This is a genomic window from Frankia sp. CcI156 (assembly GCF_001983015.1).
Classification (GTDB): Bacteria; Actinomycetota; Actinomycetes; order Frankiales; family Frankiaceae; genus Frankia; species Frankia casuarinae.
In genome coordinates this window covers 1-115,343 of record NZ_MOMD01000005.1, presented here as the reverse complement: position 1 = coordinate 115,343, position 115,343 = coordinate 1, and the positions used below count along the sequence as shown (strand labels likewise).

Here is a 115,343-nt window from a genome sequence, read left to right as displayed (position 1 = left end):
CGCCGACCACACGGCCCGCCGGGCGACGGGGTCGAGGCCGGTGGTCGGCTCGTCGAGGACGAGCATCGGCCGGTCCCCCACCAGGGTGGTAGCGACACACGCCAGCCGGCGTTGCCCACCGGACAGCTTCGACAGCGGGCGATGCGCCACCGCCTCCAGACCGAGCTCGCCGAGCACGGCGTCACGGACCGCCCGCACGGCGGAGCGGGGGACGCCGCGCATGCGGGCGGTGGTCGCCACGGCGGTGGCGACCGGCAGCTCGGCCAGCGCGAGATCGTCCTGGCCCAGATAGGCGGCGAGCCGGGCCGGCAGACCGCGGGYGGCCAGCACGTCGCGGCCAAAAAGGGTAATCGTGCCCGCGTCCGGCCGCAGCAGACCCATCAACTGGCGGACCAGCGTGGTCTTCCCGGCGCCGTTCGGCCCGAGCACCCCGAACACCTCGCCCTGCCGGACGTCGAGATCGATCCGATCATTGGCGAGAACGGCATGCTCACCCGTCCCGTGCCGCCGGGTGAGCCCGCGGACCGCGTAGCTCAACACATCGACCATTGTCGCAGTCGGAGCCGGTCGATGGTCCCGGGCCGACAACGGGCGCTGATCACACCGCGCTGCTCATCCACACCACGACGTCGAGCATCCGCAGCGGGGTGATCGGGGGACCCGCGACGGGTACCAGCGCCCCGAGCCGGCGGAACTCCTCGGCGTTCTCCCGCAGGTCGTACTGCATCGCGCGGATGAGCAGGCCCATGTACTGCCGCCAGGACCGCCCGTCCCGCGGCGACGGCGGGACGCAGTCCTCGTGCTGGTAGAAGATCCTCACCTTGGAGTCGAACAACGGGACCAGGGCGGGCCGCTTGCGGTGCAGCACCTTGGCGATGAGGGAGCCCTTGACGTCCCGGTCGGAGACGTCCGGGTCGTCGAGGGGGTCGTAGAGCGCGGCGACCAGATCGAGGGTGACCTCGTCGGCCTCGATGAGCTCGATGCCGGGAGGAAGCCTGTCCAACGCCCGCTGCAGCAACGGCATCAGCGCGGTGAGYGTGTGCATCCGATCCAGGTCCACGTGGACGCCGAGCAGGCACGGGGCCAGGAGATCCCCGGTGCACAGCAGATCCGGATCACTATTGGTGACCAGGCCGTCGTAGTACGGGTAGGCGTAGCGCAGACCTCGCTTGCGCGGCCCCAGGTACTCCTCGAGCAGGCTCTCCGCGTCGAAGACCTCCCGGGTGCCCTTCGCCAGCTTCAACCTGGGTCTCCTCATCATGATCCGTGAACTCCCCGGCCGGTCGCAACCCCAGGTGACGAAGCCGGTCTCGCCCCTCATCCTCTCCTGTCCCGGTCGACGATGGCGCAGGGGTCGGATGCCACGCCAGAACGGTCACCGTCCGCCACCCGTGCCCGGCACGTCGTCCGATCATGCGGACGGCTCAACCGGATCAGCGACGGTCCGGGGACAGTGGGATGAATCTCACACCCGGCGGCCCGCTTCCCGGTGGGGCCGGATCCACCACCCGCACCCGGGGATCGGTTTCGAGCTGCGAGAGCCGGCCGGCCGGGGCGCGGACCACCACGGCGAACAGACACCCGCACCCGGCCCGCAGGTCGTTCGCCGCCCGCCGCTCGCGGTCGGCGGCGGCGGTGTTGCCGACCTGTGTGTCGGCGGCGGCTCGGGCGTCCGCCTGGGCCGCCGCCGACCCGAAGGCCGCCCGGACGTCGGCCACCGGATCGCGCACGACGGCCTGCTCCTGTTCACCCCCGATACCGGCGGTGAAGAACACCTGGACGGTCCGGAAGTCGCCGAACACCTCGAGCAGGTCGGCGGGGGTGCGGGGCGCGGTGAGACTGGCCACGGCGTAGAGATCGGCGCCGGGGGCGGCCGAGGTCAGCAACGCGAGGTTCTGCCGGCTGGCGCCGAGGTAGTCGGCGACCGGGTCGTTCGGCCCGGGGCCGATCGTCACCGCGGGCAGCGCGGGCGCCACCGGCTGGTCGGGCGCCGCCGGCTGGTTCGCGGACGTCGCTGCCTGCTCGGTCGCCGAGGAGGACGGTCCGGACGACGGAGCATGATCGACGCCCTGCAGGATCGCGGCCGTCGCGCTCACCACGATCAACGCGACGAGTCCGAGGACGAGCATCCGGACGCCCCAGTCCACCACCCCGCCGGGCGTGACTCCGGCCACGTCGAGCAGGGCCGGCGGACCGTCATCGTCGTCGGAGCCGGCAGGCGAGGGCCGGACCCGGTCCCGGGTCCGGCGGACCCGACCGATCTCCCGCTCCGCCAGGCCCACCATCCACGCCCGGACGATCGCGATCGCGCGAGAGGTCGCCGGCAGCGTGCGGGCGTCGACCCGATCGAGCAGCGCCCCCAACCCGTGGACCGGTGGGCGCACGGTGGACCACCCCCGGCAGGCGGGGGCCGGGGCCGGCACCGCTCCCCCGGGTGCCGCGGGAGCGGGCACCGGCGCCGAGGTCGCCTCCCCGAGCGTCGCCGGCTCCGTCATGGCTGGTCCCGCAGCCGTTCCACCGCCTCGGCCAGGTCAGCCGGGTCCGGACTGGTGAACTCGACCCGTCCGCCGTGACCGGGATGATCGAAGGACAGCCGCGCCGCGTGCAGCCACTGGCGGGTCAGGCCGAGCCGCTCGGCGAGCGTGGGATCGGCCCCGTAGGCGAGATCCCCGACACACGGGTGCCGCAGGGCGGACATGTGCACCCGGATCTGGTGGGTGCGCCCGGTCTCCAATCGCACGGACAGCAGGGAGGCGGCCCGGAACGCCTCCTGGAGGTCGTAGTGGGTGATACTCGGCTTGCCGTCCGCGACGACGGCGAACAGCCCCGGCCGGCGCGGATGCCGGTCGATCGGGGCGTCCACGGTGCCCCGCAGCGGATCGGGATGGCCCTGCACCACGGCCCGGTAGCGCTTGTCCACCGTACGGTCACGAAACGCCCGTTTCAGCAGGGTATATGCGCGCTCGCTCTTGGCGACCACCATCACCCCRGTGGTACCGACGTCGAGACGGTGCACCACCCCCTGACGCTCGGCCGCGCCCGAGGTGGAAATGCGGTATCCCGCGGCGGCCAACGCCCCGATCACGGTCGGTCCGGTGAAGCCGGGCGCCGGATGGACGGCGACCCCGACCGGCTTGTCCACCACGATGATGYCGTCGTCGTCGTAGAGAATGCCGAGAGCCTCGACCGGCGTGGGTTCCACCGCCACCGGACGCGGCGGAGCGGGCAGCCGGACCTCCAGCCAGGCACCGCCGCTGACCCGGTCGGACCGGCCCCGGACCTTCCCGTCGAGGCTCGCCTGGCCGTCGTCGACGAGCGCGGCGGCCACGGTCCGCGACAGCCCGAACATCCTCGCGATCGCCGCGTCGAGACGGACGCCGTCGAGCCCGTCCGGGACCGGCAGGGACCGCAGGTCACCGCCCGTGATGGTCACTGCCCCCGCCGGGGGGATGATGCTCGGCGTAGCGCGTGCCGTCCAGACCCACGCCGCGCAGGGACAGGATGACCGCGAGCACGCCGCCGCAGACGATCGCGGAGTCGGCCACGTTGAAGATGGGCCAGTAGTGGAGGTGGACGAAGTCCACGACGTGACCGCGCAGGGGACCGGGCGCGCGGAAGAGGCGGTCGGCGAGGTTGCCCACCGCCCCGCCGAGCAGGGCGCCGAGCACGAGAGCCCACCCCACCGACCGCAGCCGGCGGGCGGTGAACACCACCACCGCGACCACGGCCAGGGCGACCAGGCTGAGTAGCACCGTCGCGCCGCCCGCGAGGCTGAAGGCCGCTCCGGAGTTGCGGGTGAGCTCCAGGTCGAGCAGGCCGGGGATGACCTCGACAGGCCCCCGGTCAGACAGGGTGGCCACCGCGACATGCTTGGTGAGGATGTCCGACAGCAGGACGATCGCCGCCGCGACCGTCAGCGTGGCCACCGCCCGGCGGGAACCGACGGTAGGGCGAGCCTCGTCCCGCCCGTGCGGCACCGGCGTCGACCCCCCGGGCGGGGCCGAGGGCTTCGTCGACATCGCCGGCGCGACGGACCCCGCGCCCGGGGTGACGCCCCCCGGCGCGGTCACCGCGTGATCGACGGGATCTTCGGACACACCGCTCCCGATGGTCGGCACCTCTCCTACCGGACCACTCTACGGCCCCGAGTCCCGACGATGAACCGGCCGCGCGGCGAAGGGCCGAGCCGGGGACGGGACCACTCGTCCCGCTGAGCTACGCTGATGGACAGCGGTACGGCGTGGACGGGGACGAGTAGCGGCGGGCGCAGCCCGAGCGAGCCGGGGTCGGTGGAAGCCCGGTGGCCAGCGCGTCGCGAAGATCACCCCCGAGCCGCCGGAAGAACGGAATCCGGTCGACCATCGGGTCCCCAGTAGATCCGGCCGCCGCGAGGACAACGAGGGGCCATCCCTCGGCCCGATCCGGCCGAGCGGGTGCGCAAGGAGGGTGGTACCGCGGTACCCCCGGTCCGGGTAGGACAGGCGGCCGGCGCATCGGCCGGATGGTCACGCCCGGGACCGGTGAGGCGTCGTCCCTCCGTTGGAGAACCAGCCCGACGGAGATTACGACTATGGAGACCGGGTCCCCACGATGAGCACCCCTCTGCGGCATCCCACCTTCGCTCCGCTGCCCGCCCAGGTGGACCTGCCCGCCCTGGAGCGGGAGACGTTGGCCCGCTGGCGCGACACCAAGGTGTTCCACCGTTCGCTGGAGGCCACCGCGGACCGCCCGCTGTGGGTTTTCTACGAGGGCCCACCCACCGCCAACGGCAGGCCGGGGGCGCACCACGTGGAGGCCAGGGTCTTCAAGGACCTGTTCCCCCGCTACCGGACGATGAAGGGCTACCACGTTCCCCGGCGGGCGGGCTGGGACTGCCACGGGCTGCCCGTCGAGCTCGCGGTCGAGAAGGAGCTCGGCTTCACCAGCAAAAACGACATCGAGGCGTTCGGCATCGCCGAGTTCAACGCCCGGTGCCGCGAGTCGGTGYTGCGCCATGTCGCGGACTTCTCCGCGATGACCGAGCGGATGGGCTATTGGGTCGACCTCGATGGCGCCTACCGCACCATGGACACCAGCTACGTCGAGAGCGTCTGGTGGTCGCTCAAGCAGATCTTCGACCAGGGCCTGCTGGTCGAGGACTTCCGGGTCACCCCGTACTGCCCGCGCGACGAAACGCCGCTTAGTGACCACGAGGTGTCCCAGGGCTACTCGGACGTCGACGACCCCTCGGTCTACGTCCGTTTCCCGCTCGTCGCCGACGCCCTGGGCCTCGCCGGGCAGGGTGCGCAGCTGCTGGTATGGACGACGACCCCGTGGACGCTGGTGTCGAACACGGCGGTGGCCGTTCACCCGGAGGTGGAGTACGTCCTGGCCCGCGCGGGGGACGGGGAGTTGTTCGTCGTCGCCGAACCACTGGTCACCGCGGCCCTCGGCGAGGACGCCGAGATCGTCGAGCGGTTCCGCGGGGCGGAGCTGGCCGGTGCCCGCTACACCCGCCCGTTCGAGCTGCTGGCGGCCGAGCGGTTCGCGGCCGGCACCGGCGTCCCGCACTCGGTCGTGCTCGCCGACTACGTGACGACCACGGATGGCACGGGCCTGGTCCACCAGGCGCCAGCGTTCGGCGCGGAGGACCTCGCGGTCTGCCGGGCGAGCGGGCTGCCGGTGGTGAACCCGATCGGGACGGACGGTCGCTTCCTCGCCGACGTCCCCCTGGTCGGTGGGATGTTCTTCAAGGATGCCGACGCGCCGCTGACCGCCGACCTGCGCGAGCGGGGCCGGCTGTGGCGGGCGTCGACGTATACGCACAGTTATCCGCACTGCTGGCGCTGTCACACACCGTTGATCTACTATCCGCTGCCGTCCTGGTACATCCGGACCACCGCCATCCGCGACGAGCTGCTGGCGCAGAACGAGCGGACGACCTGGCACCCCGAGCGGATCAAGACCGGTCGGTACGGCGAGTGGCTGCGCGGCAACGTCGACTGGGCGCTGTCCCGCAACCGATACTGGGGGACACCGCTGCCGGTCTGGCGCTGCGACGACGACCCCACCCACCTGGTGTGCGTCGGGTCACTCGCGGAGCTCTCCGAGCTCGCCGGGCGGAACCTGGCCGACCTCGACCCGCACCGCCCGTTCGTCGACGAGGTCACCGGGACCTGCCCGACCTGTGGCGGCGCCTCGCACCGGGTGCCCGAGGTGATCGACGTCTGGTATGACAGCGGCGCGATGCCGTTCGCCCAGTGGGGCGCCCCGCACCACAACCTCGCGGCGTTCACCCGGCAGTACCCGGCGCAGTACATTTGCGAGGCGATCGACCAGACCCGCGGCTGGTTCTACACGATGATGGCGGTCGGCACGCTGGTGTTCGGCCGCTCCTCCTACGAGACGGTGCTCTGTCTCGGCCTGCTCCTGGACGCCRAYGGCSGCAAGATGAGCAAGCATCTCGGCAACGTGCTCGATCCCTTCGAGCTGTTCGAGCGGCACGGCGCGGACGCGGTCCGCTGGCTGATGCTCGCCGGCGGCTCGCCGTGGGCGGACCGCCGGGTGAGTCACGAGGCGATCGAGGACATCGTCCGCAAGGTCCTGCTCACCTACTGGAACACCTCGTCCTTCTTCGCTCTCTATGCCGGGGYAGCCGGCTGGCGCCCAGGCGCGGACCCGGCCGCGGACCCGCGCGCGACACCGCCGGCCCGACGGCACGTGCTGGACCGCTGGGCGCTGTCCGAGCTCGCGGCCACCGTCGCCGAGGTGGACGATGCGCTGGAGAACTTCGACTCGCTGCGGGCCGGGCGGCGGATCGCCCGGTTCGTCGACGACCTGTCCAACTGGTACGTCCGCCGGTCCCGCCGCCGGTTCTGGGCCGGCGACGCCGACGCCCTGAGCACCCTGCACACCTGCCTGGACGCGCTGACCCGGGTGATGGCGCCGTTCACGCCGTTCCTCACCGACTGGCTGTGGTCACGGCTGTTCGCCGACGCATCCCCGCGGACCCCCGACTCGGTGCACYTGGCCGCCTGGCCCGAGCTCCCGGCGGGGCTGCACACGCCGGAGCTCTCGGAGCAGATGGATCTCGTCCGGCGGATCGTGGAACTCGGCCGCGCCGCCCGGGCCGCCAGCGGGGTGCGCACCCGCCAGCCGTTGCCGCGGGCGGTCGTCGGCGCGAGTGCCTTTGACGAGCTCTCCCCCGAGCTGATCGCGCAGATCACCGAGGAGCTCAACGTGACCACGGTGGAGCCGGCGACCTCGGAGGTCGTCGACATCTCGGTGAAGCCGAACTTCCGGGCGCTGGGGCGGCGCTTCGGCAGGAACACCAAGGCGGCCGCCGCGGCCATCGCGGCCGCCGGTCCTCCCGTCAACGGACGGCTCACCGTCACCGTTGACGGGGAGGACGTCGAGCTGTCCGGGGACGAGCTGATCATCACGGAGACGCCGCGGCAGGGCTGGGCGGTCACCGCCGAGTCCGGGCTCTCCGTCGCCCTCGACCTGGAGATCTCCCCGCAGCTCGCCCGCGCCGGGCTCGCCCGCGACGTCGTCCGGGTGCTCCAGGACGCGCGCAAGGCGGCGGGGCTGGAGATCACCGACCGGGTGGACGTCTCCTGGGCGGCGACGCGCGAGGAGACCGCGCTCGCTCTGCGTACCCACGGTCAGACGGTGGCCGAGGAGGTGCTGGCGGTCTCCTTCACCGAGGCGGCCCGCACGGAGCTACCTGCGGCGCAGCCGCGCGAGACGGCAGCCCGCTCGGCGGCCGAGGAGCTGGGCCTGGCGTTCACGCTCACCCGGCACGAGACGACCGGCGGCTGAGACCGAGGCCCGGGGTCAGCGAGAGGCCCGGGGCCAGCGAGAGGCCCGGCGTACTGCTCCCGCCGGGAGCAGCGCCGCGGCGGCCAGCGTCAAGATCAGGGACGCATAGACGAAACCGCTGCCGGCGAGGATGCCGACCACCGCAAGAACCGTACACAGAGCAAGAACCGCTCCACAAAGCGTCAGCATCTCTCGATCACCCCATCACGAGACCGGCCGTCCGCGCCGGTGCCGAGGGCCACGCCGGACCCGCCGAGGGCCGCGCGGTGGATGATCAGAACTCCTGCATTCCCGGGGCGTCCCGCCGGGTGGCGTCCATGTCCGGCCGGCCGTGACCGYTGTCGCGGGCCATGGCGGCGCCGGCGGGCAGGGGCGGACCGGGCGGGAAGGTCGGCTGGTGGGCGGGGCTCTGCGCAGCGCCACTGGGCCCCATGCCCACCGCGGGCGGTGTGGGTCCACCACCCGGGTTGAGGCCCGGCCGCGGAGGCCCGCCGGCACCGACGGCCGGCTGGGTCGGCATGCCGTCCAGGTCCCGCAGCTGCATCTCCAGGTAGGCCCGCAGCCGGGTGCGGTACTCCCGCTCGAACGCCCGAAGCTGCTCGACCTGGCCCTCGAGACGACGCTTGTCGTCCTCCAAGCCGCCGAGCTGCTCGGCCACGTGCGCCCGGGCCTCACCGATGATGCGGTCCGCGTCCGCCCTCGCCTCGCGGCGGGCGCGTTCGGACTCCGCGCGCGCCTCGCGCAGCGCCTCGTCCGCCGTGCGCTGGGCCAGCACGAGGGTACGGGCGACCCGCTGCTCGATGTCGGCCTCCACCTGCGGGTTGCCGCCGGCCCGGGCGGGCGGTCCGGAGGTACCCACCGCCGAGATCACCGTGGTGGGGGCGCCACCCTGCTGCGGCGCGGGGGGCTGCGGCTGCTGGCCCCGCTCCCGGGCAGCCTGGGCGGCCTGGGCCTGCGCCTGGGCGATCTGGCGACGCGCCTCGTCGAGCTGGCGGCGCAGGCCCTGGTTCTCCTCGAGGATCTGYGCGGGCACGCCCGGACCACCACCGCCGGAACGCCGGGCCTCGTCGAGCTGCCGGCGCAGGTCGCTGTTCTCGTCCAGCAGCCGCGTCAGCTCGGCCTCGACCTCGTCGAGGAAGGTGTCGACCTCATCCTCGTTGTAGCCCGTGCGAAACCTCGTCGGACTGAAGACCTTGTTCTGAACGTCCTGTGGTGTCAGAGCCACGTCGCCTCCTCGTGCGGCATCGCCGCTCCCCGAAGAGAGGGCGGTCTGCGGGCAGTCTGCCGCGCCCGCGCTCGCGGTGTGCACAACAACCCCGTCACAGCCTCTGCGCATAGCTTCGAAGCACGATGACCACTAGGAAGAKCAGCAGGAACCCGAGGTCAAGCGCAACGCTACCCACCCGCAACGGCGGAAGAAATCGCCGGATGAATCGTAACGGAGGGTCAGTTACCGTGTACACGATCTCGAAGACCAGTACCAGCGGGCCGGTCGGGCGGAACGATCGGCTGAGGGCAAGAACCAGATCGATGATCCATSGTGCTATCAGGAGCAACAGATAGACCGTCAGCACCCAAAAGATCAAGCTTCCTACTGTGCTGATGGTGCTCTCTCCTGAGAAACGGGGGGGACGCGAACGCCCCCTGACTATGACTGGTTGTAGAACCCACCCTCGCGGATGCGTCGCTTGTCCGTCTCGGTGACCTCGACGTTGTGCGGCGAGAGCAGGAAGACCTTGTTTGTCACCTTCTCGAGGTCGCCCCGCAGCCCGAAGATCAGACCTGCGGCGAAGTCGACCAGCCGCTTGGCGTCGGCATCGTCCATGTCGGTGAGGTTCATGATAACGGGCGTCCCGTCCCTGAACTCCTCGCCGATCTGGCGCGCCTCATTGTAGCTGCGTGGCTGAAGCGTGGTGATCCGGTAGGGGTGCGACTCCTCCACCGCGGCCACCCTGCGCATCGGCACGGGACCGGCGGGACGCAGCGGTTCGWCCGGTGGACGTCGCGGCATGGCGACCGGCTCCTCACGTGCGTCTATCCGACGGACCGTACGGTCCATCGGAACCGGTTCGTGCATAGCACGCCGGTCGTCACGACCGACCGCACGACCGTCGTCATAGTCGTCGTCGAGATAGTCCTCATCCTCCTCGGCCAGACCGAGGTAGACCATCGCCCTGCGCCCGAGCCCCATGGGCGCGACTCTAAGGGACACCAGGCCGTTCACCGAACAAAGCGGTGCCGATCCGAAGGTGTGTCGCGCCTTCGGCCACAGCGTCCTCAAGATCTCCCGACATGCCGGCACTGATGACGGTGGCCTGGGGATGCCCCACCTTCAGGCGTTCCGCCACCTCACGCAGTCGCGCGAACGCAGGTCGTGGCTGCCCCCTCCGGGGGGCGACAGCCATCACGCCTCGCAGGGCCAGTCCCGGCGCCTCCTCGACAAGATCGGCCAGGGCGGAAAGGCCGGCCGGATCGATCCCTCCGCGCCTCGAGCCGGCGATCGACGCGCCGATCTTCCCATCGGAAGCACCAGGGAGGTCCAACGAGACCTGGAGACAGATCGACAGCGGGCGGCCGCGTTCCATTGCCAGCCGGGAGAGCACTGGCACCAGGCTCACCCGATCCACCGACTGCACCCAATCCGCCCAACGAAGAACGGATCTGGCCTTGTTGCGCTGCAGTTGTCCCACGAAATGCCAGATCGGATCGTCGGAACCGGTGGCACCGGAGGACAGGCCGTCACCGGTTCCCTTGGCCGGGACGCTCCGTTCCCCGCCGATCAGCCGGGTGACGAGACTCACCTTCGGCCCGGCCTCCTGCTCCCGGTTCTCGGCGAAGTGCCGCACCCCGAGCGTGTGCATCATCACAACATCCTGGGGTGGGTAGGTTTTACTGACCGCAATGAGGGTGAGGTGGTCCGGATCACGGCCCGCGGCCCGGGCCGCCCCCGCGATCCGAGCCCGGACCTCGGCCAGCCGCTGCGTCAACCGGTCCAGGCGCGCCGGATCGAGCTCGATCGGGGCGGGCCGGTCCGGGGCAGGCCGGTCCGGGTCGAACGGTCCGTCGGACTCCCCCGAGCCGGATGCGCCATGCCTCGCGGGCATCTCGGGCCGGTGGATCATGGCGTCGGCCCGAGCCAGGCCAGACCGGCGAAGCGTCCCGTCCGACCCTCTCGACGGTAGGAGTAGAGCTCCGGATCCTCGGCGGTGCATCGAGCAGAAATTATTATATCGGTCACACCGGCGGCGGCGAGTTGACGACGGATACCGGCACGCAGGTCGATCGCCGCGGTGCCGACGCGGGTGGTGGCCGCACTCCCCGGCACCTGGGTATCCACCTCGCAACGAAGATCCTCCGGCACCTCGTAACAGCCGGCACAGATACATGGACCGATGGTGACACGGAGCTCGTCCCGGGCGGCGCCGAGCCGCTCGAGGACCCCAAGAGTGGCGTGTATCACGCCACTGGCCATCCCAACCCGGCCGGCGTGCGCCACTCCCACCACCGCGGGGGCCTCGAACAGCACCGGTGCGCAGTCGGCAACCATCACGGCGAGCACGAGGCCGGGGACATCGGTCACCAGCGCGTCCGCCTGTGGAGGCGGCCCGTGCCGACGCAACACGGCGACCTGCCTCCCATGCACCTGCCGCATGTACTGGACCGGCATCCGCAGCCGGTCGACGAGCCGGCGTCGGTTGACGGCGACGGCCTCGTCGGCATCCCCGACGTGGTCGCCCAGATTGAGTCCCTCGAACGGCGGGTCGCTGACCCCGCCCGAGCGCGAGGTGACGAGAACCGGCATGCCGGAAGTCTGCCTGGCACCGGCTACTTGAGGAAGTCCGGCACGTCCAACTCGTCGTCGTCGGCCACCGGCCGCACCGGCCGGCGAGGCGGGTAGGTCGGCCGGGGAGCAGTGCGCGGCGGCTCCGGGCGGTGCTGACCATAGGCCTGATCGACCGGCGGCTCCACCGGTTCACGGTTCGGCGGGGCGAGGCGAGACTCGATCGTCGGGATCACGGTCGATTCGGCCGTGGCGGCCGCAGCGGGTTCGTTCGAGGCCGGCGCCCCCGGCAGCGGTTCCGGGTGGTAATGACCGACGTTCGACGGCGCGATCGGCGGCGGGGGTGCCTGCAGGTAGCTCGGTGTGGGCGGCGGGACCGGCGCGACGGGCGGGGGCGCGGCGGGGGTGGCGGGGGCGGCGGGCGGCGTCCGAGACGGGACTGTGGAGATCGTCGGCAGCGGCGGCAGGATCGTTGTCGCGGGCGAGGTGGCCGGGGCGGCCACCGTCGGCGGCCCGGCAGCCGACCCGCCGGCCGGCCCCGGCGGGCGCCGCTGCCCCGCCGCGTTGAGGGTGCGGGTCCGCCGGTCCTGGACGGTGTCGAAGCCGGCGGCGATGACCGTCACCCGCACCTCGTCCCCGAGTGCGTCGTCGATGACCGCACCGAAGATGATGTTCGCTTCCGGGTGGGCCGCGTCGGCGACCAGCTCGGCGGCCGCGTTGATCTCGAACAGGCCGAGGTCCGACCCACCCGAGATGTTGAGCAGCACCCCCTGAGCCCCGTCCATGCTCGCCTCGAGCAGGGGGGACGCGATGGCCTGTTCGGCGGCGACGGTGGCCCGGTCGTCGCCGCGGGCCCGTCCGATGCCCATCAGGGCGCTGCCGGCATGGGACATGACCGTCTTGACGTCGGCGAAGTCCAGGTTGATCAGGCCGGGCGTGGTGATCAGGTCAGTGATGCCCTGGACACCGGAGAGCAACACCTGGTCGGCGCTGCGGAAGGCGTCGAGAACGCTGATGTCCCGGTCCGTCATCGCCAGCAGACGGTCGTTCGGGATGACGATGAGGGTGTCGACCTCATTACGCAAAGTGTCGATACCGGTGTCGGCCTGAGTGGCCCGGCGCCGACCCTCGAAGGTGAACGGCCGGGTGACCACACCGATGGTGAGTGCTCCGAGGGAGCGGGCGACGTTCGCGACGACCGGCGCACCGCCGGTACCCGTGCCACCACCCTCACCMGCGGTGACGAAGACCATGTCGGCCCCCTTGAGGACCTCCTCGATCTCCTCCCGGTGATCCTCGGCAGCCTGGCGGCCGACCTCGGGGTCGGCTCCGGCGCCGAGGCCTCGGGTGAGCTCACGGCCGACATCGAGTTTCACGTCGGCGTCGCTCATGAGCAGGGCCTGGGCATCGGTGTTGATGGCGATGAACTCGACGCCCTTGAGACCGACTTCGATCATCCGGTTGACGGCGTTGACGCCACCACCACCGATCCCGACGACCTTGATGACCGCGAGATAGTTCTGTGGGGCAGCCATGCGGTGTCGGTCCTCCAGCGGCGTCGGTGGTCGGACGGGGGTTACCCCGCCCCTGCGCCGCCGCGGGAAGGCGGAGCCGCGCGGCGAGCGAGGAAAGCAGTCGAAGTCTCAACCTTCACCGTCAGCTAGACGGTTACAGTTATGTCAACTTCCGACTGTGGATCGGACAGTAGGCACGGCTTCGGCGGTGGTCAAGGACGCTGTCGGCGCGTCACGACTTTCCCCGCATGGTGGCTTCGCCACAATGCGGGGACCCCCGCCCCGGAAGGAGTCTGTGGTAACCGTGACTCGCCTCCGGCGACCTTCCCGGCGCAGCCGACGGGGGCTTCGTCTCAATGTACGGACCCCGATCAATGTACGGATCCCGACGCCTGGCCGTGCCACGGATCAAGAGACCTCACCACCACCGGGGCCGATGATGGTGTACTGCCTCCCGTGACCGGTCAGCGCACCCAGCACGTCCATTTCCTCGGCATCGGAGGCAGCGGCCTGTCTCCGCTGGCCCAGATCCATCTCGCGGGCGGCGGGACGGTGAGCGGCAGTGACTCCGAAGACTCGCCCCGGGTGGCGACCCTACGCGCACGGGGGGTACCGATCCGGATCGGGGCCACGCCCGGTCCGGCCGCCTTCGCCGCCGAGCTCGCCGGTGCGGATGTCGTGGTCGCGTCCAGTGCGCTGCCCGACGACCATCCGGAGATCGTCGCCGCCCGCGCGCTCGGTCTGCCCGTGCGCCGCCGTTCGGAATGGCTACCGGAGCTCACCGCCGGCTACCGGCTGGTCGCCGTCGCCGGTTCGCACGGCAAGTCGACCACCTCGGCGATGCTCACCCTGGTCCTGCGCGCCGCCGGGCTGGATCCCACGGCGGTCATCGGCGCGGAGGTGTCACAGCTGGGAGGGAACGCGCTGGCCGGCTCCGGCGACGTCTTCGTCCTGGAGTCCGACGAGTACGGCGGCGCCTTCGCGGGCCTCGACCCGAGCATCGCCGTCATCACCAACGTCGAGTGGGAGCACCCTGACGTCTTCCCCGACGAGGCATCGGTCCGGACGGCCTTCGCCGCGTTCGCCCGACGGGTCCGGCCGGGTGGACGACTGGTCGTCTGCGGAGATCATCCCGGGGTGGTCGCCGTCCTCACCGAGCTGGGTCGCCAGCGGCCCGGCAATGACGTCGCGGTGAATGACGTCGCGGTGATCGACTACGGCTTCGGTGCCGAACGCCACTGGCGCGCCGTCGACGTCGTCACCACCGCGGGGGACGACATGACCAGGGCGACCGTCCWGCGGGCCGGTCAGGAGATCGGCGCGCTGACCCTGACGGTACCCGGCCGGCACTCGGTGCTGAACGCGCTCGCGGTCCTCGCCACCGCCACCGAGCTGGGAGTCGCTCCCGCCCAGACCCTCACCACCCTGACGACCTTCACCGGCGCGGCCCGACGGTTCGAGTTCGTGGGCTTCTGGAACGGCCCCGCCGACAGCACCGGCGTCGGACCCGCCGGAGGTCCGGGCAGCCTGGAGGTGATCGACGACTACGCGCATCATCCGACGGAGGTCCGTCTGACGCTCGCCGCGGCCCGTTCACGGGCTCGGGGACGGCAGATCTGGACGGTACTCCAGCCACATACGTTCAGTCGGTTCGCCGCGCTACTGGACGACTTCGCGGCMGCGTTCAGCGACGCCGACCGGGTGTACGTCACCGACATCTATGCCGCCCGCGAGACCGACGACCTCGGTCTGCATGCCGTCGACCTGGTCAAGCGGGTGAGCGAGCCGGCGGCAACATACTACGTGTCCTGGCCCGAACTCGTCGAACGACTCGCCACGGACGTCCGCGTCACCCTGAGCGACGAGGCGTCGCGGGGGATCCTGCTGCTCACGCTCGGAGCGGGAACGATCACCACGGTCGGTCCCCGGCTGCTGGCCGCCCTGGGCTTCTCGGCGGCCGGTTGACCGTTGCATGTGAGCGTCCAATGGCGCTCTCATGCCGCCTTACCTCGCCGCGACGGGTACTCCCCCACGGCCGTCCGAACGGCGGTGAGGTACCGCGGTGGGGTACCGTCGAAAACAAGAAGGGCTTCAATTCTCTCGTACAAAGAAGTGCCATCCGATGCCCGTGAGACGGCGCCTCCTCCCCGGCGTGAAAGCGGCACCGCGCCGCGGACCCGTAACGCCGACGCGACGTCCCGGGCGATGATCCTGCCGGCTGTTGCCCGGCGTCGATGGTTGACTGCCGCAACACGCCCCCGCCGGCATGGCCGGCGGCGACAGGTGAGGATCGAGACGATGGCCGACACGCAGGACCCGCGCAGACCTGGCTTCGACGTCAGGGCGGTCAATCAGACCGTGATCGCCGAGTACCGGGCGACTGGCGGCGTGTTGGAGAAGACGCTGCCCGGTTCCAGGCTGGTGCTCGTGACGACGACCGGGCGGCGCAGCGGGAAGGAGCACACCACCCCGCTGGGGTACGTCATGGACGGCGGTCCCGGCCGCATCGTCGTCTTCGCGTCCAACATGGCCGCCCCACGGCATCCGGACTGGTACCAGAACCTGACGGCCGAGCCGAAGGTCGTGGTGGAGCTCGGCACCGACCGGTTCGAGGCCGAGGCGTTGACCGCCACCGGGGACGAGCGGCAGCGGCTCTACGAGGCACTGGTCGAGACGATGCCGGGGATCCGCGGCCACCAGGAGCAGGTGGAACGGGAGATCCCGGTGGTCGTGCTGGTCACGCTGTGATAACCGGCCAGCGTTGGACACCCCCTGGCTGTCCAGCGGCCGGGGACGGCGGAGCGGTCAGGGAGCCGCGTGCCGCGGGCGGGATCGCCGCCGGGTGGCGGCGGCGTCCCGGATCATGGCGACGATCGCGGCGGCGGCCTGGGGATGGCCGCTGCCGGCGCAGGCGGCCGACATCTTCGCCAGCCGTTCGGCGGAGATGAGCACCGGCAGCGCGTTCTCGAGCAGCCAGGACGCGCTGAGCTCGGCGTCGTCGACGAGGAGACCACCGCCGGCCTCCACCGTCGGCAGCGCGTTGCGGCGCTGCTCACCGTTGCCGTGCGGCAGGGGGACGTACACCGCCGGGAGCCCCGCCGCGGCGAGTTCCGCGCATGTCATCGCGCCCGACCGGCACAGGGTCATGTCGGCCGCGGCGTAGGCCGAGGGGATGTGGTCGAGGTACGGCCGCAGCTCGTATGGCGTGGGCAGGTCGAGGGGCAGCGCCGCGGCGACCTCGTCGAAGTTCTTCGGTCCGGTCGCGTGCAGCACCTGGATCCCGGCGGCGGCAAGGGGATGCGCCGCCGCCGTCATCACCTGGTTGAGCGAGCGGGCGCCCTGCGAACCGCCGAAGACGAGCAGGGTCGGCCGGTGCGGGTCGAGCCCGTAGCGCGCCCGGGCGGCCCGCATCGCGGCCGGGGAACGGTCGAGGGTGAGGATCTCCCCCCGCAGCGGGATCCCGGTGAGCGTCGCGCCGCGCAGGGGCGTGCTCGGGTAGGACGTGGCGACGAACGGGGTGAGCCGGGCGCCGAGCCGGTTGGCCAGTCCCGGCAGCGGGTTCGCCTCGTGCACCACGATCGGGATGCCGCGGCGCCGGGCGGCGAGGTACGCGGGCGCGGACACGTATCCACCGAACCCCACGACCACGTCCGCCCGAACCAGGTCGAGGGTCTCCCCCGCCTGACAGATCGCGTCGAGGAACCGGGCGGGCAGCTTGAACACGGCCGGGGTGGGGCGGCGCGGCATCGGGACCTTCGGCACCGTCGCCAACTCATGGCCCCGGGCGGGCACCAGGCGCGCCTCCAGACCGGTCGCGGTGCCGAGCAGGGTCAGCCGTACCCGGGAGTCGGTCGCCCGCAGCGCGTCCGCGACGGCGAGTGCGGGTTCCACGTGGCCGGCTGTCCCGCCGCCGGCGAGCACTACGCTTCGCAACATCGGTCAAGACGATGACACATCACGCCGTCTCCCGGGCAGCCCGGCCCCGGTCACCCGGGCCCGCACACGGGATGATATGCGCCCCGACGAACGCCCCGACCCGGACTCCGGCACCGGACCCACCGGACCCGACCGCGCGTCGTCGACCGGTACGAGGCCGAGGTCCGGTCGGTGGCCCCGGCGGCCGGGCGGCCGCCTCTCCTCCCGCGGTATCACCCCGGTGGCATCGGCGCGCCGCTCCCGGCCGCGGCGCCAGCGCTGGCGGCGCCGGCCGGACGCGGCGAGACGCGCGGCGTGGCGTTCCTCGGCCCGTCGGGACAAGAATTCGGCCGCGGCCGGCTCGGACCGGGCGAAGGAGAGCAGCATGCCGAGGGCCGCGAGGGTCGGCAGCAACGCGGAGCCACCGAACGACACCAGCGGAAGGGTGACGCCGGTAATCGGCAACAGACCCACGACGGCACCTATGTTGACCACCGCCTGGACGAGGATCCAGGCGGTGACCCCCGCTGCGGCGAGCCGGACGAACAGCTCGTCACAACGGTGCGCAATCCGCAGGCCCGCGTATCCCAGYACGCCGAACAGGCCCACCACCACCAGGCTGCCGACCAGCCCGAGTTCCTCGCCGATGATCGCGAGGATGAAGTCGGTGTGCACCGCGGGCAGTAACTGCGGCCACTTCTCCCGGGATGCRCCAAGGCCCTCCCCCCACCAGCCGCCGGTCGACAGGGCATAGATGCCCTGCACGGCCTGGAAGCCGTCGCCGTGCGCGTCGGCGAACGGATCGGTGAACGACAGCAGGCGCCGGACGCGGTAGGGCTCGACCACGGCGAGGACCGACGCCGCCGCGACCATCGATCCCAGGATCCCGGTGTAGAGGCGCATCGGGGTACCGATCACCCACAGCACGGTCAACGGCACGACGGTCACGCAGATCGCCCCGCCGAGATCCGGTTCCAGCAGCAGCAGCAGGTCGATGAACAGGAACACCGGGACCAGCGGAACGAGCAGGTGTTTGGGGTCGGACAGCAGCCGCCGTTTGCGGACAAGCAGATCCGAACACCACAGCGCAAGGGCGATCTTCGCCAACYCGCTGGGCTGGATCGTGATCGGCCCGACGACGATCCACTGGCGGGCGCCACCACGCACGCTGCCGATACCCGKGATGAGCACCGCCATCAGCATCAGCACGGTCCCGAGCAACAACGGGTAGGCAAAGGCGCGGAAGACCCGCACAGGCAGCCGGGAGGCGACGGCGACCACCGGCAGACCGATCGCGACCCAGATCACCTGCCGGATGAACAGCGTGTAGGAGGAGCCGAAGTCGGCGTAGGAGCGCACGCTCGACGCCGACAGGACCATGACCAGTCCGAGCACCAGCAGCAGAGCGGCCGAGGACAGCAGCAGGTAGTAGGACGCCAACGGCCGGTCGAGCAGCGGCAGCCGTGCTTCGGCCCCGTCCGCCGCGCCGGTTCCCCCGCCGGCGGAGTCGGGCTCGGCCGCGGAGCCGGTTCGCACGGCTTTGGGCCCTCGCGCCGCCCGCGCGGGCCGCGCCGACGTCCCGGTGGACGGCGGCGACGACGCTCCCGACCCCGCCACGGTTACCCCTCTCGTGCGCGGACCGCCGCCGCGAACAGATCTCCGCGCGCCGCGTAGTCCCGGAACATGTCCATCGAGGCCGCGGCCGGCGCCAAGAGCACAGTGTCACCGGTGGTCGCGAACGCCGCCGCAGCCTTCACCGCATCGTCCATGCCGTCAGCCCGTTCCACGGGGACATCGGGGGCGTGTCGGGCGAGAGCGGCGGCGATCTCATCGGCGCAGCGCCCGATGAGGACCGCGGCGCGCAGCACCCGGCGCGCGTCGCGGACGAGATCGTCGAAGGCGAGGCCCTTGTTGAGGCCGCCCGCGATCCACACCACCGAGGGGTAGCCGGCCAGCGACGCGGCGGCGGCGTGTGGGTTCGTCGCCTTGCTGTCATCCACCCAGCGGACCCCGTCGATGACGGCCACCTCGGCGTTGCGGTGGGCGCCGGGCCGGAAAGCGACGAGCGCCGCGCCGATCGCGGCCGGGCCAACGCCCTCGGCGCGGGCAAGCGCGGCGGCGGCCAGCGCATTGGAGATCATGTGCGGACTTGTCAGCACGAGGTCACGGACGGCGACCAGCCGCCCGCCACCGAAGGCGTCGTCGACGAGGTGGCCGTCGACGACGGTCAGGCCGGGCCGCGGCCGGGCCGCCGGGTCGAGACCGAACAGGACCCGCCGCCCCGGAGCGGCGGCGAGCAGGTCCGCGCTGGTTGCGTCGTCGGCGTTGCCGATCGCGGTCGTCCCGGGACGACGCCAGATCCCCGCCTTCGCTGCCGCATAGGCCGCCGCGCCCCCGTGCCAGTCGAGATGGTCGGGGGCGACGTTGAGCACGGCCGCGGCGAGGGGGGCCATGGTGTGGGTGTAATGGAGCTGGAAGCTGGACAGTTCCACCGCGAGGGTCTCGTAGGGCGGCTCGGCGGCAACCGCGTCCACGATCGGGGTCCCGATGTTCCCGGCGGTGGTGGATCGCCGGCCACCGGCGGCGAGCATCGCGCCGAGCATCTCGGTGGTCGTCGTCTTGCCGTTCGTTCCCGTGACGGCGAGCCACCGGCTCCCACCCCGCCACCGCCAGGCGAGCTCCACCTCCCCCCAGACCGGGATCCCGGCGCCGGCCGCCCCGGTGATCAGCGGGGCCGTCGGCGGGACGCCGGGCGAGGTGACGACGAGGGCGCTGTCCCCGGGGCCGGCCGGCAGGCCGCCGAGGTTCACCTCGGCCCCGAGCGCCCGCAGCGTCGCGGCCGCACCCTGGTGACGTGGGGAGTCGCCGGCGTCGACGACCCGGACCCGCGCACCGCGGGCAAGCAGCGCCCGGGCCGCGGCGAGCCCGGAGACCCCGATCCCGACGACCAGCACGGGCAGGCCCGCCCAGGAGATCGAGGTCGTGAGGTTGCCTGGGCCCTGACCGTCGCCCGGGCCCTGACCGTCGCCCGTCATGGCGTCAGCCACCTCCGTGGGAGAGGAACTCCGCGTAGAACAGGCCCAGGCCGAAGGCCACCGCGAGTCCCGAGACGATCCAGAATCTGATGATCACCGTCGTCTCGGGCCATTCGGCGAGCTCGAAATGGTGATGGATCGGCGCCATGTTGAACACGCGTTTCTTCGTCGCCTTGAAGAACGCGACCTGGATCATCACGGACAGGGTCTCGATGACGAACAGGCCGCCGAGGACGACGAGAAGCAGCTCGGTCCGGCTGACGATCGCGATACTGGCGAAGGCACCACCCAGCGCGAGCGACCCGGTGTCCCCCATGAAGATCTTCGCCGGGCTGGCGTTCCACCACAGGAACCCGAAACAGGCCCCCATCGCCGCCGCCGCGACCAGCGCGACGTCGAGGGGATCACGCACGAGGTAACAGCCCGCCTCGGCCGCGTGCGGCTCGCACAGGTTGCCGAACTGCCAGAAGGAGATGATGACGTACGCGCCGAACACCATTGCCGAGGTGCCGGCCGCGAGGCCGTCGAGGCCGTCGGTGAGGTTCACCGCGTTAGAGGTCGCGGCGATGATGATCCAGGCCAGCAAGGGAAAGGCGATGATGCCGACGGAGAGACTCGTGTCCCGCACGATCGAGATGTACGTCGAGCCGGGGAGCAGCCCGGYGTCGTTCTTGAACCGGACGGCCAGCAGGCCGAAGACGATCGCGACCGCGGCCTGCCCGGTGAACTTCATCCGGGCGGTGAGCCCGAGGCTGCGCTGCTTGCGGATCTTGATGTAGTCGTCCAGAAAGCCGACCAGGCCAAGCCCGGTCATCACCATCAGCACAAGCAGACCCGACGCGGTGAACCCGATGCCGGTCACCAGGTGGGCCAGGAAGTACCCGGCCAGGGCAGCGACAATGATGACAGTGCCCCCCATCGTGGGGGTGCCCCGCTTGGTCAGGTGGCTGGACGKCCCGTCCTCGCGGATCTCCTGGCCATATCCCTGCCGGCGGAAGAGCCGGATCACCCAGGGTGTGCCCAGCAACGACACGACCAACGCGACCATGGCCGCGATAAGAACGCCTCTCACGCGTGCGTCACCCGCGCGGGTCCGCGTGTGTGAAGCCAGCCGTCCGCCGTCATGTCCCCTCGATCCCGGCGCCGAGGACGCCGAATCTGGTCACCAACGCCTCGGCGACGCGCTCCAGACCGAAGGACCGGCTGGCCTTGACCAGTACCACGTCGTCCGGTCCGGCCTGCGCGGCCACCAGGGCCACCGCCTCCTCGGCGTCGGTCACCTCCACCGACTCCCCGTCCCAGGAGCCTTCCAGCGAGGCGCCCAGGTGGATATGGCGGGCCGCCGGACCCACCGCGATCAGTCGATCGACCCCGAGGCGGACCGCGAACCGGCCGAGCACGTCGTGCTCGGCGGCGGCGGCGTCACCGAGTTCCCCCATCGGACCGAGCACCGCGAACGCCCGGCCCTTCCCCCGCATGTCCACCAACGCCTTCAGCGCCGCCCGCATCGACTCCGGGTTCGCGTTGTAGGCGTCGTTGACGACCACCACCCCGGCCGCGGTGGAGGTCACCTCCATCCGCCACCGGCTGCGCGGGCGGGCGGCGGACAGCGCCGCGGCGACCCGGTCCGGGGACAGCCCCAGCCGGATCGCGACGGCCGCCGCGGCCAACGCGTTCGGCACCTGGTGCGCGCCGACGAGCCCGAGGGTCACCCGATGGTGCTCGCCGTGCGCCAGCAGGTCGAACGAGGCGCGGCCCAGCCGGTCGACATCGACGGCACCGGCCCGCACGTCGGCCCGTCCACCCTCCCCGAAAGTGATCACTTCGGCCGTCGTCCGAACCGCCATCGCCGCGACCAGCGGGTCATCGGCGTTGAGCACGACGGCCTCGCTCGCGGCCTCGGCAAGCTCGCCCTTAGCCGCGGCGATCCCCAGCCGGCCGTCGGCGTACTCGCCCAGGTGGGCACTGCCGACGTTGAGGACCACCCCCACAGCCGGGCGGGCTACCGCGCAGAGGGTGGCGATGTGCCCCGGACCGCGGGCACCCATCTCCAGGACGACGAACGCCGTGTCCGGCTCGGTGCGCAGCAGCGTCAGCGGCAGTCCGATCTCGTTGTTGAAGGAGCCGGGCGCGGCCACCGTCGGGGCGAGCCCGCCCAGCACGTCGGCGAGCAGGTCCTTGGTCGTCGTCTTGCCCGCCGACCCGGTCACGGCGACCACGGTGGCGGCGGCCAGATCACGGACGTACGCGGCGAGCGCGGCGAGCGCCGAAGGCGGATCGGGAACGATGACGGCCGGCTCGCCCACCGACCGGGCGGCGAGCACGGCGGACGCGCCGGCGGCGACGGCGGCGGCGGCGAAGTCGTGCCCGTCGACCCGGCTGCCAGCCAGGGCGACGAACAAGGCGCCGTCGCGGACCTCGCGGGAGTCGACGACGACCGAACGCACCGTGACGCCCGGGTCGGGCACCGCGTCGAGCCGGCCGCCGGTCGCCGACGCGACCTCGGCCAGGGTCAGCGGGATCATCTCCTCTCCACCGAGGAGAGCGCGGCGCGCAGGGCGACCCGATCGTCGAAGGGGGTCACCACCCCCGCCTGTTCCTGGCCCGACTCATGACCCTTGCCGGCGACAACGACGGCGTCCTGAGGTCCGGCCTCGGCCACGGCGGCCGCGATGGCCGCGGCGCGGTCCGGTTCGACCAAGACCGTGGCCGAGGCCGACAGCGCCGTGACCCCGGCGAGCATCTGGGCGAGGATCTCCGCCGGATCCTCCGAGCGCGGATTGTCGTTCGTGAGGATCGCGACGTCGGCGAGTGTCGCCGCGGCGGCCCCCATCAGCGGGCGCTTGCCGCGGTCGCGGTCGCCACCGCAGCCGAGCACGACGATGACCCTGCCCTTCACCAGCGGGCGAACCGTCTCGAGCAGCGTCGTGACCGCGTCCGGGGTGTGCGCGAAGTCGACCAGGGCCAGGAACGGCTGGCCGGCGTCGACCCGCTCCATCCGGCCGGGCACCCCGGGCAGGGAGCCGATCCCCGCCGCCGCCGTGGCCGGGGGGACCCCGATGGCGACGAGCAGCGCCAGCGCGCCGAGCGTGTTGGCGACGTTAAAGGCGCCGGGCAGCGGCACGGACAGATCCACCCGCAGCCCGTCCGGACCCTCGGCGCGCAGCAGTGTGCCGGTCGGCCCGTAGGAGACGTCCCGGGCCGTCCAGTCGGCCGGCCCCTCGACGGCGAACGTGATCGCGCCGGGATGCCGTTCGGCGAGCCGGCGGCCCCACCGGTCCGCCACGCCGATCACCGCGACGGCGGTCCGGGCCGGGTCGAACAGGGACGCCTTCGCCGCGAAGTAGTCCTCCATGGAGGAGTGGAAGTCCAGATGGTCCTGGCTGAGGTTGGTGAACACGGCCCCGGCGAAGTGCAGGGCGTCGGCCCGGTGCAGGGCCAGCGCGTGGCTGGACACCTCCATCGTGGCGGCCCCCACGCCACGCTYGACCATCGTGGCGAGCAGGGCCTGCAGGTCGCTCGCCTCCGGGGTGGTGCGGGCGGAGGCCAGCCGTTCGTCGGCGATCCGGGTCTCGATCGTGCCGATCAGGCCCGTGGTGTGGCCGGCGGCGCGCAGCCCGGCGTCGAGCAGGAAGGCCGTGGTCGTCTTCCCGTTGGTGCCGGTGACGCCGAGCAGGCGCAGCGCCGCAGAGGGATCACCGTAGATCCTCGCCGCCACCGGGGCGAGGTCGCGCCGTGGATCGTCGCTGACAAGCACCGGGACTTCCCCGGGGGGGCCGGGCGGCATGGCCGCGATCCGGCGGGCGCCCTCGGCGTCGGTGAGCACGGCGACGGCGCCGCCGGCCACCGCGGCGGCCGCGAAGGCCGCACCGTGCGTGTGGGCACCGGGCAGTGCCGCGTGGAGGTCGCCCGGCYGGACCGCATGCGAGTCGTGGGTGACGCCATGCACGATCACGTCCGTGTCCGTGTCCGCATGTGTGTCCGCATGTGTGTCCGACGGCGAATGTCCCGCACCCGCGAACGCCGCCGGCTCCGGGACGGGCGCCACGGCCGCGAGCACCGCGCGCAGATCGGCGAGGCTGCACGCGGGCGGGGCAGCCGGTCGAGGTGCCGGAGAGGTCACGGTCACGACCTTAGTGGGGGCGGGCACGGCCATCCCCACGGGCGCCCGGGCACGGCGGTGGTCCAGCCGACCTTCCCCGCCCACCACGTCCCGGCGCGGATCGCGATCATCTGTCCAGGTCGAGCAGGAGCGGTGCGGGCCTGGTGATCGGCTGTGGCACGCCGAGGGTGGTCAACGCGAAGGACATGACACGTTGGAACACGGGCGCGGCGACCTGACCGCCGAAGTAACCCTTCTTCGGGTTGTCCAGGACGATCTCCACCACCACCCGCGGATCATCCGCCGGGGCGAACCCGATGAACGAGGGAACGTAGCCCTGGTAACCGCCGTGCACCGGGTCGGGCCGTTTGGCGGTGCCCGTCTTGCCGGCCACCCGGTAACCGGGAACCTCGGCAAGCGGCGCCGTGCCCTCGTTCGTCGCCACCGCCTCGAGCATCCGGGTGAGCGTGGCCGCGGTCTGCGCGCTGACGACGCGCTGACCAGGCGGTTGGGGAGTCACCTTGACGACGCCGTCCGGACCGGTGATGGCGTCGACAAGCCGCGGGGTCACGCGAACACCGCCGTTCGCGATAGTCGCGTACACCGAGGCCATCTGGAGCGCCGTCGCCGACATGCCCTGCCCGTAGGAAATGGTGGCGGCCTGGCTGCCCGACCAGTCCCGGGCTGCCGGCAGCAGGCCGGCGCCCTCGCCGGGGAAGTTCAGACCCGTGCGGGCACCGAGCCCGAACGAGCGCAGCGCCTGCTCCAGCCCGATCCGCCCGACCCGCTCGGAGATCTCCACGGTGCCGATGTTGCTGGAGCGGGCCAGGACGCCGGCGGCGGTGAGATGTTCGACGCCGTGCGGCTCGGAGTCCTCGATGCGTACCCCACCCCGGGTGATGAACGGCGGGATGGTCATCGGGGTCTCGGAGGTGATCAGACCGCGGTCCAGCGCCGCGGCCATCGTGATCACTTTGTTGACGCTGCCGGGCTCGTAGGCGTCCCGCGTGGACCGATTGCCCAGCGCCGGGGTGTCCCGGGCGGTGATGTTGTTCGGGTCGAACTGCGGCGCGTCGGCCATCGCGAGGATGTCCCCGGTGCGGGGGTCCATCACGACGGCCGTGCCGCCGTCGGCCTCGGAGGTACGGACCGCGTCGGCGATCGCGTTCTGGGCGTTCCACTGGATGTCCCGCTCGAGGGTCAGGCGCAGCGAAGAACCCGGGATCGGGTCCTTCTCGCGGCTCTGGCCCGAGGGGATCTCGATGCCCGCCGGGTTCGCCTCCAGTCGGCGAAGGCCGTYGGTACCGCGCAGCACCTCGTCATACGCCAGCTCCAKCCCGCCGCCGCCCTCGAGGATGTCACCATCGCCGTGCCRCATGAACCCGATGACGTTCGCGGCCAGTTCCCGGGACGGGTAGGTGCGTCCGCGTTCCTCGGTGATGCCGATACCGCGCAGCCCCAGGGCGCTGACCTTCTCCGCCACGTCCGGAGTGAGCCCGCGGGCGAGGTAGACGAACTTGATGTGCTCGGCCGGGTCGGTGGTAAGCCGTCTGCGCAACGCCTCGGTGCTGTCGTCGAGGACCGGCGCGAGCTTCGCGGCCGTCCCCGCGATGTCCCTGACGTTCGTCGGGTTCGCGTAGACGGCCCGCAGCTCGACATACTGCGCGAGCGTGTGGCCCGCCCGGTCGGTGATGGCGCCACGCGCCGCGGGCAGCACGATGGTCCGCAGCCGCTGGGCCTCGGCCTGGGCCGCGTAGGTGGAGGCGGAGAAACCCTGCAGCTGGGTCAGGCGCAGCCCGAGGACACTGAGGACCGCGCACATGAGCACGATGGACACCCGCAGCCGCCGACGCGGGCTGCCCAGCCGGTAGGCGCGACGAGCCGGGGGGTGCCGCGGCCGGCTGACCCGACCGGGACGCCAGGGCACCGAGCCTGGCCGGCCCACATACCGGCCGCCCGGATACCGGCCGTCGTGCTCCTCGTCGCCGTACTCGTCCGCACCGGGCCCGTCGCCGACCGCCCGACCCGGGTCGTCGACATCCCTCCGCAACCGACCGCCATACACTGAAGGTGGCGGTGGAGGAACAAGGCGTAGCCGTCCGCGGCCGCGCTGAGGGGAGCCCGGGGGCGTCGAGCTCACTGCCCGGCTCCGGCCTTTCCCGCCGCCCCGATCGCGGCACCACCGGCCGCGGCAGCGTTCGCCCCGGTGGCGGGAAGGTGGGCGTGAGCGGTTCCGCCGGCACCACCCGCCGTCGCGCCGGCCGCTGGCTGACCGTTCTTCCCGGGACCGCCGGTCTTCCCGGGACCGCCGGCCGGGCTCGGGCCGGGCGATGCGGGCACGACGATGATGACGGATCCGCTGCCCGGTTCCCGGGCCAGGGTCCGGGAACCAACGGGCAGCGGAGCGCCCGGCGGAAGGTATTCCGGTATCCCGCCGGGGATCATGCCGTAGCGGGAGGCCTGCGCGGCCAGCGACGCCGGATCGGAGAGCTGGTCGGCATGCACCGACAGCGCCTGTTCCTCGTCGGCCAGGGCGGACGCCCGATTGCGCAGAGTGTTGGCCTGGAACGAGTTCTCCATCAACGCCAGGTTCAGCAGCAGCAGGCAGAGCAGACCAGCGCCCAGCAGGACCAGCAGCAACACGACGAAGGGACCCTTGCGGCCCCCGTCCGGCGCAGGCCGGACCACCGCGAGCCGCGCCCGGCTCGACGCCCGGCGCGGCTGCGGGCCGATGGCCGGAGCGGTCGCGGCGGCCGAGCGGGCCGCGGGCCGCCCCGTCGAGGGGGTCGGGGCGCTTGTCATCCGCCCAGGGCCCCCTTGCCCGGAGCCGGTCCGGGCGGAGCCGGTCCGGGCGGAGGCGGAACCGGAACGCCCGGCGCGGGCGAGCGGCTGCGCGGGAGCGGTCACGATGCACCTCCGGTCGGTTTCCGGGTGTGGTCCGGGTTCGGCGCGGTACGTTCGACGGCACGCAGGCGGACGGAGGCCGCCCGCGGGTTCTCGGCCTTCTCGGTCTCGCTCGCCGGTTCCGCACCTCGGGTCAACCAGCGCAACCTGGGGCCCGCGCCCTCGGGCACCACCGGYAGGTCCGGCGGGACCGAGGCCTCCGCGTAGCCGCGCAGTTGCCGCTTGACCAGCCGGTCCTCAAGCGAGTGGTACGACAGGACGACGAGCCGGCCGGACACGGCCAGCGCGTCGAAGGCCGCGGGCAACGCCCGGGCGAGCACGTCGAGTTCGGCGTTGACCTCGATACGTAACGCCTGGAAAGTGCGTTTTGCCGGATTGCCGCCGGTCCGCCGGGCCGGCGCCGGGATGGCGTCGCGTACCAGGTCGGCGAGCCGCGCCGAGGTGGCGAACGGGGTGACGGCCCTGGCCTGGACGATCGCACCGGCGATGCGGCGGGCGAAGCGCTCCTCGCCGTATTCCCGCAGGATGCGGGTCAGCGCGTCGGCATCGTAGGTGTTGAGGACGTCGGCGGCCGTCCTGCCCCGTGTCTGGTCCATCCGCATGTCCAGYGGCGCGTCCCGGGAGTAGGCGAACCCACGGTCGTCCGTGTCCAGCTGCAACGACGACACGCCGAGGTCGAACAGGATGCCCTGCACCACCGGATGACCGAGCCGGTCCAGGATCTCGGCCACCTCGTCGTAGACGGCGTGGACGAGCTCCACCCGGCCGGGGGCGAGCCCGTGCAGCCGCTCACCGCTGCGCTCCAGGGCRTCGGGGTCGCGGTCGAGCCCCACCAGCCGTACGTGCGGGAAGGCCGTGAGCACAGCCGCGGCATGCCCACCGAGACCCACCGTCGCGTCCACCACGATCGCTCCGGATGCCCGCAGGGCGGGAGCCAACAAAGTCAGTACACGGTCGGTCARCACAGGCGTATGTGTGGCGTTCAGTGCTGAGCCTCCCTCGACCGCTCGTGGACCTCGTCTTCAGATGTGCTGACGGGCATGGGGGCTTCGTCGGCGGAAGCCACYGGGCGGCGGGCCCGGGTCGGGTGACCGGGGCCGACCGCCCTCGCGTACGTCCCGGATGCCGGCCGCCGGGGAAGGGACAGCCGGAGGGGACGGTGCGCGTGGCGAGCCCGCGGAGCACCCGGATCCATGAACCCAAGGCAGCTCAGATCACTCCGGGCAGGACCTCCTCGGACAGCTCGGCGAAGCTCTCCTCCTGGCTTTCCAGGTAGGCCTGCCACCGCTGGGCATCCCAGATCTCAATCCGGGTGTTGGCCCCATTGACCACGCAGTCGCGCATCAAGCCCGCGTAGGACCGCAGCGGAGCCGGAACCGTGATCCGCCCCTGCCGGTCCGGCACGTCGTCCGCGGCCGAGGAGAAGAACACCCGACTGTAGTCACGCAACGCCTTTGCGGTAACCGGAACGGTACGGAGGGACTCGCTGATCCGAGTGAACTCCGCCATCGGAAAGACGTACAGGCAGCGTTCCTGCCCCTTGGTGATCACAAGCCCCCCCTCCAACTCGTCGCGGAATTTCGCGGGCAGCGTCAGTCGCCCTTTGTCGTCGAGCCGCGGCGCGTGGCTGCCGAGAAACACCGGCAACCTCCTCGCCACTGCGAGGAAGACAGCGACAGGTCACCCCGCGACGGCCACCCGTAAGCTGCTGTCCCCCACTGCGCGCCACTCTACCCCACTCCCCCCCACCCGACACCCCCTCAACACCCCGCACCACCCCACCGAACCCCCTCTATCGGGGGTCGCCCGCGATACCTAAGAAGAAGGTGGTATAAATCGCAAAAAATCAGTACAAATGACTCTGGTGGGCGAAGGAACATTTGGTCTCACTCGCCGTCCCGGCGAGGCCGGTCAGCTACGGACACCTACCCCTCAATCTCCTGTCGGGTTCCGCTTCGAGGCATGTTTCCTCGACCACCACGGCCTGCGCGCCCGCGGTGGATGTCACACTCGGGGGGGGACAGGTCCCACCGGGGCCGGGTCCGCGCATCCCGACGCGCGACGCATCCCGACACTCGACACCCGGAGGGGGGCCAACCTCGTGGTGACCGACCCTGGTCTTCTGCACTGGCGTGACCCGGTGACCGACATCGGCCATCTCGCCGACGTCACCAATCGAGTGCGGACCAGCGTCGAGACGGTCATCGACGGCAAGTCCGAGGCGATCACGACGGCCCTGGTCGTGCTGCTGTCCGAGGGTCATCTGCTGATCGAGGACGTCCCCGGGGTCGGCAAGACCATGCTCGCCAAGGCCCTCGCACGGTCCATCGATGCCCGGGTGCGCCGCATCCAGTTCACTCCGGACCTGCTCCCCGGCGACGTCACCGGAGTCAGCATCTACAACCAGGGCACCCGTGACTTCGAGTTCCGTCCCGGCCCGGTGTTCGCCAACATCGTCGTCGGCGACGAGATCAACCGCGCCGAGCCGAAGGCGCAGTCGGCGCTCCTCGAATGCATGGAAGAACACCAGGTCACGGTCGACGGCGTCACCTACCGGCTCGAGTCACCCTTCATGGTGATCGCGACCCAGAACCCGGTGGAGATGGAGGGCACCCGGGCGTTGCCGGAGGCCCAGCGCGACCGTTTCACCGCCCGGATCTCGATGGGCTACCCCTCCCCCGCGGCCGAGCTGGAGATGCTCGACAGCCACGGCAACGCCAACCCGCTGGCCGGCATCACCCCGGTCACCGACGCCGCCGAGATCGCCAAGCTGATCGCACTCGTCCGCACGGTGCACGTCTCGCCCGAGGTGCGCCACTACATCGTCGACCTGGTCGGCGGGACCCGCACGCATCCCGAGATCGCGCTCGGCGCGTCCCCCCGGGCGGCGCTGCATCTCATCCGTGCTGCCCGGGCCCGCGCGGCCCTGGACCAGCGCGGTTTCGTCCTCCCCGACGACGTTCAGGAGATGGCTGTCCCGGTCATGGCGCACCGCCTACTGCTGCACCCCGAGATCATGCTCTCCGGGGAGCCGACGATCGAGGTCGCCGCCCGCATCCTGACCGACGTCCTGCGCCGGATTCCGATCCTTCGCCCCGGTACGGCACGCCCGACCCGGCACGGCCGTTAGAGCTCCGTGTGCGGAACCTCCGGGTGCGGAACCTCCGGGTGCGTGACTTTGTCGCGGCGCTGCGTGGCCTGACGATCCGCGGCCGGTCGTTCGTCGCCGCCGGCATCGCCTGCGCGGCGTCCGCGGCCGTGCTCGGCGAGCAGGACCTGCTGCGGATCGGCCTGCTCGTCATGCTCCTCCCCGTGCTCGCGGCGGCCTTCGTCTGCCGGACCCGCTACCGGCTCGCCTGCACCCGCCGGCTCGAACCGAGCCGGGTGACCGCCGGGGACCGGGTCTCGGTCCAGATCAGGCTGGAGAACGTCAGCCGGTCGCCGTCGTCGGTGCTCCTGCTGGAGGACGCTGCCGCGGACGGGCTGGGCGGCGGGGCCCGGTTCGTACTCGACCGGATCGAGCCCGGTGGCAGCCGGGACCTGTCCTATGTCCTCCACGCGGGGATGCGCGGCCGCTACCAGATCGGACCGATGGCGATCCGCCTCGGTGACCCGTTCGGGCTGTGCGAACTGTCGCGCAGTTTCCGCAGCCTGGACGAACTGGTCGTGGCCCCCCCGATCGAGCGGCTGCCGCCGGCCCGCCCGACCGGTGCCGCGCGCGTCAGCACCGAGCTGCGCCGCGCGACCGGGCTCGTGGGTGAGGACGAGACGACGACCCGTCCGTACCGGTCCGGCGACGACCTGCGCAAGGTGCACTGGAAGACGACCGCCCGCCGCGGCGAGCTGATGGTCCGGCGCGAGGAGCACCCGCGGACGGGCGGGGCGACCATCCTGATCGACACTCGGGCCCGGGCGTGGCCTGACGGGGGCCCGTCAGCGTCGTTCGAGTGGGCGGTGAGCGCGGTCGGGGCGATCGGCGTCCACCTCGTCCGGGGCGGGTACCGGGTCCGGCTGCTGACCGATCAGGGGCTGGCGGCCATCGCCGCGGAGGGTACCGTCGGCGGGCTCCTTGACGAGCTTTCGACGCTGACGCCCGCCCCCACCGAGTCCCTGTACCCAGCGCTCGCGGCCGGCCGCGGGCGAGTCGATCGCGGCGGCATGTTCGTCGCCGTCCTCGGCCACACCGATGCGCCCACCGCCACCGCGCTGGCCGGGCTGCGGCCCCGCAGCGCCCCGGCGATCGCGGTGCTCGTCAACGTGGCCAGCTGGAGCACCGCCGCGGCGGCCCCGAAGATCGCCGCCGACCTCGAAACGACGCACGCGGTGCTCACCCGCGCCGGCTGGGCGGTCCTCGGCGCGGCGGCGGGCACCAGCCTCGCGGCGATGTGGCCGCGGGTCGCCGCCCGGGCCCGGGGCCCGGGCGGCGTCGGTGCCCCGGGTGCCGCCGGAGTCTCCGGACGTCCCGGGGCCGCGGGACTCACCAGGACCGTGGGACTCACCGGGGCGACGGGACTCACCGGGGCGACGGGGCACACCGGCGATCTCCACACCGGCGGACGGTCGGTGCCGTGAACGCCCGCCCGGTGCCCACAGTGATCGCCACCGTCGCCTGTCTGCTGTCCACCAGCGCGCTGACCCGTCTGTTCGAGGGTGTCCTCTGGTGGTTCGGGCCGGTGCTCGTTGCCACGACCGTGGCCGTCGGGACGGGGGTGGCGAGCCGCCTGCTCCGGCTGCCGGCGGCGGCCGAGATCCTGCTCAGTCTGGTCGGCCTCATCGGCACCGTCACCGTGCTGTCCGCGCGGTCGACGGCGTTGCTGGGCTTCCTGCCGACCGCCACCACGGTCGAGACGCTGCACACGCTCATCTCCGCCGGCGGCTCCGACATCTCACGGCTGGCCGCGCCGGTGCCCGCCCGGCCGGGCCTGGTGGTCCTCACGGTGATCGGCGTCTACCTCCTGGTGATGATCGTCGATCTGATCGTGGTGAAGTTCGACCACCCGACGCTCGGCGGCCTTCCGCTGCTGGCGCTGTATGCGGTGTCGGCGGCGATTCTGCCCGGGGGGGTCGGCGTGGTGCCCTTCCTGCTCGGCGCGGTGAGCTTCATCGCCCTGCTCCTGCTCGACGGGCGGTTGGCGTACGAGCGATGGGGCCGGACCGTCTCCGACCAGYGGAGGGCTGGCGTCGAGATGTTCGGCGGTCGCATCGCCGTGGGCGCGCTCGGGGTCGCCGTCACCGCGCTGGTCGCCGCGATCGTGGTGCCGCTTGGCCTGCCGTCCCTTGACGGCGAGGGACTGGTGTCGCGCAAGGGTGGATCCGGTGCCGGGGACGGTCCGAGTTCGGCCAGCGTCGTGCAGCCGATCGTCTCGGTGAGCCAGCAGCTGCACGCCAGCACGGAGGTGCCCCTGCTTCGGCTGCGCTCCGACGAGCCGAAGTATCTGCGACTGACGGCGCTGGAGAACTTCGACGGCCAACTGTTCACCCTGCGGGCGTTGAATGCCACCCGGGAAGACCGGGTCAGCGAGGGATTACCGAAACCACGGACGGGCGGCGCTACCCAGTCGGTGCGTGCGGAGGTGGCCGTCACCGGGCGGTTCAACGAGCTGTATCTGCCGGTTCCGGGCATCCCAATCCGGATCGAGGGGCTGACCGGCGACTGGYGGCTGGCGAGCCCGACAGGCACGATCTTCTCGACCCGGACCTCGACGGCGAACGCGCACTACCAGGTGGACGCGGTGGTGCCGAATCCCACAAGCGCGCAGCTTCAGGCCGCGACCGGGCCGATCCCGGACTCGCTCGGCGTCGCGACCGCGCTCCCTGACAATCTCGATCCCCAGCTGCGTCAGCTCACCAAGGCCGTGACCGCGGGTGCGCGCACCCCCTATGAAAAGGTGTACGCGATCCAGGAATACCTGCGGGGGCCGCAGTTCACCTACGACCTCCGGGGCGCCCCCACCACGCAGGAGGGCGCGCTCAGCCAGTTCCTGTTCGACACCCACCGCGGCTACTGCGAACAGTTCGCCTCGGCCATGACGGTCATGGTGCGGATACTGGGCCTACCCGCCCGGGTCGCGATCGGCTTCGTCCCCGGGGAGCSGCAGAGCGACGGCAGCTACGTCATCACCAACCGGCAGGCGCACGCCTGGCCCGAGGTCTGGTTCCCGTCGATCGGCTGGATCAGCTTCGAGCCGACCCGCCGCAGCGACGGAACCACCTCGGCGCCGTCCTACGCCCCCGCCGGGCCCGAGGACCCCGACAACGACGCCGCCCTGCCGGAAGAGCAGGCTCAGGCCGAACCGCAGGCAGTGCCCGAGCCGGTGCCCGTGCCGGATACCTCCACGCCGGCTCCCGGCGACGATCCKACCGCGATGGGCGCTGCGCGGTCAGGTGACGACGCATCGACCTCCACCGAAATTCCCTCCTGGGTGGTCTGGCTGTGCGCTGCCCTGCCCGTCCTGGGCCTGCTAGCCGTTCCGGCGATCATCCGGATCCGGCGGAGGCGGGTCCGGCTGCGCCCGGCCGAAGACGATCCCCCAGATCCGTCTGGGGCGACGGTGGAACGGGTCCACGACGCCTGGGCGGAACTGCTGGACGTCGCCGCGGACCTGGGAATCATGATCCGGCCGAACGACTCGCCGCGGGCCGGAGTGGCCCGGCTGACCGCCTACCTGGACGCCGAGCCGACCACCGCACAGGCTCCGGGATCCGGCCCGGAACCGTCTGCGTGGCAGTCCGGGGGCAGCGAGCCCCCCACGACCTACCCGCAGGCCCGCGCGGCACTCGCCCGACTGGCCTCCGCGGAGGAGCGGGCCCGCTACGCGCCGCCGGAGATGGCCGCGCCGCCGTCCGTCGCAGMCCTCAGCGAAGATGTCGTCCTGGCCACCACCACGCTGTTGGCGCTGGCACCGCGGGCCAGGCGGATGTTGGCGCGGATCGCCCCGGCATCGGTTCTCCGGCGCGCCGCGCCGGCCTCGGCGCGCGGACGGTCGAGGATGGGACGGGGAGGCGGTAAGGACGACGGACCCGCCACGCCCACCACGGTTCAGAACGAAGACAATCAGGACAATCAGGACTGGCTGGACGCGGTCAGGGACGGTCCTCCCAGCGCCGCCGCCACCGCTCCTCGACCCGTTCCATGAACGGAGCCCTAGCCCGCGGCTTCGGCTTCGATCCCCCCTGCACGCCGCCCGGCCGCCGGTGACCGGTGTCACGGCCGCTGATCCGGCGCAGGTCTGCCGCACCGCGCAGCGCGGCGAACAACATCATGAGGAAACCGAKGATGCCGAGGATCACCGTCAGCGGTACCCGGTTGAGTACCACACCGACGACCAGGACGGCCAGACCGAGGACGAAGACGACCGCGCTGCGGCGCACCCGGCGCAGCAGATAGGTACGGGGGTCCGTCGAACGCACGGTACTGGCAAACTTTGGATCGTCCTGTACGAGAGCGCGCTCGATCTGCTCCAGCAGGCGCTGCTCGTTCTCCGAGAGCGGCATCGACGCTCVTCCCACGACCTGTAGGCCCGGCGGACGGAACCTGATAACCAAGGATAGGCATGTGCGGGCGGGTGCGGTAGGCAACCTGTCATGCTGGTTGGAACCGAGCGATTCCCGTCACCTGGTCCGTGCCCGAACTGGGGTCTTTCATACCGGGAAATCCACGGTCACGGGAACCCGGCGGCGCCGGCTTCGCGAGCGGTACCAGCGGCACGACGGCGGGCAAGCACGTGCAGCTGTGCCGCGAGGTCACGGAACGGCTCCAGGGCGGCCGCGGCCAGTTCCAGGCGCAGCAGCCGCTGCGCGGTGAAGGGATCGGAGTCGACCCGCGCCCCGGGGACCAGGTCGGCGAACACGCGCACCCCGTGGACGTCGACGACGTCCGCGCCCGCCGCGTTCACCAGCGCGACGATCTCGGCGGTGGTGAACCCGGCGGGCGTCCGGGGCGCCCCGGCGCCCTGGCCGGTCAGCACGGCCTGCGCCTGCTCGAAGCGACCCGCCAGGGCGCGGGCGAGCACCGTGGCAGCCCGGCCCGCGACGACGAGGCTGAGAACGCCTCCCGGGCGCAGCACCCGCAGGGCCCCCGCCAGCGCGGCCTCGGGATCGTCAACGACGTCGAGGACGGAGTGGCACAGCAACAAATCGGCGGTCTCGGCTCCGACGATGCCGGTCAGGTCGGCCAGATCGCCCTGCTCGGCCGTGACCCGGTCGGCGACGCCCCGTTCGTCGGCGCGACGGCGCAACGCTGCCAGGGCGTCCGGCGACGGGTCCACGACGATCACCAGGTAGCCCTCGACCGCCAGGGGTACGGCGAAGCCACCACTCCCACCGCCCGCGTCAACGATGATCGGCGGGATGGCTGTGGCCGTCGGGGCCACCGACCAGGCCGGAACCCCCGCTGCCGATCCGGGCAGGACCGTCCGCAGGCCGTGCCAGATCGCGGCCTGCCGCAGATCCGCGCCGGTGACATGGCTGGTCATGCGCGTCGCGCCTCCTCACGCCGGCATCGTCGGCGCCGCCGTCAGCCCGCTCGCCCACGCCGGAGGACCAGGCGCGTCACCGACCCACGGTGAGGCCTATGGCGACCCCGACGACCAGCCCGCCAGCCGACAGCCCTACGACCCGCAGTACCCAGATGTTGCGACGCGCAACGGCGGACGGCACGGCCCGATGCGCGCCGCGGTGCCGATGCTCAGAACCGGTGAGGACCATCGATGATCTCCTGCTCCGCCAACCACTACCCCTCGGAAGGTAACCGATAGTGACCGATGCTCACCGTAAACGCAACCGCTCGTCACCCACCCGGGGCGCCGCCGGGCCGACCACGGTCAGCCTGCCCTCGGCCCGGCGACATGACCATCGTGACCTCCCCAGGCCCGACCGGACCGGTGCCGGCGATCATCGGTTGGGACGGGAGGCCCAGTACGCCCTCGACAACCCCGACGAACAGATCGACCTGACGGATCAGATCATCGGCCTCCCGCCTGGTCACTACCTTCAGCCCGGCCTCGGCCGCCGATCGCCGGGCGGCCCCCGCCGCGAAGAACTCCGCCCACTCCGCGAGCTCGGGGGCCACCCGGACAAGCAGGCACCAGGCACTCACGGGCCGACCGCGACGACCGGGACGGGGCCGGGCCCGGTCCGCCAGGACAGCGGCCGCCGCCCGCAGCGCCGCGAGGTGGGCGAGGGCGTAGCGCTCCCMGGCCGTCTGGGCGCACTCGGCCTCACCGAGACCGCGCCGGGCGGCGACCAACAGATCGTCGCGGGAGCGGCGAGGCAACCCMGCCGCCGGCACCAGGGTCCGTCCAACCGGCCCGGTGGATCCACCGTGCGGCCCGGTGGATCCACCGGGGCCGCCAAACGCACCCTTACCGCGGGCCGCTCCTCCCGCCGGGTCCGAGCCACTGTCCGAGCCACTGATCGGCCGACTGGTCACGGTGGTCACAACACCTCCCGAGTCTCGAACATAGGTTCGATCACGAAGTAGTGAACCCTCGCCAGCGCCGCCCGTCAAGCATCGAGGTATCGAACACGCGATCGAGCAGATCCGGCGACCTCGGACTCGACCACCCGAAGAAACCAGCCGAGGACGAGCAGGGCCACCACGTCGGGAACCCATCCCAGCCGCGGGTCCKCGACTTTCCCCCGACAGACATGTCCCKAATCCGCACCTGTCGTCCGGGCCACCCGGGTGACCCTCGGGTCGAGCGCATCCGGATCGGCCACGACAAGCGCCGTTCCGTCCAGCGCAAACCGGATGATGTTCACATCACGGTGACCCACGAGCCCGCTGGCGAACTCGCCGCGGGTCGGCCTGAGCCAACGCAGCGTGGCACCGTCCGACAGGCGCACCCAGCCCCCGTGGCGGCCTGGCTCGAAGGCGGCCAGGGGCACCCGTCCCATGGGTTCGACCAGACGGATCCCGAAACCGTCGAGGTCGGTCTCCAGCACGAACGGCCGGCCGGCCGCCATCAGCTCGACCCGGCCCCGCGACCACCAGTCGGCCAGCACCGCGCCCTCGTCGGTCTCGACGTGCACGTGCCGGACCGAGGCGTGCCGGGATACCGACTCGATCCGGAAGATCAGCTCGTGCGGCAGTCCGCCGGCCCGCCGCGGGAGAAGGTCCGCCCCGGCCGTCGTCCGCGGTGTCCGGGTCCGGGTCACCGCCGGGGTCACCGCCGGGGTCACCGCCGGGCCCGCCKCCGACGCGGGCCGCCTCGCCAGGCTCCTGGGCACCGTGATCGCCATGTTCCCAACCCCCTCCGCCTCGCCGGCCGTCTCCCGGCCGTCTGCCGCCTCGATTTCGTGGACTCAGTGCACCTCCAAGCGATCAACACCCACTGCACGCACAATCACCAGAACCATTGAGAATGTGTTGATCGGAACACCTGGATTCCGCGATCGGGTCACACGACACCCCACGGAGTCGGACCGCCACCCGCGTCGCACCGGACACCGGGCGCCGGAGCAGGCCTGACGCGGAAACGACAGGGGGCCGTTCCAGATCGGTAGTTGCCGCCATGTCCCCGCCCGGCGCACGCTGCGGTAATACAGACATCACCGGGGGTCGTACGAGAGGACCAGATGCCTGACCGCGACAGCCTGCAGTTCGCCATCCTCGGCCCGTTGGAGATCACTGCCGGGGGAGCACCCATCGTGCTCGGCGGCACCCAGCGCAAGGTGCTGATGGCCGCGTTGCTGCTGGAAGCCGGTCAGGTGGTGCCCGGTCACCGGCTGCTGGAGGTGATCTGGGGGGACCCACCGCCGGAGAAGGCGCTGGCCACATTGCGCACCCATGTCAGCGAGCTGCGGCGGCGGCTGGAGACCGGTTCCGAGGTGCTGTTGCGCAAGGGGACCGGGTACGTCCTTGACGTGCGCCCGGAGCAGATCGACTCCGAGCAGGCCCGTCGGCTGCTGGAACAGGGCCGGCGCGCGGTGGATGACGGTGACCCGGTGAGCGCGATCGCCCCGTTGCAGGAGGCCCAGGCCCTCTGGCGGGGACCGCCGCTGGTCGACCTGATCGACTACCCGTTCACCCGGGCCTACGTGGACGCCCTCGACGAACTCCAGCTCGACATCGCCAAGACCCGGATCGCCGCCGATCTCTCTCTGGGTCGTCATCGCGAGGTCATCGGGGATCTGCGCGTGCTGGTGACACGGCACCCCCACGACGACGGGCTGCGCCGAGAGCTGGTTCTCGCCTTCTACCGGGACGGTCGGATCGAGGACGCGGCCCGGGCCTGCCGGGAGGGCCTGGAGGCGCTGCACGACCTGGGGCTGGACTCCGCGATGTTGCAGCAGCTGCAGGAGGACGTGCTGCGCGGCGCGTCCAGCCTGGCCTGGACCCCGCCCCGCTCGCTCGACCGGCGGGTCTCCGTGGCGCCCACGAGCCAGGGGGGGTACCAGCTGCCCCCGGACATCCGCGAATACACCGGGCGCGACACGATCCAGGCCCAGGTGCACGCCATGCTGACCGATCCGGTCGGGCTGTCACGGGGAACCGTGGTGGCGGCGTTCGCGGGTAAGGCCGGCGCCGGCAAGACCGCCCTGGCCGTGCACATCRCGCATCGCGTCCGCACGGGGTTCACCGACACGCTGTACGTGGACCTGCGGGGCAACAGCACCCCGCTGGCCCCGGCCCGGGTGCTGTCCCGGTTCGTCCAGACGCTCGGGGTCAGCCGCTCCGCGGTACCGGCCGACCCCGACGATCTCGGCGAGATGTACCGGGAGCTGCTCGCGACCCGCAAGGTCCTGATCATCCTCGACAACGCGGGGGGCGAGGCACAGATCCGGCCGCTGCTGCCGACCAGCCCGGGCTGCGCGGTCATCATCACGAGTCGGTCGCGGCTGCACGGTCTGAGCGCCCCGTACTGGATGGTGGACGTCCTGCTGCCCAGTGACGCGGTGGAGCTGCTGGCCAAGATGGTCAGCACGCAGCGGGTCGACACCGAGCCCGAGGCCGCGCGTGACATCGTCGGCCTGTGCGGCTACCTACCGCTGGCGATCCAGATCGCCGGGCGCAAGCTGGCCGCCCATCCGCACTGGAAACTGGCCCGCCTGGCCGGGCGGCTCGCCAACGAACGCGACCGGCTGTCCTGGCTGGAGGCCGGCGACCTGGAGATCCGGGCCAGCTTCTCGCTGAGCTACGAGGGCCGGCCGCCGGACGAGCAGCGCGCCTTCCGGCTGCTGTCGCTGCCCGCGATGAGCGATTTCGCGCCATGGGCCGCGGCGGCGGTCCTCGACCTCGACCTCGACGAAGCCGAGGACGTCGTCGACCGGCTCGCCGACGCCCAGCTACTCGAACGACGTGGCGCCGACCGGACGGGAACCGAGCGCTACCGCTTTCACGACCTGCTCCGGGTGTTCGCCCGGGAGCGCGAGACCGGGGTCGGCACCCCGCTCGGCCACCCCGCGGCCCCGGGTCGGATCCCCGAGGCCGGCGGGGACAACCGTCACACCGGCAACGGGCACACCGGCAACGGGCACACCGGCAACGGGCACCACGACGCTGCCGGGGCCCCCTCCGCCGGGGCCCCCTCCACCGAGGCCCCCTCCACCGAGGCCCCCTCCACCGTGTCCGGAGAACACCGGGCGGCCTTGGGGCGGCTGCTGTACGCCTATCTGGCGATGCTGCGGGAGGCGGTCGACACCTTCAGCCCCGGCGGGGTGCGCACCCTCACCCCCGCCGCCGAGGACGCGGCGGCGCTCACGACGGGGGCCGTGTTTCGGTTTGAACAGGCAGGCGTCGCCGACCTGGTCGGTCGGCCGCTGGTCTGGTTCGGCGGGGAACGGGGAAACCTCCTGAGCCTGATCGACCAGGCCCACGCGGCCGGTCTCGACGAGCCGACCTGGCTRCTCGCCACCGAGGCCGCCGAGTTCTACGCCTTCGCGGCGCACTGGGGCGACTGGGAGCAGAGCCACGTCCTGGGGCTGGCCGCGGCCCGCCGGGGCGGGCACCGCCTCGCCGAGGCGACGCTGCTGACCAACCTCGCCGAGCGCGACATCACGCTGGCCTTCGAGGACGCCTTCTGGCGACTGGACGCGGACGGCACGGACCCCGACGGTCAACCGGCGGTCGAGGTCTACCGGGCTACGGTCGACCACCTGGCGCTGGCCACGGAACGCCTCACCCGCGCCCGGAAGATCTTCGTCGACTTCGGCGACGAGCTGGGTGAGGCCCGGACGCTGCGCGGGCTGGCCGACGCCTGCCGCGGTCGGGGGGAGTTCTCCGCGGCCCTGGTCCACTTCGAGGCCGGCCTGGAGATGATGCGCCGGGGCGGCGCCCGCAAGGCCGAGGCGGAGACCCTGGTGAACGTCGCCATGGTCCACGGCGACCGGGACGAGCTCACCGACGGCATCAACTGCCTGACGATGAGCCTGTCGATCGCCCGCGAACTCGGCAACCGCCCGCTGGAGGCGCTGGCCCTGCGCCGGTTGGGCGATCTCCACCGTTTCCAGTACCGGTTGGACCGGGCTCTGGCAAGCTACAACGAGAGCCTGCCGCTGCTCGCCGAGCTACCCGACACCCGCTGGGAGCCACGCGTGCTCATCCGCCGGGGTGACATCCTCGCCCAGATGGACGACCATCCGGCGGCGCGGCGATCCTGGCAGCAGGGCATCACGCTGCTACGTCAGCAGGGCTCCCCCGAGCTGCCGGCCGCCGAGGAACGGCTGAGCGCACCGGTCACGGCCGAGCCCACCCAGTTCACCAGCGGGCGGCTGCTCAGCACGTTCGACCCGGCGTACTTCATCGCCCGGATCGCATCGTCCCGGCGCAGCGTCCGGTTACTCAACACCTGGACGGATCTGGCGACCCCCGAGCACCGGACCGCCTTCGCCGACGCGGTGCTCGCGGCGGTCGACGCCGGAGCGATCATTCAGGTGCTCCTACTCGACCCGGACTCCCCGGCCGTGGYCGGACGAGCCGCCGACCTCCTGCACAGCGTCGACGTACCGGGCATGATCCGCTCGAACCTGCTGGTCCTCGAGGCACTGCGGGATCGGCTCGCTCCCGTCCTGCGCTCCCGGCTCGCGGTGCGTCTCTACACCGAACAGCCCCTGACGACGTATCACCGCTGGGACACCGGGGCGCTGGTCTCGACGTTCCCCGTCGGGTACTCCTCGGCCGCCGCGACCCAGCACGAGGCGGCCGTCTCCTCCACCCTGGTCCAGTTCGTCGAACAGCACTTCGAGCGGCTCTGGAGTCTGGAAKGGAGCACCGCCTTGGACGACTATCTGCGGGTGCCGCTGCGCGTCTCCCCGTCGGACGCGGGCCATCTCGAGGTACAGGCCGAGTTCGTGCGCCTCGACGGGGCGGTGTACGTCTCCTCCCCCGACCTCGTCGCGCTGCTGGGCCGCGGCGGTCCGGACGGCCTGCTCGCGGAGGTGGCGGGCGACGGTCGGCATGTACTGGCTGGAACCGGACGGTGCCGGATGGTACCCCTGCGCGACAACGACGGCGCCGGGGCCGTGGCCACGGCCTTCGCCGACAAGTACGGGGCCGCCCGGGACAGCTTGCTGCGCCTGTCATCGGTGCGGCGATGAGCACGCTTGTCACCGTCGACTTCTGGCGGGTGCCCCGGCGACGGATCGGTTACGCCCTGGCGCGGATGGCCGCCGACCGTACCGCCCTGCGGCACACACCGGGACYGACCTTCGCAAAACTGCTGGGCACCGGTTCGGCGAGCAGTTTCACCCTGCGCGACGCCGATCCGTGCCAGTGGGCGATGGTCGCCGTCTGGTCCTCCCCGTCGGCGGCCCGTTCCTTCGAACGATCCGCGCCGGTGCGGGCATGGTCGTCGCTGGCCGAAGAACGCTGGCGGATCGACCTTCACCCGCTGTCGTCACGTGGGCGGTGGTCACGGCAGGAGCCCTTCGGCGACCCGGCGGCGTCGAACGTTCCGCCTCCCGCGAGCGCCCCCGCGGCGGTCGCGGTGATCACCCGGGCCCGCATCGCCCTGCGGCACACCCTCGCCTTCCGCCAAGCGGTGCCGGCGGTGGCGGTCGACCTCGCCGAGGCCGAGGGTCTGATCTTCGCGGCTGGCATCGGGGAGGCGCCGATCGGCTTACAGGGAACGTTCAGCCTCTGGCAGGACGCGGCGTCGCTGCGCAGGTTCGCTTACGGCCGCCCCGCGCACAGCGAGGTCGTCCGGCGCACACCGATGGTCGGCTGGTACAGCGAGGAACTGTTCGCGCGGTTCGCGGTGCTCGGCTCGCGGGGGACGCTGGGCGGGCGGGATCCTCTCCTGCAGGTCAGCCCCGGGCCGACGTTGACGCCGCGTTGAAGATCCGGCCACGGCCCCCCGCCGTATCCGGGCGGGGACACGGCCTGCTTTGACACCCCGTTGAACGGCACCCGCCACCGTGGAGGGGCCGCCCGTACCTTCCCACGCCCCGCACCTTCCCACGAACCGGGTGAAGCAAGCCGCATGTCGATACCCCGCGAGCAGGCGCCCTGGACGCAGCCCCCCCGCCGTCGGGTTCTGATCGCGACACCGGTGAGCGAACGGGTCGCGCGGCTCGTCACTCGGCACGACGCCGCCCGGCTACGCCCGGAGCTGGCCACCCGGCCGACGGGCCTGGCCGACGCCCTGGTCGAACTGCGGCCGCACACCCTCGTCGTCGGGGTGAACGCGGTGGATGGACCGGCACTCGAACGGTGGGCCACCGCGGTCCGCACGGACCCGGCGGAGGCCGGCCGGGACCGACCCCTGCTGCTGGTCCGCCGGGGCACCTCCCTCGCTGCCGTCGACCTGGCCGCCGCGGCCCKCCACCGGATCGAGGTGCGCAACACCCCCGAGGTCAACGCCCGGCACGTCGCCCGGTTCATCGTCGACCGGCTGTTCGACCCGCTCGGCCACGCACCCGGCGCCGAGTCGGCCGGGGCCGCCACGCGCACCGATCGGCCGGGCGTGCTCGGCCTCGTCGGCGCCGGAAACATCAACAGCCGGGTCGCCCGGGAGGGCGTCGCACGCGGCTGGCACCTGGCCGTGCACGCTCCCTCACTCGCGGCGAGGCCGGCGACGGTCGCGCTCTGGGCGGCGAAGCACCGACTGCCGGTAGACCGGATCCACGTCGCCCGCACCGTCGAGGACGTCCTCGACGCCGCCGATCTGATCAGCATCGCCGCGCCCCTCGTGCACGACGGGCCCCGGATATCCGCGGGCATGATCGACATGCGGCACGTCAAGTCGTTCACCGGCCGCCGACTCGTGTCGGTCAGCGAACCGCACGTCTTCACCGACCGGGCGCTGGTCGACGCCTACGACCGCCGCGACCTGGAGGTCGTGATCGACAACGCCCCCCGGTTCCTCGGCCCGGTCCGCGAGCTGCTCGCGGGGCGGATCGCCGAGGACGGCGGGGAGCCGCGGCGCGGATTCACTCTCTGCTCCGTGGCGATGCACAGTCCCGCCTGCAGCAACGATCTCGATCAGGCGTTCCTCGCGGTGGTCGGACGGGCCGACCTGGACGACCTCACCGGGAACGACCTCACCGGGAACGACCTCACCGGGAACGGCCCGAAGGACGATCGTCATGACCTGGCCGATCGCCGGGGCGATCGGCGGGGCACCGGCCGCCGGGCCGTCGAGGACCCGGCCTCTGACGGTTCCGCCGTCGACAAGCACGACGTGGTGGTCGTCGGCGGCGGGATCGTCGGACTCACGATCGCGCTCGTGCTGCGGCTGCGGGGCCACCCCGTCCGGGTCCTCGACGCCGCGCCTGCCGACCGGGCAGACCCTGCCGCCCAGGGCACGACGTTCGCGGGGACGAACGGTCGGCACCTGTCGGCGACCGAGACCCTGCCGCAGGCGGACGCGAGCCGCGCGGGTGTCCTCGATCGCGATCCGACGCACGGCGGCTGGCGGCTACGGGACCCGGAGTCGCTGTCGGAGCCGGAGAGGGCCTGGGCCGGCGCCTTCGAGCAGTGCGCCGACCGTCCCGGGCTGCACGCGGTGGCCCGGGACCTGGTGATCGCCCTGAACCGGCTGGGGTTGCGCGGGTGGGAGCATCTTTTCGCGCTCGCCGACGGCGGGGACGGGCTCGCTGCCGGGTGCGGGTTGCGCTGGGACGCCCGCATCCCGCGGATCTATCTCGGTCCGGACGACCTCGCCGCGGGCGAGCGGCTGCAGCGGTCCGCGGGGGGGCGGGTCGTTCGGTTGTCCCGGGCGGACCTGGTTCGCGACTGGCCCGCGCTGGGCCGCTCGGTCCCGCTGCCCGACGGCGTCCGGGAGGTGACCGCAGCGGTCGAGGTGGACGGCTACGCGGTCAACATCCACGATCTGGCCACGGTACTCATCGACCGGCTGCGGGCCGCGGGCGTCGAGGTGCGCGCCGGCACCCGGGTGGAACGCATCGAGACCGACATCGAGACCGACATCGAGACCGACATCGAGACCGACATCGACGGGAACCTCGACGGGAACCCCGACGGCAACGGGAACGAGGCCGGGCACGAAATCGGGAACGGAGCCGGCAGCGGGGTCCGGCTGCATCTCGCGGACGGCTCGACCCTGCGCACCGGCTGGGCCGTGGTGACCGTGGCCGGCCGCGACCTGCAGCGGCTGCTGGGCGCCGCCTGGCCCGGCGCCGGTGCCGTCGCGCATCTGCTCGGCCTCTCGCTGACCCTGCCGAACCCGGGTCTGCGACGGCCGGTGAAGGTCCACGCCGGAGATCCCCTAGGTGTGATCAATGTGACGCTGTCCGCCGATGGTGCCAGGATCCATGTCAGCGGCGGATTCGGGTATCTGGGCACCGCCGTGCGGGCGGCCGCGGACAGCGGCGTCGCCCGTCTGCGCGCGGTTTTCGAGCAGGCGGTCGCCGGCCTGTTCCCGACGCTGCGCCGGCCTGACGGCAGCGTGGAGATGCTCGACGTCCGCGTCTGCGAGCGCCCGGCGACCCCGGACGGCCTCCCCCTTGTCGAGGCCGTGGCAGACCACGGCGGCCGGGTGATCGTGGCGGCAGGGACGAACGCGGGTGGCACCGTGCAGGCCCCGGCGGTGGCCATGCTGGTGGCCGACCTCCTCGCCGGCACGCCGCGCTGCGCCACGCTCGCCATGGCCGGTGATCGGGCCGGTCTCCCACCCATCCGGAGTTAGCACCCTCCACATCAGTGGAATGACGTTACGTAGCAGTAATTCCCATCGCCGAGCGGTGCCGGCGGGCGGCGAGTTATCGTCGAGCGACGTGATGGTGCGCCCCAGCCTCCTGGCTCGCCGGACCCGACTCGTGGGGCCAGGTCGGCGATCCGGGCGCGGACAGGAGGCGACGCCGGTGACCGACGTGGACGTGRGGGTGGTCCGCTGGTCCCCGAGCCGGATGCGCACCCGGCTCGACGATGTCATCGCGGTCTACAAGGCCGCTTTCCTCGATCACCACGAGCCTGACCCGCAGCGGGCCGCCCGGGACCGGGCCGCCCATGCGCGCCGGCACTTCGAGCGGCGGGACCTTCGTGCCGTGGCGGCCGTCACACCCGACGACGAACTCATCGGGATCACCTACGCCCTGCCCGGCCGGGTCGGCCAGTGGTGGCACGACGTCGTCGCCGGCGCGCTCCCGCCGGACTCGGCCGCGTACTGGCTCGACGACTGTCTCGAGATCGTGGAGCTGCACGTCCTGCCCGCCTACCAGGGCCGGGCGATCGGGCGCACCATACTGCGGGAGCTGCTGCGCGGGGCCCCGCAACGCACGGCCGCGCTGTCCGCCCTCGAACCCCCGGGCAGTCCGGCGCGCCGGTTGTACGATCATGAGGGATTCGTTCCATTGTTGTCCGACTTMCAGTTCCCCGGGACCCTCACCCCCTACGCCGTGCTCGGCAAGGAGCTCCGCGGACGCTCCCCCGCCCGTCCCGACGCTGCCTCCGCCCAAGGAGCCGACCGGCACGCACCGGTACGATGACCGCCGACGCGCTCTTCACCGGATCGGCGCGGCCGGCGCGGCCCACCGCGGTGCCGTGGATCTTCGCGGCGGCCACCGTGGCGGTGCAGCTCCCCTGTCCGTTGGTCACCGGATCCGCCGGGGCGGCGCTCGCCATCGCCTCGATCGTGCTGTTCTTCGCCTCCTCGGTGAGCCACGCCCTGCTCACCCGTGGCCGAGCGTGGACCGCCGGGTTTCTCGCCGTGACCGTCGGCGGCGGGCTGCTCGTGGAGACCGTGGGCGTGCACACCGGCTGGCCCTTCGGCCGCTACGTCTACGGCTCCGCCCTGGGCACCCGCCTGTACGGCGTCCCGGTCGTGGTGCCGATGGCCTGGGCGATGGCGACCTACCCGGCGTATGTCCTGGCCCGTCGCCACCACCGCGGCCGGGCGCGCACCGTCGTGCTGGCCGCGCTCGTCCTCGCGGCCTGGGATCTTTTCATCGACCCGCAGATGGTCGCCGCGGGGTACTGGCGGTGGCTCGGCGGCGGCCCGACGCTCAACGGAATCCCACTCACCAACACCGCCGGCTGGGTGGCCGTCGCGATCGCCATGACCGCGGCGTTGACGGCGCTTCCGGACCAGGCCGGGAGCACGGCTCGCGACGAGCGCGCCCCGCTCGCCCTTCTCCTGTGGGCCTACGTCTCCTCGACGCTGGCGAACCTCACCTTCTTCGACCGTCCCGGTGTGGCCGCGGCCGGCGGGATCGCGATGGGGGCTGCGCTCGTCGCGGCGGCCCGGGCCGGACCCCGGGACCGTGCCCGGGCCGGGGACCGCCCGGTCCCGGCGGGCTCCCCACCACGATGACGGCGCCGTGGCGGACAGGGCACGGGACGAGGCACCGGACGGTACCGAGATCCCCGGCCCGGTGGCTTGCCGGGCGATGCTGGTCGGGTGCGGTACGGTCCGCCGCGGTGGCGTCCACCGCCATCGCCGTGCACACGGCGGTGAACGCGCGGCTGCTACGCGTCCCACCGCCGGCCCGGCCGGTACGCGAACGGGTGACGGTCGTGCTACCCGTCCGCGACGAGGCCAGGAGCCTGCCGCGGTGCCTGTCGGCCCTGCTCGGCTCACGGTGGGTGCCCGACCTCGAGATCCTCGTCTACGACGACGGTTCCACCGACGGCACCGGGGAGATCCTCGCGCGGTGGGCGGCGAGGGACAACCGGATCGTCGCGCTGCGCGGTGCGGAGCCGCCCGCCGGCTGGCTCGGCAAACCGCACGCCTGCGCCCGGGCCGCGGCGGCGGCCACGGGCACGGTCCTCGTCTTCGTCGACGCCGACGTCACGGTGGCCCCCGACGGCGTCGCGCGGACCGTTCTCCTCCTGCGGGACGCCGGCCTCGACCTCGTCTCGCCCTACCCGCGTCAGGAGGCGGCCGGTGTCGCCGAAAGGCTGATCCAACCCCTGCTCCAGTGGTCGTGGCTGGCGCTGCTGCCGCTGCGGCTGGCCGAACGCTCCGCCCGGCCGTCGCTTTCGGCGGCGGGCGGACAGCTGCTGGCCGTGGACGTGGCGGCCTACCGCCGGGCCGGCGGCCACGAGGGTGTCCGGGACCAGGTCATCGAGGATGTCGCCCTGCTGCGCAGGCTCAAGCGTGCCGGCGGGCGGGGAGTGGTCGTGGACGGCACCGATCTCGCGGTCAACCGGATGTACTCCGGATGGTCACAGCTGCGGGACGGCTACGCGAAGTCGCTGGCCGTCGCCGGTGGAAGCACGCTCGGCAGCGTCGGGCAGATCGGCATGCTGGCCTGGCTGTTCGTCGTGCCGGCGGTGGCGGCACTGGGTGGCTCGGGCCCGGGCGCGGTCGGGTACCTCGCCGGGGTCGCCGGCCGGGTGCTCGCCGCCCGCCGCACGGGCGGCCGGAGCTGGCCCGACGCCGCCGCTCATCCGGCTTCCGTGAGCCTGTTGGGCTACCTGACTGCGGTGTCGTGGTGGCGTCGTCGGCGGGGTACCGCCCGATGGAAGGGACGACCGGTTACCCGCTGCCCCTGACCACTGGTCCGCACCCCGCACCCCGCACCCCGCCAGGAGCTTCCCTTGCCCCTCCGGCGGCTTCCTTCTTCTTCCCGAGGCTTCGATGCCCGTTTCCTTCCTCGTGGATAACCGGGAAGGAGCAGCTCGTACAGTCGTCGCATGGCCCGTGTTGTGGTGATCGGCGCCGGTGTGGGCGGGCTGGCGGCCGCGGCCCGGCTCGCCGCCACCGGGCATGACGTGACGGTCTGCGAGCAGTCGTCGCGGACCGGAGGCAAGCTCGGCTGGTACGARCGCGATGGGTTCGGCTTCGACACCGGTCCGTCCCTGCTGACCATGCCCGGCGTGTTCGAGGACCTGTTCACCGCGACCGGCGGGCCGTTGCGCGGCGAGGTGGAGCTGCGTCGGCTGGACCCGATCGCGTCCTACCGGTTCGCCGACGGCACGACGCTCGCCGCACATGCCGACGACGACGCGTTCGTGGCCGAACTGGACGATCGGATCGCCCCCGGGTCGGGCGAGGACTGGCGGCGGCTCGCCGACCGGGCCTGCCGGGTCTTCGACGCCGCCGAAGGACCGTTCCTGTCCAGTCCCGTGTCGGCGACCGGGCTGGTTCGGCTCGCCTGGTCCGCACCCGGTGACATCGCCGCGATCGCGCCCGGCCGGAGCCTGCGCCGGCTGGGCCTGCGCTACCTGCGTGATCCCCGGCTGCGGATGATCCTGGACCGCTATGCCACCTACTCCGGGTCCGATCCCCGGCACGCCCCCGCCGCTCTGGTGTCGGTGGTCCACGCGGAACGGCGCTTCGGGGGCTGGTACGTCGCGGGCGGCCTGCGCCGCCTCGGGGATGCGCTCACCCGCCGCGCCGAGGAACGCGGCGTCCGGATCCTGCTCGACGCGCCGGTGCTGGCGGTGACCCGGACCCCCGGCGGCCGGGTCGACGGGGTCCGTCTCGCCGACGGTATCCGGCTGCCCGCGGACGTCGTCGTCGCGAACGCCGACGCGGCGGCGCTCTACGGCCGGCTGGTGAACGATCGGGTCGGCCGCCGGCGGCTGCGGCGGACTGTACCGTCGATGTCCGGCTTCGTGCTGCTGCTGGCCCTGACGGGTCGCACGCCCGGGCTGGGGCATCACACGGTCACCTTCCCAGCCGACTACGATGCCGAGTTCGATGCCGTCTTCGCGGGCCGGCTGGCGGCCGATCCCACTATCTATCTTGCCGCGCCCGCCGACCCGGCCTGCGCGCCGCCGGGCTGCGAGGCGTGGTTCATCCTGGTGAACGCGCCCCCGCATCGCGGCGCGGGCGGCCACAACGGCGCAGGCACCCTGGACTGGGACCGTCCCGGGCTCACCGACGGCTACGCCCGGCGCATCCTCGACGTGCTCGCCRCCCGCGGGTTCGACGTCCGCTCCCGGTTGCGCTGGTACGAGACCATCACCCCGGCGGATCTGGAACGGCGCACCGGGACGGTGGGCGGATCCATCTACGGTGGATCCTCGAACGGCGTGCGGGCGGCCTTCCTGCGGCCTCCGAACGCATCCCGGGTACCCGGCCTGTTCCTCGTCGGTGGGTCAACCCATCCCGGCGGCGGGCTGCCGCTCGTCGTGCTCTCCGCCGGCATCGTCGCCGGTCTCATCGGCCCGGCCTGACCCGGCGGTCAGGGCCGCGTGGACCGTGGCCGTGAGCTGAARGAGGCCGATGGCGCAGACCGCCAGCGTCGCGGTCGTCGCGATACTCGCGGCKAGGTTCGCGAGGCCGGGCACCAGACCCGCTCCGAACGAGCCAACCGCGGCGATGATGATCCGGGTCGGCCGCTCCCCGACGGTCACCACACCGATCTCGTCGAAGCCGGCGTTGCCGGCCCGGGCCCGGGTGTACTCCAGCAGTCCCAGCATGCTGCCTGCCGCGATCACGAGGCCGCCGGGTGCGCCGAGACACCACAGGGCCAGCAGGTAGGCCAGGTCACCGCAGCGGTCCACGACGGAGTCCAGGACATATCCCCAGGCGCTCGCGCGTCGGGTGAGAATCGCCACCRCTCCGTCGAGGTTGTCGGCCAGGCCACTGAGCACGATCACCAGAGCCCCCAGCAGTGGCCACCGGCCACCGGCCACGGCCGGGGGAATCGCGAGGGCGGTGAGCACGGCCCCCCCGGCGGTCACCGCCGACGGGCGCACCCGGCGGGCGGCGAGCGGCCTGGCCAGCCAGTAGACCACCGTCAACCAGGCACGAACGAGCCATAGCCCGCGCGCCAGGTCGTAGCCGCCGTGCAGGGCCGACCATTGGGCAAGGTAGGTGTCCCGACCGGGTAGCGGGGTGCTCACGTCGTCCATCGTGCCCGTCGTCCATCCCGTTCCGCCATCCCGTTCCGCCCGGTACGGCCAGCGCCCCGCCCGGTACGCCGCCATCCGTCCGGTACGCCGTCTCGCGCTGGGACATGCTGGGACATAGAGTCTCGTCGTCCCCTACCGCGAGCCGTAGCGGCACCCTGCGTCCGGCCGGCGACCAAAACCGAAGGCGTCGATCGGTCACCGGACCGGCCCGAGGTGGGGAGACGCGGTGTCGGAGGAACAGCGGTGTCACGAGAGAACAGCGGTGCCACCCAGACGTGGCGGGAGTGACGTGTCCGAACAGGTAGGCGGCGTAGTGGAGACCCTTGAGGACCTCGACCCGCGGGCGGTCTTCTCCGCCCATCGCGACCAGGTGATCCTTGCGGTACGGATCACCCCGATCTTCAACACCCTTGATCTCAGCCTGGTGACGGCGGTGGTGGACGCCGCCAACCAGGCCGGGTTCGCGCTGGTCCGGGAGCATTCGCTCCGCGACGAATGGCTGCTGTGCGTCTTCGATGCCTACGACGAGCACGACTGAGTGCCGGCCCGGCGGCATGAGCGCGGACGGGTCAGGCGAGCGGCCCACCCGTCATGCGCCACCGGGACACCCCGCGGATCGGCCACCCCGCGGACCGCGGCCGGCTATCGGACCGCCTGGTAGATCTCTCGGGTGGCGCTGGAGCGGTTGAGGGTGATGAAGTGCAGGCCCGGTGCACCGCCGTCCAGCAGGCGACGGGACAACTCGGTCGCCACCTCGACCCCGATCGCCCGCACGGCCGCCGGGTCGTCGGCGACGGCCTGCAACCGGGAGGCCAGCGCCGGCGGGAAGGCCGCGCCGGACAGCTGCGCCATCCGGACGATCTGCGCGACGTTCGTCACCGGCATGATCCCAGGAATGATCGGCTTGTCGCAGCCCAGCCGGCGGACCCGGTCGACGAGACGGAAATAGTCGTCAGCGCCGAAGAAGAACTGGGTGATGGCGTAGTCCGCGCCGGCGTCGAACTTGCCCACCAGGTAGCGCGCGTCGCTGTCGAAGTCGACCGATCGTGGGTGCTTGTCGGGGAAGGCTGCCACGCCGACGCAGAAGCCGCCGACCGACCTCACCAGGCGCACGAGTTCGTCCGCGTGCCGCAGGCCCGCGGGATGGGCGGTCCAGGTGCCCTGCGGATCCCCTGGCGGGTCGCCGCGCAGGGCCAGGACGTTGCGCACCCCGACGCCGGCGTAGTTGCCGATGACCCGGCGCAGCTCGGCGACGGAGTGGTTGACCGCGGTGAGATGGGCGATCGGCGTGAGGGTGGTGTCGGTGGCGATCCGCTCGGTCACCCGGATCGTGCCCTCGCGCGTCGACCCGCCCGCCCCGTACGTCACCGAGACGAACGAGGGATGCAGCGCCTCGATCTGGCGCAGGGCCGTCCACAACTGCCGCTCGCCGTCCGGCGTCTTCGGCGGAAAGAACTCGAAGGAAAAGGACGCACGACCGGTGGCGAGGTACTCGCCCATCGTCGTGGGTTGCGTGCTCAGACTCCGGACCGCCGCCATGGCACGAGGGTAGACCGAGCGTGGCCACGATCGAAGACGGACCCCCGATCGGAAACACGACCGATCAGGCCCCGACAGCGGGCAGCAACATTTCCCCGGCGTGATCCCATGAATCCCCAGCGTGATCACGCGAGAGTCATGATMCGTCGATTCCACCAACGTGGGTGAGCAACCCGGCTGAAACGGGCTCGTTGGGCGGGACCAGCTGGGACAACCCAGATGGACGGTAGATGGACAAGAGACGTCAGATAGACAAGGGTCCCAGCGGCGCGGCGAGACCGACCCGTACCCGCCCGGACACGCTGCGCGCCACCACCTGGCACGCCGCGTGCGCCGACGGGGTCAGCTCCACGTCGGCCGCCCCGGGATCGGCGGTCTCCACCTCCACCCCGTACTCGCCGTCGGGCAGCATGACGGTGACCATGCCTGTCTCGCTCTGCGCCCGCACGCCGTCCGGCGGTTCGCTGAAGTGCAGGTTGACGTCGCCGTCCCGGCTGCGCGCGGCGACCGGACCGCGCGTGAGCTCCCGCCCGGCGATGGTGCCATCGCGGGTGACCAGGGACAGTTCACCGCCTACCCCCCACAGCGTGATTTCGCCGGCGAGCRCCTCGGCCCGCACCCGGACCCGTGGCGGCACGGTCAGCCTGACCCGCACGTCGCTGGCCCGGCCGTCGATCCRCAGCGTGCTCCCGGCCCTCGTGAGCACGGGTACGGACCGACCGGGACGACGCCGCACGGTCAGCGCGACGTGCACGTCCTCGCGGTCCCGCCCGGAGATCTCGACGCGGCCGGCGGCCACCAGAACCTCCACGGCGTCGATACCGTCGACAGTGTGAGTCAGCTCCGCKGGTGGCAGCCGCAACAGGGTCAATCCGCCCAGTGCGGCGGCGACCAGCAGAACGGCGACCACGACGACGGCGGTGTCGAACACGGGCACACCGCACGGTACCCCGGGCGCCGGCCAATCCCCGGCCACACCACGGTGCCGGACCACACCAYGGTGCCRGACCACACCACGGTGCCGGACCACACCACGGTGCCGGACCACACCACGGTGGATGTGCGCCGGCGGGTCTCCGCCGTGTTGCGGCGCTTCGCCGGTTCGCGCGGAGCGCTCCTGCGCGGAATCGACGACGATCTGATCCCGTTCGTCCGTATCGCCACCGAATTTCTGCTGGCGGAGGGCAAGCGGTTGCGTCCCGCCTTCTGCTACTGGGGGTGGCGGGGCGCGGGCGGCCCGGACTGCGACGAGATTGTGACCGCCGCCGCCGCCATCGAGCTGCTGCACGCCTGCGCGCTGATCCACGACGACGTCATGGACGCCTCCGACACACGGCGCGGCAGGCCGGCCGCGCACCGGCGCTTCTCCCGGGTCCACCGGACCGCCGGCTGGCGGGGTGATCCCGCCGACTTCGGCCGCTCGGCCGCGATCCTGCTCGGCGATCTGTTCCTGGCCTGGGCCGACGAACTGCTCGCGGCCAGCAGGATGCCACCCGAGGCGTTGGTCCGGGCCTGGCCCACCTACGGGYGGATGCGCAGCGAGCTGATGGCGGGGCAGTACCTCGACCTCGTCGGCCAGGCCGAGGCCGGTCCGCACGGCGGCCTCGATCCCGGGCGGGCGGTCCGCATCGCCCGGTACAAGACCGCCGGTTACACGGTGGTCCGTCCCCTGCAGCTCGGCGGTCTGCTCGCGGGCGCGCCGCCGGACCTGTTGGCGGCCTATGCGGCGTTCGGCCTGCCGCTCGGCGAGGCGTTCCAACTCCGCGATGACCTCCTGGGCGTGTTCGGCGATCCGGCGGTGACGGGAAAACCCACCGGGGAGGATCTGCGTGACGGGCGGCCCACTGGCCTGCTGGCGCTCGCGCTGACCCGTGCGCAGCCGGCCGCGGCGGCCCGGCTGCGCACGCTGATCTCCCCGCCGGTCCGGCGCGCCGGGCACCCTGAGGATGCGGGACAGCCCGAGAATCCCGGGTATTCCGGGGGACCCGGATGTTCCCCGGGATTCGGGCCCACCGAGAACCCCGCGGCCCGCGCCGCCCGGGTCGCCGAGGCCCGCGACATCATCGCCGCAAGCGGAGCGGTGGCCGCCGCCGAGGAACGGATCGCCGCCCGGACCGCCACGGCGGTCGAGGCGGCCCGACGGGCGGATCTGGACGTCACAACCCTCGCCGCCCTGACGGAACTCGCCATGGCAGCGACTTCGCGATCACATTGAGCAACCGACCACATCGGGTAACCGCACCATCGACAGGGAAGTCCATCGACCAGGAAGCAGGTGGCAGGTGCGCACGGTGACCGGAGCGACGGATCACGTCGTCATCGTCGGGGCCGGTCTCGCCGGTCTGTCGGTCGCGCTGCGCCTGGTCGGAGCCGGCCGGCGGGTGACGGTGCTCGAGCGGGATGCGACCCCCGGCGGTCGGGCCGGCCTGCTCGCACTGGGCGACTATCGTTTCGACACCGGACCGACCGTCCTGACCATGCCCGAGCTGATTGCCGACGCCCTGGACTGTGTCGGGGAGGATCTCGACCGCTGGCTGTCACTGACMCGGCTCGACCCGATGTACCGGGGGTTCTTCGCCGACGGTTCGTCGCTGGACATCCGCGCCGACCCCGCCGACACCGCACAGGAGATCCGGGCGCTGTGCGGCCCGGCGGAGGCGGCCGGCTTCGAGCGGTTCGTCGGAATCGTCACTGCAATGTTCCGCACCCAGCTGCGCCACTTCATCGACGCGCAGGTCGACTCCCCGCTGTCGTTGCTGCGCCCGCAGCTCGCCCGGCTGGCCGCCCTCGGCGGCTTCCGCCGGCTCGACACCGTCGTCGGCCRCCATCTACGGGACCCGCGGACCCGGCGGATGTTCTCCTTCCAGGCGATGTACGCCGGGCTCGCCCCGCACGACGCACTGGCCCTCTATGCCGTCATCTCCTACATGGACTGCGTTGCCGGGGTCTACCACCCGGCCGGCGGCATGCACGCCGTCGCCGAGGCGCTGGCCGGCGCCGCGGCCAAACACGGTGCCACCCTGCGCTACGAGACCACGGTGACGCGGGTGGAGGTGCGGGGCGGCCGGGCGGTCGCGGTGCACACCGCGGCGGGGGAGCGCATCGGCGCCGACGTGGTGGTGCTCAACCCCGACCTGCCGATCGCCTACACCGAACTGCTGCCTCCCTCGACGGCGCCGGCCCGCCTGCGCCGCCTGCGGTACTCGCCCTCGTGCTTCCTCCTGCTGGCTGGGGCGCGCGTGGAGTACCCGCACACCGCGCATCACACCATCCACTTCGGCCGGGCCTGGCGGTCGACCTTCCGCGAGATCATCGATCGCGGCGAGCTGATGAGCGACCCGTCCTTCCTCGTCACCACCCCCTCACGCACCGAACCCGCGATGGCCTCGGCCGGCGGCCACACGTACTACGTGCTCTTCCCCACACCCAACCTCACCGCCCCGCTCGACTGGTCGGTGCTGCGCTCGCGCTACCGCGACGAGGTGGTCGCCACCTGCGAACGCCACGGCTACCGAGGCTTCGGCGACGCCATCGAGGTGGAGCAGGTCACCACGCCCGCCGACTGGCGGGCCCGCGGGATGGCGGCGGGCGCCCCGTTCGCGGCGGCCCACACCTTTCGCCAGACCGGTCCGTTCCGCCCCTCGAACCTGGCCCCGGGCCTCGCGAACGTCGTGTTCGCCGGCAGCGGCACCCGGCCCGGCGTCGGGGTCCCGATGGTCCTCATTTCCGGCCGGCTGGCCGCGGAGCGGATCCTCGGCGCTGACCGGGGTTACCGTTCCCGCGCCCTGTGCTGACCCGTGACGCACCCCGGCAGCCCKACAGCCCGACAGCCCGGTGCCCCGGTGCCCCGGTGCCCCGAACATTTCCCACCGCCGAGAAGTTGCTGAAGAGCGGCTTAGAAGAGGCTTCCGGCCAGGCCGTGCCGAGTCCTTTGGCACCCTGTTCCACGATGCGGCTGGGACAATGCTGCCATGGACGAAGGGCACAGCCCGGCCGGCCTCGCCGTACCGGACACCACGTCGGACGCGGCKCTGCTCGAACGCGCCCTGTTCGAGATCAAAAAAGTGATCGTCGGACAGGACCGGATGGTCGAACGTATGCTCGTCGCCCTGCTCGCCCGGGGCCACTGCCTGCTGGAGGGCGTGCCCGGGGTCGCGAAGACGCTGGCCGTGCAGACCCTCGCAACCGTCGTCGGCGGTTCGTTTGTCCGCATCCAGTTCACCAACGACCTCGTGCCCTCCGACATCGTCGGTGCCCGCATCTACCGGGCGAGTCAGGAGGCGTTCGACGTCGAGCTCGGCCCGGTCTTCGCGAACTTCGTGCTCGCCGACGAGATCAACCGGGCACCCGCGAAGGTGCAGTCGGCGCTGCTGGAGGTGATGTCGGAGAAGCAGGTCTCGCTCGGCGGGGTCACCCACCGGCTTCCCGAGCCGTTCCTGGTACTGGCCACCCAGAACCCGATCGAATCCGAGGGTGTCTACCCGCTACCGGAGGCGCAGCGGGACCGGTTCCTGATGAAGGTCAACGTCCCCTACCCGAACCCGGCGGAGGAGCTCGAGATCGTCCGGCGGATGGGCACCTCGCCACCGCTCCCCGAGCGGGTCCTGACCCCGCAGGCGCTGACCCGGCTGCAGACCCGAGCCGACGAGGTGTTCGTCCATCACGCCATCATCGAGTTCGCCGTCCGGCTGGTGCTCGCCACCCGGTCCCCCGGCGAGGCGGGTCTACCCGAACTCGAGGGCCACCTGGCCTACGGAGCCTCGCCGCGCGCCTCGCTCGGACTGGTCGCGGCGGCCCGCGCGCTCGGCCTGCTGCGCGGGCGCGACTACGTCGTACCCGACGACGTCGCCGCGGTCGCCCTGGACGTCCTGCCCCACCGCCTGGTGCTCTCGTACGAGGCGCTGGCCGAGGGGCTGACCGCGGACGCGATCGCCGCCCGGATCCTGGGCGTGGTCCCGCAGCCTCAGGTGGCGCCCCGCCAGCAGGGCCCCCACTACCCCACCGGTCCGCATGCCGGYGGGTGGGGGACGAACCCGCGTTCGGGCTTCCCGGAATACCTCGACCAGGGTGCGTCCGGATGACGGACCCCGCGGACCGGCTCCGGGCCGGCTCCGTGTCGGCGACCGATCCGGCGGTGGAGCGGACCCTGCGCCGGCTCGAACTGACCGTGCTCCGCCGTCTCGACGGCATGCTCCTCGGCGATCATCTCGGGCTGCTGCCCGGTCAGGGCAGCGAGAAGGCCGAGAGCCGCGAGTACGCCGTCGGTGACGACGTGCGCCGGATGGACTGGGCCGTCACGGCCCGGACCACCGTCCCCCACGTCCACGATCTCATCGCCGACCGGGAGCTCGAGACCTGGGCGCTGGTGGACCTCACCGCCAGCACCGAGTTCGGCACCGGTACCTGGCAGAAGCGTGATCTGGCGATTGCCGCCACGGCCGCGGTCGGCTTCCTGACCGCCCGCACCGGCAACCGGATGGGCGCGATCGCGCTGACCCAGGCCGGTCCACGGGCGATCCCGGCCCGGCCCGGCCGGGACGGGCTGCGGGCGCTGCTGCACACGCTCATCACCGCGCCTCGCGGCGCGCACGACCGGCCCCGCCGCCGGCCCGATCCGGCGGCGGCCACCGACCTCGCCGCGGCGGTGGAGGGCCTGCTGCGCCCGCCGCGCCGCCGGGGGCTCGCGGTCGTCGTCTCCGACTTCCTGTCCACCGACCTGCGCTGGGAACGGCCGCTGCGGGTGCTCGCGGCGCGGCATCAGGTGCTCGCCATCGAGATCGTTGACCCGCTCGAGCTGACCCTGCCACCGGTCGGGCCGCTGCCCGTCGTCGACGCCGAGACGGGGGCGTTCGTCGAGGTCCCGACGTCGTCGCGGCGGTTGCGGGAACGTTACGCCGCGGCCGCCGTCGCCCACCGCAGCGCGGTCTCGCTGGCGTTGCGCCGGGTCGGCGCCGACCATCTGGTCCTGCGCACCGACTCGGACTGGCTGGTCGACATCGTCCGGTTCGCCTCGGCGAACCGGCGCGGCCGGGGAGCCGGCCGCCGCCCGCCCGTGGGTCGGACCGACCAGGGTGGCACGGCGGCGCCCGCCACCAGTCGGGCAGGCACCAGTCGGGCAGGCAGCCGGTGAGCTTCCTGGCCGGGCACTGGCTGTGGCTGTACCTGGGGGTCGGCGCGTTGCTGATCTCCTATGTCGTGGTCTCGGCGCGGCGGCGGGTGTATGCCGCCCGGCTGTCGTCGACGTCGCTGCTGTCCTCGGTGCTTCCCCGCCGACCGCAGTGGTGGCGCCGTCACGTCCCGGCGGCGCTGCTGCTGCTCGCCCTCGCCGGGTTGGTGTTCTCCCTGGCGCGACCGGCGCGGGCCGAGCGGGTTCCCCGGGAACGCGCGACGATCATCCTGGCGATCGACGTCTCCAACTCGATGGCGGCCACGGACATCGCCCCGACCCGGCTGGCGGCCGCCAAGCAGGGCGCCTCGGCATTCGTCGACCAGCTCCCTCCCCGTATCAACCTCGGGCTGGTCTCGTTCGCCGGCAGCGCGACGGTCCTGGTGCCCGCGTCCGCCGACCGCGAGTCGGTCCGCGCCGGCATCCACGGCCTGCAGCTCGGTCCCGCGACCGCCGTCGGCGAAGGAATCTTCGCCTCGCTCCAGGCGATCACCACCGCCGGCAAACGGTTCTCCGACACGGGGCAGAGCGCGCCTCCGGCCGCCATCGTGCTGCTCTCCGACGGGGAGACCACCCGTGGGCGGCCGAACAACCAGGYGATCGAGGCGGCGCGGCAAGCCCGTATCCCGGTGGACACCATCGCCTACGGCACCGCCGACGGAACGCTCGACGTCGGCGGCCAGGAGGTGCCGGTGCCGGTCAACGAACAGGCGCTCCGTGACATCGCGGAGCAGACCGGCGGCTCGTACCATCGTGCCACCTCCGGCGACGAACTGCGTTCGGTCTACCGGGGGCTCGGTAGCTCGATCGGCTACCGGACCGAATACCGGGAGGTCACCACCTGGTTCCTCGGGCTGTCCCTGGGGCTGGGATTCGCCGCGGCGGCGACGTCCCTGGCGTTCACGTCCCGGCTTCCCTGAGGGGATCGACGCCGACGAGGGGGTCAACCGGACGCCCCGGGGCAGGTCGACCCCGATCGGGCGGGAGCCGTCGCTATCCGCCTCGCTGGGTGGCTACGCTGACTAACGTGGGGCAGCTCGACGCGGCCRGAATCATCGATCCTCGACTACGTTCCTCCTATGCGCGGGCCCGGGCGCTCAATGCCGCCCACGGCCGCACGTACTACCTGGCCACCCTGCTGCTGCCAGGGTGGAAGCGGCCCCACGTCCACGCGCTGTACGGCTTCGCCCGCTACGCGGACGAGATCGTCGACGATCTCGACTCCACGCTGACCGAGGCCGAGCGGGCGCGCTGGCTGCACGAGTGGGGCAGCCGGTTCCTTGCGGCGCTACGGGCGGGGACACCCGCCGTTGACGTCGGCACCGAGATGGCCGGCACCGGGAGGGACCGGCACCGCGCGGAGGTCTCGGTGCTGCCCGCGGTGGTCGACACCATTCACCGCTTCAAGATCGATCCGGACCACTTCGCGGCGTTCCTGGCCTCGATGGCGATGGACCTCACCGTGACGGAGTACGCGACCTGGGACGAGCTGACCGTCTACATGCACGGATCGGCCGCGGTGATCGGCCTGCAGATGGTGCCGATCCTCGAGCCAGTGGACGACAGCGCCCTGCCCTATGCCCGCGACCTGGGGATGGCCTTCCAGCTCGCCAACTTCATCCGCGACGTCGGCGAGGATCTGCGGCGCGGCCGCGTCTATCTGCCCCGGACTTCGCTGGACCTGTTCGGGGTCACCCGGGAGCAGCTGGCCGCCGGCGTCGTTGACGGGCCGGTCCGCCGGCTGCTGGCCTTCGAGATCAGCCGGGCGCGGGAGCTGTTCCGCGCCGCCGAGCCCGGCATCCGCCTGCTGCACCCAACCTCACGCGACTGCCTGCGGACGGCGTTCGTCCTCTACCGGGGCATCCTCGACGAGGTCGAGCGCGCCGACTACCGGGTGCTCGAACGCCGCGTGTCAGTCGGGCTCCCGCGCCGGCTGGCGGTCGCCGGACCCGCCCTGGTCCGGGCCGTCCGGGCGCGTCGCGGCCAGGGCCACGGGATGCCTCAGATCAGCTCACGGCCCCCCAGGTAGGGCCGCAGCACTTTGGGAACGCGTACCTCGCCGTCGGCGGTCTGGAAGTTCTCCAGCAACGCCGCCAGCAGCCGTGGGGTCGCCACGGCGGTGTTGTTGAGCGTGTGCGCGAAACGCACGGTGCCGTCGGTGTCGCGGTAGCGCAGGTTCGCCCGGCGCGCCTGCCAGTCGTGCAGCGTCGAGCAGCTGTGCGTCTCGCGGAATCGACCGAGCGAGGGGAACMAGGTGTTGATGTCGTTCATCCGGAACTTGCCGACGCCCATGTCCCCGGTGGCGCATTCGACGACCTCGTAACACAGCCCGAGGTCGGACAGGATCCGCTCGGCAGTGGCCAGCAACTCGGCATGCCAGCGGGCCGACTCGGCCTCGTCAGCGGCGCACAGCACGAACTGTTCGACCTTCTCGAACTGGTGGACGCGCAGCAGACCGCGGACGTCCCGGCTGGCGCTGCCGATCTCCCGGCGAAAGCACGGCGAGATGCCGGCGTAGCGGATCGGCAGGCGGCCCACATCGAGAATCTCCCCGGCATGCAGGCCGACAAGAGCCACCTCGGCAGTCCCCGCCAGGTAAAGGTCGTCGGCGGGGATCGCATAGATCTCCTCGCGGGCCTTGGGTAGCATCCCGGTGCCGACGAGCGGCTCCTCCCGGACCAGGGCGGGCACCGACACGGGGGTGAAGTCCAGCCCGCGCAGCAGGTCGAGCGCATAGGAATGCACCGCGCGCTCCAGCATGACCATGTCACCGACGAGGGCGTACGCCCGCTCCCCCGCGACCCGCCGGGCCCGGGCGAACTCCGCCCACCCTCGTTTCTCGGCCAGTGCCGTGTGGTCGAGCGGGGTGAAGTCGAACTCCGGCGGCTCGCCGACGGTCCGCAACACCACGTTGGCCGACTCGTCGGCTCCCACCGGCGCACCCGACCACGGGATGYCCGGCACCAGCAGCATCAGCTCGGACAGCCGGCCCCCGGTTCGGGCCAGCTGCTCGCGCAGGTCCTTCAGCTGGCGGTCGAACGCCTCGTGCTCGGCCCGCAGCTCGGCCCGCCGGGCCGCGTCGGCCCCGGCGAACTGCTTCGCGAAGCTCTTGCGCCGAGCCTGCGCCTCGTCCACCTCGAACTGCAGTTTGCGATTGTCCCGGTCGAGCTGCAGCAGTTCATCGACATCCAGATCAATGCCTTTGGCCGCGACCGCGTCTTTCACGGCCTGCGGATTCTCCCGGATAAAGCGCTTATCGAGCATGGAATCGCGTCAGCCTCTGATCGGTACCGCATTGTGCTTTGCGGTAACGCTACCAGCCGTCCGGCCCGCGCACCGGTCCGCTCCCGGCCCGGCGGGCACCCGCCCCGGCAGGCACCATGCGGGGCGATCCGCCGCTCACCGGTTACGGTGCACAGACCACACCAGAACCAGACCACACCAGAACCAGCAGACCGCATCAGAAGCGAGGGAGGCCGGCGACGGTGGCCAGTTCAAAGGAGCGACGTCAACGCGAGCTCGCCGAGGCCCGGGCGGCCCGGCAGGCGCAGCGGCGCCGGCTCGCCCATCGCCGTCGTCAGCAGCGGCTCGCGATCGTCGCCGGATTCATCGCGATCGTCGTCGCGGCATCGACGATCGCCGCGATCCTGCTCACCGGCAAGGACGACCAGCCCGACGTGGCCGCCGCCGGTGCCGCGACGACACCCACCGCGACCGCACCCACCGCGACCGCACCCACCGCGACCGCACCGACACCATCGGCCGCCCCCCGTCAGACCAGCAGGGTCGGGCAGTGCACCTACACCTCCAACGGGGAGGCCCCGGCCCGCGGCGCCACCCTGCCGGCGGCCGCGGCCACCGTCGACACGTCCCCGGCGACAATGGTGATCATCACCGACGCCGGCACCATCACGGCCGCCTTGGACGCCCAGAAGGCACCATGCACGGTGCACGCCCTGCGCACGCTCGCCGACGCCAGGTACTTCGACGGCACCACGTGCCACCGCCAGACCGGGGGGGCCGACGCAGGCATCTCGGTCCTGCAGTGCGGCGATCCCACCGGAACCGGCAACGGCGGCCCGGGGTACGGGTACGCCAACGAGAATACCCAGGGCGTGACCTACGACCGAGGCGTGCTGGCGATGGCGCACAGCCAACTGCCGGACAGCAACGGCAGTCAGTTCTTCATCAACTACCAGAACCCGACCCCGCAGGGCGCGGCGGCGCTCGCCGGCAATTACACCGTCTTCGGGAAGATCACCAAGGGACTCGACGTGCTCGACAAGCTCACCGGGCCCGGCGTCGAGGGCGGCGGCTCCGATGGTGCCCCGGCGAGCAAGCCGAAGATTCTTTCGATCACGATCACCCAGGGCGGCTGACCCGCCGGTCAACCGGCCCAGCGGCGGATGGTGTCGATGCGGGCCTGGAGCTGCGCGGCGGTGGCCTGGCCGCTCGGCGGACCGCCACAGGTCCGGCGCAGCTCGGCGTGGATCATCCCGTGCGGTTTGCCCGTGCGGTGGAAGTGTGCGCCGACAAGCCGGTTCAGCTCCTTGCGCAGCTCGCCGATCACCTCGTGCACGGGCCGGGTGGCCGCCTCGACCGCCGGCTGCACGCCCTCGCGGGCCGGCGGGACGACCGGCGAATCCGCGGCACGGGCAGCGGCACGGCGCGTGGCGGCCTGCTGGGCGGCCTGCTGGGCGGCCTCCCGCTGGCGCAGCAGAACCGCGACCTGATCGGGCTCCAGCAGGCCCGGCAGGCCCAGGAAGTCCTCCTCCTCGATGGACCCGGGGGCCGCCGGGGTGCCGAACTCGCCGCCATCGAAGATCACTCGGTCGAGATGGGCCGAGGATCCCAACGCCGTGAACAAGGTGTCCGGCTTGTCGGGGATGTCCTTGCGCCGGTTGGCGTCCCGCAGCGCGTCGTCGTCGAAGGCGTCCGGATCGCGCGGGGACTTCTCCAGGGCGTGGTCCCGCTGGACCTCCATCTCGCCAGCCAGCGCCAGCAGGGACGGCACGCTCGGGAGGAAGACCGACGCCGTCTCCCCGCGACCRCGGCCCCGAACGAACCGCCCGACGGCCTGGGCGAAGAACAGCGGGGTTGACGCCGAGGTCGCATAGACCCCGACCGCCAGGCGAGGCACGTCCACGCCCTCACTGACCATCCGTACCGCCACCATCCACCGGTCGGCCGACCGGCGAAAGTCATCGATCTTGGTCGACGCGGTCGGGTCGTCGGAGAGGATCAGCACGGGCGAGGTGCCGGTGATCCGGGTGAGCAGCGCGGCGTAGGYGCGCGCGGCCGCGTGATCCGTGGCGATGACCAGCCCGCCCGCGTCGGGCATGCCGCCGGCCCGCACCTGGGACAGCCGGGTGTCRGCGGAGGCGAGCACCGCCGGCATCCAGTCCCCGCCCGGGTCGAGCGCGGTGCGCCACGCGGCGGCGGTCTGCTCGTTGGTGAGCGGCTCCCCGAGTCGGGCGCTCAGTTCCGCGCCGGCACTGGTCCGCCAGGTCATCTCGCCCGAGTAGGCGAGGAAGAGCACCGGGCGGACAACCCCGTCGCGCAGCGCCTCGGCATAGCCGTAGGAGGAGTCCGCGATGCTGCGCATCACCCCGTCGGGGCCCGGCAGGTAGGTGACGAAAGGGATCGGGTTGACGTCGGAGCGAAACGGAGTACCAGTCAGGGCGAGGCGACGCGCGGCCGGGGTGAACGCCTCCCGGATCGCCTCACCCCATGACAGCGCGTCGCCGGCGTGGTGGATCTCGTCCAGGACGATCAGGGTGCGACGCGCGGCGGTCCGGGCACGGTGCAGGGCCGGATGCGCCGCCACCTGGGCGTAGGTCACGGCGACACCGGTGTAGTCGGAGGATGTCGCCCCGGCCGAGTTGCGGAAGTCCGGATCGAGGTCGACACCAACCTCCGCCGCGGCCACGGCCCACTGGCGTTTGAGGTGCTCGGTGGGCGCGACGACGGTGATCCGACTGATCTCGCCGGCAGTGAGAAGGTCGGCGGCCACCTGCAGGGCGAAGGTCGTCTTCCCGGCGCCCGGGGTGGCGACCGCCATGAAGTCCCGGGCGCCCGACGACGACCGTGACCGGTAGATCTCCAGGGCCGCACGCTGCCACGCGCGCAGCGGTCGGGCTGGTGGAACGGGACGTCGTGGACGAGGGCTTCGGTCGAGGGGGCCGGCTCTCACGCCATCACACTCTAGAAGGCGGCACTCGGCGAAGACGCTGGCGGCCGCAGGCGCGTCGGGATGACCACACTTTTGCCGTGGATGGTCCCGAAGGGACCACGCCCGAGCATGACCGTCTTATCTCACAGAGGGTTAAGCTCCTGGAGTCAACCGATTGACTTCGGAGGCCCCGATGCAGCTCACGACCGGTCCTTCGGCAGTTCCCCGCGCACCGGTGGCCTCCGCGCCAACACCTGAGGTATCCGGTGGTGACAGGACGCCCACCACCCGCACACCCAACACCCGCACACCCAACACCCGGCTGCGACTGAGTCGGGAGGAACGGGGCTGGTCGCAGGAACGGCTCGCCACCGAGATCCGTCGGTTCTCCGTCATCCACGAGGGTCGCGAGGCCGGGGTGACCGGCAACATGATCTGCAAGTGGGAGAAGGGCGACAAGAAACCAAGCCTGCGTTATCAGCGGTTGTTGCGGGCGCTATTCGGCCGGTCGTCGGCGGAGCTCGGTTTCGTGGATGACGAAGCGCTTCCCGCCGCCGTCGGAGCACTGCGGGGCGGAACCGGTCAGGGTACGGCCGTCGCCGCGTCGATGAACCTTGAACAGGCGGCCTGCGAGACGGGCGCCGCGGGCACACTCGTACTTCACCCCGGCACCGACATGATCGACACGAACGGTATTCCCGTGGAACGTCGGGACTTTCTCCGGCTCTTCGCCGCGGCGGGCGGCGTCGCCGTCGTGCCCATGAACGGCGTCACGGACACCCCGCCCTGGGAGCGCCTCTCGGCGGCGCTGCGTCGCCGTAGCACGGTGACCCCGGAGCTCGTCAACGAGCTGGGCCAGCTCACCGCGGGGCTGTACGGCTTAGAGGAACGCGTTCCCGCCCGGATCCTGATACAGCGGGTCACCGGGCATCTGAGCAGGCTCAGTCAGCTGCTGGAGACCACGAGCCGGTCCCCGGTGCGCCGTGAGCTGACCTCCACCGCCGGGGAGACGGCGGCGCTCGCCGGATGGCTCTCGTTCGACATGAACGACCTGCCCGCGGCCGTCGCCTACTACCGGGTGGCCATCGAGGCCGCCCGCGAGGCCGATGACCACGCCCTGTGGGCCTGCGTACTCGGTTACGAGAGCTACCAGACCGCCAGCCGTGGCCGCCACGACCAGGCCTGCGCGCTGCTCGGTGAAGCCCAGCGGCGAGCCGCCACGGGCAGCACGGTGATGACCAGGGCCTGGCTGGCTGCCCGGGAGGCCGAGGAGCAGGCCGCTCGCGGCGAGGGCCGGGCGGCGCTGGCCGCCCTCGACCGTGCCCAGGATGCCTTCGACCGGGGTGAGAGCGACGGGGACCGGGTCTGGACGCAGTTCTTCGACCGGGGCCGGCTCGATGGCCTGAAGGTCACCACCTACACGCGGCTACGGCGACCCGCCGCGGCCTACGCCGCCGCCACCGAGGCACTGCGGGCGGCCGCTCCCGGTGCGACGAAGAAGCGGTCGTTGCTGATGAGCGACATCGCGGAGGTGCACATCCAGCGGCGGGAGATCGAGGCGGCCTGCCACTTCGCGGCCGAGTCCCTCGCGATCGTGCTCCAGACGGACTTCTCGCTGGGCCTGGCCCGTATCCGCCGCGCCCGGGAGCACCTGCGGCCCTGGCAGCACACCCAGGCCGTGCGCGAGTTCGACGAGCAGCTGCGGGCACTCACCTGACGGTGGGTGCCGTCTCGGCGCTGATCCAGCCCAGATAGTCGGCATGGCCGGCGACGATCGGCGTGGCAATGATCTCGGGATTTTCGTAGGGGTGGAGGACCACGAGCCGCTCATGTAGCTCATCGAATCGTTCGGTGGTCGTTTTMGCCAGACAGAGCCATTCCTCGGCCTGCTCGATCTGGCCCTTCCAGCGGTAGGTGCTGCTCATCGGTCCGATCACCTGGAAACAGGCGACCAGACGCGCCTCCACCAGGATCCTACCGATACGGTCAGCGCTTTCCCGGGAGTCGATACTCACGATGACCTGAAGGTGACCCACGCGCACTCCCATCTCTAAAACGATGGATACGCAAGATACCCTACATCGATCAGTGGCGGTAGCCGTTGAATTTACGGCGTCCGGTAGGATGGTCCGTATTCTCCGCGTGACATTCCACCCGGATCCACCCGGAATGGGCGGTTCAGTCGCAAGCCGTTTACCGCCGGTTGATCGGGAGGGTACATTCCGGCGCGGAAAGGCCACGCTGGGCGCAAGAGACAGCACCCCACGCCGGCCGGAGAAGACCGGCCTGCTCCCGTAACCAGCCTGGTCTCACCCACCGGTTGGTCCTACCGCTGCCGCGGTCCCCCGCCCGGGTCGGTGCCACCGCCGCCCTGCGCTGGCTTCACCCGTCCCCGGCGGGCGCGCCGTGAGCCGACGACCCCTGGGTCTGGCACACGCGGTAGCAGTCGTAGACACCGCCGACGCCGCGCACGGCGCCGAGCACCTTGTCCAGTTGCTCCGGCCCGGTGACCTCGATCGTGAAACGCGCATGCGCGACCCGATCATCGGATGTGGTCGTCGAGGCCGCGCGGACGGACGCCGAGATCTCCGAGAGCACCTCGGTGATGTCCGCGAGCAGCCCGTAGCGGTCGAACGCCTCGACGGCGATCTCCGCGGGAAAAATCTGCGCCTGTGGTGCCGACCAGGTCGCCACCGCGACGCGCTCGCGGTCCGACCCCGCCTCGGTGGCGTTCATGCACTCCCGGCGGTGCAGAGACACGGTGCTGCCGTGCGTCGCGAAGCCGACGACCACGTCTCCGGGCAGCGGAAGGCAACATCGCGCCAGCCTCGCCGGCACCCGACCACCCACCCCGTCGTCTGCCACGGCCGCGAGGCTGGGCATCCCACGCCGGGCGATCGGACGGGTCGGCGACGGCAGGCCCGACGAGGCGCCGTCCGCGCCGCCGGCGGTCCGCGCCCCGCCGCCGCTCCCGGACCGGGTGGTCGTGACGCCCGGCTCGGCCGCCCCGGCGGCGGTGTCCCTGCGCTGCCGGGCCAGCCGGCGCCGGATACGTACCCGGGCCCGGGAGGTCCTGACGAAGTGCAACCAGTCCTCCGACGGTCCCGCGCCGGGGAGGTTGGAGGTCAGGATCTCGACGACGTCGCCGTTGCGCAGCCGGGTATGCAACGGGACGAGCCGACCGTTGACCCGGGCGCCGATCGCCCGGTGCCCGATGTCGGTGTGCACGGCGTAGGCGACGTCCACCGGGGAGGACCGGGCCGGCAGTGCGAGCATCCTGCCCTTGGGCGTGAACGCCAGCACCTCGTCGGCATCCAGGTCTGAGGACAGCGACTCGAGGAACTCGTCCGAGTCGACCTCCTCCTGCCAGTCCAGCAAGCTGTGCAACCAGGACAGGCCCTCCAGGCGGGCGCCGTCCGCGCCGGGGCCGACCGGTCGGGCGACGATCCCGGTCTCGGCCAGCCGGTGCATCGACGGCGTCCTGATCTGGATGTCGAGGGAGCGGCCGGCGCCGTCGGTCACCGTCGTGTGCAGGGACTGGTACATGTTGAACTTCGGGGTAGCCACGAAGTCGCGCAGCCTGCCGGGCACCGGTCGCCACAGGGCGTGGATGACACCCAGCGCCGCGTAACAGTCCGTCACCTCGTCAACGAGCACGAGGACGCGGACGAGGTCGGTGTAGTCCTGGACGGGCCGGTTGCGCTCCTGAGCCCGCTTGTAGATCGAGAACAGGTGGCTGACCCGGATGGAGACGGCGCCGTCGATGCGAGCCCCCGCGAGCCCGGCTCGCAACCGTGCCACCAGCGCCGCGACGGTTCCGGCCGCGCGCTCAGCGGCGGTGAACTCGTCCACCGTGGCGGCAATCCGGGCGTGCTCGGCGGGATGGAGCACGGCGAACGCCCGGTCCTCCAGCTCTCGCTTGATCACACTGACGCCGAGCCGGTGGGCCAGCGGGGCCAGGACCTCGAGCGTGACCCGGGAGATCTTCACCTGTTTGGGAGGGGACATGAAGGCGAGCGTGCGCATGTTGTGCAACCGGTCCGCGATCTTGATGACCAGTACTCGGTAGTCCCGGGCCAAGGCCACGATCAGCTTGCGCAGCGTCTCGGCCTCCGCGGCCTCCCCGAACCGCATCTTGTCCAGCTTGGTGACACCGTCGACGAGGTTGGCCACCTCCGCGCCGAACTCCTGGGTGACGGAGTCGAGGGTGTACCCGGTGTCCTCGACCGTGTCATGCAGCAGGGCAGCGATCAGGGTAGTCGTGTCCACCCCCAGCTCCGCGAGGACCTCGGTGACGGCGAGGGGATGGCTGATGTACGGATCCCCGCTGCGCCGCATCTGACCGGCGTGCAGCCGCTCGGCGACGCCGTAGGCGTGCACCAGCAGGCCGATGTCGGCGCGCGGATGATAGTCGCGATGCGCCTCGACGATGTCACGCAGCTCCGGCGGCACCTGGGACATCCGCGGTGTCGCCATCCGCCGGGCCAGGTGGGCGAGACGCACGCTCGCCTGCCGGGCCGCCGACAGGGCCCGGGAGGCCTCGTCGGCACCGCCGTCGGCCCGGGACAGCGCGGGGGTCAGACCGCCGCCGGCCGGCAGACCCGCACCCACGGTCTCAGCATCCACGGCACCCCCCTGATTCGACCCGTTAGACCTGTACGCCMGAGGTAACGCGGAAACAGCCGTATACGCCCTCGATGGCACGCACCGCACTCAGGATGTGCCGGAGATGCTTGGCGTCTCCCATCTCGAACGTGAAGCGGCTGACCGCCACCTGATCCCGTGTGGTGGCCACCGACGCCGACAGGATGTTCACGTGCCGGTCGGACAGTACCCGGGTGACATCCGAAAGTAGTTTGGTAYGGTCCATCGCCTCGACCTGGATCACGACGAGGAACACCGAGCCCGACGACGGCGCCCACTCGACCTGGACCGTGCGGTCGTGCGGCCCGCCGCGCAGCCCCGACAGGTTGGAGCAGTCCGTCCGGTGGACCGACACGCCCTTGCCCCGGGTGAYGAAACCGGCGATCTCGTCGCCGGGCATGGGGGTGCAGCAGCGGGCGAGCTTCGTCCACACGTCGGGAGCACCGGTGACGAGCACCCCCGCCTCCCCGGTCGAGCGACGCAGCGTGCGGATCGGCAGCTCGGTCTCACCCGCGTCCTCCTCGGCCCCCTCCGGACCGCCGAGGGCCACGAGCAGCCGCGAGACCACCAACTGGGCGCTGACGTGGTTCTCCCCCACGGCCGCGTAGAGGGCGGCCACGTCGGCGTAGCGCAGGTCCTTGGCCAGGTTCAACAGCGCGTCCCCGCTCATCAGGCGGGACAGCGGCAGGCCGTGGCGGCGCATCGCGCGGCCGATCGCGTCGCGGCCGGCGACGATCGCGTCCTCCCGGCGCCCACGGGCGTGCCACTGGCGGATCTTCGTCCTGGCCCGCGACGAACGGACGAACATCAACCAGTCCTCGCTCGGGCCGGCCGAATGGGCCCGCGAGGTGAAGATCTCGACCGCGTCGCCGTTGTCCAGCGGGGTGTCCAGGGCCGCGAGACGGCCGTTGATCCGGGCCCCGACGCACTGGTGGCCGATGTCGGTGTGCACCGCGTAAGCGAAGTCCACCGAGGTCGACCCGGCAGGCAGCGGGATGACGTCGCCCTTGGGGGTGAAGACGAAAACCTCGTCGGTCTCGGCGGCGAACCGCAGGCTGTCGAGGAACTCTCCCGGGTCCGCGGTCTCCCGCTGCCAGTCGAGCACCTGACGCAGCCAGGTCATGAGGTCCGCATCGGGTCCGCCCTTGCGCCGACCGGCCCGCCCGCCCTCCGGGGTCCCCGCCGAGGGCCGGGCCGCAACCCCGTCCTCCTTGTACTTCCAGTGCGCGGCAATGCCGTACTCGGCCCGGTTGTGCATCGCGTGCGTGCGGATCTGCAGCTCGACCGGTTTGCCCTCGGGACCGATGACCGTCGTGTGCAAGGACTGGTACATGTTGAACTTGGGCATCGCGATGTAGTCCTTGAACCGGCCGGGAATCGGCTTCCAGGTCGCGTGCACGGTACCCAGCGTGGCATAGCAGTCCCGGACCGAGTCGACCAGGACGCGGATGCCGACCAGATCATAGATGTCGTCGAAGGAACGGCCGCGCACCACCATCTTCTGGTAGATCGAGTAATAGTGCTTCGGCCGCCCGGAGACGACCGCCTTGATCCGCGCGTCCCGCAGGCCGACCTGTACCTGCCCGATCACCTCGGCCAGATAGACGTCCCGGCTCGGGGCCCGGTCAGCGACCAGCCGGACGATCTCGTCGTACCGTTTCGGATACAACGCGGCGAACGAGAGGTCCTCCAGCTCCCACTTCAACGAGTTCATGCCGAGCCGGTGGGCGAGCGGGGCGTAGACCTCGAGCGTCTCCCGAGCCTTGCGTTCCTGCTTGTGCTCGGGCAGAAAGCGCAGGGTACGCATGTTGTGCAGGCGGTCGGCGAGCTTGACCACCAGCGCGCGTGGGTCGCGGGCCATCGCGACGACCATCCGGCGGATGGTCTCCGCCTGGGCCGCCTCGCCGACCTTGACCCGGTTGAGCTTGCTGACCGCGTCGACGATGAGCGCGATATGGTCACCGAAGGTGTCCCGGATTGCATCGACGGTAAGCGTCGTCTCCTCGAGGGTGTCGTGCAGCAACGCCGCGGACAGCGTCGCGGTGTCCATCCCCAGATCGGCGAGGATGCTCGCGACCGCGATCGGATGAGTGATGTACGGGTGGCCGGAGAAGCGCACCTGGCCGGCGTGCGCGGCGTCGGCGACCTCGAACGCCTGCTGCACCTGGGCGATGTCGGCGCGCGGGTGGTTCGCGAGCAGCCCACGCAGCACCGGGTCGAGAGCCGAGGGAGGCGTCGCCCGGTGCGTCGCAAGGCGGGAGAGCCGACCGCGTACCCGACGCGGCAGCGGCGGCGACTCGTGCCCCAACCGGGGGACGACCGGGGAACCGTCCTCGGGACGCCGTCCCATGCCGACCGCGGTGACCAGCTCGGACCCCCCCGGGGATCCACCCGGCGGCTCCTGCCCGCGGACGTCGCCACCATCCGCAGCCGGCGGCTGTGCCGGCCCGTGGACTGCCGGCCCGTGGACTGCCGGCCCGTGGACTGCCGACTCACGCGCCGCCGATCCGGCGGTGGCCCGCGCGGCATCGCCCACCGGCCGGGGCTCCCGGAAGGGAGTGACGGCGGGCTGCGAAACTCCGGTGGTCACCGGCGCTGCCTCGGGCACGGACCGCTCCTGCGTAAGGACTAGACACCGAGCCTAACGCCGCACTGGTCAGAAGCCTTCCGCGGACCTCGCCCGGGCGAGGTCAAATCGTCAGAAGGGAGACGACATCGAGCGGCGCGACCCGATCACGGCCCGGTAGGAAGGACAGCTCCATGAGGACCGCCAGCCCCACGACCTCCCCGCCACCAGCCGCGAGCAGGCTGTGTGCGGCGGCCGCGGTGCCACCGGTGGCCAACACGTCGTCAACGAGCAGGACCCGGTCGCCGTCGTGCACCGCGTCGGCGTGGATCTCGATCGTGGCGGCGCCGTACTCCAGGTCGTAGGAGGCGCTTCGGGTCGGCCCCGGCAGCTTGCCCTGCTTACGGATCGGCACGAGGCCGGTGCCCAGYCGGTCCGCGACCGGCGCGGCTAGCAGGAAGCCCCGCGCCTCGATGCCGGCGATCGTGGTGGCCCCCAGCGCCCGGGCCGCGTCCGCCAGCGCACCGATGACCACCCCGAAGGCGGTCGGCGTCGCGAGCAGCGGGGTGATGTCTTTGAACACGACCCCTGGCTGCGGCCAGTCGGGAATGTCGCGGATGTGGCCACGCAGGACCTCGGCGACCGCGTCGTGCGCGGCGGACCGCTGCGGTGCGTCGTCGATGCTCGTCATCGTGCCGCTTCTCCCACCTTCAGGGTCGTCTGGACTTCAGGGTTGCCCGGACATCAGGATCGTCCCGACATCAAGATCGTCCGGAGATCCGCGGCCACCCGATCGGAGCCCCGCCCAGATCCGCGCGGCCGGCGACCTGGCTCACCGGCGTTTCTTACCGCTCGGCCGTCCGCGCCGCCCGGGTTTGCGCCCCGCGGCGCGCCGGGCAGGGGGCGCGCCCGACGGTCGTCGGGCGGCACCGCCCAGGTTCGCCCCGGCCGGAACCGGTTCACGCGCGCCGGAGACGGGAGCGTCCTCACCCCARCCGGCCGGATCGACCGCCGCGCCGGCGGGAACAGCCGTGCCCGGCACACCCGCGGCGGYCCGGACCCGCCTGGCGCGCTCACGGGCGACCCGCGCATCCAGCGCCCGCACGGCGGGATCGCCGCGCTTGAGGTCGACGAGCAGCGGCGTGGCAAAGAACAGGGAGGAGTATGTACCGGAGGCGATACCGACGAACTGGGCGAGCGCGAGGTCCTTCAGCGTGCCGGCACCGAGCAGACCGGCGCCGACGAAGAGGAGGGATGCGACCGGGATGAGGGCGATGAGGGAGGTGTTCAGTGAACRCACCAACGTCTCGTTGAGCGCGTCGTTCGTCGCCTCCGCGTAGGTCCGCCGCGTCGACGTGCCCATGCCCGCGGTGTTCTCCCGCACCCGGTCGAACACCACCACCGTGTCGTACAGGGAGAATCCGAGGATCGTCAGCACGGCGATGACCGTCGACGGCGTCACCTCGAAACCTACCAGCGAGTAGACACCCATGGTGACGACGAGGTCGTRAACAAGAGCKGCCATCGCCGCGAGCGCCATCCTCCACTCGAACCGTACCGAGAGGTAGATCACGACGAGCACGAGGAAGACGGCCAGGCCCTGGAGGGCCTTGTTCGTGATCGTCGATCCCCAGGACGAGCCGACGGTCGACACGGYGATGTCGCGGTCCGGGTTCGACACCGAGAAGCGCTTGGCCAACGCGCCGGTCAGCTCACGGGTCTGGGCGTCGGAGAGGGTCGGCGTCTGGATCCGGAACTGGTGGGAGGTCTCCAGTTGCTGGACCACACTGTCCGCCGGGTCGAGCCCGATGCCGGACAGCGTGTCCTCGACCTGCGCGACGGTACCGCCACCGCTGGGTAGCTGGAAGACCGCGCCACCGGAGAACTCGATACCGAAGGTGAAGCCACGGAAGATCATGCTGATGATGCAGACGGCGACCACGACGCCGGAGACGGCATACCAGGCCTTGCGCCGGCCGACGAAGTCGACGTTGAAGTCGCTGCGGTAGATCCGCCCGACCAGTGCCATCTCAGCTCTCCCGCCTCTGCCCGGTCGGCGCCGGCCGCTTGGCCAGTCGCGCCCGGGTGGAAGCGGCCGGCGCCACGCCACCGCCACGCCCGCCGAGGGTCTTCGGACTCAGGCCCGAGTACCGGCTGACCGAGAACAGTCTGCGCCGCACCAGCAACGTCACCAACGGCCGGGTGAAGATAAACATGATCACGACATCGCTCAACGTCGACAGCCCGAGCGTAAAGGCGAAGCCGCGCACCGAGCCGATCGACAGGATGTAGAGGACCGCGGCGGCCAGGAAGGAAACCGTGTCCGCGGAGAGCATCGTGCGCCGCGCGGCGGGCCAGGCACGATCCGTGGCCGCCCGGACCGTGCGACCGGCCCGGACCTCGTCTTTGATCCGTTCGAAGTAGACCACGAACGAGTCCGCCGTGACACCGATCGACACGATCAGGCCGGCGATGCCGGCCAGGGTCAGCGTGAACCCGATCGCCACGCCGAGCAGCACCACCGAGGCGTAGATCAGCAGACCGCTGACGGCGAGGGAGATGATCACGACCATGCCCAGCGCCCGGTAGTACAGGAAGGAGTAGGCGATGACGAGAACGAGTCCGATGGCGCCGGCGAGCAGTCCGCCGTGCAGCGAGTCACGACCGAGGGTCGGCGAGATGGACTCGGYCTGGGAGCGCTCGAAGGCCAGGGGAAGGRCACCGTAGCGCAGCACGTTGGCGAGGTCCTCGGCGTCGGACTGGCTGAAGCCGCCGGAGATCTGGGCCGATCCGGGGATGCGCTCGTTGGTCTGCGGCGCGGACTGCACCACCCCGTCGAGCACGATCGCAACCTGCTTGCCGATCGTGCTCTCGGTCAGCTTGGTGAACTTGTTCTGGCCCGGACCGGTGAACTCGACGTTCACGACCCACTGCCCGGTGGTGATGCCCGTGGTCCCGCCGCCGCCCTGCAGGCCCGCGGAGGCGGTCTTCACATCCGTCCCGACCACCGTGGCCGGCTTGAGCAGGTACTTCGTCGTCCCGGTCCGGTCACAGGCGGCGGTCCAGTCCTGCGGGCGGTCGGTGCTGACCGAGGCTTTGCGGACGTCGGCCGCTGCGCACGTCAGCGACTCGTAGCGAGCGAACACGTCGGCAGGCGGGCTGTCCCCGGTCGACCCGGTCGACCCGGTCGCCGCCGGCGCGGGGGCCGGGGCCGGAGAAGCCGAGGCCACCGGAGAAGCCGAGGCCGCGCCCACCGCGGGTGTGCCCGCGGCGGTCAGCGACACCGGCTGGGCGATCAGGCCGCGGCCCGTGCCGTCACCGAGCGCGGCCGGTTTGTTCGACGCGGCGGGTGCCGGGGATGACGGCGCGATGCTCGGCGTGCTCTGGCCGGCCGTCGGGGCCGGCTGGCCCGTCGCACCCGGCGTGGGTGCGGAGGCCGCCCCAGTGGGGGTGGGCACCGGGGTGGCCTGGCCGGACGTGGCGACCTCACGGAAACGCAGTTCAGCGGTCTGCCCGACCAGATCCACGACGTCGTTGCGGCCGCGGCCGGGCACCGAGATCTCGATCTGGTTGYCGGTACGATGAACCTCGGACTCGGCGACGCCCAAGCCGTCAACGCGCTGCCGGATGATGTCGACGGCCTGGTTGACGGCACCACTGTCGACGTTGTTTCCCTGCGTGGCACGAGGCGTGAGGATGACGCTCGTCCCGCCCTGCAGGTCGAGCCCGAGCCGGGGCTTCCAGTTTCCGGTAGCGGCCATGAGGCCGTAGAGGACGACGATCAGACCGCCGAGGATCCCCAGCCGGGTCCAGACGGAGATCCCCCTGGGTACCCGTGCCGAGCCGCGTGCCACCTGCGAGTCCCTTCCTCACGCGCCGGTGTGCCGGCGCTCGTTCGTCTCGCCGCTGCCCGGACCGGCGGTGCCCAAAGTATCCGAACGAATGTCACCGAGGGTGCGTTCCGCTCCMCGAACGGTAGTGCTCGGTCAGGTGACCGGCGATCACAGCTCCTTGCGGGGCGGGTGTGTCGTTTCACCGCCCGTGCCGCCGTCCCCACCGGGGAGGCCACCGCCGGGATGCGACGCCTCGGCGCCACCGGGGCCGTCGGAACCGTCGTCGTGTGACCGGGGTTCCCCGGAGGACTCCCCGCCGTCCCCGGCTCCGCCGGGCGTACTGATCACCCGAGCGACCGCGCTGCGCGAGAAGCGGCAGACGACATCGGGCGCAACCTCCAGCAGGAGGTCGCCGTCCTCCATCTCGACGACCGTGGCGTAGAGACCAGCGGTGGTCATCACCAGGGTACCGGGAACGATCCGCGATATCTGCTGCTGTTGCGCCTTGGCGCGGCGCCGCTGCATCGAGAAGAAGTAGACGATCACCAGGATGAGGATCAGCGGGAACAGAAGCCCGCTGATCGAACTGCCCCCGTCCTTGCCGGCCGCCACCGAAGCTGCCACGAGTACGTGCACGTCCTGCCCTCCTGATGTGTTGCGGCGATCGTACGTATCGATCGGATGCCTGTGGTGGGCAGGGCGGTTGTGCCCGGCACACAGGACCTCCTCCGGCCGGAATGGCCGATGCTACGGGGACGACTCATCCCGGACGGAGTAATCACCTTCAGTGACTACTCCCCGGCCGACCGACCCTCTCACAGTCATTCTCCCTCGGTGAACAGCGAGACCTGGGTACGACCGAGCGGATCGGTGACGGGGTCCAGACCGAGGTGCTCGAAGGCGGCGGGAGTGGCCATCCGGCCCCGGGCGGTACGGATCAGCAGGCCGGCACGCAGCAGGAACGGCTCGGCCACGTCCTCCACCGTCTCCGGTTCCTCCCCGACCGACACGGCGAGCGTGGTGAGCCCGACYGGACCGCCGCCGAACCGGGTGACCAGCGCCTCCAGCACGGCCCGGTCGAGACGGTCCAGTCCGAGCCCGTCGACGTCGTAGATCCGCAGCGCCGCCTGGGCGATCTCGCGGGTGACCACGCCGTCGGCCCGCACCTCCGCGTAGTCGCGCACCCGGCGCAGCAACCGGTTGGCGATGCGGGGCGTACCACGCGACCGGCCAGCGACCTCGGCGGCTCCCTCGGCGGTGAGGGTGACCCCCAGCAGGCCGGCCGAGCGAGTCAGCACCCGGGCGAGCTCGTCGGCGTCGTAGAAGTCCAGATGGGCGGTGAACCCGAACCGATCCCGCAGCGGGCCGGTCAGCAGGCCCGACCGGGTGGTAGCCCCGACCAGCGTGAATGGCGACACGTCGAGGGGGATCGCGGTCGCGCCCGGGCCCTTGCCCAGGATGACGTCAACCCGGAAGTCCTCCATCGCGGCGTAGAGCAGTTCCTCGGCTGGCCGGGCGATCCGGTGAATCTCGTCGAGGAACAGGACCTCTCCCGGGGAGAGGGCAGTGAGGATCGCGACGAGATCCCCGGCGCGTTCGATCGCCGGCCCACTGRTCATCCGCAACGGAACCTCGAGCTCCTGCGCCATGATCATCGCAAGGCTGGTCTTGCCCAGACCGGGCGGGCCCGACAGCAGGACGTGGTCCGGCGGGCGACCACGCGCCCGCGCCCCCTCGAGCATGATTGTGAGCTGCTCGCGCACCTTACGCTGGCCGACGAACTCGGCCAGGGTGCGCGGACGCAGCCCGGCCTCGAAGGCGCGCTCCTCGGGACTCGCCGCGGCGGACACCAGGCCGTCGTCACTCATGTCCCACCTCCGCGTACCCCCGCCCCTCGACGTACCCCCGCTCCGACCGACCGCCGCCCCGGCTGACCACCGCCCGACGCGGTCGCGCGCCGCATGGCGGCGTCATAACGGCCCTCACCTGCGTAGCACGGCAAGACTCGCGCGCAGCAGGGTCGCGGTGTCGGGCGGAGCGCCGCCGGTTCCCGAGTCGGCCCCGGCCCGGGAACCCGGGGCGCCTTCCTTTCCCGGGACGTCTCCCTTGCCCGGGGCGGCCTGCTCGCYACCGGCTGCGGCGCCCTCGCCGACGGGCGCGGCCAGGACCACGAGCGCCCGGGACACGGCGGCGTCGGCCTCACGACCCGAGTAGCCCAGGCCCACCAGCGCCTCCCGCACGGTCGCCGCGACCCCGACGGCATCGGCCGGCATCGGTTCCGGTCCCGACGTCAGGCGCGGGCCGGGYAGCGGCGCACCGTCACCCGGCGGACCGAGCCGGTCCCGCAGGTCCAGGACGATGCGCTGCGCGCCCTTGCGCCCGATACCGGGGACCTTCGTCAGCACCGCGAGATCCTCCTCGGCGACGGCGCGGCGCACCGTGTCGGGATCGTGCACCCCGAGCACGGCCTGGGCGAGCTTGGGCCCGACCCCGGCCGCGCTCTGCAGGATCTCGAAGACGTCGCGCGCATCGGCGTCGGCGAAGCCGTAGAGGGTCAGCTCGGTCTCGCGCACGATCAGGGTGGTGGCGAGGGAGGCGGACTCCCCCACCCGCAGCCGCGACAGCGTCGACGGCGAGCAGTGGACGAGCAGGCCCACCCCGCCGACCTCGATGACGGCGGACAGCGGGGTCAGCGCGGTGACCGTGCCGGCCAACGACGCGATCATCGGGTGGGTCCGCCCGGCGCGGCGGAACGGAACCGGGCCAGCGCCGGCCCACGCCACAGGTGGCAGAGCGCCAACGCGAGGGCGTCCGCCGCGTCGGCCGGGCGTGGCGCCTCGGTCAGCCCGAGCAATCTGGTGATCATAAAACTGACCTGCGCTTTGTCCGCCCGGCCGCTGCCGGTCACCGCGGCCTTCACCTCACTGGGCGTGTAGAGACCCACCGGCAGGCCTCGCCGGGCGGCCAGCACGATGGCGACCGCCCCGGCCTGCGCGGTGCCCATCACGGTACGCATGTTCGCCTGGCTGAAGACCTTCTCGACCGCGACCGCCTCCGGGCGGGTGCGATCGAGCCAGGCGTCGATGCCATCGGACACGGCGCACAACCGTTCGGCGACCTCGGCGGTGGCGGGGGTGCGCACCACCCCCACCTCGACCAGGTGGGCCCGGATGCCGAGGCCACCGTCGACGACCCCCAGGCCACACCGGGTCAGCCCCGGATCGACCCCCAGCACCCGCATCCACCCTCCCGACCGCACGTTCACAAGAACATTCGTTCGATTCTAGGGGCGGCGGCACAACCGGACATCCACGACACGCCCAACAGATCGCCCGAGAGGACGATCAGCTGCCGACGAGCTCCATCACGTCATCGGAGATGTCGGCATTGAACCAGACGTTCTGGACGTCATCGAGATCCTCGACCGCCTCGATGAGCTTGAGGACCTTGGCGGCGGGTTCGGCCTCCAGCGACACGCTCACACTCGGCAGCCAGGAGATGTCCGCGGAGGTGACCGCCAGGCCGGCATCGGTGGCGGCCACCCGCACGGCGTGCAGATCGGTCGCCTCGGAGACCACCTCGAAGGCCTCCCCGACGTCGTTGACCTCCTCCGCGCCGGCGTCGAGCACAGCGAGCAGTACGTCGTCCTCGGTGAGGCCGGCGGTCTTCTCGATAAGCACGACACCCTTGCGGTTGAACAGGTACGACACCGACCCCGGGTCGGCCACCGTGCCGCCGTTACGGGTGATCGCCACCCGGACATCCGACGCCGCCCGGTTACGGTTGTCGGTCAGGCACTCCACGAGGATCGCCACCCCGCCCGGGCCGTACGCCTCATAGGTGATGTCCTCGTAGTTCACCCCACCGGCGAGCTCGCCGGAACCCCGCTTGACGGCCCGTTCGATGTTGTCGTTCGGCACGGACTGCGACTTCGCCTTGGCGATGGCGTCGGCGAGCGTCGGGTTGCCCGCGGGGTCTCCGCCGCCCGTCTTGGCCGCCACCTCGACCGTCTTGATCAGTTTGGCGAACAGCTTGCCCCGGCGGGCATCGATGACCGCCTTCTTGTGCTTGGTGGTCGCCCACTTGGAGTGGCCGCTCATGACCTGCCTCTCTTGCGCCCGATCATCGACCGGACCCGGACGATCGGACGCTGTCGACGAATAGCCGGTGCACCCGGGCATCACCGGTCAGCTCCGGATGGAACGCGGTGGCCAGCAGCGGTCCTTGGCGGACCGTCACCGGCGCCTCGGCGACACGGGCCAGGACCTCGACCGCGTCTCCTGCCTTTTCTACCCATGGTGCCCGGATGAAGACCGCGTGCACAGGTGGCCCCGCCACCCCGACGACCTCGAGGTGTGCCTCGAACGAGTCCACCTGCCGGCCGAAGGCGTTACGCCGGACGACGATGTCCAGTCCGCCGATCAGTGGTTGATCCGGCCGACCGCCCACGACGTCCCGCGCAAGCAGGATCATGCCAGCACATGAACCGAACACGGGCAACCCCGCGGCCACCGCCGCCCGCAACGGCTCCAACAGCTCGAACACGCGCAGCAACCGGCCGATCGTGGTGGATTCACCTCCGGGCAGGACGAGCCCGTCGACCTCGGCGAGCTCCACCGCGTGGCGCACCGCCACCGGCCGCGCGCCGGCCTCGGTGAGCGCCCGGGCGTGCTCGCGCACATCCCCCTGCAACGCGAGGATGCCGATCCGCGGGCCACTCACCAGCCGCGGTCGGCGTAGCGGGCTTCCGGGGRAAGCTCGGTGACGTTGATGCCCACCATCGCCTCGCCAAGGCCCCGGGAGACCTTCACCAGAACGTCGGGGTCCTTGAACATGGTGGTCGCCTCGACGATGGCCCGAGCGCGGCGCGCCGGGTCCCCGGACTTGAAGATCCCGGACCCGACGAACACCCCGTCCGCGCCGAGCTGCATCATCAGCGCCGCGTCCGCCGGGGTGGCGATACCGCCGGCGGTGAACAGCACGACGGGCAGCCGACCGAGCCGGGCCACCTCGGCGACCAGCTCGACCGGGGCGCGCAGCTCCTTGGCCGCCGCGTAGAGCTCCTCGGCGGGCAGCCCCGACAGCCGGGCGATCTCCGCCCGGATGGTACGCATGTGCACCACGGCGTTGGACACCTCGCCGGTGCCCGCCTCACCCTTGGAACGGATCATCGCCGCGCCCTCGGYGATCCGGCGCAGCGCCTCCCCCAGGTTGGTGGCTCCGCAGACGAACGGCACCGTGAAGCGCCACTTGTCGATGTGGTGGTGCGGGTCGGCAGGCGTGAGAACCTCGGACTCGTCGACGTAGTCCACCCCGAGCGCCTGCAGCACCTGTGCCTCGACGAAATGCCCGATCCGGGCCTTGGCCATGACCGGGATGGAGACCGCCTCGATGATCTCCGAGATCATGTCGGGATCACTCATCCGCGCCACCCCACCCTGCGCCCGGATGTCGGCGGGAACCCGCTCCAGCGCCATCACCGCGACGGCGCCGGCGTCCTCGGCGATGCGGGCCTGCTCGGCGGTGACCACATCCATGATCACACCGCCCTTGAGCATCTCCGCCATGCCGCGCTTGACGCGGGCGGTACCGGCATGCCGGGCGGAGTCGGTCGCCGGGCCGGCGGCGGGGGCAGTCTGGCCCTCGGACATGATGTGCCGTCTCTTTTCACTGGGTCGGGTCGCCAGGGCCGCTGGGTACCGGCATGTCTGGCACCTGCATGTCGGCTACCCCACCGGATGGTTCCCGTACGGGTGGGTCGGTTTTCCATGGTACGGCGATCTCGCGACCGGCCGGGCCATCAGGAGGCCAGCCCCGGCAGGTCGTCGCGAGGGACGCCCTCGCCACGGATCGGCAGGGCGTCGTCGATCTCGAAGTAGCTGGCCGGCGGCCGGCGGCCGGCCAGGTGCGCCATCCGCACCACGCGTCGACCGGCGAGTGCCCGCAGGTCGCGGACCGCGTCGTTGTGGAACTGCCGGGCGAGCGCGACCCGGGCCGCGCAGGAGTCGACCGCATGCAGCTCGGCGGGGTGGTGCTGGCCGGCCGCGGCGACCTCGGCGGACCGTAACGCCCGGCTCAGGGCATTCTCGCTCTGCTCGACCGCGGCGTCCAACGCCCCCCCGGCGAGCAGGTCCGGATAGGCCGTTCGGGCCCGGGCCACGCTCTCGCCCAGCTCGGCCAGCTCACATCGCAGGGCCAGCTCGCGCGCGGCGTCGGCGCGGGCGACCAGGTGCGCCACCAGCCCACCGCGGGCGTCCGCGACCCGGGCCGCGAGTCGGTCGAGCCGAGTGGCCAGCCAGGTCAGATAGGTCGCGATCGCCACCACCAAGGCGACCACCACCACGACGACGGTCATCCCGCGCAGCGTAACCAACGGCCGAATGTGACGTGGCTCTGGTACCGGGGCAGGTCAGTTACCACTCCTCGCGTCGCCCCGGACCGGCAACCGCGTCGCCGTCGCGACCGACACCCGCATGTCCCCGGAGACCATCTGGTACACCCCGACGATCCGCTCGGCGATGGCCCGCCAGTCGTAGGCGGTGACGACGGCGCGACYGCGTTCCACCAGCCGCGCGGCGCCGGCGGGATCACGCAGCACCTGGGCCAGGGTCGCGGCCAGCCGCGCGGGATCGCCGACGTCGAACAGCCTGCCGGCGCGCCCGTCATCGAGGACCCGGCGGAAGGCGTCGATGTCGCTGGCCACCACCGGGGTCCCGGTCGCCATCGCCTCGAGCAGCACGATCCCGAAGCTCTCCTGACCGGTGTTCGGGGCGCAGTAGACCTGCCCGGAGGCGAAAACCCGGGGCTTGTCAGCGTCGGAGACCATGCCGACGAGGTCGACCCGCGAGCGCAGGGTGGGCTCCAGCCGGGCCCGCACCGCCGCCCCGTCACCGGGCCCCGCCACCAGCAGCCGGACACCGTCGATCTCGGCGGCGAGCGCAGGCAGGGCGGCGAGCAGCACGTCAAGGCCCTTGCGCGGCTCGTCGATACGCCCGAGGAACACGACGGTGGGCCGCCCGTCGTCGTAGTCGGGCAGGGGCCGGGCGCCGGCGAAGTTCTGCACCGCCACCCCGTTCGGGATCAGGATGGCGTCGGCGCCCAGATGCTCGACGAGGGTGCGCCGGGCCGCCTCGGAGACCGCGATCCGAGCCCGCAGCTTCTCGAACGACGGCTGCAGCGCGCCCTGGGCCGCGGTGAGGAACCGCGACCGGGGGTTGGCGGTGTGGAAGGTGGCGACGATCGGTCCATCGGCCAGCATGCAGGCCAGGAGGCTGACGCTGGGCGCGGTCGGTTCGTKGGCGTGCAGGACATCGAAGTCGTGCTCACGCAGCCAACGGCGGACCCGGGCGGCCGAGACCGGGCCCATCAGGAGCCGGGCGACGGAGCCGTTGTAGGGCAGCGGTAACGCCCGACCCGCGTCCACCGCGTAGGGCGGCAGGGTCCGTTCGTCGTCCACCGGGGTGATGACGGACACCTCGTGACCGGCGGCGATCAGGGTCTCGGCGAGGTCACGCACGTGCGCCYGGACCCCGCCCGGTACGTCCCAGGCATAGGGGCAGGCCAGACCGATCTTCACGGCGGCGTCATCCGTCGTCGCGCCAGATCCGCTGGAGCATGTGCCAGTCCGCGGGGTGCGCGGCAACGCCGGCGGCGAAGGCGTCCGCGAGTCCCTGCGTCATCGTCGGGATGTCGCTCGGCTCGACGGCGGGATGGATCCGCCCGCTCCACCCGTCATGGTCGAACCAGAGCGTGGCGGGCAGCAGCGCCGCTCCGGTGCGCAACGCGAGCGCCGCGGGCCCGCCGGGCATGGTGGCCGTGGCGCCGAAGAACCTCACCGGGATCCCGCCACGGGAGAGATCCCGGTCCGCGAGCAGGCAGAGCATCCCCCCGGCCAGCAGGCGCTCGGTGAGCAGGTCGAACGGAGGAGCCTGCCCGCCGGTCAGCGGGACGACCTCCATGCCGAGTTCCGAGCGGAAGGCCAAGAACCGCTCGAAGAGCGCCTCCGGCCGCAGGCGTTCGGCGACGGTCGTGAACGGCACGCCATTCGCCACCAGCCAGGCGCCCGCCTGCTCCCAGTTGCCCATGTGCGGCAGCGCCACGATGGTCCCTTTCCCGCGGGCGTGCGCATCCCACAACCGATACTGGTCCAGCAGCCGCAGCCGGCCGACGACACGGTCCAGACCGATCTCTCGGAAGCGGAACACCTCCAGCCAGTACCGCGCGTAGGAGCGCATCGCCGCCCGGGTCAACCGGTCCAGATCGGTTCCCGGCGGCGCCACCCGGGCGAGATTCGACCGCAGCCGGCGCACCCCCCGCCCGTCGCGGCGGTAGRCCAGGTCGGCGCCGAACCGGAACGCCGCGGCGGCCACGGGCTGCGGGAGCAGCCGGACGCCGCGCCAGCCCAGCGCGTAGGCGAGGTCGGTGAACCGCCCGGCTGCCGCCGCCCGCCCAGCCGCCGTCGCCCGCACGCCCGTCGTCAACGCTCGRCTCTTCGTCGGGTCGTCTCGATGACCGCTCAGCGGCCGTTGCGGCCGGGGCCGAAGGTGGTCGCGCTCCGGGACGCAGCCGTGGTCCGGGACGCGGTGGTCGGGGCCGCCCTTGACGTCAACGGGGAGGGAGGGTCCCCCGCACGGTACCACTGCCGGTAGACGTGGACGACCCGCTGGACGACCGTCAGCGTGGTGGCACCGACGAGGAACCACAGCGCCGCGGGCAGGAGGTAGGGCACCCCGAGGCCGTACAGCCCGGCGGCGACCAGCAGGATCAGCAACCGCTCGCCCCGTTCGGCGAACCCCACGTCACAGGTGAAGCCGAGTCCCTCGGCGCGGGCCTTGACGTACGAGGTGATCGACCCGGCGACCAGGCAGATCAGGGCCGCACCCGCCAACGGCAGGGAATCGCCGTCGCCGGCGTACCAGAGGACGAGCGATCCGAAGATCGCGCCGTCGCCGACCCGGTCGGACGTGGAGTCGAGAAAGGCCCCCCACTTGGAGGAGATGCCGCGGGCGCGGGCGATGACCCCGTCGATCAGGTCCGAGAAGACGAACAGCGTGACTACCACGGTGCCGAGGAAGAACACCCCGCGGGTGAAGAACCCCAGAGCCCCGCCCGCGACCCCGACCATGCCGATGATCGTCACGACATCCGGCGACACCGACGACCGGGCGGCCCACTGGCTCACCGGGTCGAGCAACTTCTGGATCTGCGGTCGTGCCTTGCTAGCGAGCAYGTCCGTCCCGTCGTCCCGCGTGGTCGTCCCGCGTGCGCCCGACTTCGGGCGGTCTTCACAGTACAGCCGCCACGATCCGCGCATTCCCGACCACGGCCGCCCTCGGGCTTGTGTCCCAGGTAACAGGGGAGGACTCTGCCGTTACCGAACAGGCCGTTACCTCCCAGTCAAGGAGGCGAGGATGTCATCAGCCTCGTGCGATGTGCGCAACGTCGTCCTGGTAGGCCACACCGGCGCGGGCAAGACGGCTCTGGTGGACCGTCTACTCGCCACCGCCGGGCCGCCGGACCGCCAGAACGGCGACCGTCAGACCGCCCAGACCAGCTACGTCGGCCATGCCGATCCCGAGCGTCGCCCGGCACGGTCGGTCAGCCTCACCCTGTGTTCGGTCAGTCATCGCGGGCTCACGATCAATCTTCTGGACACCCCGGGCTATCCCGACTTCGTGGGCGAGCTGCGGGCGGGCCTGCGGGCCGCCGACGCCGCTCTGTTCGTCGTCAGCGCGATCGACGGGGTGGATGGCGCGACCGGCATGGTGTGGGCGGAGTGCGCCGGGGTCGGCATGCCCCGCGCGATCGTGCTCACCCATCTCGACCATCCCCGGGCCGATTTCGCGGCGGCCGTCGAGGGCTGCCAACGGGCCTTCGGGGCCGRTGTGCTGCCGGCCTACCTGCCCGAGCGGGAGGCCGGCGCCTCGATGCGGCTGGTGGATCTGCTGTCCGGGCGGGTGCGGGAGTACCCGGACGGCGGCTGCCGGGAACTCGCCACCCCGGCCGACCTCACCGGCCGGTACGCCTCCGCCCGCGCCGCCCTGGTCGAGGGGATCATCGCTGAGAGCGAGGACGAGGCCCTCCTCGACCGGTACCTGTCCGGTGATGAGCCCGACACCAAGCTCCTGCTCGGCGATCTGGAGACCGCGGTCGCCCGCGGGACGTTCTTCCCGGTGTTGCCGGCCGGTCTGCTTCCGGGTTCGACCTCGGGTCCGGGCGCCGGTGCAGGGAGCGATCGGGGCGTCGATCGGGCCGGCGGTTTCGGCTCCGTCGAGCTGCTGGACCTGTTCGTGCAGGGGTTCCCCTCGCCGCGGGAGCATCTCCTGCCGCCGGTGAGCCGCCCTGACGGCTCCCCCTGCGAGCAGAGCCACGGTGATCCGGCCGGGCCGCTCGTGGCCGAGGTCGTGAAGACGACCACGGACCCTTACGTGGGCCGGATGTCGGTGATTCGGGTGTTCTCCGGCACGCTGCATCCCGACGATGCGGTGCACGTCAGCGGGCACGGCAGAGCCACGGCCAGGCACGCCGACCACGACGACGACGAGCAGGTCGGGGCRCTCTCCCGGCCGTACGGCTCGGTTCTGCACACGGTGGGCGAGTGCCCGGCCGGCGGCATCTGCGTGGTGACGAAGCTCAGCACCGCCGAGACCGGCGACACCCTCTCCGATCGCGACGACCCGCGCTACCTGCCCGCATGGTCGATGCCCGAACCGCAGCTCCCCGTCGYGATCAGTGCCCGAAGCCGCGCGGACGAGGACAGGCTGTCGACCGCACTCGGCCGGCTGGCCGTGGAGGACCCGACGCTACGGATCGAGCAGAACCCCGAGACCGCCCAACTCGTCCTGTGGTGCATGGGCGAGGCCCACAGCGACGCGGTCCTGGAACGGCTCGCCCAGCGCTACGGCGCCGCGGTGGACCGGATCGCGCCCCGGATCCCGCTGCGGGAGACACTGCGTGCCCCGGCACGCGGACTCGGCCGTCAGGTCAAGCAGTCCGGTGGGCACGGTCAGTTCGCGGTATGCCAGATCGAGGTCGAACCGCTCCCGGCGGGCGGGGGCTTCGAGTTCGTCGATGAGGTGGTCGGCGGCGCGGTTCCCCGGGCCTTCATCCCGTCGGTGGAGAAGGGCGTCCGGGCGCAGATGGCGCAGGGCGTCCRCACCGGCCATCCCATGGTTGATCTACGGGTCCGCCTCGTTGACGGCAAGGCRCACAGCGTCGACTCCTCGGACATGGCCTTTCAGATCGCCGGCGCACTGGCGCTCAAGGACGCGGCCCGGGCCGCCGGCGTCGTCGTGCTCGAGCCGATCCTGGCCGTTGACGTCCTGGTACCCGACGAGTACGTCGGGGCCGTGATGGRCGACCTGTCCACTCGCCGAGGACGGGTCGTCGGGATGGAACCCATCCCTGGCAGGCCCAGGGCCACCCCCCGGGCGGTCATTCACGCAGAGGTCCCTGCGAGCGAAATGATCAGATATGCGATTGAACTACGATCCTTGAGCCACGGCACGGGTAGCTTCACGCGGAACCATCGCGGCTACGAGCCGATGCCACCACAGCTTGGGGATGCCCTGTCGGCGTGAAGCGAAAAAATCGGCATAAAGCAGGAATCGGACATAAAGCGGGAAAGGCGGACGACTGGCAACCTTCGGCCCAACTCAGGAAGGATCGCCGACGGGAGACATCCGTGACCGCACACCCGCCGCACCGGGCAGGACGCCGGGCGGGACCCGGTGCGGCGGGCAGCCCCGACGGGGGCGCCCCGACCCGGCTGCGGCCTCCACCGGGCCCGGCGCTATCCGCCCTGCTCGTCGGACGCGGTCTGCGCCCAGGCCTGGGCGAGCATCTGCCTGGTCTGCCCGAGCAGGGCGGGCAGCACCCTGGTCGCGCCCACCACGGGCATGAAGTTCGTGTCACCGCCCCACCGCGGCACCACGTGCTGATGCACGTGCGAGGCGATCCCGGCGCCGGCGACATCCCCCAGGTTCATGCCGGTGTTGAACCCGTGGGCCCCGCTGGCGGCCCGCAGCGCACGGAGCGCGTGCTGAACGAAGAATGCCATCTCGACGATCTCTTCGGGGTCCATGTCGGCGTAGTCCGCGACGTGGCGATAGGGCACGACGAGAAGGTGTCCGGCATTGTAGGGGTACAGGTTGAGGACCGCGTAGACGCTTTTACCCCGGGCAACCACGAGGCCGTCCTCGTCGGACATCCCGACAATGGAGCAGAATGGGCATTCATCGTCACGGGAGCGGCCCTCACCCCTGATATAAGCCATGCGATGCGGGGTGTAGAGCCGCTGGAAAGCATCCGGACCGCCGACCCCCGCCTGCTCCTCCAGGGGAACCCCCTCGGGTGAGAGCTCGGCCGTCACGGGGCGACCGCCACGACGCCGCCCCGGCCGAGCCGAGTGAACACGCAGGCAGCGCCCATCGAGCGGGCCATGGACACCGGAACCTGCTCGGCCGTCAGCAAGGGCACCGCCTCCCCGGGACGAGCTCCCCGGGGGGGAGCAATATCATCTCGTCAATTTATCAGGATCTGAGCGACGAGAGACGCCCCCGGTAGGCGAGGAGGCTCGCGTGCGGGTGCGGTCCGGCGCATGAAGAGGGAGACTGACGGCGTGGGGGGGTCGCCGCCAGTCCCCCTCAAGTGACGTAATCGGTTTCGAACCACGGCGCCCTGGATCTGACGCGCGGATGATGCGCACGAGAGGTCCGCGACCGAGAGGAGCCCTCCCGGCGCAACCCCGCGAGAAGCCATCACGACAACCTTGCGACAGCCCGAGYCCGTTACGCCCTGCCCGACCAGCTTAGCGGACGTTAAGCCGATCTGTACAGCGTCAGCGGCACCTTCATGGGGGAAAACGCCAATCGGACCCGGCGTGGACCCCGCTCGCAAACCAGTGACCTGCGGAAAGGGGCGGGACGCACAACGATGCCGATCAACCATGGACCAACCGGTATATCAACGACCACCGGAATCGTTCCACGGCGACGCACGGCGGCGACCATCTCCAGCACGCGGAACTCCACGGGCACCACGAATCAACAGCATGCGCCCGAAAGGTGGACAGGCCCGCTCCCAAGGGCCGCGACGCATCGCGGTGGCGGCTCGCGCGATGCACCCAGGGGCACGGCGACGCGGGCTTGGACGTCACTTTCCGTGAAGAACGAGGCTCGGAGCCGACCCCGGGTCGAGGTATCGACGCGCTCGTCGCCCACACTGTCTCCCGGGCTGGAGCATCGGCCGGGACCCCCTCCGGGATCCGCCTCCATCGGCGATGTCCCCACCAAAGTGGGGGTAGATGTCGATTCGTCGCCARCCCACGACGTCGCAGCCCAGACACCCAGAAACCGGCCAATCGGGGATATTTCGCACCACTCCCCGAGGCAGGCGCCCCACCGGGGGCGGACAGCTCCGACCACCCTTCGAGCCACAGCACGCCGCGAGGGCCGGGGGCACACCCGGGCAGACCTCGGACGGGACCGAGACGGCCTGCCACCGGGGGAAACGTGCCGAGTCCCGCCGGCGGGAGAGGACACCGCCGAGCTGCACCACCCGTTTGGAGTAGCCCCTCCCAGGCACCGACAAACCCACCCGGACCAGGAAAAACGCCGCATCGCGGGGGGCGCGAAGATCATCCATCGGACAGATATCTCATGGGAGCACAACAAGCTCCCGGCCCGGGAGCGGAGCATGGCAAGCCCAATCGCGTGGGCGTACGTGGTTTCGAACCACGGACCTCTGCCGTGTGAAGGCAGCGCTCTACCACTGAGCTATACGCCCTTGCCGGTGGGACCACCCTACACGCCGGGGATACGGGCCGACGAAGGGGGGCGGCAGCGGGGGGTCGACGGACGGATGGGGCGATGTCCACCGTCCTGTCCGGTGGCCGGACTGGGTCAGGTTCGCCGCGACTGGCCGTGGTTGGGAAGGGTCCCGATGGGGAAGGCTCACGGGGGAACGGCCTTGGCGGGATGACCTGGCGCTCGGGGACGTTCGGACGCTACGGACAGTAATCATCTATAGGATATAAGTAGAAGATCCGTCCGATAGTCGACCGAACCATGATCACTCGWAGCAGGTTCACCCTTCCGGGCCAGGCAACTCGCCCGAACTACCGTAACGGATGTTGTCTTGGCATAATCTTGTTTCCAACGGGACTCGGAGAGGGAACTATCCCGTTACACGGGTGCTCGCCCGCACCATCGCACCATGAGAGGCCGCCCGATGACTATTCGTCACGATTCAATCACCGCAGAACTCGCCCTCCGCCTTGTCGTTCCCGGCGGGGCGCCCGTGCCGGTCGCCGCCACCGTCCGGTACGAGCCGGCCGATCCGTACGCGATCAGCATCGGCTTCYGCACCGGTGCGGACGAGGTCGTGGAGTGGACATTCGCGCRCCAGCTCCTCAGCGACGGTGTGCGCCGACCTGCCGGGGATGGCGACGTGCAGGTGTGGCCTGCCGCCCAGTCCGGGGGACGGATCGTCTGCCTGTCCCTGTCCAGCCCGTCCGGGCATGCACTGTTCGAGATGCCGCGGTCCGAGGTGCTGGCCTTCCTACGGCGGACGTATTCAGCCGTCCCCCTCGGCGGGGAGAGCGACATCATCGATCTTGACGCCGAACTCGCCCTCCTCATCTGGGGCGGCCCCGAGCGGTGATCTCACCGGGGTCGGGACCGCTGTCCRATCCCGGCAAGCCGGTGCGGGCATTTTGCGACCAGGGGAGGCCCTTCCCCACCTGCATCCGAGGTAGCTTCCACCCGGTCACACACAGACCAGTCACACACAGAGCACCCGCCCGCCTGGCCGGCCTAGCGCCGCCAGGCGGGTCCTTTTGTCCTCGGCCCACCGCCGGTGCCCGGCTTATCGTCCGATCGGCTCGCCAGCCCCACCAGCCGGTCGGCCTTCAGCTCGGTCTCACGCCACTCCGAGTCCGGATCACTCCCCCACGTGATACCAGCGCCGGTACCGAACCAGATCCGGTCGTCCTCGATCCAGAACGTACGAATACCAACAGACAGCCAACCCACGTTCCGGTCGGCATCCACCCAGCCGATCCCCCCGCAGTAGTAGCCCCGAGAGGCCGGTTCCAGTTCTCGGATGATCCGCAGCGCACTCGACTTCGGCGCACCGGAGACGGAACCGGGCGGGCAGGTCGCCGCCAGGAGGTCCCGCCAGCCCACCCCCGGCCGCAGCCGGGCCCGGACGGTCGAGACGAGGTGCACGAGACCGGGGTGTTTCTCCACAGCACAGAGTGAAGGCACCGTCACGCTTCCCGGGTGGGCAACCCGCCCGAGATCGTTGCGAACAAGATCGACAATCATGATGTTCTCGGCGACGTCCTTCTCCCGCAGATCCGCCGCCGTCCGACCGGTTCCCTTGATGGGCCTGGAGCTCACGACGTCGCCCTGGCGGGAGAGGAACAGCTCCGGGGAGGCGCCGACGATGCGCACCCCGGCCTCCGGCACGTCCAGGACGACCGCGTACGGCGCGGGATTGCCGGCGGCGACGACGGCCGCCAGGGCACCGAGATCGACACCGGCGGCACCGACACCGGGACCCCCCGCGCCTTCCGCCGCGGGCGCCGACAGGGGCGCCGACAGCAATCGGCAGAGATTGACCTGGTAGACCTCCCCCGCCGCGATGCGCTCACGGATCGCCGCAACCCCGTCAAGGTAGGCTGCCCGGTTCATGGTCGTCGCCCATGCGGCTCGCGACGGTCCGAGCCAGGGGCCACGCCGCAGCGCCGCGACACCACCGGGAGGCGCCGGCCGCACGTCGGCGAACCGGATGCAACGGACGGCCCCCTTGAAGTCGACGACGACCGCCCAGAAGCCATCTCGATCCAGCACCGCGGCGTCATCGCTGATCTCCACGACCTCGGTCGCGAACCGGCCGCCRGCGAGCAGGAACGAGGAGGCATCCCACGGGGGTGACGGTGCCACACGCCCGAGAGGGCTCGTCTCCCGAGCCGCCACGTTCGTCTCGCTCATTCCGATCACGCTACCGCCGCCCGAGGTGACCCGCCGCCCAGGGCATGGACCAGCCCCTCGACGGCCGCCAGCCGCATGGACGTGCCGTGGGCGAAAGCCGGTGTTCATCCGGAGAACCTTGACCCAACGCAACATCTCAGCGATGCCCGCCGGACGGTTCGACGTCTGGCCCGATCGTCCGCTAGAGTGCTACCTGCACCGCCGAGAAGCGCGGAGCAGCGCGGACGTGGCTCAGTTGGTAGAGCATCACCTTGCCAAGGTGAGGGTCGCGGGTTCGAATCCCGTCGTCCGCTCGGGAGCAGAGAGGCTTGAGGTCCGTCCCCAGCGGCCTCCCACGGCGGAGTGGCCGAGTGGTTTAGGCAAGGGCCTGCAAAGCCCTGTACGCGGGTTCGATTCCCGCCTCCGCCTCTGATCCTTTCGAGGGCGATTAGCTCAGTGGGAGAGCGCTACCTTGACACGGTAGAGGTCACTGGTTCAATCCCAGTATCGCCCACCGCGAGAAACGTTTTGGCTGTCCTATGAGGGCCACCCGTCACGGGTGGCCCTCTGCGTGTGCGACGGCCGGTGGGCGGTGGGCCGCCCGGAAATCCGGCGATAGGCCCGGCCGCCCGCCGCGCCCATCGCCGGACGAAGCCGGGTCAGCCCGGGCCGGGCGAGGACGCCTCGTCCCCCAGCAGGAACGACGTGATCCCGYCCACAAGGCCCGCCGCCGCCCGGGCCCGCCAGGCCGGGTCGGCGAGCTCGGCCGCATCGGTGCGGTTGCGCATGTTGCCGCACTCCAGGAAGACCTTCGGCACCCGCGAGAGGTTGAGCCCACCGAGATCGGAGCGGATCGTCATACCATCCTCGCCCAGGTAGTCCGCCAGTGGCTGCCCGGTGGCCCGGCCGAAGGCGGATCGCACCATCGCCGCAAGACGTGCCGACGGGGCGAGGATCGGTGCGTTGGCCCGGTCCGGGCTGAGCGCGGGCGCGATGACATGAAAGCCGCGCCCGTCCGCCGGTCCCCCGTCGGCATGTATCGACACCACCGCGTCGGCCGAGGTCCGGTTGCCGATGCGGGCCCGCTCGTCGATGCACGGGCCCACCCCGGAGTCGTTGTCGCGCGTCAGGATCACGCTCGCGCCCCGGGAGCGCAGAATGGCCGCCGCCCGCCCAGCGACGTCGAAGGTGAAGGCGTGCTCCGGGTAACCACTGTCGGTCTCGGCGCCGACGGTGTCGCATTCCTTGTCGAAACCGCCGGCCGGAACCCGCCGGTTGATCGACCCCGCGGCGGCGCCGTTTCCTCCGTTGTGCCCGGGATCGAGAACGACCTTCCGGCCGGACAGGGCGGTTGGTGAGGTCCCGTCCACGCCGGGCCGGGGGCCGGGTGCGCCCGCCCCGGCGGACCCGCCCACCACGAGATGCAGAGCCACCCCGGCGACCAGGGCCACGGCGACCAGGGCCACGGCGGCCGCACCGACAATCCGAAGCAGGATCGATGGTCTGATCCGTGCCGGCATTCGGTGTCTCCCGCCTACGGAGGGGGCCCGTCCCCACCGGAAGTGACCGTACGCGGTCGGCTGCGCGGCGCCCGTACGGGGGCCGCCCGGGCCCGGCCGTCAGCCGGTGACGAAGTCGATCAGTCGTTCCACCGCGCCGAGCAGGCCCACCTCAAGGTCGGTGTAGCTGTCCACCGAGGCCAGGATCCAGCGCCACATCTGCGCCGGGTCCTCCACACCGAGGGCCTGACAGACCCCTTCCTTCCAGGGCTGGCCGCGGGGAATCTCGGGCCAGCGGGGAATGCCGACCGACGCCGGCTTCACCGCCTGCCAGATGTCGATGTAGGGATGACCGGTCACCAGGACGTGGCCACCGGCGACGGAGGCGRCGATCCGGCTCTCCTTCGACCCCGGGACGAGATGGTCCACCAACACGCCGAGCCGGCGGCCGGGCCCCGGGCGGAACCCCGCGACCACCGACGGCAGGTCGTCGACCCCGTCCAAGCTCTCCACCACCACCCCCTCGATGCGCAGGTCGTCACCCCAGACCCGCTCGACCAAGGCGGCGTCGTGCAGACCCTCCACGTAGATACGGCTCGCCCGCGCGACCCTGGCCCGGTGGCGGGGCACCGCCACGGACCCGGACGCGGTGCGCGCCGCGGGGGCCGGGGTCCCGCGGCGGGGACGCACGAGGGTCACCCGCGCGCCCTCGATCAGGAAGGCGCCGGGTTCCAGGGGGAAGACCCTCCGGATGCCGTGGCGGTCCTCCAGCGTCACCCCACCGTTCTCGCTGCCTACCACAGCCCCGCAGAAACCGGTGGCCACGTCCTCGACCACGAGGTCACGCTCGAGCTCGACCTCCGGCGGGCGCACCGGGCGCGGGCGGGCGGCGGGAGCCAGGACGTCCGGCCCGTAGTCTCGACTACGCATCCTGCGAACCTAAGCCGACACACCATCATGATCAGGGATATCGACGCGGGCGTGTCGAAAATGTGAMAGTGTGGTCGTACCGAACGGACGGGTACGCCGGGACAGGCGGGCGTATCGGAACAAACGGGTGCATCGAGATGAACGGGTACATCGGGACAGATTGGTACACCGGGAGAGGTGGGTACACCGCGACGCGAGGGCGGAGCGCGGCGGAGGGGACACGACGATGAGTCAGCGTTACGGGCCGGGGACCGCCCTGCTGATCGTGGACGTGCAGAACGACTTCACCGATCCGGCCGGCAGCCTCTACGTGGCCGGCGGTGAGCAGATCATCGCCGGGATCAATGCGGAGATCGCCGCGGCGGTGGCCGCCGGCTCCCCGGTCTTCTACAGCCAGGACTGGCACCCGCACGAGACCCCGCACTTCGTCACCGGCGGCGGGATCTGGCCGCCGCACTGCGTCGGGGACACCCCCGGCGCCCAGTTCCATCCCGACCTGATCGTCAAGGGTGAGGTGATCCGCAAGGGGGTCGACGGCAGCGACGGCTACTCGGCCTTCTCGGTGCGTGACCCGGCATCGGGGCGGCGGGCCGCCACGGTGCTCGGTGAACGGCTGGCACAGCTGGGCGTGTCGAGGGTGGTGGTCGTCGGGCTGGCCGGCGACTACTGCGTCCAGGAGAGCGCGCTGGACGYCCGGCTGCGGGGCCTGAAGGTGCTGCTGCCACTCGACCTCACCAGGTTCGTCAACCTGCGCCCGGGCGACGACGAGCGAGCCGTGGCACGCCTGCGGGACGCCGGCGTTCTGGTCGGGTGAGAAGCCGGACCAGACGAGCCCGAACCGCCGGTAGCGGTCGAGCCCGAACTGATCGTGGAGCTGTCCTCGGCGGTGGAGACTGACCAAGAGCCGATCGGACCATGCGGTCGGTCAGGCCGCGCAGTCCCGGCAGATCATCCGTCGCTCGTCCACGAGCTGGCTGCGGTGATGCACCAGGTAGCACTGCGTGCAGGTGAACTCGTCGGCCTGGCGCGGCAGCACGCGGACGTTCAGCTCCTCGCCCGACAGGTCGGCGCCGGGCAGGCCGAGCTCGGTTTCGAACGGATCAACGTCGTCACCGAGATCAGCCGCCGCGTCCGCCCGCCGAGCCTTGAGGGCCTCGAGGCTCTGCTCCGAGGCGTCCTCGATGTCAGCTGTACGAGGGGTGTCGTAATCGGTGGCCACTGAAGTAACTCCCAGAGAAGTTGTGCGTAGTCGTGCGCAACCCACAACGCACGACCGCCGGGGTATGTGCCCGTCAGACCCGCGCTACCCCGATGTGGGCTTCACCACACCCTCGGCCCTCAGACGCCCCGGAGAATCCCCTGGCCTTGACCGACGACGTTGCCGCACTGATCTTCCGCAGCCCAGGAGCCTCGTCCACCCCGCCAGCCCGCCCGGCCGACGTCCGGCAGCTCTCCCGCGGCAGCCGGACGGCACGGCCGGCGCCCCGGTCACCTGGCTGCCCCCACCCGGCTACCCGGTCCGGCGCAGCCAGGTGACCGGGGCGCCGTGGGCGCCCCGGCGCAGCGGTTCGAGCACGTCGTCCCAGGCGGTTCCGAGCAGCCGGTGCAGGCCCCGGGAGAGCGTCTCCCGGGCTTCCCCCCGTTCCAGCAGAGCCCGCAGCGCCGCCTCCCCCACGACGACGTCCCCGTTCGCGGCGATCGCGGCGCGGTGCAGCCCTAGCTCGGGGGTGTATGAGTACCGCTCGGCGTCACACCCTGGTGAGGGTCCCTCGACGGTCTCGAACGTGACATGCCCGAGCCGGCGCAGCGCGCCAGCCACCCGCCCCGCGGTAGCAGGCGACGCCCGCCACTCCAGCCCGGCGAAGAGAAATCCGGGCATGCCGGGCTGCGCCGTCCAGGTCAACGACACTGGCGACGACAGAACGCCGGACACGGTGAACTCCAGGTGCGGGCACAGCGCCGGCGGACAGGCGAGAACCGCCAGCTTGCCCGGCACGGCGAAGGACGACGAGCCGGATGACAGCTCACGAGCTGTCGGGGACATTGCGACCACGCGGGACCTCCGTCGACGAGGAACGCCTTCCCCTGCGCCCGTCGACCCGCCCCCGTTCGGCTGAGTGAATCGTCCCATGGTCCGGCTCAGCGGACTAGCCCTACCTCCTCCTGAAGTATCACTAAATGGCCGGAAGTCTTGTCCGCACCAACCATTGGTGACGGGCTCGGGATGGGCCGATCGGGCAGGTCATCCGAGGAGGCGGGTCACCCGAAAAGATCAGGCGACGACGGCCGACGAGCCGCCGGACCGCCGAGCCGCCGGACCGCCGGGCCGGGAGACCCGGGAGTTACGAACCGGTTGACGGAGGTCCCGCGGACGGGCCCTCGGAGGGCGCGGGACGGGTCCCGACGGTCTTGTCCGCCTGGTCCGCACCGCCGAACAGGCCACCGAGGCCGCCGAGGGCGGTGGTCAGCTCGCTGGGCACGATCCACAACTTGCTCGCCTGCCCCTGGGCGATCCGCGGCAGCGTCTGCAGGTACTGGTAGGCCAGCAGTTTCTGGTCCGCGTCACCCTCGTGGATCGCCCGGAAGACGGTGTCGATCGCCTGGGCCTCGCCCTGAGCGGTGAGGATCTGCGCCTCCCGCTCCCCCTCGGCCCGCAGGATCGCGGCCTGCTTCTCCCCCTCGGCCCGCAGGATCTCGCTTTGCTTGACGCCTTCCGCGGTCAGGATCGCGGCCCGGCGGTCCCGCTCGGCCCGCATCTGCTTCTCCATCGAGTCCTGGATGGACTTCGGCGGATCGATGGCCTTGAGCTCCACCCGGTTGACCCGGATTCCCCACCTTCCGGTGGCCTCGTCGAGCACGCCGCGCAGCTGCCCGTTGATCTGGTCCCGCGAGGTGAGGGTCGCCTCCAGGTTCATCCCACCGATCACGTTGCGCAGAGTGGTGACGGTCAGCTGCTCGATCGCCCGGATCACGTTCGCGATCTCGTAGGTCGCCGCCCGCGGGTCGGTGACCTGGAAGTAGATCACCGTGTCGATCCCGACCACCAGGTTGTCCTCGGTGATCACCGGCTGCGGCGGGAAGCTGACCACCTGCTCCCGAAGGTCGATGCGGTCACGGACCCGGTCGACAACCGGGACCAGGATCGCGAGGCCCGGCGTCAGCGTGCGGTGATACCGGCCCAGCCGTTCGATGACCATCGCGCGCGCCTGCGGCACGATGCGCACCGCCCGGACCAGAAAAATCAGTAGGACCACCGCGATCACCGCGGCGGCGATCACTCCTGCCATGGCGTACCCCTCACTGTCAGCCCCCTCGATGTCGGCCGTCCCGATGCCGGCCGGTTGAAGGCCGGCCGGCCCGATGTCGGCGCTGTCACATCCACTGGCATCGCCGGGGGCGCCGGGGCCCCGGTCGTCAGAGCTCGAAACTGTGGACGATGGCGGTGGCACCATCGATGCGCAGCACCCGCGCCTCGCTGCCGGCCTCGAGCACGGTGGTGGTGGGGTAGGACCGAGCCGACCAGATCTCTCCTTTGATCTTCACGCGACCCCCGCCGCCGTCGACCCGCTCCACCACCATCGCRCGCTCTCCGACGAGCGCGTCGGCACCCGTGAGCAGGGGCGGCGTACGTTGCAGCTGACGCTTCGCCACCGGACGCAGTCCCAGCCCAAATCCACCYGCCGCGACCACGAAGGCGACGATCTGCCAGACCAGATCGACGCCGAGCAGCGCGACACCGGCCCCGATGAGCGCGGCCAGCGCGAACATCGCCAGCGTCAGGTCCAGCGTCAGTAGTTCGCCGACGACCAGGGCGCCGGCGATGACGATCCAGATCGTCCCGTCGGACATGACTCCATGATAGACTGCGGCGTTCAGCAGGCGATCAAAGAATCTTCAAGGATCGCAGGCCCCGCGAACCCGGGATGAAGCGACCCCGGCCCGCGAATACCGTTCGGCCCGTAGGCTTCGGTCGTATGTCACAGGTATGGCCCGGCAGCCCCTATCCCCTGGGCGCCACATACGACGGATCGGGCACAAATTTCGCGATCTTCTCCGAGGTCGCCGACCGGGTCCAGCTGTGCCTGTTCGACGACGCGGGCAACGAGGAGCGGATCGACCTGCGGGAACGGGACGCCTTCGTCTGGCACGCCTACCTTCCCACCGTGGGACCGGGCCAGCGCTACGGCTATCGGGTCCACGGGTCCTACGACCCCGCCCGAGGGCTGCGCYGCAACTCCACCAAGCTCCTCCTCGACCCGTACGCGAAGGCGGTCGACGGGGAGGTCGCCTGGGACCAGGCGGTGTTCCCCTACACCTTCGGCGACCCCGACAGCGTCAACGACGCCGACTCCGGCCCCCACATGATGAAGTCGGTGGTAATCAGCCCGTTCTTCGACTGGAACGGGGACCGCCCGCCACGCCGGCCCTACAACGAGTCGGTGATCTACGAGGCGCATGTCCGGGGGCTGACCAAGAACCATCCCGGCCTGCCGGAGGAGTACCGCGGGACCTACGCGGGAGTCGCCCACCCGGTGATGATCGACCACTATCGCAAGCTCGGCGTGACCGCGATCGAGCTGCTGCCGGTGCACCAGTTCGTCCATGACGAGCATCTGGTCAGCCGCGGGCTGCGCAACTACTGGGGCTACAACTCCATCGCGTTCCTGGCGCCGCACAGCGGCTACTCCGCCTCCGGCGGCCACGGCCGCCAGGTGCAGGAGTTCAAGGGAATGGTCAAGAACCTGCACGAGGCCGGAATCGAGGTGATCCTCGACGTCGTCTACAACCACACCGCCGAGGGCAACCACATGGGTCCGATGCTGTGCTTCCGCGGCATCGACAACAGCGCCTACTACCGGCTCGTGGACAACCGTCCCCAGTACTACATGGACTACACGGGCACCGGCAACAGCCTGCGGGTACGACACCCGCACGTGCTACAACTGATCATGGACTCGCTGCGTTACTGGGTCACCGACATGCACGTGGACGGGTTCCGGTTCGATCTCGCGGCGACCCTGGCCCGGGAGTTCTACGACGTCGACCGGCTGTCATCGTTCTTCGACCTCGTCCAGCAGGATCCGGTGGTCTCCCRGGTCAAGCTGATCGCGGAACCGTGGGACCTCRGCGAGGGCGGTTACCAGGTGGGGAACTTCCCCCCGCTGTGGACCGAGTGGAACGGTAAATACCGCGACACCGTCCGCGGCTTCTGGCGCGGGCAGGACCACGGGATCGCCGAGTTCGCCTCCCGGCTGACCGGATCGAGCGACCTGTACGAGAACAGCGGGCGCCGGCCGTGGGCATCGATCAACTTCATCACCGCGCACGACGGGTTCACCCTGCACGACCTGGTCTCCTACAACGAAAAACACAACGAAGCCAACGGCGAGGACAATCGGGATGGCTCCGACGACAACCGGTCGTGGAACTGCGGAGTCGAAGGGCCCACCGACGACCCGACCGTCCTGTCCCTGCGCGCCGCGCAGACCCGTAACCTGCTGACGACGCTGTTGCTGTCCCAGGGGGTGCCGATGCTGGTCGCCGGAGACGAGATGGGACGCACCCAGCAGGGCAACAACAACGCGTACTGCCAGGACAACCCGATCTCCTGGCTGGACTGGTCCGACGCCGAGCGCAACGCCGACCTGATCGAGTTCACCGGCATGCTGTCAAGGCTGCGCCATGATCATCCGATCTTCCGCCGCCGCCGGTTCTTCCAGGGCAAGTCGCTGCGCGGGCAGGGCGGCACGACGCACGGCGCGGCCGAGGCGGTCACCGGCGGGCAGGCGGGCGGCCAGGACGCGGACGGCAGTGGCGGGCGCTCCGGCGACGACCCCGCCGTCAAGGACGACCCCGCCGTCAAGGACATCGCCTGGCTCCGCCCGGACGGCACGGAGATGTCCGACAGCGACTGGGAGTCCGGGACGGCGCGATCACTCGGCGTCTACCTCAACGGTGAGGGGATACCGGACCCCGACGCGCTGGGCCAGGCCATCATCGACGACTCGTTCCTGCTGTTCTTCAATGCCCACCATGAACCGGTCGGGTTCCAGGCGCCGGCGACCAGTTTCGGCAGTTCGTGGGAGATCGTCGTCGACACCCGGGCGTCGACGGCCGAGGTCGACGCCCGGCTCAGCGACACCGCGCTGCTCCACTCGGCCCTCGATCCCGCGAGCATGGGAAGGGCCGTGAAGGCCGGCGATCCCATCGAACTCGACGCCCGCTCGACCGTCGTGCTGCGCCGTGTCAGCTGACCCGACGCACCCCGACGGGGGGTACGGCGCCGACCGGGTGGTACCGACCGCCACCTACCGGCTCCAGCTCAACCTGGACTTCTCCCTCACCGATGCGGCGGTCGTCGTCCCCTACCTGGCCACGCTCGGCGTCTCCCACCTGTACCTCTCGCCCGTGCTGGAGGCCGCGCCCGGCTCGACCCACGGCTACGACGTCGTCGAGCACGGGCAGATCAATCCCGAGCTGGGGGGAGCCGGCGGGCTGCGCCGGCTCGTCGCCGCGTGCCGCAAGGCGGGACTCGGCCTGATCGTCGACGTCGTCCCCAACCACATGGCGATCGCCCCGGAAACGACGAACGCGGCCTGGTGGTCGGTGCTGCGCGAGGGACCCGAATCCCCCTACGCCAGCTGGTTCGACATCGACTGGGCCTCCCCCGACAACCCCGGCCGGGTGTTGGTGCCGATCCTGGGCGCCGGGCTCGCCGACTGCCTGGCGGCCGGGGAGATCTCCGTCGAACAGGACGAGGACGGCGACTGGGTCGTCGTCTACTACGACCACGTGCTGCCCGTCGCCGCGGGCACCGCCAACCCCGACGACGTCGCCGCGACCCTCGACGCGCAGTTCTACCGGCTGTGCTGGTGGCGGGTCGCCGCGACCGAGCTGAACTACCGGCGGTTCTTCGATATCACGACCCTGGCGGCGCTGCGCCAGGAGGACCCGGACGTGTTCGCCGCCACGCACCGGATTCTCATCGAACAGGTCCGCGCGGGGACCTTCGACGGGCTGCGCATCGACCATCCGGATGGGCTCGCGGACCCGGAAGATTACCTGCGCCGGCTGTCGGAGGCCACCGGCGGGGTGTGGACCGTCGTCGAGAAGATCCTGGAGGATGACGAGGCGCTGCCGGACACCTGGGCCTGCGACGGCACCACCGGCTACGAGGGGATCGGCCGGCTGACCCGGCTGTTTCTCGACCCGATGGCGGGTCATCCCCTCGCGGTGCTCTACGGCGAGATCACCCGTGCGGACCCCGACTACGAGGCCGAGGCGCGGGCCGCCAAGCTCGACGTCCTCGCGGGCGTGCTCCAGCCCGAGGTGGACCGGCTGACAAGCCTCGCGCTCGGGGAGGCCAGGGAGGCCCGGGCCGACCTCACCCGAACCGGTCTGCACGAAGCGATGTGCGAGATCCTCGCCGCCTTCGACGTCTACCGGGCCTACATCCGCCCAGACGGCACGCCGAGCCTGGAGGCCCGCGGGCACGTGGTCCGCGCCTGCGAGCAGGCCCGGTCCCACCTGCCGGGGCGGGCGACCGAGGTCGATCTCATCGAGGACCTGGCGCTGGGCGGGCCGGCCGAGTTCGTCGTCCGGTTCCAGCAGACCTGTGGGCCGGTGATGGCCAAGGGCATCGAGGACACCGCCTTCTACCGGTATGCCCGGCTGCTGGCACTGAACGAGGTCGGCGGCAACCCCGGCCGCTTCCCGGCGTTCACGACCGGGCACCCACGCAGCGCCGTCACCGAGTTCCACGAGGCGAACCTGTCGGTCCAGCGAAACTGGCCACTGACGATGACCACCCTGTCCACGCATGACACCAAGCGGTCGGAGGATGTGCGGGCCCGGCTCGCGGTGCTGTCTGAGGACCCCCGCGGCTGGGCCGAGGTGGCCGGCCGGCTCGCGCGGCTCGGGGAACGCCACCGCGACACCGAGCAGGGCTGGCCCGACCGGGTCACCGTCTACTTCCTGCTGCAGACCCTGGTCGGCGCCTGGCCGCTGCCCGCCGACCGGGCCACGCAGTACATGCTCAAGGCCGTCCGGGAAGCGAAGACCCACACGAGCTGGACCGACCAGGACCCCGGCTACGAGGCGGCCCTGACGAACTACATCGAGTCAGTGCTGGAGGACGACGAGTTCGTCGGCATCCTGGAGCGGTACGTCGCCACGCTGGTGGAGCTGGGCCGGCAGAACTCGCTGGCCCAGAAGCTGCTCCAGCTGACCATGCCGGGGGTGGCGGACGTGTACCAGGGCCAGGAGCTGTGGGATCTCTCCCTCGTCGATCCGGACAACCGGCGGGCGGTCAACTACGGTGACCGCACCAAGCTGCTCGCCGAGATCGGTGTGGAGTCGACCGCCGAGACCGGTGCGCCGCGGCGCCCGCCGACCCTCGACGACTCCGGCGCGGCGAAGCTGCTCGTCGTCGCCCGGGCGCTACGGACCCGCCGCGACCATCCCGAATGGTTCGGGGCGGACGCGATCTACCGGCCGCTGTGGGCCTCCGGCTCGGCCGCGGAGAACGTCGTCGCCTTCAGCCGGTCCGAGTCCGTCGTCACCGTGGTGCCCCGGCTTGTCCTCGGCCTGCGCCGCGGCGGCGGTTGGCGGGACACCACCATCCCCCTGCCCGAGGGACGCTGGACGGACGTGCTCACCGGCCGCAAGCACGACGGCGGCACCGCCTATGTGCTCCGGCTGCTACGCGACTTCCCGGTGAGCCTGCTCGTCCGCRCGTAGCACGCGGCAGGCCGGCCCCGGCCAACATCTGGTGGCCCGCGRCCGGGCTGGCAGGGGCGGCTCACGGCTGGGTCGCCTGCCTCTCACCGACCCTGAGCCAGACCGTTCAGCCGCCCGTGCGTTCCACCGCGCGTGCGGCAAGGTCCCGGCAGCCGCAAGATGGTCCCTAGGTCATGGCAAGACCCTGGTCCCAGGCTCCTGGCAAATGACATCGCGCACCGGCTCACGCCCGTCATGTTGCAATCCCTCGTAGGGATCATGAGGACCTGGTGGTGGCCCACCCGCCGGTTCGTCATGGTCATGTTGCAATCCCTCGTAGGGATCATGAGGACCTGGTGGTGGCCCACCCGCCGGTTCGTCATGATCATGTTGCAATCCCTCGTAGGGATCATGAGGACCCGAAAATCAACGCGCAGGTGGGACGGCGTGTCGTAGGCCCGGYGGAGGGGCGGGAGTGCAGCGAACCTCCGGTCGAACATCACGACAGCAAAATCATGGCATAACGGTGCCATACGATCAAGATGTGGAGGCATCGCGCGGCGGCTGCCCTCCCCTCCGGGGACTACCTCGCTGCCATCTCGGTGCCATCCGGCTCGGCATGCCGGGCAGCCGGGCGCCTTCGGCCGGGGACCGATGTCGTCACCATTGTCGCCGTCACGGCGTGTCCGACGGCTCTGGCAGGTAGACAAGACCGATGAGCACCCTGCGGCTGTGGGCCCCTGAGGCGAAGACGGTCAGCCTGGTCGTGGCGGGCTCCGCCGGCGACTCGACGCACGAGATGACCGCCGGGAAACGGGGGTGGTGGTGGGTCAACGTCCCGTCCGCGAAGCATGGCACGGACTACGCCTTCCTGCTCGACGACGGCAGCGAGGAGCTGCCCGACCCCCGATCGGCCTGGCAGCCGGGGCCGCTGGGGGTTCACGGCCGGTCGCGGCTGGTTGACCACTCGACCTTCCCCTGGACCGACGGGACCTGGCGGGGCATCGCGCTGGCCGGCAGCGTGCTCTACGAGCTGCACGTCGGGACGTTCACCCCGGAGGGCACCTTCGACGCGGCCATCGGCAAGCTCGACCATCTCGTCGAGCTCGGCATCGACGCCATCGAACTGCTGCCGGTCAACGCCTTCCCGGGCCKGCACGGCTGGGGTTACGACGGCGTCGGTCTGTTCGCGGTGCACGAGCCCTACGGCGGCCCGGACGGGCTCAAGCGCTTCGTCGACGCCGCGCACGCTCGCGGCCTCGGCGTGATCATGGACGTCGTCTACAACCATCTCGGTCCGGACGGCAACTACCTCGGCCGCTTCGGGCCCTACTTCACCGACCGCTACAGCACTCCGTGGGGCCCCGCGGTCAACCTCGACGCCCCCGGCTCCGACGAGGTCCGCACGTTCATCATCGACAGCGCCCTGTCCTGGCTGCGCGACTACCACTGCGACGGGCTGCGTCTCGACGCCGTCCACGCCTTTCAGGACAGCCGGGCACTGCACCTGCTGGAGGAGATCGCCGAGGCGGTCCACCGGCTCGGCGCCCAGCTGCGCCGCCCGCTGTTCGCYGTCGCCGAGTCGGACCTCAACGACCCGAAGCTGGTCGCCRCACCCGAGGCCGGCGGGTACGGCCTGGACGRGCAGTGGTGCGACGACATCCATCACGCGCTGTGGGCAACCCTGTCCGGCGAACGGCAGGGGTACTACGGGGACTTCGGTTCGATCTCGACCCTCGCCCACGCGCTGACCAGTGGGTTCGTCCACGACGGCGGCTACTCGACGTTCCGCGGGCGCTCCCACGGCCGGCCGATCCCCCCGACCACGCCCGCCTACCGGTTCGTCACCTTCCTGCAGAACCACGACCAGATCGGCAACCGGGCCGCCGGCGACCGGGCGTCAGCCACGCTCAGCGACGGCCTGCTCCGGATCGGTGCGGCCCTGCTGCTCACCTCGGCGGTCACCCCGATGCTGTTCATGGGCGAGGAGTGGGGTGCCCGCACCCCCTGGCAGTACTTCACCGACCACACCGCCCCCGGGCTGGGGGACGCGGTGCGGGAGGGTCGGCGCGCCGAGTTCGCCGCCCACGGCTGGGAGCCGCAGGACGTTCCCGATCCCCAGGACCCGGCGACCTTCCAGCAGTCGAAACTCGACTGGTCCGAACCAGGCCGGGAGGGTCACTCCGACCTGCTGGACTGGCACCGCCGGCTGATCGCGCTGCGTCGCCGGCTGCCGGCGCTGACCGACCCGGCGTGGTCCTCGGTCGCGTGCACCTTCGACGAGGAGGCCCGCTGGCTGGTGGTCCGTCGCGGCGACGTGGCGATCGTCGTGAACCTGGCCGCCGAACGGCAGGCCGTCCCCCTCGACGGCGTCCCGTTCGACGCCCCGGCCGCATCCGCCCACGGGTTCACCTACATGCCGGGACGGGTGGAACTCGACGGCGAGTCGGTCGTGATCATCCGCCTGCTCCCCCCGGTCGAGCCGACCGCTGGCTGACCTGTCCGCGCACCAGCCCTCAGCGCACCAGCCGTCAGCGCCGGGTGTGGTCCCTGGACAGCACGAAATAGAGTCCGCCCAGCACCGCCAGCCCCACCAACAACACCATGACGAGCAGCACGACGTAGGTTCCCATGCACCCATGGTCGCAGGCCTCGGCACAACCGCCAGCGGGTCGTCCACGCCCGGAACGGCGAACAGATACTCCGGCCGGTCCGGCGTCCGGACCGCAGGCTCCGACACCCCACTCGGGTGCGTCAGCCGCACGTTCGGGCCGCCGCACCCGGCCGGGTGCGTCAGCCGGGCAGCATCCCGGCGACGCGGCCCGCGGTGTCGTTCCCCGCCGCGGCGTCCCGGGCCAGCGCGCTCAGCCGGGACATGGCCCGCTGGTACTTCTTGCGATGCGGCCCGGCGAGCAGCTCCGCTCCGAACAGCTCCCCGAAGGGCACGCCGGAGGCCACGACCGGGATCGACCGGTCGTAGAGCCGGTCGGCGAGGACCACCACCCGCAACGCCACCGCCTGATCCTCGACCGGCACGACCCGGTGCAGGCAGACCAGGGTGACCCCGGCCACGAGCGCGCCGTACCGGGAGGGGTGCAGCCCGGCGAGGTGCTCGCACAGCGCGGCGAATCCGTCCTCGGTCGCYCCCTCCACGGCAGCCGCCCGCGCGCCGACCTCGTCGTCGGTACACGGCGGGGGCGCGGCCGGAAGACCCCGGTGCCGATAGTCCTCCCCGTCCACCCGGAGGATGTCGAAGCTGGCCGCCAGACCCTGGATCTCACGGCGGAAGTCGGCGGCGGCGAACCGACCGGCACCGAGGTCCTCCGGCTGGGTGTTGCTCGTCGCGGCCAGGTGGACACCGGCCTCGACGAGCCGAGTCAGCAGGCTGGACACCAGCACCGTGTCGCCGGGATCGTCGAGCTCGAACTCGTCGATCGCGACCAGGCGCAGGCCCGCGAGGGCCCGCGCGGTCGCGGCGAATCCCAACGCGCCGACCAGGGAGGTCAGTTCTACGAACGTGCCATACGCCTTCGGACCGGGCACGGCGTGCCACAGCGAGGCGAGCAGGTGGGTCTTACCGACGCCGAAGCCGCCGTCGAGGTACACCCCCGGCCGCATTCCGGACGGACCGGCGCTTCCGGAACGGCGCGGGCCCGATCCGAACGGACCCGACACCCCCGTCCCCCGGGTCAGGAGCCCGCACAGGCCGCCCTTCCCAGAATGGCCCGCATACCTGGAACGGCTGGAACGGCTGGAACGATCTGAACGGCTGGACCGCCCGGACGAGGCGGTCAACCGGTCGGCGAACGCGGACAGCGCCATGACCGCGGCGGCCTGGCTCGGCTCGGCCGGATCGGSCAGGTAGCCGGCGAACCGGACCGCGTCGAACCGGGGCGGCGGGACGAGCGCCGCGACCAGGTCCCCGGGCGGCACAATCGGCCGGCGATCGACGAGACGCTGCGCCACCCGCCCAGCGTACGGAGACGCCCGTACCCGCCGTCCCGGCCCGCGGTATCGCGGCCGACGTCACAACGACCGCGATACCACAACGGTTGATCGGCCCCGGGCCGGCCATGGGCTCGCCGCCGACCTGGGTTCGCCGCCGATCGGATGACCAGCACCGTCGCCCGTTACAGTCGGCCCGGTGCGACGTATCTTCCCGGTTCCACCCCCGTTCGCCGGTTCCGCGGGGGCCGCCGGGGCGGTGGCCCCCGGAAAGGCCGCGGCGACCACAGACGCCGCAGCGACCACAGACTCCACGGCCGCGGCGGGCGCCGGGCTCGCGAGGAAGGCCATCGAGGACATCGAGGCCGTCGAGGACATCGAGGACATCGAGGACATCGATCTCGACGAGGTGTACGCCTACCCCCCGTCCGCCGCGCATACCCCCTACATCCGGGCAAACTTCGTGGCCTCGGTCGATGGGGCCGCCGAGGTGGGCGGCCGCTCGGGCCCCCTGGGCGGGGAAGCCGACCTGCGGGTCTTCCGGTTGCTGCGCTGGCTCAGCGACGTGGTGCTGGTCGGTGCCGGCACTGCCCGGACGGAGAACTACGGGCCGGTGGTCATCCCGCCCGAACGGAGGGAGCGGCGCGTCGCCGCGGGGCTCGCGGCGGTGCCCCCGATCGCGGTCGTGACCGCGACGGCGGGCTTCGACCCGGGTGCCCGGCTGTTCCGCGGGGAGATCCGACCGGTGCTACTGACCTGCGAGACCGCGCCCCTCGATCGGCGCCGGCGGCTGGCGGCGGTCGCCGACATCGCGATCTGCGGCGRCAGCGCCGTTGAACCCGACCTCGCCGTCCGGGCCCTGGCGGAACGGGGAATGACCCGCATCCTCACCGAGGGCGGTCCGCTGCTGCACTCCCAGCTCGCCGCGGCGGGTCTCCTCGACGAGCTGTGCCTGACGATCGCCCCGGTACTGGCCGGACCGGGCCGACTCGGGATCATGAAAGGCGAGCCGTGGCCGGCACCGGCCGCGCTCACCCTGACCCAGATCCTCGCCGAGGACGACGTCCTGTTCCTGCGTTACCGGCGCTGAACCGGCGTTACCGGCGCTGAACCGGCACCGGCGTCATCCACAGGCGGCCGAACCGGCACCGGCGTCATCCACAGTCGCGTCGCCGCGCGGGCGCGGGCGGGCGGGCCGCTGTTAGCGTCGCCACCGGTAAACCTGATCACGATCTGGGTGGTGTGCGCATGACGGTGCCCGAGGGACGTCGCGCGACGGTGGCCGTCGCCCTGACCCAAGCCCGGCGTGCCCGGCTGGACGTAGCCGCCGCGCTGGAGCGGATCTCGGCGGTCGGTGCCGAGGCCTGGGAGGGTCGTCAGGCCGAGGTCTGGCAACGCCGGATGCGGCGGCTCGCGGCGGAGGCGGCCATGGCCCTCGATCGGTGCGTGCAGGCCTGCGAGACAGCGTTGCAGGTCCGCGAGACAGCGTTCGCCCCGGCGGGCCCCGGCGGGCCGCGGAAGGTCGGCTGACGCGCATGCCCGGACCAAGCGACCGGGTGCTCGTCGACCCCGACCGGATGCGTGTGCTGGTGTCCAGCGTGGCCGAGGMCGGGGATCTGCTGCGCTCCTGGTCCCACTCCCTCGTCGCGGCGTTGACGGATGCCGGGTTGCCGCCCACCCCGGCGGAACGGCTCGGCGCGCTGGAGGACGAAGTCAAGGCCGAGGTCACCATGCYGCGGCGCCGGCTGCGTCTCGCCGAGGGTGTCGACGACGGGATCGGCATCACGATCAGGCCGACATCCGCCCCGCTTCGGCGGCCGGTGCACCGCGAGGCGCCGGGCATTCCTGGTACCTCCGAGGCGCCCCGCACCTCCGAGCAGGCCGTGGCCGCCGGACGGGCGTTGGCGCACTCGCTGCGGGGGGACGAGCCGGACCGGCACGGATCAGGCCGGCACGGAACGGGCCGGGGCGGAACGGGCGGAAACGCCTCAGGCATGGTCACCCCGCGTGACGCGCTGACCGTGCTGCGGTCCCGGATGAACGATCCGGACTTCGTCCTGGGCTTTCACGACGCGCTGGGACCCGACGGGCTCGCGCGGCTGCTCTACCGGGTGGAGGGACTGTCGCGGGGGCCGATGGTCCACCGTCCACCCGAACCGCTCGGCTTCGACCGGCGGGAGGCCGAACGGATCCTCGGCGCCACCCTGGCCTCCTACAGCCACCGGCGAACTCTCGACGCCGCCTGGCTCGGTCGGTTCAACACCGCCGGGAGGACCGACACGGCCGAGACGGTCCTACTGACCCCCCTGCTCGCCTCGGCCCGCCTCGACAGTGCGCTGCTAGACCGGCTGGGCCGGATGGCCTTCGGACCGGGTGACCGACCGGGTAACGGACCAGGTGACGCCGCGGTCGCCCCGTCGGCGCCGCACGACGTCGGCCTGCTCGCCCCCGCCGCGGCCGGGCCCACGAGCCGGGGCCGACCGACCGTCACCGACTACCAGGGGGTGCTGCTGGACGCCATCGCCGCGACCCCGGCGCTGGCCGCCCGGTTCGCGGCGGACCACATCGACACCATCCTGCGCGGCGCGGCCGTGCTCGCCCTTCCGCTGCCGGTGGATCTCGCGACGGCCCGATCCCTGGAAGATGCCTGGATCCGGCTGGTGGCCGCGGCGGGAAGCCAGGAGAGCCGCCGTGCCGATCCGCGGGCCTCGGCCTCGTTCGTCTCCCGGCTGGCCGGGGCCGTCCAGGCGACCGGTGACCGGCCATTGCTCCTCCGGCTGCGGGCGGCCCTCGTCCCGGCGCTACGGACCTATCGGGACGAGCTCTACGACGCCGTCACCGCCGTGGTCCCCGGTCCCACGGTGGACCCGCAGGCCGGGGCCGCGGCGGCGCAGTCCGCCCTGGTCGAGCTGATCCCGCTCGAGGCGTGGGAGTCGCTGTTGCGGGAGTGCCTGCGCGGCGGGGCGCTGGCCGGTCTGCTCGCCCAGGATGTCACGACCTACGGTCTTCGTCTCGACGACCAGGTGGCCGCCTCGGTCCAGGGCTGGAAAACGGCCCCCGGCGGGTATTCGTCGAGCCCCCTGGCATTGGGCTACCTGCGGGTCGAACGCGCGCAGGCGTTCTTCGCCGGCGCCCTCGCCGATGCGACCGAGGCGGTGCTGCGCGAGCATGCCGACGCGGTCGGCGCCCACCGCCGGCAGCAGGCGGTGCTGCTCGACGTGCTCGGGGAGGTGGGCAAGTCCATCGATCCGACGAACCCACCGGGCACCTTCGTCCATCTGGGCGTCGGGGTCACCGTGGAGATGATCGAGGCCTGGATCCGGGCCCGTTACAGCGACCTGCCGACCACCCGCCCCGCCCAGGTCGTCGCGGACCTGCGAGACGCCTCCCGGGTCCTGCCCGGCTGGGCGGCGGCCTACGAGACCAGCGCCCGCCGGCTCTGGGCCCGCCGGGATCGTGACCCGCTCCGGCCGATCGCGGTGGCCCCCGCCGGCGGGCCGTGCCGCGTCTACACCGGCGATCCGAGGGCCGACGGGTTCATCACCTCGCCGGCGGAGAACTTCCTCGACGCCTCGGGGAATCCGCGTCCGTCCGCGCGGATGACGCCGACCCAGCGGCGTGCCTATGCCGCCTGGCTCGCGAGCCCGGCGATGGTCGCGAACAACGACCGCATCTCGTTCCTCGACGGCCGGGCCGGCAGCCGGGGATCCTCCCTGCCACCGGACTGGGGGCGGCGGCCGGGCTGACCCGGCCCCCGGCTCTCCCCGTCGCCACCGGCTAGATGATCATCCCGGCGCCGAGAGTGGTCCCGGTCGACTCGTCGATGAGCAGCAMGCTGCCGGTGTTCCGGTTGCGGCGGTACAGGTCGTAGCACAGCGGGGACGTCGTCCGCAGGGCGATCCGGCCGATGTCGTTCAGACCCAGCGTCTCGACGGTCTCGTCGCGGTGCAGGGTGTCGATGTCGACGCGGTAGCAGATGTCGGTGACCATCGCCCGTACCGAACGGGTGGTGTGCTTGATCCCGATCCGGGCCCGGCGGCGCAGCGGGGCGTCGACCATCCAGGAGACCATCAGGTTGAGTTCCTGGCCGACGGTCGGCTGGTTCATCGGCCGGGCGATCATGTCGCCCCGGGAGACGTCCAGATCGTCCTCGAGCCGGATGGTCACCGACATCGGCGGGAAGGCCTCGTCAACCGGGCCGTCGAACGTGTCGATGCCGACGATCCGCGTGGTCAGCCCGGAGGGCAGGACGACGACCTCGTCGCCGGGCTTGAGCACCCCGCCGGCGACCTGACCGGCGTACCCGCGGTAGTCGTGCAGGTCGTCGTTCCGCGGCCGGACCACCCACTGCACCGGGAAGCGCACATCGATGAGGTTGCGGTCGGAGGCGATGTGGAGCTCCTCCAGGTGGTGCAGCAGCGAGCTGCCCCCGTACCAGGGAGTGCTCGGCGACCGGGAGACCACGTTGTCCCCGCCCAGCGCGGAGATCGGGATCGTCGTGACGTCGACGATCTCCAGTTTCGCCGCGAAGTGCCGGAACTCCTCCTTGATCTTCTCGAAGACGTCCCGATCGAAGTCGACGAGGTCCATCTTGTTCACACAGAGCACCAGATGGGGCACGCGCAGCAAGGACGTCAGGAAGGCGTGCCGGYGGGTCTGCTCGACGACCCCCTTGCGCGCGTCGACGAGCAGCAGCGCGAGGTCGGCGGTGGACGCGCCGGTGACCATGTTGCGGGTGTACTGCACGTGCCCGGGGGTGTCAGCGAGGATGAACGACCGCCGGGGCGTGGCGAAGTAACGGTACGCGACGTCGATCGTGATGCCCTGCTCCCGCTCGGCCCGCAGACCATCGGTGAGCAGCGCGAGGTCGACGTAGCCGTCGCCGCGCTCCCGACTGGTCCGCTCGACCGCGGCGAGCTGGTCGGAGAACAGCGACTTCGTGTCGTAGAGGAGCCGCCCGATCAGGGTCGACTTCCCGTCGTCGACGGACCCCGCCGTCGCGACCCGCAGCAACTCGGCCATCAGAAGTACCCCTCCCGCTTACGGTCCTCCATCGCCGCCTCGCTGACCCGGTCGTCAGCCCGGGTCGCGCCGCGTTCGGTGAGCCGGGTGGTGGCCACCTCGGCGATGACCTCCTCGACGGTCGCCGCGGTTGACTCGACCGCTCCGGTGCAGGTGATGTCGCCCACCGTGCGATAGCGCACCTGCCGGGGCGCCGCCGTCTCACCGGCCAGGGGGCGGGTCAGCGGCGTGACCGCCAGCAGCATGCCGTCACGCTCGAACACGTCCCGGCGATGCGCGTAGTAGATGGAGGGGATCYCCAGCCGTTCCTGGGCGATGTACCGCCAGATGTCGAGCTCGGTCCAGTTCGACAGCGGGAACACCCGGATGTGCTCACCGGGGCGGTGCCGGCCGTTGTAGAGCGACCACAGCTCGGGGCGCTGGTTCTTGGGGTCCCACTGGCCGAACTCGTCCCGGAAGGAGTAAACTCGCTCTTTGGCCCGCGCCTTCTCCTCGTCCCGGCGCGCGCCGCCGAACACCGCGTCGAACTTGTTGTCGGCGATGGCGTCGAGCAGCACCGGTGTCTGTAGCTGGTTACGCGAGGCTCCCGGACGGGTGTCTTCGGTGAGCACGCCCTCGTCAATGGCGGCCTGGACGGAACCGACCACCAGGCGGGCGGCGAGCTCCGCCGCCCGCCTGTCCCGAAACTCGAGGACCTCGTCGAAGTTGTGCCCGGTGTCGATGTGCAGCAGGGGGAACGGCAGCTTCGCGGGCCAGAAGGCCTTCTGCGCGACCCGGAGCATGACGATCGAGTCCTTCCCGCCGCTGAACAGCAGGGCGGGACGCTCGAACTCCGCGGCCACCTCGCGGAAGATGTGGACGGCCTCGGCCTCAAGCATCTGCAGCTGGGTGAGCTCGTAACCCATCACCGGCACGCGAAACCCCCCGTCGAGGCGATGTGTCCCACCAAAGTAGCGGACACGGCGGCCCTGCCGGCGGTTTCGGCGGCATTACGCCCCTCACGGTGGACCCACATCCACGACCGACGCCATCCAGAACAACCATGGATCGACAATCGCCACCCTCCGCGGCCGCTCCGAGCGCACTCCGCAGGCACGCGCCTCAACCGCCGGAGCCCCCCGCGGCGCCGATCGCCCGGAGAACCTCCGATGCCCAGCTCGCAGCACAGATGACCAGGTCGGGCAACAGCGGGTCGGGCTGGTTGTACCGCAGCGGCGAGCCGTCCAGCCGGCTGGTGTGCAGCCCCGCCGACCGCGCGACCGCCACCGGGGCGGCGGAGTCCCACTCGTACTGGCCGCCGGCGTGCAGGTAGATCTCGGCTTCCCCGCGGATGACGGCGCCGGCCTTCGCACCGGCCGAACCCATCGGGACGATGGTGGCGCCCAGTGCCTCCGCGACCTCCGTGACCAGCTGTGGGGCCCGGGTCCGGCTGACCACGATCCGTGGCGGACGCGYCCCGGCCAGCTGCGGCGGCAGCCCGCCCGCGCTGGACAGCGTCAACCCGAGCGCCGGCAGYGCCACCGCGCCCGAGACGAGCTCGCCGGCCTGCCAGAGCGCGACATGCACCGCCCAGTCCGACCTGCCGGGTTCGGCGAACTCGCGGGTGCCGTCCAGGGGGTCGACGATCCAGACCCGCTCCGCGGACAGCCGCGCGACGTCGTCAACGCCCTCCTCGGACAGCACAGCGTCCCGCGGGCGGTGCCGCGCCAACGCCCGGGTCAGGAGCTGATGCGAACGCGCGTCCCCGGCGTCACGCAGGGTCGCGGGTTCGGCGAACCCGACCTCCTCCCTGATCCGCAACAGCAGTTTGCCGGCGTCCGTGGCCAACCGTCGGGCCAGGACGTCGTCATCGAGTTCGTCGGTCGCGATGTCGACCGGCACGGTGGACGGCGGGCGGGTGTCATCGGTGTTCATTGGGATGGAGTCTGTCACCAGCTACCGTCGCAAGTGTGAGTACCACCTCCCATCCCGCCCCCGATCCTGATCACCGCCCCAGGTCCGGTGCCAACGGTGCCGCCGGTGTGACCGGCGGATCTGGCAAGTCCGGCGGGTCCGGACCAACCCCCGTCCTGGCGACGCCGGCCCGGGGCGCGGAGCTGACGGCCGCGTCGGTCGCCTGGCCGTCGCTGACCCTGCGCCCGACCCAGCTCGCCGAGCTGGAACTGCTGCTGCTCGGTGCCTTCGGGTCGGAACCCGGTTATCCCGAGGACCCCGAGATCAACGGCGTGCCGGTGCCGACCCTCGTCGTCGGCGCGGCCGAGGCCGAGGCACTGACACCGAGTTCCACGGCGGCCCTGCGGGACACCGAGGGAGTGATGATCGCGGCGCTGCACCTCCGAACGACCATTCCCCTGCCGGACCAGCCGGGGGGGCCGGACGGACCCCGGGTCCGGCTAGTCGGCACGGTCGAGGGCATCCGGCTGCCCCACCACCCCGATCATCCCGGCCTGCGGCTCACCCCGGCCCAGGTCCGGGCCGAGCTGCTCGCCCGAGGCTGGATCAGCCTCGAGGCGGGTTCCGGCGCGTGCTGGGCGGTGTGGGCGGACGGCCTGCTCCACACGGCGGACGTGGGCCGGATCCGGGCGCTGACCCGGCAGGGCAAACGGTGTGTCGTCCTCGCCCCGGTGGGTGGCGCCGATCCCGCGGACGCCGAGCATCACCTGCGGGTCCGTTGCCTGCTCGCCGCTCTCAAGGCGGTTGACGCCCCGTTGCGGGCCGCCGAGGCGACGCTCTCCTCGGAGGCGCTCGCCGCCGACGCGATCAGCCCGCCGGGTGTTGCCGGCCGGCGGTCGGAACCGCCGCCAGACCCCTACCGGCGGCCGAAAGCCGGCGAGGCAGGAACGCCGGAGCACCGCAGCCTGCTGGTCCTCGTTCCGGTCATCCCGTCGGAGGCGCTGGCCACCCCCCGCGAACCGGGCATGAGCGCGACGGTCCTGAAAACATCCGCGAAACCGAGCGACGCGGCGGCAGGGGTACCGGGCCCGGCCACGGCCGTGACGCCCGCCCCCCCAGCGCCGACGGACCTGGCGGACATCGCGTGGGCGGCGGCGGGCGCGGCCTGGACAGGCGTGGAGACGGCGGCGAGCTCCGCCGACGAACTGGCGAAACTCGCCGCCCAGCGGGCGCATCTGGCCAGCTTCTACGGCCTGACCGGCAGCCTCATCGGGCCGGCGATCGGGGCACCCGGGCGGATGGAGCTGGCCTCGCTGCTCGACGCTGGCAACCCGATACCGGCCGAACTGACCCCGCCGACGGTGGCCGCGGAGCTCTCCCGCGCCATCCCACCACGTTCGAAGCGGGGCCTGACCGTGTTTCTCACCGGGCTGTCCGGCTCCGGGAAGTCGACGCTGGCCGGCCTGCTCGTCTGTCGACTGCTGGAATACGGCGGACGCCGGCTCACTTTGCTCGACGGGGACGTCGTGCGGACCCACCTGTCCCAGGGACTGGGATTCTCCCGCGCCGACCGCGATATCAACGTCCGACGGATCGGCTTCGTCGCGGCCCAGGTCGCGGGAGCCGGAGGCACCGCGGTGTGCGCGCCGATCGCGCCGTACGCCGACGTGCGCGCCCAGGTCCGGGGGATGGTCCGGGCCGCAGGCGGCGGATTCGTGCTGGTACACGTGTCCACACCGCTGGAGGTGTGCGAGGCGCGGGACCGGAAGGGGCTCTATGCCAAGGCGCGCGCAGGCGTCCTGCCCGCCTTCACCGGCGTGTCCGATCCKTACGAGACGCCGACCGACGCCGACGTCACGGTGAACACCGCGGAGCTCTCCGCCGAGGACGCCGTGGACCGGATCATCGACCACCTACGCCACGCCGGCTGGCTGACTAGCTGATCATGCGGGCCCCCTAATACGCCCCCTCGCGACGCAGCACGGCGAACACGGTGCGCCAGAGGATGACGAAGTCCATCGCCAGTGACCAGTTCTCGACGTAGCGCAGGTCGAGACGGACCGACTCGTCCCATTCGAGGTCCGACCGGCCGCTGATCTGCCACAGGCCGGTCAGCCCCGGCTTCACCATCAGCCGGCGGTGCACGTCGTCCTCGTAGCGGGCGACCTCCGACGGCAGCGGCGGA

Annotated in this window: 93 protein-coding genes and 4 tRNA genes (1 of these 97 running past the window's edge); 36 read left to right on the top strand and 61 right to left on the bottom strand. The window is 71.6% G+C overall.

Going from position 1 to position 115,343, the window contains the following annotated elements; translation table 11 throughout:
- The 5 genes from CcI156_RS02965 to CcI156_RS02945 form a co-directional block, all read right to left on the bottom strand.
- Positions 1-549, bottom strand: partial view of an ABC transporter ATP-binding protein gene (locus CcI156_RS02965; protein ID WP_076804223.1) — the 5' portion only. The gene continues 414 nt to the left of window position 1, outside the view; 549 of the gene's 963 nt are visible here — the first part of the coding sequence; it begins with the start codon at positions 547-549; its stop codon lies off the left edge, out of view.
- A gap of 49 nt (positions 550-598) precedes the next feature.
- Entirely contained in the window at positions 599-1,243 is a 645-nt protein-coding gene (locus CcI156_RS02960) for a DUF6308 family protein (protein WP_035730575.1), read from the bottom strand.
- A gap of 190 nt (positions 1,244-1,433) precedes the next feature.
- Positions 1,434-2,495, bottom strand: a complete 1,062-nt coding sequence (locus CcI156_RS02955; protein ID WP_023840533.1) for a hypothetical protein — start codon at positions 2,493-2,495, stop codon at positions 1,434-1,436.
- On the bottom strand, positions 2,492-3,433 hold the full coding sequence (locus CcI156_RS02950) for an RluA family pseudouridine synthase (RefSeq protein WP_076804222.1): 942 nt from the start codon (positions 3,431-3,433) through the stop codon (positions 2,492-2,494). The genes CcI156_RS02955 and CcI156_RS02950 overlap by 4 nt, the downstream gene beginning before the upstream one ends.
- Positions 3,414-4,097 carry a signal peptidase II gene (locus CcI156_RS02945; RefSeq protein ID WP_023840534.1) on the bottom strand — a complete coding sequence of 228 codons (684 nt, stop codon included), beginning with the start codon at positions 4,095-4,097 and terminating at the stop codon, positions 3,414-3,416. The genes CcI156_RS02950 and CcI156_RS02945 overlap by 20 nt, the downstream gene beginning before the upstream one ends.
- Before the next feature lie 493 nt (positions 4,098-4,590).
- On the opposite strand from CcI156_RS02945, the gene ileS reads away from it, so the two are divergent.
- On the top strand, positions 4,591-7,800 hold the full coding sequence (ileS, locus tag CcI156_RS02940) for an isoleucine--tRNA ligase (protein WP_076804274.1): 3,210 nt from the start codon (positions 4,591-4,593) through the stop codon (positions 7,798-7,800).
- 274 nt (positions 7,801-8,074) lie between these two features.
- Here the strand turns inward: ileS and CcI156_RS02935 are convergent, their stop codons facing one another.
- The 6 genes from CcI156_RS02935 to ftsZ form a co-directional block, all read right to left on the bottom strand.
- Positions 8,075-9,025, bottom strand: a complete 951-nt coding sequence (locus CcI156_RS02935; RefSeq protein ID WP_076804221.1) for a DivIVA domain-containing protein — start codon at positions 9,023-9,025, stop codon at positions 8,075-8,077.
- A 94-nt stretch (positions 9,026-9,119) separates the two neighbouring features.
- On the bottom strand, positions 9,120-9,374 hold the full coding sequence (locus CcI156_RS02930; RefSeq protein WP_076804220.1) for a YggT family protein: 255 nt from the start codon (positions 9,372-9,374) through the stop codon (positions 9,120-9,122).
- Between the two features lie 74 nt (positions 9,375-9,448).
- A complete protein-coding gene (locus tag CcI156_RS02925; RefSeq protein WP_076804219.1) occupies positions 9,449-9,991 on the bottom strand; it encodes a cell division protein SepF in 543 nt (180 codons plus the stop codon).
- Positions 9,992-10,001: 10 nt separating this feature from the next.
- The gene (locus CcI156_RS02920; protein WP_235608351.1) at positions 10,002-10,904 is read right to left on the bottom strand and encodes a YggS family pyridoxal phosphate enzyme; all 903 of its coding nucleotides are present in this window, start codon (positions 10,902-10,904) and stop codon (positions 10,002-10,004) included.
- Between the two features lie 14 nt (positions 10,905-10,918).
- Positions 10,919-11,602, bottom strand: a complete 684-nt coding sequence (pgeF, locus tag CcI156_RS02915) for a peptidoglycan editing factor PgeF (RefSeq protein ID WP_023840537.1) — start codon at positions 11,600-11,602, stop codon at positions 10,919-10,921.
- Between the two features lie 23 nt (positions 11,603-11,625).
- Positions 11,626-13,116, bottom strand: a complete 1,491-nt coding sequence (gene ftsZ, locus CcI156_RS02910) for a cell division protein FtsZ (RefSeq protein WP_011435860.1) — start codon at positions 13,114-13,116, stop codon at positions 11,626-11,628.
- Between the two features lie 435 nt (positions 13,117-13,551).
- Between ftsZ and murC the strand changes: the two genes are divergently transcribed.
- A complete protein-coding gene (murC, locus tag CcI156_RS02905) occupies positions 13,552-15,060 on the top strand; it encodes a UDP-N-acetylmuramate--L-alanine ligase (RefSeq protein WP_076804218.1) in 1,509 nt (502 codons plus the stop codon).
- 333 nt (positions 15,061-15,393) lie between these two features.
- On the top strand, positions 15,394-15,843 hold the full coding sequence (locus CcI156_RS02900; RefSeq protein ID WP_011435858.1) for a nitroreductase family deazaflavin-dependent oxidoreductase: 450 nt from the start codon (positions 15,394-15,396) through the stop codon (positions 15,841-15,843).
- A gap of 57 nt (positions 15,844-15,900) precedes the next feature.
- Here the strand turns inward: CcI156_RS02900 and murG are convergent, their stop codons facing one another.
- The 10 genes from murG to mraZ form a co-directional block, all read right to left on the bottom strand.
- Positions 15,901-17,031 (bottom strand): undecaprenyldiphospho-muramoylpentapeptide beta-N-acetylglucosaminyltransferase, encoded by a 1,131-nt coding sequence (gene murG / locus CcI156_RS02895; RefSeq protein WP_011435857.1) that lies wholly within the window; start codon positions 17,029-17,031, stop codon positions 15,901-15,903.
- 3 nt (positions 17,032-17,034) lie between these two features.
- A complete protein-coding gene (ftsW, locus tag CcI156_RS02890) occupies positions 17,035-18,627 on the bottom strand; it encodes a putative lipid II flippase FtsW (protein WP_076804217.1) in 1,593 nt (530 codons plus the stop codon).
- A 2-nt stretch (positions 18,628-18,629) separates the two neighbouring features.
- Positions 18,630-20,045, bottom strand: a complete 1,416-nt coding sequence (gene murD / locus CcI156_RS02885) for a UDP-N-acetylmuramoyl-L-alanine--D-glutamate ligase (RefSeq protein ID WP_011435855.1) — start codon at positions 20,043-20,045, stop codon at positions 18,630-18,632.
- Positions 20,046-20,049: 4 nt separating this feature from the next.
- The gene (gene mraY, locus CcI156_RS02880; protein WP_076804216.1) at positions 20,050-21,117 is read right to left on the bottom strand and encodes a phospho-N-acetylmuramoyl-pentapeptide-transferase; all 1,068 of its coding nucleotides are present in this window, start codon (positions 21,115-21,117) and stop codon (positions 20,050-20,052) included.
- Between the two features lie 49 nt (positions 21,118-21,166).
- Positions 21,167-22,570: a UDP-N-acetylmuramoyl-tripeptide--D-alanyl-D-alanine ligase gene (gene murF / locus CcI156_RS02875; protein ID WP_011435853.1), complete on the bottom strand. Its 1,404-nt coding sequence runs from the start codon at positions 22,568-22,570 to the stop codon at positions 21,167-21,169.
- A complete protein-coding gene (locus tag CcI156_RS02870; RefSeq protein ID WP_083718283.1) occupies positions 22,567-24,201 on the bottom strand; it encodes a UDP-N-acetylmuramoyl-L-alanyl-D-glutamate--2,6-diaminopimelate ligase in 1,635 nt (544 codons plus the stop codon). Before CcI156_RS02870 ends, murF begins: the two co-directional genes overlap by 4 nt.
- A gap of 73 nt (positions 24,202-24,274) precedes the next feature.
- Positions 24,275-26,197, bottom strand: coding sequence for a peptidoglycan D,D-transpeptidase FtsI family protein (locus CcI156_RS02865; RefSeq protein ID WP_371681750.1), 1,923 nt, complete (start codon positions 26,195-26,197; stop codon positions 24,275-24,277).
- An 86-nt stretch (positions 26,198-26,283) separates the two neighbouring features.
- Entirely contained in the window at positions 26,284-27,054 is a 771-nt protein-coding gene (locus tag CcI156_RS02860) for a hypothetical protein (RefSeq protein ID WP_023840961.1), read from the bottom strand.
- Entirely contained in the window at positions 27,051-28,037 is a 987-nt protein-coding gene (gene rsmH / locus CcI156_RS02855) for a 16S rRNA (cytosine(1402)-N(4))-methyltransferase RsmH (RefSeq protein ID WP_035730593.1), read from the bottom strand. The genes CcI156_RS02860 and rsmH overlap by 4 nt, the downstream gene beginning before the upstream one ends.
- Before the next feature lie 223 nt (positions 28,038-28,260).
- Positions 28,261-28,692, bottom strand: a complete 432-nt coding sequence (gene mraZ, locus CcI156_RS02850; protein WP_011435848.1) for a division/cell wall cluster transcriptional repressor MraZ — start codon at positions 28,690-28,692, stop codon at positions 28,261-28,263.
- A gap of 460 nt (positions 28,693-29,152) precedes the next feature.
- Here mraZ and CcI156_RS02845 point away from each other — a divergent pair, with 460 nt between their 5' ends.
- Genes CcI156_RS02845 through CcI156_RS02835 form a run of 3 tightly spaced genes read left to right on the top strand, consistent with a single transcriptional unit; the run spans position 29,153 to position 34,187 of the window.
- A complete protein-coding gene (locus tag CcI156_RS02845) occupies positions 29,153-30,181 on the top strand; it encodes a MoxR family ATPase (protein ID WP_011435847.1) in 1,029 nt (342 codons plus the stop codon).
- 38 nt (positions 30,182-30,219) lie between these two features.
- Positions 30,220-31,623: a DUF58 domain-containing protein gene (locus CcI156_RS02840; protein ID WP_035730682.1), complete on the top strand. Its 1,404-nt coding sequence runs from the start codon at positions 30,220-30,222 to the stop codon at positions 31,621-31,623.
- The gene (locus CcI156_RS02835) at positions 31,620-34,187 is read left to right on the top strand and encodes a transglutaminaseTgpA domain-containing protein (protein ID WP_254847242.1); all 2,568 of its coding nucleotides are present in this window, start codon (positions 31,620-31,622) and stop codon (positions 34,185-34,187) included. Before CcI156_RS02840 ends, CcI156_RS02835 begins: the two co-directional genes overlap by 4 nt.
- Here the strand turns inward: CcI156_RS02835 and CcI156_RS02830 are convergent.
- Positions 34,135-34,545: a DUF3040 domain-containing protein gene (locus CcI156_RS02830; RefSeq protein WP_076804271.1), complete on the bottom strand. Its 411-nt coding sequence runs from the start codon at positions 34,543-34,545 to the stop codon at positions 34,135-34,137. The genes CcI156_RS02835 and CcI156_RS02830 overlap by 53 nt on opposite strands.
- A gap of 167 nt (positions 34,546-34,712) precedes the next feature.
- Positions 34,713-35,525 (bottom strand): bifunctional 2-polyprenyl-6-hydroxyphenol methylase/3-demethylubiquinol 3-O-methyltransferase UbiG, encoded by an 813-nt coding sequence (locus tag CcI156_RS02825; protein WP_011435843.1) that lies wholly within the window; start codon positions 35,523-35,525, stop codon positions 34,713-34,715.
- Here CcI156_RS02825 and CcI156_RS26125 point away from each other — a divergent pair.
- Positions 35,524-35,763, top strand: a complete 240-nt coding sequence (locus CcI156_RS26125) for a hypothetical protein (RefSeq protein ID WP_035730597.1) — start codon at positions 35,524-35,526, stop codon at positions 35,761-35,763. The two genes, CcI156_RS02825 and CcI156_RS26125, sit on opposite strands and share 2 nt — an antisense overlap.
- A gap of 76 nt (positions 35,764-35,839) precedes the next feature.
- Here the strand turns inward: CcI156_RS26125 and CcI156_RS02815 are convergent, their stop codons facing one another.
- The gene (locus CcI156_RS02815) at positions 35,840-36,481 is read right to left on the bottom strand and encodes an SAV_6107 family HEPN domain-containing protein (RefSeq protein WP_076804270.1); all 642 of its coding nucleotides are present in this window, start codon (positions 36,479-36,481) and stop codon (positions 35,840-35,842) included.
- 74 nt (positions 36,482-36,555) lie between these two features.
- Positions 36,556-37,293 (bottom strand): hypothetical protein, encoded by a 738-nt coding sequence (locus CcI156_RS02810; RefSeq protein ID WP_076804214.1) that lies wholly within the window; start codon positions 37,291-37,293, stop codon positions 36,556-36,558.
- A gap of 336 nt (positions 37,294-37,629) precedes the next feature.
- Here CcI156_RS02810 and CcI156_RS02805 point away from each other — a divergent pair, with 336 nt between their 5' ends.
- From CcI156_RS02805 to CcI156_RS02775, 7 genes are all read left to right on the top strand, one after another.
- The gene (locus tag CcI156_RS02805) at positions 37,630-41,589 is read left to right on the top strand and encodes a BTAD domain-containing putative transcriptional regulator (RefSeq protein ID WP_076804213.1); all 3,960 of its coding nucleotides are present in this window, start codon (positions 37,630-37,632) and stop codon (positions 41,587-41,589) included.
- Positions 41,586-42,329: a spheroidene monooxygenase gene (locus CcI156_RS02800; protein WP_076804212.1), complete on the top strand. Its 744-nt coding sequence runs from the start codon at positions 41,586-41,588 to the stop codon at positions 42,327-42,329. Before CcI156_RS02805 ends, CcI156_RS02800 begins: the two co-directional genes overlap by 4 nt.
- A 144-nt stretch (positions 42,330-42,473) precedes the next feature.
- Positions 42,474-45,140: an FAD-dependent oxidoreductase gene (locus CcI156_RS02795; RefSeq protein WP_076804211.1), complete on the top strand. Its 2,667-nt coding sequence runs from the start codon at positions 42,474-42,476 to the stop codon at positions 45,138-45,140.
- Positions 45,141-45,360: 220 nt separating this feature from the next.
- Positions 45,361-45,939 carry an N-acetyltransferase gene (locus CcI156_RS02790; protein ID WP_076804268.1) on the top strand — a complete coding sequence of 193 codons (579 nt, stop codon included), beginning with the start codon at positions 45,361-45,363 and terminating at the stop codon, positions 45,937-45,939.
- The gene (cruF, locus tag CcI156_RS02785) at positions 45,936-46,763 is read left to right on the top strand and encodes a bisanhydrobacterioruberin hydratase CruF (protein ID WP_011435836.1); all 828 of its coding nucleotides are present in this window, start codon (positions 45,936-45,938) and stop codon (positions 46,761-46,763) included. The genes CcI156_RS02790 and cruF overlap by 4 nt, the downstream gene beginning before the upstream one ends.
- On the top strand, positions 46,760-47,947 hold the full coding sequence (locus CcI156_RS02780) for a glycosyltransferase family 2 protein (protein WP_011435835.1): 1,188 nt from the start codon (positions 46,760-46,762) through the stop codon (positions 47,945-47,947). Before cruF ends, CcI156_RS02780 begins: the two co-directional genes overlap by 4 nt.
- 141 nt (positions 47,948-48,088) lie before the next feature.
- Positions 48,089-49,576, top strand: a complete 1,488-nt coding sequence (locus CcI156_RS02775) for an NAD(P)/FAD-dependent oxidoreductase (RefSeq protein ID WP_076804210.1) — start codon at positions 48,089-48,091, stop codon at positions 49,574-49,576.
- Here CcI156_RS02775 and CcI156_RS02770 read toward each other — a convergent pair.
- The gene (locus CcI156_RS02770) at positions 49,499-50,257 is read right to left on the bottom strand and encodes a CDP-alcohol phosphatidyltransferase family protein (RefSeq protein ID WP_076804269.1); all 759 of its coding nucleotides are present in this window, start codon (positions 50,255-50,257) and stop codon (positions 49,499-49,501) included. The genes CcI156_RS02775 and CcI156_RS02770 overlap by 78 nt on opposite strands.
- 289 nt (positions 50,258-50,546) lie before the next feature.
- Here CcI156_RS02770 and CcI156_RS02765 point away from each other — a divergent pair, with 289 nt between their 5' ends.
- On the top strand, positions 50,547-50,795 hold the full coding sequence (locus CcI156_RS02765; RefSeq protein ID WP_011435832.1) for a hypothetical protein: 249 nt from the start codon (positions 50,547-50,549) through the stop codon (positions 50,793-50,795).
- Positions 50,796-50,899: 104 nt separating this feature from the next.
- Here the strand turns inward: CcI156_RS02765 and metF are convergent, their stop codons facing one another.
- Together metF and CcI156_RS02755 are read right to left on the bottom strand one after the other, a co-directional pair.
- Complete coding sequence (gene metF, locus CcI156_RS02760) at positions 50,900-51,796, bottom strand: methylenetetrahydrofolate reductase [NAD(P)H] (protein ID WP_011435831.1); 897 nt, start codon at positions 51,794-51,796, stop codon at positions 50,900-50,902.
- Between the two features lie 244 nt (positions 51,797-52,040).
- On the bottom strand, positions 52,041-52,727 hold the full coding sequence (locus tag CcI156_RS02755) for a hypothetical protein (RefSeq protein WP_175637532.1): 687 nt from the start codon (positions 52,725-52,727) through the stop codon (positions 52,041-52,043).
- Positions 52,728-52,814: 87 nt separating this feature from the next.
- Here CcI156_RS02755 and CcI156_RS02750 point away from each other — a divergent pair, with 87 nt between their 5' ends.
- The 6 genes from CcI156_RS02750 to CcI156_RS02725 all read left to right on the top strand — a co-directional run bounded on the left by CcI156_RS02750 (position 52,815) and on the right by CcI156_RS02725 (position 59,991).
- Positions 52,815-54,011, top strand: a complete 1,197-nt coding sequence (locus CcI156_RS02750; protein ID WP_083718281.1) for a polyprenyl synthetase family protein — start codon at positions 52,815-52,817, stop codon at positions 54,009-54,011.
- A 67-nt stretch (positions 54,012-54,078) separates the two neighbouring features.
- A complete protein-coding gene (crtI, locus tag CcI156_RS02745; RefSeq protein WP_076804208.1) occupies positions 54,079-55,590 on the top strand; it encodes a phytoene desaturase family protein in 1,512 nt (503 codons plus the stop codon).
- Between the two features lie 177 nt (positions 55,591-55,767).
- Complete coding sequence (locus tag CcI156_RS02740; RefSeq protein ID WP_011435828.1) at positions 55,768-56,877, top strand: MoxR family ATPase; 1,110 nt, start codon at positions 55,768-55,770, stop codon at positions 56,875-56,877.
- Positions 56,874-57,926: a DUF58 domain-containing protein gene (locus CcI156_RS02735; RefSeq protein ID WP_011435827.1), complete on the top strand. Its 1,053-nt coding sequence runs from the start codon at positions 56,874-56,876 to the stop codon at positions 57,924-57,926. Before CcI156_RS02740 ends, CcI156_RS02735 begins: the two co-directional genes overlap by 4 nt.
- Positions 57,923-58,882 carry a VWA domain-containing protein gene (locus tag CcI156_RS02730; protein ID WP_076804207.1) on the top strand — a complete coding sequence of 320 codons (960 nt, stop codon included), beginning with the start codon at positions 57,923-57,925 and terminating at the stop codon, positions 58,880-58,882. The genes CcI156_RS02735 and CcI156_RS02730 overlap by 4 nt, the downstream gene beginning before the upstream one ends.
- Before the next feature lie 107 nt (positions 58,883-58,989).
- Positions 58,990-59,991 (top strand): phytoene/squalene synthase family protein, encoded by a 1,002-nt coding sequence (locus CcI156_RS02725; protein WP_371681748.1) that lies wholly within the window; start codon positions 58,990-58,992, stop codon positions 59,989-59,991.
- On the opposite strand, the gene serS is transcribed toward CcI156_RS02725, so the two are convergent.
- Complete coding sequence (gene serS / locus CcI156_RS02720; protein ID WP_076804205.1) at positions 59,964-61,226, bottom strand: serine--tRNA ligase; 1,263 nt, start codon at positions 61,224-61,226, stop codon at positions 59,964-59,966. The genes CcI156_RS02725 and serS overlap by 28 nt on opposite strands.
- A gap of 221 nt (positions 61,227-61,447) precedes the next feature.
- Here serS and CcI156_RS02715 point away from each other — a divergent pair, with 221 nt between their 5' ends.
- A complete protein-coding gene (locus CcI156_RS02715) occupies positions 61,448-62,341 on the top strand; it encodes a peptidylprolyl isomerase (protein ID WP_023840948.1) in 894 nt (297 codons plus the stop codon).
- A gap of 8 nt (positions 62,342-62,349) precedes the next feature.
- On the opposite strand, the gene CcI156_RS02710 is transcribed toward CcI156_RS02715, so the two are convergent.
- A complete protein-coding gene (locus CcI156_RS02710; RefSeq protein ID WP_076804204.1) occupies positions 62,350-64,155 on the bottom strand; it encodes a DEAD/DEAH box helicase in 1,806 nt (601 codons plus the stop codon).
- Between the two features lie 172 nt (positions 64,156-64,327).
- On the opposite strand from CcI156_RS02710, the gene CcI156_RS02705 reads away from it, so the two are divergent.
- Entirely contained in the window at positions 64,328-65,851 is a 1,524-nt protein-coding gene (locus CcI156_RS02705) for a helix-turn-helix transcriptional regulator (protein ID WP_011435821.1), read from the top strand.
- Here the strand turns inward: CcI156_RS02705 and cutA are convergent.
- The 17 genes from cutA to pgsA all read right to left on the bottom strand — a co-directional run bounded on the left by cutA (position 65,844) and on the right by pgsA (position 84,406).
- Positions 65,844-66,170, bottom strand: a complete 327-nt coding sequence (cutA, locus tag CcI156_RS02700) for a divalent-cation tolerance protein CutA (RefSeq protein ID WP_011435820.1) — start codon at positions 66,168-66,170, stop codon at positions 65,844-65,846. The genes CcI156_RS02705 and cutA overlap by 8 nt on opposite strands.
- A 346-nt stretch (positions 66,171-66,516) precedes the next feature.
- The gene (locus CcI156_RS02695; protein ID WP_011435819.1) at positions 66,517-68,760 is read right to left on the bottom strand and encodes a bifunctional (p)ppGpp synthetase/guanosine-3',5'-bis(diphosphate) 3'-pyrophosphohydrolase; all 2,244 of its coding nucleotides are present in this window, start codon (positions 68,758-68,760) and stop codon (positions 66,517-66,519) included.
- A gap of 22 nt (positions 68,761-68,782) precedes the next feature.
- The gene (locus CcI156_RS02690) at positions 68,783-71,386 is read right to left on the bottom strand and encodes a bifunctional (p)ppGpp synthetase/guanosine-3',5'-bis(diphosphate) 3'-pyrophosphohydrolase (protein WP_076804203.1); all 2,604 of its coding nucleotides are present in this window, start codon (positions 71,384-71,386) and stop codon (positions 68,783-68,785) included.
- Positions 71,387-71,468: 82 nt separating this feature from the next.
- A complete protein-coding gene (locus CcI156_RS02685) occupies positions 71,469-72,035 on the bottom strand; it encodes an adenine phosphoribosyltransferase (RefSeq protein ID WP_011435817.1) in 567 nt (188 codons plus the stop codon).
- Between the two features lie 141 nt (positions 72,036-72,176).
- Complete coding sequence (gene secF, locus CcI156_RS02680) at positions 72,177-73,373, bottom strand: protein translocase subunit SecF (protein WP_076804202.1); 1,197 nt, start codon at positions 73,371-73,373, stop codon at positions 72,177-72,179.
- A gap of 1 nt (position 73,374) precedes the next feature.
- Positions 73,375-75,198 carry a protein translocase subunit SecD gene (secD, locus tag CcI156_RS02675; RefSeq protein WP_076804201.1) on the bottom strand — a complete coding sequence of 608 codons (1,824 nt, stop codon included), beginning with the start codon at positions 75,196-75,198 and terminating at the stop codon, positions 73,375-73,377.
- A gap of 147 nt (positions 75,199-75,345) precedes the next feature.
- Complete coding sequence (yajC, locus tag CcI156_RS02670; protein WP_011435814.1) at positions 75,346-75,813, bottom strand: preprotein translocase subunit YajC; 468 nt, start codon at positions 75,811-75,813, stop codon at positions 75,346-75,348.
- Positions 75,814-75,998: 185 nt separating this feature from the next.
- The gene (gene ruvB / locus CcI156_RS02665; protein WP_076804200.1) at positions 75,999-77,045 is read right to left on the bottom strand and encodes a Holliday junction branch migration DNA helicase RuvB; all 1,047 of its coding nucleotides are present in this window, start codon (positions 77,043-77,045) and stop codon (positions 75,999-76,001) included.
- A 114-nt stretch (positions 77,046-77,159) separates the two neighbouring features.
- On the bottom strand, positions 77,160-77,903 hold the full coding sequence (ruvA, locus tag CcI156_RS02660; protein ID WP_076804266.1) for a Holliday junction branch migration protein RuvA: 744 nt from the start codon (positions 77,901-77,903) through the stop codon (positions 77,160-77,162).
- Positions 77,900-78,418 carry a crossover junction endodeoxyribonuclease RuvC gene (ruvC, locus tag CcI156_RS02655; protein ID WP_011435811.1) on the bottom strand — a complete coding sequence of 173 codons (519 nt, stop codon included), beginning with the start codon at positions 78,416-78,418 and terminating at the stop codon, positions 77,900-77,902. The genes ruvA and ruvC overlap by 4 nt, the downstream gene beginning before the upstream one ends.
- Positions 78,419-78,521: 103 nt before the next feature.
- Complete coding sequence (locus tag CcI156_RS02650; RefSeq protein WP_011435810.1) at positions 78,522-79,277, bottom strand: YebC/PmpR family DNA-binding transcriptional regulator; 756 nt, start codon at positions 79,275-79,277, stop codon at positions 78,522-78,524.
- Between the two features lie 22 nt (positions 79,278-79,299).
- A complete protein-coding gene (gene pdxT, locus CcI156_RS02645) occupies positions 79,300-79,899 on the bottom strand; it encodes a pyridoxal 5'-phosphate synthase glutaminase subunit PdxT (protein WP_011435809.1) in 600 nt (199 codons plus the stop codon).
- The gene (pdxS, locus tag CcI156_RS02640) at positions 79,896-80,828 is read right to left on the bottom strand and encodes a pyridoxal 5'-phosphate synthase lyase subunit PdxS (protein ID WP_076804199.1); all 933 of its coding nucleotides are present in this window, start codon (positions 80,826-80,828) and stop codon (positions 79,896-79,898) included. Before pdxS ends, pdxT begins: the two co-directional genes overlap by 4 nt.
- 149 nt (positions 80,829-80,977) lie before the next feature.
- A complete protein-coding gene (locus tag CcI156_RS02635) occupies positions 80,978-81,532 on the bottom strand; it encodes a hypothetical protein (protein WP_023840944.1) in 555 nt (184 codons plus the stop codon).
- Positions 81,533-81,586: 54 nt separating this feature from the next.
- Entirely contained in the window at positions 81,587-82,753 is a 1,167-nt protein-coding gene (locus CcI156_RS02630) for a glycosyltransferase family 4 protein (protein ID WP_076804198.1), read from the bottom strand.
- Positions 82,754-82,760: 7 nt separating this feature from the next.
- Entirely contained in the window at positions 82,761-83,657 is an 897-nt protein-coding gene (locus tag CcI156_RS02625) for a phosphatidylinositol mannoside acyltransferase (protein ID WP_076804197.1), read from the bottom strand.
- Between the two features lie 35 nt (positions 83,658-83,692).
- Positions 83,693-84,406 carry a phosphatidylinositol phosphate synthase gene (gene pgsA / locus CcI156_RS02620; RefSeq protein WP_023840942.1) on the bottom strand — a complete coding sequence of 238 codons (714 nt, stop codon included), beginning with the start codon at positions 84,404-84,406 and terminating at the stop codon, positions 83,693-83,695.
- 181 nt (positions 84,407-84,587) lie between these two features.
- Here pgsA and CcI156_RS02615 point away from each other — a divergent pair, with 181 nt between their 5' ends.
- Positions 84,588-86,756 (top strand): elongation factor G-like protein EF-G2, encoded by a 2,169-nt coding sequence (locus tag CcI156_RS02615; RefSeq protein WP_076804196.1) that lies wholly within the window; start codon positions 84,588-84,590, stop codon positions 86,754-86,756.
- A 212-nt stretch (positions 86,757-86,968) separates the two neighbouring features.
- Here the strand turns inward: CcI156_RS02615 and CcI156_RS02610 are convergent, their stop codons facing one another.
- Positions 86,969-87,547, bottom strand: coding sequence for an HIT domain-containing protein (locus CcI156_RS02610; RefSeq protein WP_011435802.1), 579 nt, complete (start codon positions 87,545-87,547; stop codon positions 86,969-86,971).
- A gap of 1,343 nt (positions 87,548-88,890) precedes the next feature.
- Positions 88,891-88,962 (bottom strand) — tRNA-Val (locus tag CcI156_RS02605).
- A gap of 444 nt (positions 88,963-89,406) precedes the next feature.
- Between CcI156_RS02605 and CcI156_RS02600 the strand changes: the two genes are divergently transcribed.
- Positions 89,407-89,838, top strand: a complete 432-nt coding sequence (locus CcI156_RS02600; protein ID WP_076804195.1) for an SsgA family sporulation/cell division regulator — start codon at positions 89,407-89,409, stop codon at positions 89,836-89,838.
- Positions 89,839-89,990: 152 nt separating this feature from the next.
- On the opposite strand, the gene CcI156_RS02595 is transcribed toward CcI156_RS02600, so the two are convergent.
- Complete coding sequence (locus CcI156_RS02595; protein ID WP_023840940.1) at positions 89,991-91,172, bottom strand: chorismate-binding protein; 1,182 nt, start codon at positions 91,170-91,172, stop codon at positions 89,991-89,993.
- Between the two features lie 220 nt (positions 91,173-91,392).
- Between CcI156_RS02595 and CcI156_RS02590 the strand changes: the two genes are divergently transcribed.
- The 3 genes from CcI156_RS02590 (at position 91,393) to CcI156_RS02580 (ending at position 91,665) form a co-directional block, all read left to right on the top strand.
- Positions 91,393-91,465, top strand: a tRNA-Gly gene (locus CcI156_RS02590).
- A gap of 43 nt (positions 91,466-91,508) precedes the next feature.
- Positions 91,509-91,580: transfer RNA gene (locus tag CcI156_RS02585), tRNA-Cys, on the top strand.
- 13 nt (positions 91,581-91,593) lie between these two features.
- Positions 91,594-91,665: transfer RNA gene (locus CcI156_RS02580), tRNA-Val, on the top strand.
- Positions 91,666-91,810: 145 nt separating this feature from the next.
- Here CcI156_RS02580 and CcI156_RS02575 read toward each other — a convergent pair.
- Complete coding sequence (locus CcI156_RS02575) at positions 91,811-92,671, bottom strand: N-acetylmuramoyl-L-alanine amidase (protein ID WP_076804194.1); 861 nt, start codon at positions 92,669-92,671, stop codon at positions 91,811-91,813.
- Positions 92,672-92,770: 99 nt separating this feature from the next.
- Positions 92,771-93,580 (bottom strand): DUF3097 domain-containing protein, encoded by an 810-nt coding sequence (locus CcI156_RS02570; RefSeq protein WP_076804193.1) that lies wholly within the window; start codon positions 93,578-93,580, stop codon positions 92,771-92,773.
- 226 nt (positions 93,581-93,806) lie between these two features.
- Here CcI156_RS02570 and CcI156_RS02565 point away from each other — a divergent pair, with 226 nt between their 5' ends.
- Entirely contained in the window at positions 93,807-94,394 is a 588-nt protein-coding gene (locus tag CcI156_RS02565; RefSeq protein WP_076804192.1) for an isochorismatase family protein, read from the top strand.
- A 111-nt stretch (positions 94,395-94,505) separates the two neighbouring features.
- On the opposite strand, the gene CcI156_RS02560 is transcribed toward CcI156_RS02565, so the two are convergent.
- The 4 genes from CcI156_RS02560 to CcI156_RS02545 form a co-directional block, all read right to left on the bottom strand.
- Positions 94,506-94,799, bottom strand: a complete 294-nt coding sequence (locus CcI156_RS02560) for a DUF4193 domain-containing protein (RefSeq protein ID WP_011435797.1) — start codon at positions 94,797-94,799, stop codon at positions 94,506-94,508.
- Positions 94,800-95,090: 291 nt separating this feature from the next.
- Positions 95,091-95,624, bottom strand: coding sequence for a DUF3145 domain-containing protein (locus tag CcI156_RS02555; RefSeq protein WP_035732894.1), 534 nt, complete (start codon positions 95,622-95,624; stop codon positions 95,091-95,093).
- A gap of 298 nt (positions 95,625-95,922) precedes the next feature.
- A complete protein-coding gene (locus CcI156_RS02550) occupies positions 95,923-96,867 on the bottom strand; it encodes an SPFH domain-containing protein (protein ID WP_011435795.1) in 945 nt (314 codons plus the stop codon).
- Between the two features lie 127 nt (positions 96,868-96,994).
- Positions 96,995-97,429: an NfeD family protein gene (locus tag CcI156_RS02545; RefSeq protein ID WP_011435794.1), complete on the bottom strand. Its 435-nt coding sequence runs from the start codon at positions 97,427-97,429 to the stop codon at positions 96,995-96,997.
- A 125-nt stretch (positions 97,430-97,554) separates the two neighbouring features.
- Here CcI156_RS02545 and glgX point away from each other — a divergent pair, with 125 nt between their 5' ends.
- From glgX to treZ, 3 genes are all read left to right on the top strand, one after another.
- Positions 97,555-99,834, top strand: coding sequence for a glycogen debranching protein GlgX (glgX, locus tag CcI156_RS02540; protein WP_076804191.1), 2,280 nt, complete (start codon positions 97,555-97,557; stop codon positions 99,832-99,834).
- A complete protein-coding gene (treY, locus tag CcI156_RS02535; RefSeq protein ID WP_254847240.1) occupies positions 99,824-102,319 on the top strand; it encodes a malto-oligosyltrehalose synthase in 2,496 nt (831 codons plus the stop codon). The genes glgX and treY overlap by 11 nt, the downstream gene beginning before the upstream one ends.
- Before the next feature lie 694 nt (positions 102,320-103,013).
- Positions 103,014-104,795 (top strand): malto-oligosyltrehalose trehalohydrolase, encoded by a 1,782-nt coding sequence (treZ, locus tag CcI156_RS02525; RefSeq protein ID WP_076804190.1) that lies wholly within the window; start codon positions 103,014-103,016, stop codon positions 104,793-104,795.
- A gap of 296 nt (positions 104,796-105,091) precedes the next feature.
- Here the strand turns inward: treZ and zapE are convergent, their stop codons facing one another.
- Positions 105,092-106,264, bottom strand: a complete 1,173-nt coding sequence (gene zapE, locus CcI156_RS02520; protein WP_076804189.1) for a cell division protein ZapE — start codon at positions 106,262-106,264, stop codon at positions 105,092-105,094.
- Between the two features lie 178 nt (positions 106,265-106,442).
- On the opposite strand from zapE, the gene CcI156_RS02515 reads away from it, so the two are divergent.
- The 3 genes from CcI156_RS02515 (at position 106,443) to CcI156_RS02505 (ending at position 109,989) form a co-directional block, all read left to right on the top strand.
- On the top strand, positions 106,443-107,333 hold the full coding sequence (locus tag CcI156_RS02515; protein WP_076804188.1) for a pyrimidine reductase family protein: 891 nt from the start codon (positions 106,443-106,445) through the stop codon (positions 107,331-107,333).
- Between the two features lie 158 nt (positions 107,334-107,491).
- Positions 107,492-107,773, top strand: a complete 282-nt coding sequence (locus CcI156_RS02510; protein ID WP_011435787.1) for a hypothetical protein — start codon at positions 107,492-107,494, stop codon at positions 107,771-107,773.
- Between the two features lie 5 nt (positions 107,774-107,778).
- Positions 107,779-109,989, top strand: a complete 2,211-nt coding sequence (locus CcI156_RS02505) for a hypothetical protein (protein ID WP_076804187.1) — start codon at positions 107,779-107,781, stop codon at positions 109,987-109,989.
- Positions 109,990-110,020: 31 nt separating this feature from the next.
- Here CcI156_RS02505 and CcI156_RS02500 read toward each other — a convergent pair whose 3' ends face one another.
- From CcI156_RS02500 to CcI156_RS02490, 3 genes are all read right to left on the bottom strand, one after another.
- Entirely contained in the window at positions 110,021-111,265 is a 1,245-nt protein-coding gene (locus tag CcI156_RS02500) for a sulfate adenylyltransferase subunit 1 (RefSeq protein ID WP_076804186.1), read from the bottom strand.
- Positions 111,265-112,170, bottom strand: coding sequence for a sulfate adenylyltransferase subunit CysD (gene cysD / locus CcI156_RS02495; RefSeq protein ID WP_076804264.1), 906 nt, complete (start codon positions 112,168-112,170; stop codon positions 111,265-111,267). Before cysD ends, CcI156_RS02500 begins: the two co-directional genes overlap by 1 nt.
- Before the next feature lie 196 nt (positions 112,171-112,366).
- Positions 112,367-113,179, bottom strand: a complete 813-nt coding sequence (locus CcI156_RS02490; protein ID WP_076804185.1) for a 3'(2'),5'-bisphosphate nucleotidase CysQ — start codon at positions 113,177-113,179, stop codon at positions 112,367-112,369.
- A 35-nt stretch (positions 113,180-113,214) separates the two neighbouring features.
- Between CcI156_RS02490 and cysC the strand changes: the two genes are divergently transcribed.
- Positions 113,215-115,101 (top strand): adenylyl-sulfate kinase, encoded by a 1,887-nt coding sequence (gene cysC, locus CcI156_RS02485; RefSeq protein WP_035732900.1) that lies wholly within the window; start codon positions 113,215-113,217, stop codon positions 115,099-115,101.
- A 13-nt stretch (positions 115,102-115,114) separates the two neighbouring features.
- On the opposite strand, the gene CcI156_RS02480 is transcribed toward cysC, so the two are convergent.
- On the bottom strand, positions 115,115-115,343 hold a 229-nt coding region (locus CcI156_RS02480), incomplete at its 5' end, for a sugar transferase (RefSeq protein WP_139341402.1).

Coding starts and splice junctions, on each gene's coding strand:
- metF (WP_011435831.1), bottom strand. CDS start 51,796: ATGGCGGCGGTCCGGAGTCTGAGCACGCAACCCACGACGATGGGCGAG.
- CcI156_RS02900 (WP_011435858.1), top strand. CDS start 15,394: ATGGCCGACACGCAGGACCCGCGCAGACCTGGCTTCGACGTCAGGGCG.
- CcI156_RS02955 (WP_023840533.1), bottom strand. CDS start 2,495: ATGACGGAGCCGGCGACGCTCGGGGAGGCGACCTCGGCGCCGGTGCCC.
- murD (WP_011435855.1), bottom strand. CDS start 20,045: ATGACGGGCGACGGTCAGGGCCCGGGCGACGGTCAGGGCCCAGGCAAC.
- CcI156_RS02555 (WP_035732894.1), bottom strand. CDS start 95,624: ATGTCCCCGACAGCTCGTGAGCTGTCATCCGGCTCGTCGTCCTTCGCC.
- CcI156_RS02550 (WP_011435795.1), bottom strand. CDS start 96,867: ATGGCAGGAGTGATCGCCGCCGCGGTGATCGCGGTGGTCCTACTGATT.
- CcI156_RS26125 (WP_035730597.1), top strand. CDS start 35,524: ATGCGCGTCGCGCCTCCTCACGCCGGCATCGTCGGCGCCGCCGTCAGC.
- CcI156_RS02650 (WP_011435810.1), bottom strand. CDS start 79,277: ATGAGCGGCCACTCCAAGTGGGCGACCACCAAGCACAAGAAGGCGGTC.
- murF (WP_011435853.1), bottom strand. CDS start 22,570: ATGATCCCGCTGACCCTGGCCGAGGTCGCGTCGGCGACCGGCGGCCGG.
- CcI156_RS02510 (WP_011435787.1), top strand. CDS start 107,492: ATGACGGTGCCCGAGGGACGTCGCGCGACGGTGGCCGTCGCCCTGACC.
- pgeF (WP_023840537.1), bottom strand. CDS start 11,602: ATGCCGGTTCTCGTCACCTCGCGCTCGGGCGGGGTCAGCGACCCGCCG.
- CcI156_RS02705 (WP_011435821.1), top strand. CDS start 64,328: ATGCAGCTCACGACCGGTCCTTCGGCAGTTCCCCGCGCACCGGTGGCC.
- ruvC (WP_011435811.1), bottom strand. CDS start 78,418: ATGCGGGTGCTGGGGGTCGATCCGGGGCTGACCCGGTGTGGCCTGGGG.
- murG (WP_011435857.1), bottom strand. CDS start 17,031: ATGTTGCGAAGCGTAGTGCTCGCCGGCGGCGGGACAGCCGGCCACGTG.
- CcI156_RS02735 (WP_011435827.1), top strand. CDS start 56,874: ATGACGGACCCCGCGGACCGGCTCCGGGCCGGCTCCGTGTCGGCGACC.
- cruF (WP_011435836.1), top strand. CDS start 45,936: ATGACCGCCGACGCGCTCTTCACCGGATCGGCGCGGCCGGCGCGGCCC.
- CcI156_RS02920 (WP_235608351.1), bottom strand. CDS start 10,904: ATGCCCGCGAGGCATGGCGCATCCGGCTCGGGGGAGTCCGACGGACCG.
- CcI156_RS02635 (WP_023840944.1), bottom strand. CDS start 81,532: ATGACCGTCGTCGTGGTGGTGGTCGCCTTGGTGGTGGCGATCGCGACC.
- CcI156_RS02780 (WP_011435835.1), top strand. CDS start 46,760: ATGACGGCGCCGTGGCGGACAGGGCACGGGACGAGGCACCGGACGGTA.
- CcI156_RS02825 (WP_011435843.1), bottom strand. CDS start 35,525: ATGACCAGCCATGTCACCGGCGCGGATCTGCGGCAGGCCGCGATCTGG.